The organism is Mucilaginibacter sp. Mucisp73 (assembly GCF_059491465.1).
This window is the reverse complement of the sequence record NZ_CP168507.1, coordinates 3,806,316-3,921,658: the sequence shown is the minus strand read 5'-3', so window position 1 is coordinate 3,921,658 and position 115,343 is coordinate 3,806,316. Positions and strand designations below refer to the sequence as shown.

General features: G+C 43.8%; 81 protein-coding genes, 3 tRNA genes and 1 pseudogene (2 of these 85 cut by a window edge). 57 read left to right on the top strand and 28 right to left on the bottom strand.

Features of this window, described 5'->3' with window-relative positions:
* From ACEN82_RS16280 to ACEN82_RS16240, 9 genes and pseudogenes are all read left to right on the top strand, one after another.
* A pseudogene (locus ACEN82_RS16280) lies at window positions 1-298 on the top strand (RNA ligase family protein) (it extends 412 nt beyond the left edge of the window).
* Complete coding sequence (locus ACEN82_RS16275) at window positions 282-1,388, top strand: AAA family ATPase (protein WP_413318405.1); 1,107 nt, start codon at window positions 282-284, stop codon at window positions 1,386-1,388. Before ACEN82_RS16280 ends, ACEN82_RS16275 begins: the two are co-directional and overlap by 17 nt.
* Window positions 1,389-1,860: 472 nt before the next feature.
* Entirely contained in the window at window positions 1,861-2,484 is a 624-nt protein-coding gene (locus ACEN82_RS16270; RefSeq protein ID WP_413318407.1) for an RNA polymerase sigma-70 factor, read from the top strand.
* Window positions 2,485-2,540: 56 nt separating this feature from the next.
* The gene (locus ACEN82_RS16265) at window positions 2,541-3,623 is read left to right on the top strand and encodes a FecR family protein (RefSeq protein WP_413318409.1); all 1,083 of its coding nucleotides are present in this window, start codon (window positions 2,541-2,543) and stop codon (window positions 3,621-3,623) included.
* A 160-nt stretch (window positions 3,624-3,783) separates the two neighbouring features.
* Window positions 3,784-7,131, top strand: a complete 3,348-nt coding sequence (locus ACEN82_RS16260) for a TonB-dependent receptor (protein WP_413318411.1) — start codon at window positions 3,784-3,786, stop codon at window positions 7,129-7,131.
* A gap of 28 nt (window positions 7,132-7,159) precedes the next feature.
* A complete protein-coding gene (locus tag ACEN82_RS16255; protein ID WP_413318413.1) occupies window positions 7,160-8,716 on the top strand; it encodes a RagB/SusD family nutrient uptake outer membrane protein in 1,557 nt (518 codons plus the stop codon).
* A 166-nt stretch (window positions 8,717-8,882) separates the two neighbouring features.
* Window positions 8,883-10,370 carry an arabinan endo-1,5-alpha-L-arabinosidase gene (locus ACEN82_RS16250; RefSeq protein WP_413318414.1) on the top strand — a complete coding sequence of 496 codons (1,488 nt, stop codon included), beginning with the start codon at window positions 8,883-8,885 and terminating at the stop codon, window positions 10,368-10,370.
* A gap of 538 nt (window positions 10,371-10,908) precedes the next feature.
* On the top strand, window positions 10,909-11,343 hold the full coding sequence (locus ACEN82_RS16245; RefSeq protein ID WP_090524079.1) for a CBS domain-containing protein: 435 nt from the start codon (window positions 10,909-10,911) through the stop codon (window positions 11,341-11,343).
* A 37-nt stretch (window positions 11,344-11,380) separates the two neighbouring features.
* Window positions 11,381-12,652, top strand: coding sequence for a DUF885 domain-containing protein (locus ACEN82_RS16240; RefSeq protein WP_413318416.1), 1,272 nt, complete (start codon window positions 11,381-11,383; stop codon window positions 12,650-12,652).
* A 123-nt stretch (window positions 12,653-12,775) separates the two neighbouring features.
* Here the strand turns inward: ACEN82_RS16240 and ACEN82_RS16235 are convergent, their stop codons facing one another.
* Window positions 12,776-13,402 (bottom strand): CatA-like O-acetyltransferase, encoded by a 627-nt coding sequence (locus tag ACEN82_RS16235; protein WP_413318418.1) that lies wholly within the window; start codon window positions 13,400-13,402, stop codon window positions 12,776-12,778.
* A 143-nt stretch (window positions 13,403-13,545) separates the two neighbouring features.
* On the opposite strand from ACEN82_RS16235, the gene ACEN82_RS16230 reads away from it, so the two are divergent.
* Both ACEN82_RS16230 and fabF read left to right on the top strand, forming a co-directional pair.
* On the top strand, window positions 13,546-14,388 hold the full coding sequence (locus ACEN82_RS16230; RefSeq protein WP_413318420.1) for an isocitrate lyase/PEP mutase family protein: 843 nt from the start codon (window positions 13,546-13,548) through the stop codon (window positions 14,386-14,388).
* A gap of 165 nt (window positions 14,389-14,553) precedes the next feature.
* Entirely contained in the window at window positions 14,554-15,798 is a 1,245-nt protein-coding gene (gene fabF / locus ACEN82_RS16225) for a beta-ketoacyl-ACP synthase II (RefSeq protein WP_413318422.1), read from the top strand.
* Between the two features lie 87 nt (window positions 15,799-15,885).
* Here fabF and ACEN82_RS16220 read toward each other — a convergent pair whose 3' ends face one another.
* From ACEN82_RS16220 to ACEN82_RS16205, 4 genes are all read right to left on the bottom strand, one after another.
* A complete protein-coding gene (locus ACEN82_RS16220; protein ID WP_413318424.1) occupies window positions 15,886-17,559 on the bottom strand; it encodes a patatin-like phospholipase family protein in 1,674 nt (557 codons plus the stop codon).
* A 93-nt stretch (window positions 17,560-17,652) separates the two neighbouring features.
* Entirely contained in the window at window positions 17,653-17,826 is a 174-nt protein-coding gene (locus ACEN82_RS16215) for a hypothetical protein (protein ID WP_167516191.1), read from the bottom strand.
* Window positions 17,827-18,132: 306 nt separating this feature from the next.
* Entirely contained in the window at window positions 18,133-18,960 is an 828-nt protein-coding gene (locus ACEN82_RS16210) for a hypothetical protein (RefSeq protein WP_413318426.1), read from the bottom strand.
* Window positions 18,961-18,974: 14 nt separating this feature from the next.
* Window positions 18,975-20,792 carry a PAS domain-containing sensor histidine kinase gene (locus ACEN82_RS16205; RefSeq protein WP_413318428.1) on the bottom strand — a complete coding sequence of 606 codons (1,818 nt, stop codon included), beginning with the start codon at window positions 20,790-20,792 and terminating at the stop codon, window positions 18,975-18,977.
* 275 nt (window positions 20,793-21,067) lie between these two features.
* Between ACEN82_RS16205 and ACEN82_RS16200 the strand changes: the two genes are divergently transcribed.
* The 5 genes from ACEN82_RS16200 to ACEN82_RS16180 all read left to right on the top strand — a co-directional run bounded on the left by ACEN82_RS16200 (window position 21,068) and on the right by ACEN82_RS16180 (window position 26,888).
* Entirely contained in the window at window positions 21,068-21,535 is a 468-nt protein-coding gene (locus ACEN82_RS16200) for a nuclear transport factor 2 family protein (protein ID WP_413318430.1), read from the top strand.
* Between the two features lie 122 nt (window positions 21,536-21,657).
* On the top strand, window positions 21,658-24,618 hold the full coding sequence (locus tag ACEN82_RS16195) for a ligand-binding sensor domain-containing protein (protein ID WP_413318432.1): 2,961 nt from the start codon (window positions 21,658-21,660) through the stop codon (window positions 24,616-24,618).
* A gap of 2 nt (window positions 24,619-24,620) precedes the next feature.
* The gene (locus tag ACEN82_RS16190; protein WP_090524105.1) at window positions 24,621-25,247 is read left to right on the top strand and encodes a response regulator transcription factor; all 627 of its coding nucleotides are present in this window, start codon (window positions 24,621-24,623) and stop codon (window positions 25,245-25,247) included.
* A 396-nt stretch (window positions 25,248-25,643) separates the two neighbouring features.
* Window positions 25,644-26,009 (top strand): VOC family protein, encoded by a 366-nt coding sequence (locus ACEN82_RS16185; RefSeq protein ID WP_091171082.1) that lies wholly within the window; start codon window positions 25,644-25,646, stop codon window positions 26,007-26,009.
* Between the two features lie 12 nt (window positions 26,010-26,021).
* On the top strand, window positions 26,022-26,888 hold the full coding sequence (locus tag ACEN82_RS16180) for a helix-turn-helix transcriptional regulator (RefSeq protein WP_413318434.1): 867 nt from the start codon (window positions 26,022-26,024) through the stop codon (window positions 26,886-26,888).
* Between the two features lie 553 nt (window positions 26,889-27,441).
* Here the strand turns inward: ACEN82_RS16180 and ACEN82_RS16175 are convergent.
* The 11 genes from ACEN82_RS16175 to ACEN82_RS16125 all read right to left on the bottom strand — a co-directional run bounded on the left by ACEN82_RS16175 (window position 27,442) and on the right by ACEN82_RS16125 (window position 47,007).
* Window positions 27,442-29,514 (bottom strand): alpha-amylase family protein, encoded by a 2,073-nt coding sequence (locus ACEN82_RS16175; protein WP_413318436.1) that lies wholly within the window; start codon window positions 29,512-29,514, stop codon window positions 27,442-27,444.
* A gap of 75 nt (window positions 29,515-29,589) precedes the next feature.
* On the bottom strand, window positions 29,590-31,929 hold the full coding sequence (locus ACEN82_RS16170) for a glycoside hydrolase family 95 protein (RefSeq protein ID WP_413318438.1): 2,340 nt from the start codon (window positions 31,927-31,929) through the stop codon (window positions 29,590-29,592).
* Window positions 31,930-31,960: 31 nt separating this feature from the next.
* The gene (locus tag ACEN82_RS16165; RefSeq protein ID WP_413318440.1) at window positions 31,961-33,268 is read right to left on the bottom strand and encodes an alpha-L-fucosidase; all 1,308 of its coding nucleotides are present in this window, start codon (window positions 33,266-33,268) and stop codon (window positions 31,961-31,963) included.
* 95 nt (window positions 33,269-33,363) lie between these two features.
* The gene (locus ACEN82_RS16160) at window positions 33,364-34,593 is read right to left on the bottom strand and encodes a DUF4998 domain-containing protein (protein WP_413318442.1); all 1,230 of its coding nucleotides are present in this window, start codon (window positions 34,591-34,593) and stop codon (window positions 33,364-33,366) included.
* 27 nt (window positions 34,594-34,620) lie between these two features.
* A complete protein-coding gene (locus ACEN82_RS16155; protein ID WP_413318444.1) occupies window positions 34,621-35,859 on the bottom strand; it encodes a DUF5000 domain-containing lipoprotein in 1,239 nt (412 codons plus the stop codon).
* Between the two features lie 43 nt (window positions 35,860-35,902).
* On the bottom strand, window positions 35,903-37,813 hold the full coding sequence (locus ACEN82_RS16150; RefSeq protein ID WP_413318446.1) for a RagB/SusD family nutrient uptake outer membrane protein: 1,911 nt from the start codon (window positions 37,811-37,813) through the stop codon (window positions 35,903-35,905).
* A gap of 25 nt (window positions 37,814-37,838) precedes the next feature.
* The gene (locus tag ACEN82_RS16145; RefSeq protein ID WP_413318448.1) at window positions 37,839-41,156 is read right to left on the bottom strand and encodes a SusC/RagA family TonB-linked outer membrane protein; all 3,318 of its coding nucleotides are present in this window, start codon (window positions 41,154-41,156) and stop codon (window positions 37,839-37,841) included.
* 194 nt (window positions 41,157-41,350) lie between these two features.
* The gene (locus ACEN82_RS16140; RefSeq protein WP_413318450.1) at window positions 41,351-43,339 is read right to left on the bottom strand and encodes an SGNH/GDSL hydrolase family protein; all 1,989 of its coding nucleotides are present in this window, start codon (window positions 43,337-43,339) and stop codon (window positions 41,351-41,353) included.
* Between the two features lie 350 nt (window positions 43,340-43,689).
* Window positions 43,690-44,988: an L-fucose:H+ symporter permease gene (fucP, locus tag ACEN82_RS16135; protein ID WP_413318452.1), complete on the bottom strand. Its 1,299-nt coding sequence runs from the start codon at window positions 44,986-44,988 to the stop codon at window positions 43,690-43,692.
* A gap of 15 nt (window positions 44,989-45,003) precedes the next feature.
* Window positions 45,004-45,768 (bottom strand): SDR family NAD(P)-dependent oxidoreductase, encoded by a 765-nt coding sequence (locus ACEN82_RS16130; protein ID WP_413318454.1) that lies wholly within the window; start codon window positions 45,766-45,768, stop codon window positions 45,004-45,006.
* A gap of 9 nt (window positions 45,769-45,777) precedes the next feature.
* A complete protein-coding gene (locus ACEN82_RS16125) occupies window positions 45,778-47,007 on the bottom strand; it encodes an enolase C-terminal domain-like protein (protein WP_413318456.1) in 1,230 nt (409 codons plus the stop codon).
* Window positions 47,008-47,226: 219 nt separating this feature from the next.
* On the opposite strand from ACEN82_RS16125, the gene ACEN82_RS16120 reads away from it, so the two are divergent.
* The 4 genes from ACEN82_RS16120 (at window position 47,227) to ACEN82_RS16105 (ending at window position 53,836) form a co-directional block, all read left to right on the top strand.
* Window positions 47,227-48,102, top strand: a complete 876-nt coding sequence (locus ACEN82_RS16120) for an AraC family transcriptional regulator (RefSeq protein WP_413318458.1) — start codon at window positions 47,227-47,229, stop codon at window positions 48,100-48,102.
* 376 nt (window positions 48,103-48,478) lie between these two features.
* Window positions 48,479-51,919, top strand: a complete 3,441-nt coding sequence (locus ACEN82_RS16115; RefSeq protein WP_413318460.1) for a ThuA domain-containing protein — start codon at window positions 48,479-48,481, stop codon at window positions 51,917-51,919.
* A 120-nt stretch (window positions 51,920-52,039) separates the two neighbouring features.
* Window positions 52,040-52,897 carry a sugar phosphate isomerase/epimerase family protein gene (locus ACEN82_RS16110; protein WP_413318462.1) on the top strand — a complete coding sequence of 286 codons (858 nt, stop codon included), beginning with the start codon at window positions 52,040-52,042 and terminating at the stop codon, window positions 52,895-52,897.
* Between the two features lie 3 nt (window positions 52,898-52,900).
* Window positions 52,901-53,836 carry a sugar phosphate isomerase/epimerase family protein gene (locus tag ACEN82_RS16105; RefSeq protein ID WP_413318464.1) on the top strand — a complete coding sequence of 312 codons (936 nt, stop codon included), beginning with the start codon at window positions 52,901-52,903 and terminating at the stop codon, window positions 53,834-53,836.
* 184 nt (window positions 53,837-54,020) lie between these two features.
* Here ACEN82_RS16105 and ACEN82_RS16100 read toward each other — a convergent pair whose 3' ends face one another.
* Window positions 54,021-54,542: a protease gene (locus ACEN82_RS16100; RefSeq protein WP_413318466.1), complete on the bottom strand. Its 522-nt coding sequence runs from the start codon at window positions 54,540-54,542 to the stop codon at window positions 54,021-54,023.
* A 143-nt stretch (window positions 54,543-54,685) separates the two neighbouring features.
* Here ACEN82_RS16100 and ACEN82_RS16095 point away from each other — a divergent pair, with 143 nt between their 5' ends.
* Window positions 54,686-55,798 carry a metallophosphoesterase family protein gene (locus ACEN82_RS16095; protein WP_495643984.1) on the top strand — a complete coding sequence of 371 codons (1,113 nt, stop codon included), beginning with the start codon at window positions 54,686-54,688 and terminating at the stop codon, window positions 55,796-55,798.
* Between the two features lie 48 nt (window positions 55,799-55,846).
* Here the strand turns inward: ACEN82_RS16095 and ACEN82_RS16090 are convergent, their stop codons facing one another.
* Window positions 55,847-56,443, bottom strand: coding sequence for an FMN-dependent NADH-azoreductase (locus ACEN82_RS16090; RefSeq protein ID WP_413318470.1), 597 nt, complete (start codon window positions 56,441-56,443; stop codon window positions 55,847-55,849).
* Window positions 56,444-56,862: 419 nt separating this feature from the next.
* Here ACEN82_RS16090 and ACEN82_RS16085 point away from each other — a divergent pair, with 419 nt between their 5' ends.
* The 27 genes from ACEN82_RS16085 (at window position 56,863) to ACEN82_RS15955 (ending at window position 96,192) form a co-directional block, all read left to right on the top strand.
* Window positions 56,863-57,447: a Pvc16 family protein gene (locus tag ACEN82_RS16085; RefSeq protein WP_090524152.1), complete on the top strand. Its 585-nt coding sequence runs from the start codon at window positions 56,863-56,865 to the stop codon at window positions 57,445-57,447.
* A gap of 39 nt (window positions 57,448-57,486) precedes the next feature.
* A complete protein-coding gene (locus tag ACEN82_RS16080; protein WP_413318472.1) occupies window positions 57,487-58,671 on the top strand; it encodes a hypothetical protein in 1,185 nt (394 codons plus the stop codon).
* Window positions 58,672-58,689: 18 nt separating this feature from the next.
* On the top strand, window positions 58,690-60,144 hold the full coding sequence (locus ACEN82_RS16075; protein ID WP_413318474.1) for a phage tail sheath family protein: 1,455 nt from the start codon (window positions 58,690-58,692) through the stop codon (window positions 60,142-60,144).
* A gap of 11 nt (window positions 60,145-60,155) precedes the next feature.
* The gene (locus ACEN82_RS16070) at window positions 60,156-62,147 is read left to right on the top strand and encodes a phage tail sheath C-terminal domain-containing protein (RefSeq protein ID WP_413318476.1); all 1,992 of its coding nucleotides are present in this window, start codon (window positions 60,156-60,158) and stop codon (window positions 62,145-62,147) included.
* Between the two features lie 118 nt (window positions 62,148-62,265).
* Window positions 62,266-62,697: a phage tail protein gene (locus tag ACEN82_RS16065; RefSeq protein ID WP_090524162.1), complete on the top strand. Its 432-nt coding sequence runs from the start codon at window positions 62,266-62,268 to the stop codon at window positions 62,695-62,697.
* A 2-nt stretch (window positions 62,698-62,699) separates the two neighbouring features.
* Window positions 62,700-63,158 carry a phage tail protein gene (locus ACEN82_RS16060; RefSeq protein WP_091171169.1) on the top strand — a complete coding sequence of 153 codons (459 nt, stop codon included), beginning with the start codon at window positions 62,700-62,702 and terminating at the stop codon, window positions 63,156-63,158.
* Between the two features lie 4 nt (window positions 63,159-63,162).
* On the top strand, window positions 63,163-63,345 hold the full coding sequence (locus ACEN82_RS16055; protein WP_091171172.1) for a DUF5908 family protein: 183 nt from the start codon (window positions 63,163-63,165) through the stop codon (window positions 63,343-63,345).
* Window positions 63,345-64,016 carry a CIS tube protein gene (locus tag ACEN82_RS16050; RefSeq protein WP_413318479.1) on the top strand — a complete coding sequence of 224 codons (672 nt, stop codon included), beginning with the start codon at window positions 63,345-63,347 and terminating at the stop codon, window positions 64,014-64,016. Before ACEN82_RS16055 ends, ACEN82_RS16050 begins: the two co-directional genes overlap by 1 nt.
* Before the next feature lie 6 nt (window positions 64,017-64,022).
* Window positions 64,023-65,774: a type VI secretion system tip protein VgrG gene (gene vgrG, locus ACEN82_RS16045; protein ID WP_413318481.1), complete on the top strand. Its 1,752-nt coding sequence runs from the start codon at window positions 64,023-64,025 to the stop codon at window positions 65,772-65,774.
* 9 nt (window positions 65,775-65,783) lie between these two features.
* Window positions 65,784-66,074 carry a PAAR domain-containing protein gene (locus ACEN82_RS16040; RefSeq protein ID WP_413318483.1) on the top strand — a complete coding sequence of 97 codons (291 nt, stop codon included), beginning with the start codon at window positions 65,784-65,786 and terminating at the stop codon, window positions 66,072-66,074.
* 3 nt (window positions 66,075-66,077) lie between these two features.
* Window positions 66,078-66,500 carry a GPW/gp25 family protein gene (locus ACEN82_RS16035; protein ID WP_413318485.1) on the top strand — a complete coding sequence of 141 codons (423 nt, stop codon included), beginning with the start codon at window positions 66,078-66,080 and terminating at the stop codon, window positions 66,498-66,500.
* 9 nt (window positions 66,501-66,509) lie between these two features.
* Complete coding sequence (locus tag ACEN82_RS16030) at window positions 66,510-69,806, top strand: baseplate J/gp47 family protein (RefSeq protein WP_413318487.1); 3,297 nt, start codon at window positions 66,510-66,512, stop codon at window positions 69,804-69,806.
* Window positions 69,803-72,514, top strand: coding sequence for a baseplate wedge protein (locus ACEN82_RS16025; RefSeq protein ID WP_413318489.1), 2,712 nt, complete (start codon window positions 69,803-69,805; stop codon window positions 72,512-72,514). The genes ACEN82_RS16030 and ACEN82_RS16025 overlap by 4 nt, the downstream gene beginning before the upstream one ends.
* 18 nt (window positions 72,515-72,532) lie before the next feature.
* Window positions 72,533-76,711, top strand: a complete 4,179-nt coding sequence (locus tag ACEN82_RS16020; protein WP_413318491.1) for a hypothetical protein — start codon at window positions 72,533-72,535, stop codon at window positions 76,709-76,711.
* 9 nt (window positions 76,712-76,720) lie between these two features.
* A complete protein-coding gene (locus tag ACEN82_RS16015; RefSeq protein ID WP_413318493.1) occupies window positions 76,721-78,208 on the top strand; it encodes a contractile injection system tape measure protein in 1,488 nt (495 codons plus the stop codon).
* Complete coding sequence (locus tag ACEN82_RS16010) at window positions 78,205-81,813, top strand: eCIS core domain-containing protein (RefSeq protein WP_413318495.1); 3,609 nt, start codon at window positions 78,205-78,207, stop codon at window positions 81,811-81,813. The genes ACEN82_RS16015 and ACEN82_RS16010 overlap by 4 nt, the downstream gene beginning before the upstream one ends.
* Window positions 81,810-82,793 carry a tetratricopeptide repeat protein gene (locus ACEN82_RS16005; RefSeq protein ID WP_413318497.1) on the top strand — a complete coding sequence of 328 codons (984 nt, stop codon included), beginning with the start codon at window positions 81,810-81,812 and terminating at the stop codon, window positions 82,791-82,793. Before ACEN82_RS16010 ends, ACEN82_RS16005 begins: the two co-directional genes overlap by 4 nt.
* Before the next feature lie 7 nt (window positions 82,794-82,800).
* Window positions 82,801-83,754 (top strand): eCIS core domain-containing protein, encoded by a 954-nt coding sequence (locus ACEN82_RS16000; RefSeq protein ID WP_413318499.1) that lies wholly within the window; start codon window positions 82,801-82,803, stop codon window positions 83,752-83,754.
* Window position 83,755: 1 nt separating this feature from the next.
* Window positions 83,756-85,084, top strand: a complete 1,329-nt coding sequence (locus ACEN82_RS15995; protein WP_413318501.1) for an ATP-binding protein — start codon at window positions 83,756-83,758, stop codon at window positions 85,082-85,084.
* A gap of 289 nt (window positions 85,085-85,373) precedes the next feature.
* Window positions 85,374-87,686 carry a tetratricopeptide repeat-containing sensor histidine kinase gene (locus ACEN82_RS15990; RefSeq protein WP_413318503.1) on the top strand — a complete coding sequence of 771 codons (2,313 nt, stop codon included), beginning with the start codon at window positions 85,374-85,376 and terminating at the stop codon, window positions 87,684-87,686.
* Window positions 87,687-87,689: 3 nt separating this feature from the next.
* The gene (locus ACEN82_RS15985; RefSeq protein WP_413318505.1) at window positions 87,690-89,639 is read left to right on the top strand and encodes a sigma 54-interacting transcriptional regulator; all 1,950 of its coding nucleotides are present in this window, start codon (window positions 87,690-87,692) and stop codon (window positions 89,637-89,639) included.
* A gap of 558 nt (window positions 89,640-90,197) precedes the next feature.
* Entirely contained in the window at window positions 90,198-90,380 is a 183-nt protein-coding gene (locus ACEN82_RS15980; RefSeq protein WP_413318507.1) for a hypothetical protein, read from the top strand.
* 208 nt (window positions 90,381-90,588) lie between these two features.
* Window positions 90,589-91,134 carry a GNAT family N-acetyltransferase gene (locus tag ACEN82_RS15975; protein ID WP_413318509.1) on the top strand — a complete coding sequence of 182 codons (546 nt, stop codon included), beginning with the start codon at window positions 90,589-90,591 and terminating at the stop codon, window positions 91,132-91,134.
* 6 nt (window positions 91,135-91,140) lie between these two features.
* A complete protein-coding gene (locus ACEN82_RS15970) occupies window positions 91,141-92,313 on the top strand; it encodes a M20/M25/M40 family metallo-hydrolase (protein ID WP_413318511.1) in 1,173 nt (390 codons plus the stop codon).
* Window positions 92,288-93,628 carry a sigma-54-dependent transcriptional regulator gene (locus ACEN82_RS15965; RefSeq protein ID WP_413318513.1) on the top strand — a complete coding sequence of 447 codons (1,341 nt, stop codon included), beginning with the start codon at window positions 92,288-92,290 and terminating at the stop codon, window positions 93,626-93,628. Before ACEN82_RS15970 ends, ACEN82_RS15965 begins: the two co-directional genes overlap by 26 nt.
* 419 nt (window positions 93,629-94,047) lie before the next feature.
* A complete protein-coding gene (locus ACEN82_RS15960; protein ID WP_413318515.1) occupies window positions 94,048-95,439 on the top strand; it encodes an outer membrane beta-barrel protein in 1,392 nt (463 codons plus the stop codon).
* Between the two features lie 150 nt (window positions 95,440-95,589).
* Window positions 95,590-96,192: a hypothetical protein gene (locus ACEN82_RS15955; RefSeq protein WP_413318517.1), complete on the top strand. Its 603-nt coding sequence runs from the start codon at window positions 95,590-95,592 to the stop codon at window positions 96,190-96,192.
* A 58-nt stretch (window positions 96,193-96,250) separates the two neighbouring features.
* Here the strand turns inward: ACEN82_RS15955 and ACEN82_RS15950 are convergent, their stop codons facing one another.
* Window positions 96,251-97,408 (bottom strand): trans-sulfuration enzyme family protein, encoded by a 1,158-nt coding sequence (locus ACEN82_RS15950; protein WP_413318519.1) that lies wholly within the window; start codon window positions 97,406-97,408, stop codon window positions 96,251-96,253.
* A gap of 2 nt (window positions 97,409-97,410) precedes the next feature.
* A complete protein-coding gene (locus ACEN82_RS15945) occupies window positions 97,411-98,739 on the bottom strand; it encodes an APC family permease (protein WP_413318521.1) in 1,329 nt (442 codons plus the stop codon).
* 396 nt (window positions 98,740-99,135) lie between these two features.
* On the opposite strand from ACEN82_RS15945, the gene ACEN82_RS15940 reads away from it, so the two are divergent.
* The 3 genes from ACEN82_RS15940 (at window position 99,136) to ACEN82_RS15930 (ending at window position 103,631) form a co-directional block, all read left to right on the top strand.
* The gene (locus ACEN82_RS15940) at window positions 99,136-100,167 is read left to right on the top strand and encodes a LacI family DNA-binding transcriptional regulator (protein WP_495643983.1); all 1,032 of its coding nucleotides are present in this window, start codon (window positions 99,136-99,138) and stop codon (window positions 100,165-100,167) included.
* Window positions 100,168-100,506: 339 nt separating this feature from the next.
* Entirely contained in the window at window positions 100,507-101,178 is a 672-nt protein-coding gene (locus ACEN82_RS15935; RefSeq protein WP_413318525.1) for a basic secretory protein-like protein, read from the top strand.
* A 143-nt stretch (window positions 101,179-101,321) separates the two neighbouring features.
* The gene (locus ACEN82_RS15930; protein ID WP_413318527.1) at window positions 101,322-103,631 is read left to right on the top strand and encodes a GH92 family glycosyl hydrolase; all 2,310 of its coding nucleotides are present in this window, start codon (window positions 101,322-101,324) and stop codon (window positions 103,629-103,631) included.
* A gap of 1,228 nt (window positions 103,632-104,859) precedes the next feature.
* On the opposite strand, the gene ACEN82_RS15925 is transcribed toward ACEN82_RS15930, so the two are convergent.
* The gene (locus ACEN82_RS15925) at window positions 104,860-106,431 is read right to left on the bottom strand and encodes a TROVE domain-containing protein (protein ID WP_413318529.1); all 1,572 of its coding nucleotides are present in this window, start codon (window positions 106,429-106,431) and stop codon (window positions 104,860-104,862) included.
* A 422-nt stretch (window positions 106,432-106,853) separates the two neighbouring features.
* Between ACEN82_RS15925 and ACEN82_RS15920 the strand changes: the two genes are divergently transcribed.
* From ACEN82_RS15920 to ACEN82_RS15910, 3 genes are all read left to right on the top strand, one after another.
* Window positions 106,854-106,927: transfer RNA gene (locus ACEN82_RS15920), tRNA-Pro, on the top strand.
* Window positions 106,928-106,940: 13 nt separating this feature from the next.
* Window positions 106,941-107,013 (top strand) — tRNA-Ile (locus tag ACEN82_RS15915).
* Between the two features lie 6 nt (window positions 107,014-107,019).
* Window positions 107,020-107,093, top strand: a tRNA-Cys gene (locus ACEN82_RS15910).
* Window positions 107,094-107,694: 601 nt separating this feature from the next.
* On the opposite strand, the gene ACEN82_RS15905 is transcribed toward ACEN82_RS15910, so the two are convergent.
* Window positions 107,695-108,486, bottom strand: a complete 792-nt coding sequence (locus tag ACEN82_RS15905; protein WP_413318531.1) for an NIPSNAP family protein — start codon at window positions 108,484-108,486, stop codon at window positions 107,695-107,697.
* A gap of 192 nt (window positions 108,487-108,678) precedes the next feature.
* Here ACEN82_RS15905 and ACEN82_RS15900 point away from each other — a divergent pair, with 192 nt between their 5' ends.
* Window positions 108,679-109,365, top strand: coding sequence for a DUF2461 domain-containing protein (locus ACEN82_RS15900; RefSeq protein WP_413318533.1), 687 nt, complete (start codon window positions 108,679-108,681; stop codon window positions 109,363-109,365).
* 3 nt (window positions 109,366-109,368) lie between these two features.
* Here ACEN82_RS15900 and ACEN82_RS15895 read toward each other — a convergent pair whose 3' ends face one another.
* Together ACEN82_RS15895 and ACEN82_RS15890 are read right to left on the bottom strand one after the other, a co-directional pair.
* Window positions 109,369-109,686: a hypothetical protein gene (locus ACEN82_RS15895; protein ID WP_129570336.1), complete on the bottom strand. Its 318-nt coding sequence runs from the start codon at window positions 109,684-109,686 to the stop codon at window positions 109,369-109,371.
* Window positions 109,687-109,815: 129 nt separating this feature from the next.
* The gene (locus ACEN82_RS15890) at window positions 109,816-109,971 is read right to left on the bottom strand and encodes a lmo0937 family membrane protein (protein ID WP_112652139.1); all 156 of its coding nucleotides are present in this window, start codon (window positions 109,969-109,971) and stop codon (window positions 109,816-109,818) included.
* A gap of 162 nt (window positions 109,972-110,133) precedes the next feature.
* On the opposite strand from ACEN82_RS15890, the gene ACEN82_RS15885 reads away from it, so the two are divergent.
* Window positions 110,134-110,469, top strand: a complete 336-nt coding sequence (locus ACEN82_RS15885) for a hypothetical protein (RefSeq protein ID WP_413318535.1) — start codon at window positions 110,134-110,136, stop codon at window positions 110,467-110,469.
* 85 nt (window positions 110,470-110,554) lie between these two features.
* On the opposite strand, the gene ACEN82_RS15880 is transcribed toward ACEN82_RS15885, so the two are convergent.
* The 4 genes from ACEN82_RS15880 to ACEN82_RS15865 form a co-directional block, all read right to left on the bottom strand.
* On the bottom strand, window positions 110,555-111,688 hold the full coding sequence (locus ACEN82_RS15880) for a glycoside hydrolase family 76 protein (RefSeq protein WP_413318537.1): 1,134 nt from the start codon (window positions 111,686-111,688) through the stop codon (window positions 110,555-110,557).
* Between the two features lie 337 nt (window positions 111,689-112,025).
* Window positions 112,026-113,459, bottom strand: a complete 1,434-nt coding sequence (locus ACEN82_RS15875; protein ID WP_413318539.1) for a tetratricopeptide repeat protein — start codon at window positions 113,457-113,459, stop codon at window positions 112,026-112,028.
* An 83-nt stretch (window positions 113,460-113,542) separates the two neighbouring features.
* Window positions 113,543-113,722 carry a hypothetical protein gene (locus tag ACEN82_RS15870; protein WP_090524279.1) on the bottom strand — a complete coding sequence of 60 codons (180 nt, stop codon included), beginning with the start codon at window positions 113,720-113,722 and terminating at the stop codon, window positions 113,543-113,545.
* Between the two features lie 232 nt (window positions 113,723-113,954).
* Complete coding sequence (locus ACEN82_RS15865; protein ID WP_413318541.1) at window positions 113,955-114,557, bottom strand: NUDIX hydrolase N-terminal domain-containing protein; 603 nt, start codon at window positions 114,555-114,557, stop codon at window positions 113,955-113,957.
* A 369-nt stretch (window positions 114,558-114,926) separates the two neighbouring features.
* On the opposite strand from ACEN82_RS15865, the gene ACEN82_RS15860 reads away from it, so the two are divergent.
* Window positions 114,927-115,343, top strand: partial view of a dihydrofolate reductase family protein gene (locus ACEN82_RS15860; protein WP_413318543.1) — the 5' portion only. It continues 177 nt past the right edge of the window; 417 of the gene's 594 nt are visible here — the first part of the coding sequence; it begins with the start codon at window positions 114,927-114,929; its stop codon lies off the right edge, out of view.

The following is a 115,343-nucleotide window of genomic DNA, read 5'->3' as shown; positions in this document are numbered from 1 at the left end:
GGTGCCTGAACTGGGAAATGTTTATCTACCTGTTGATCAGTTGAGATTTGAACAGGATGTTTTGACATTGACTAAAAGCAGGGGTACTTTTGAACCCCATGATGCGGGGGACGGAAAGCCTGCAACTATTGAAGGGATTGTATCCCGCAATGCGGACAGTTATGCGATAGATGATTTTGCGCGTAATGTATTTAAATATGTAAGGAAAGGGCGCGTTAAAACCAACCAGCACTGGACACGCAGCTGGAAACGTGCGCCATTAAAAAACGAAGGAGGTACCTATGTGGACCATTACTGAAAATAAAAACTGGACATATCTTGAAACCCATTTTGATTGGGTGGGACGGATGGAAAGTGTACCGCAGGATACAATATATCATGAGGAGGGTAACGTTGCAATTCACACCAAAATGGTGATTGAAGCATTAGTTGATCAGCCCGCTTATCAGCAGTTACCTGTACAGGAACAGGAAATACTCTGGGCAGCAGCTTTGCTGCATGATGTTGAAAAATACAGTACTACTGTAATTGAACCAGACGGCAGGATTACCTCAAACGGTCATGCTCGAAAAGGTGCAATGACTGCCCGGCAGATATTATACAGAGAAATAGCGACACCATTTTCAATACGTGAGCAGATTGTTGGGCTGGTGCGCTATCACGGCTTGCCGCTTTGGGTTTTTGAAAAGCCCGATCCGGCAAAGGCTCTCATTATGGCAAGTATAGAAGTTAATACTCAATGGCTGGCCTTGCTTGCCCGTGCCGATGTATTGGGGAGAATCTGTACCGATCAGGATGAAATGCTTTATAAAATAGATTGTTTTGAAGCTTTTTGCCGGGAGCAAAACTGCTGGGCTGTTGCCCGTAACTTTGCAACGGACGAAGCCAAAATGTATTACATGCAGCACGAAGATGCTTACTCGGATTACGTGCCGTTTGAACAGCCAGCTGCCGAAGTAATATTAATGAGCGGTCTGCCGGGGGCTGGTAAAAATACCTATATCCAAAAGCACTACCCGGATCTGCCGGTTGTGTCGCTTGATGATATCCGTGTGGCACGTGGTATCTCGCCTACAGATAAAAGTGGTAATGGCACCGTGATACAGGAAGCAAAAGAACAGGCGCGTACGTTTTTGAGAAAGCAAAAAAGCTTTATCTGGAATGCTACCAACATTACCCGGGAAATGCGTTTACAATTAATTGAATTATTTATCACTTATGAAGCCAGGGTAAAGATTATTTATGTAGAAGTGCCCTACGCCGGATTGCTCAAACAAAACAGGAACCGCGAAGCAGCCATACCGGATGTTGTGTTGGAAAGGCTGATTGACAAGCTGGAAATCCCGGTGTTGTGGGAGGCACATGAAGTGATTTATCAATTAGCCTAAGTAGTTAGAAAAGCGCTGCCAATTATGGTGGCGCTTTTTTTGTCAAAATCAGTATTGCTTCTTTAAGACAAAAAAGTTTAAGTTTTATTCGTAACTGTCTTTAAAATTTGCCCTCAGTTTTAATTCAAGAATTGTATCAGTTTTATAAGTCGAAAGCAGAGGCTTGGTTTACTTTATTATTGTTTAAATGACAATTAAAATATTGTATTTTAGAACTCATTAAACTTTCAAAGACCCTCGCATGTTGCTTTGTTTGATTAAGAAGAATTTTTATTGACACGGATGCTTTGTGATAAATAAAACAATTTAGCAGAATATGCTTATAAATTTGATGAAAAATATTTTAATTGTTTTTTGAACAATTAAAATAAATATTATACCTTAGATTTTCATTAGCGTGATAACCTCGCTTTAATGAAGACCAATAGCCAATTATATTGAATTAAACCATACAAGAACTGTTTCACGGTTTTTGATCAAAGTAAATACAACCGATAAGGAGATGCTGGACACCGAGATTAGGTACTTACTTAATGATATTGCTCTAAACAGCAGCAGGGCTTCCTTTAAAAGGTTGTACCTGGCTTATTATGGTAAATTATTTAACCTGGCAAAATCACTGGTAAAGCAGGATGAACTTGCCGAAGAAATCACCGATGATGTTTTCATGAACCTTTGGGGGCGCCGGGCTTCTATTGCGGAGATCAATAACTTTACTTATTACTGCTATACATCGGTTAAAAATAAGTCGCTTACCTGTGTATCCAAAAATCGGCTTAAAAGCGTAAATATTGATGATATAAAGGTAGACGTTGCCGATTCGGGCGCTACAGGTGAAGATAAGCTGGTTTATGAAGATCTTACCAAACTCATCAATACTACTTTAAACAAACTTTCCGAACAATGCCGCCTGGTTTTTAAGCTGATAAAAGAGGACGGCTTGAAATATCGCGAAGTAGCCGAGCTGCTCGATATCTCTATAAAAACGGTTGAATACCATATGGGCAACGCGTTGAAAACCCTTGCGCAAGGGTTAAAAGACACCGAAAAAACGACGATGCCTGCCAGCCCCGAAAAAATTTCAAAAAATATTTGATCTGCCCACTGGGGTATCCCGATTATTTACAGTCTTTATATATAGAGCCGTAAATAATGATCAACAACATCTGGATACTTATTGGTAAAAAGTTAAATGGTGAAGCTTCGCCCGAAGAGTTACTTGAACTTGAACAACTGTTGCAGCAACAGGAAGCCGCCGGTATGTACCCAATGGATGGGCTGGAAGCGATCTGGAAAAATGATCAGCAAACAAGCCAGGATGAAAAGCTGTTAAGCAAGTGGGATGCTTTTGAAACCGAACTTGATGTAATTGAAGAAAAGGAAGCTGAAGAAGCCGCTCAAATCATCTCAATCCAAAGCAAAACAAAAAAAAATGGGATCATTAAACTGGGATCGTTATTAGCTGCCGCATGTTTGATGCTGGGCATATTTTGGTTTACCCGCAAAGAAACTATTACTACCGGGAAACCCAATGAAATAACTGCTCCTAAAAACGGAATTAGCAAAATTCAACTACCGGATGGCAGCCGTGTTTGGCTTAATATGGGCAGCAAACTCACTTACAGCAATGATTTTGGTGCCGATCAAAGAAGGGTAAGCCTTGTTGGCGAAGCTTTTTTTGATGTTGTTAAAGATCCGCAGCACCCTTTTGTAGTTACTACCACAACCATCAGCATTAGGGTGTTAGGTACTAAATTCAATGTGCGTTCATACAATAATGATAAAACATCCGAAGCCGCACTCATTCGCGGTAAAATTGAACTTACCGTTTTAAAAAATCCCGAAAAAAAGATCATCCTTAACCCATCAGAAAAAATTACGGTGATCAACAACCAGGAACTACAACTTAAAAGTAATACCCCAACGTATAAGATAGCTGAAGAAACTCCGCTTATAGCACTGAGCCGTATCCACCAGGCCAAAAAGGACACTTTGCCATCAGAAGCCTTATGGCTTGAAAATAAACTGGCCTTTGACGCTGAAGACTTTGAAAACATCGCCCAAAAAATGGAGCGCAGATATAATGTGAACATCGTTTTTGAAAATGAGGATGTAAAAAAGCTGCGCTTTACGGGGAAATTTCAAAAAGAATCGATTAACAAGGCTTTATTGAGCCTGCAGAAAACGGCGGCTTTTCATTATAAAATTGACACTAACCAAATTGTAATTTATTAATTAATAAACCTTTATGAAAGAGCCTATGCGTAAATAAGTATCAAATCTTAAACCATAAAAAATGGGAAGATGTTCCCGCATCCCCCCATTATAATGTGGTACAAGTTAACTACCAGTCCTTCTATAAACCAAATAGTTAAAATAACCTTAATGCTAAATTATGAAAAAAAATGCACACCGCATTAACCCATTGCGGCTGAACCAATTTTTGAAAGTACTTCTTATGTTTAAATTTATCTGTATCCTGGTACTCGCCTCCTCGTTGCAGGCGTTTTCAAAGGGATATGGTCAGACCCGCATCAACGTTAATTTCCAAAACATGCCCCTGAAAAAGGCGTTAAAGGAAATCGAAAAAAAGTCTGACTATCGCTTTTTGTATAACGACGATATGTTGTTGAAAAACGATATGCCCGCCAGTTTAAATACAAAAGATGCATCGCTTGAAGAGGTGATGAAAATTGTACTTAGCAATACCAACCTGAGTTATACACTGGGTGATAATAACCTGGTTATCCTTACCGAAAAGGGAAAGGCAATGGCCCCGGGCACTGTGAGCGGTAAAGTGACCGACGAGGCCGACCTGCCCATGCCTGGTGTTACCGTGAAGGTAAAGGGTACCAATGTTAGCGCCCAAACCGATTTGCAGGGGCGTTATACCTTAAATATTCCCGATAATAATACAGGTGGTGTAGTGCTTGTATTTTCGTTTGTTGGCTATGTCTCGCAGGAAATAACAGTTACCGGCAACTCGTTAATCAATGTACAGTTAAAAGCAGCATCCAACTCTTTAAACGAAGTAATAGTGGTTGGATACGGCACACAGAAAAAGGAAAACCTTACAGGTTCTGTTACTGTGGTTAACCTTAAGGATGCCAACAAGCGGGTAACACCCGATGTTGCAAGAGCGTTACAGGGGCAGGTAGCCGGTGTACAGGTAAATGGATCTGGTGTTCCGGGCGAAGGTGTTTCTATCCGCATCCGTGGTGTAAGCTCATTAAATAGCAATAACCCGTTGTTTATAATTGACGGTGTGCCAACATTTGAGCCTTTTGACTTCCCGAATACTGATATTGAAAGTTTGCAAGTGATTAAAGATGCATCTGCGGGCGCAATTTATGGGTTTCGTGGTGCTAATGGTGTAGTTATCATCACCACCAAACGAGGCAAAAATGGTCCGATGAAGATCAACTACAACGGCTATGCAGGTTTTCAGAAAAATCCAAAAACGCTTTCCGTTACCGATAGGATAGGTTATCAAAAAATCGCTAATGCAGCTGAAACTAATGCAGGTTTGTCTTTAGCACCAGGTAATGATCCGTCATCAAGCAAATTTATCAGTAATGTAAATACCGACTGGCAAAAATCAGGTTTCCGAACCGGCTATACCCAAAGCCATGACCTCGGTTTATCCGGAGGTAACGATAACATGAGCTATAATGTTGCTTTTGACTACTTTAACCAAACCGGTACAACGGTATCCGGGCCCTCATATACCCGGTATAACCTAAGCGGCAATATTCAAGGCAAAAAAGGTATCGTATCTTTCGGTACTAAGTTTGCCTATACCGAAGGTGATTATAATAACCTGGCATATCCGCACCTGCACGGTACAGGTAACCAAATAGTCGACCTGGTTACTGCAATTCCTACCATGCCTATTTATGACCCTAACCGCGTTGGCGGTTATGGAGGTGTTGATCAAAATACACAGAGGGCTATTTCGCTAAATATTATAGGTGTAAATAACTTATTGAACAGCACAGGCCAGCGTAACCGTATGATGGCATCGGCCTGGATGGAGGTAGATATACTTAAGAACCTAAAATACCGCATCAGCGGAAGTTACGACCGCAACGATTTTAGAAACACTTATTTTGATCCTATTTATGATTTGGGCTGGTTTTATCCCAATACAACTGCTTACTACAGTGATGCCAGGGGCAACTATTATACCCAATTGATAGAAAACACGCTGAGCTATAAACTGAATGTTAAAAAGCATAATTTTGAGATTTTGGCAGGTACCGCGTATCAGAAAAATGCTACCAGCAATTTAACAGGTGTAGCATTAAACTTGCCCCAGCCTTATTTATTCTCACTTGACAACGTAAGTAACCCGGCTAATAAAACAGCTTACAGCAACAGCTTTATTACCAAATTTTATTCGCCGATATTTGCACGTATCAATTACAATTATGATGACAGGTATCTGTTAACCTTTAACTATAGGCGAGACGGTAGCTCCCAACTTACTCAACAGCATCGTTATGGGAATTTCCCGGGAGCATCAATCGGTTGGAACATCAATAAAGAAAAATTTATACACCTGCCAGAGGCTATTACGCAGTTAAAACTTAAAGCCGGGTACGGAATATTGGGTAACATAAACGCTTTATCTAATCCATATCCTTACCAAACCATTGTAAATGGAAATGCAAGCTATGTGTTTGGTAATACACTTGCTACAGGAACAACCCAAACCCAGGTGTTTGACCAAACCAATAAATGGGAAGGTAAAAAAACAACCAACATCGGCCTTGATTTAAGCTTGTTTCATGACCAGCTTGCATTTTCATCAGAGTATTATATCAATAAAATTACCGGTGTATTGTTAGGGGTGCCTATTCCGCCTTCGGTAGGGGCAATTAATACGCCGCTGGTTAATGCTGCCTCTTTTACCAATAAAGGTATCGAGTTTACGGTAACTTATCGCAGCAGGGATACCGGTCCGTTCAATTACACCATTAGCGCAAATGCTTCAACCGTTAAGAATAAGGTGACATCATTAGGCAATGGCGGTAACCCGATATATGGCGCGTACAGCAAAACAGCAGTAGGCGGCGAAGTTGGTGAGCTATATGCTTTTAAAACCGAAGGCATTTTTAAAAATGCTGCCGAAGTGGCCGCCCATGCTACTCAAACAGGTGCCGCTCCCGGCGATGTTAAGTTTGTTGATACCGACCATAACGGTATTATCAATGATGATGACCGTGTTTATCTGGGCTCTGCAATTCCAAAACTTTACTATGGATTCAATTTTAGCGCCAACTATAAAAACATTGACGCGTCAATATTTATACAGGGTAATTACGGCAGCAAAATTGCCAATGGTGTTTATCAGGCTTTAATGACCGGTCAGTATGGCAATCAAAGTACTGATGAATTAAATTACTGGACACCATCCAATACCAATACTAATGTGCCAAGGCCAATTATCGGCGATCCGAACGCGAATGGTCGCAATTCGGATAGGTTCATTCAAAGTGCCTCATATGCCCGCCTGCAAACTGCACAGTTAGGTTATACGTTGCCTGCCGCTTTATTAAACCGCACACACGTATTCAGGAGCGTAAGGATCTACCTGTCAGGGCAAAATCTTTATACAATAACCAAATACAAAGGTTACGATCCTGATTTTATTAATGATGGTACAATTAACCGCGGTTTTGATTATGGTTCGTTCCCTAATCCGCGCACTTTGCTGGTTGGTTTACAGGTAGGCTTATAATTATTGATAAACATTAAACATTAGTATAATGAAAAATATATTTAAAAAGGCCATAGTTACTGGTTTAGTACTGTCGGCTTTTGCAATGGGGTGTAAAAAAAGTGATTTAAATACTGTAAACCCTAACGCGCAAACAACCCAAACGTTTTGGCAAACTTCTGATGATGCTGTAAAAGGGATAAATGCGGTATATGGCAGTTTAATTATTGATGGTTCATACATGCGTTTTTCGCCGATAGTGGAAAACACAAGGGGCGATGATGCTACAAGCTACAGTCCATGGGACCAGATCTATAACATGGGTAAGTTCAATATGCAAAGCAGTGGCGCGGGCGTACTGTTTTCATGGACGGCCTATTACCAGGGTATTTTACGCGCAAACGAAGTGCTGAAATATGTACCCGCCATTAATATGGATGCCGAACTGAAAAAACGTGTATTGGGTCAGGCCTATTTTCTGCGTGGCCTGTATTATTTCCACCTGGCCGATTTTTATAAAAACGTGCCTATGCCGTTGGTTCCTGCCGGCTCAAGTGCCGATTATTTCCAAAAGCAACAGCCCCAGGATGTAGTTTGGGCACAGGTGATCAGCGATTTTAAAGCTGCCGAAGGCATGCTGCCAGCAACTTACAGCGGCTTATCGCCCGATGGACAGATAGGTCGTGCTACCAGGGGAGCGGCAGCAGCGTTTCTGGGGAAAACCTACCTGTTCACAAAAAAATATGCGGAAGCTGCTGCCGAGTTCAAATCAGTTATTGACATGGGTACTTATAGCCTTGTGCCTAATTACTACGATAACTTTTTTGCCAATAATGAAAACAACTCCGAATCGATTTTTGAGGTTCAGTTTTCAAGGGATGCCGGAGGTACTGATCTGGGCTGGGGAGGCGATCCGTCATCAGGATGGGGCCGTACATCTGCCCGTGCCATCACCTTTGGCGCAGCGAGTTTTGGTTTTACAGATGTGCAGCCAACGCCTGCATTATACAATGAATATCTGCAGGAAAAAACAACCAGTGGCGGTGTCGACCCCCGTTTGGATGTAACCATGTATTACAACAAACCCGGCGAAAAATTATATAACCAGGATTTTGCCACCCGCTATGCCGGCAGCTCCTCATTAAATGCCCTGTTTTGCCATAAGTATGAAAACGGCGACAGCGGCCAGGCCGATGAGTATGACTGGAGATCAGGTATCAACGAAAGATTGATGCGTTATGCTGATGTACTGCTGATGTACGCTGAGTGTTTGAACGAATTGGGCCAAACAAATGATGCTTATCAATATATCCAACGGGTACGCAGCCGTGTTGGTTTGCCAAACTTAGCTACGGTAAAACCGGGCATGAGCCAGGCTGAGATGCGCGATCAGATAGGTCACGAACGTTTCCTTGAATTTTCGTTGGAAGGTCACCGTTTTGATGATATCCGCCGCTGGGGCTGGTTACAGGATGCAGCTAAACTGGCCTGGCTAAAATCCCGCGACCCGGAATTTAATACCTATACCGCAGGTAAAGAGTATTTGCCGATACCGCTGAGCGAAGTGCAAACCAATGTTGGTTTGGTACAAAATACGGGGTATTAGGAAAAAAGAGCGGGGGAGGTGTGATTCCTTCCCAGGGGAAGGAGGAGGAAGGGGTTTATGAATCATGACAAATATACTGATAAACCCCTCCCTGCCACTTCACAGCCCGCCACACCCCTCCCGCGGGAGGGAATTAAAAAATTAAGTGAAAGAGATGACTAAGACGATGAATACAGCGAAAAATCTATACTTAATAACCGCACTGGCAACAGTGCTGTTTTCCTGCTCAAAAAAGGAGACACCTGCGCCAACTAAAACGGATACTACCACAACTACACCGATAACAACAGCGTTTGATATCAACAGTATCAGTGATACTTATGCGGATATTGCGGCATTTACCTATTATCCTAAGTGGACAGTGTATAACGTGCATGACCCATCCATTAAAAAGTTTGGTGATTATTATTATTGCTATAGTACTGATGTAGCTTTTGGTACTGATGTAAGGCCGGGCCTGCAAATCCGCAGGTCGAAGGATTTGGTGCAGTGGGAGTATGTGGGCTGGGTATTTTCGTCATTGCCGGCGCAGGGATCTGCCTATATTACGGGTAAAGGCGGTACGCCTTACAACGCCTTATGGGCACCTTACGTAATGAAGGTGGGTTCGGAGTACAGATTGTATTATTCGCTTTCATCGCCTGTAGCACGCCTGAGTGTTATCGGTATGGCAACGGCTTCATCGCCTGATGGTCCCTGGACGGAGAAAGGCCTCGTTGTAACATCAACCAATGATGCCAGTATCCAAACAAACGCTATCGACCCAACTGTAATAACGACAACCACCGGCGAGCAGTATATGTATTATGGCTCGGCCTGGGATGGGATCTATATCCTGAAACTTGATCCTTCAACCGGCCTGGCGGCCAGCTCGGGTGATAAGGGCAAGCGCATAGCTAACCGCGGTTTTACCGGCGGCAAATACAATGGTAACATTGAAGGTGCGGAAGTGATCTACAACCCCGATCTGAAAAAGTATTTCCTGTTTATCAGTTATGACTGGCTGCAAACCAAGTATAATGTTAGGGTAGGGAGGGGCGATAGTCCGACCGGTCCGTTTTATGATTATAACGGGCATGACATCAATACCAATGAAGATCATGGCCCCATGATCCTTGCGCCATACCAGTTCAGCAACCAAAGCGGCTGGCAGGGCACAGGGCATTGTGCAGTGTTTGACAACGGTAGCGGGCAATATTACATGGCGCACCAGGGCAGGCCGGGTATTAACTCCTACTTTATGGACCTGCACGTTCGTAAAATATCATGGACAACCGACGGCTGGCCAATAGTATCGCCTGAGCGATATGCCAATGTTGCTCAAACAACTATAGCTGCAGCCGATGTGGCAGGGACCTATGAAAAAATTACGCTGAATTATCATGTTGTACCGGGTTATGGTACCGAGCAAACCAATCCGGATTTCCAGGTTTCAACAACCTTTAAACTGGATGCTGCCGGTACTATTGATGGTAACACTGCTGATAAATGGACATTTACCGCTCCATGGCTTGAGCTTAAATACAGCAACGGCGATACTTACAAGCTAAAAGTTGAACGTGAGCGCGACTGGGAAAATAAAATAACATCAACCCTGATATTTACCGGGCTGGATAACCATGGCACCGCCATTTGGGGAAAGAGAAAACAATAGGTTTGTTTTTATATAGGTTGGTAGCCCTTCGGTTTAATTACCGGGGGGCTTTTTTAATAAAATAAATTGAGATTGTTGGTGAAGCTATTTTGTCAGCGCCTTTTATTATTGGGGTAACTTATTCAAAAAATTACGATAAAAACAAAAAAAACAGGTTGAATAAACATGGCGTCAAATCTTCTGTAAAATACGTATTGTTTTATTCTTATTAGTTTTATTTACTGATTATTAGTTAGTTGAATGTGTTTTATTGAATTGGCTAATTGATTGATTATCAACTTGTTTCATTTTTATGCTGTTCCGCGTTTCAGACTCAAAAAATGGAACATTTATTTTTCTGCAAAAAAGACAGCCGGCGTTTTTTTAATTTTTTTTCGGGAATCAAAAAATTGGGACACCCGTTTTGTTACAATATAAGGATTGGTTTAACTGCATGGCCGAACGTTTTTTTTAGCCTGAATAGATTTTGTTTTCCACAATCCATTGTTTTTCTGTTACTTATTCGTATCTTGAATTTACCAAATTAACCTGAGTATTTATGAAAAGTGTAAAGCATATCCTGGCCCGTAAGGGGAACAACGTTACTGCAGTACCTGCCGATACCACCGTGTTTAACGTGTTGAAACTGATGGCCGAAAAAAACATCGGCTCGGTAGTGGTAACCGAAAATGGCAGGTATATGGGCCTGATGACAGAGAGGGATTACTCCCGTAAAATCATTTTAATGGGTAAACACTCCGACGAAACCACCGCCGGCGAGATCATAAGTACCAATTTCCCGAGGATCACCCCCGAATCATCAGTTGATGAATGCATGCTGATCATGAGCGAAAATAATATCAGGTATTTACCGGTGTTTGATGTGGCCGATCAGTTATGCGGTATTATTTCAATGAGTGATGTGGTGTACGAAACTATCCATTCGCAAAGGGAAACTATTGAGCAATTGCACAGCTACATTCAGTCAACATAAGCAAAAGTGCTTTTGGATGAGGCGACCTCTTGTTTTTTTGTTTTTTATTTTAACTTCTTCTTTTGCTTTTGGTCAGCAAACGTTTGATGCTTTTTGCAATGATTTTGTAACCGGTTACACTAAATTGCATTTGCCCCAACTGGAATTAAGCTACACAAGCGGATTAGAACATATCGGCACCGCCGCTGATGTGCAAAAACAGTTAGCTTTTTTTGAAAAAGTTACGACTGATTTATCAGCCTTCAAAGCAGGTCAGCTCAGCGAACCGGAAAAAGTAGATTATCAGCTGATCAGCTATGAAATCGCCCTTAATTTAGAGCGGATTAAACTTGAGCAGGATTGGTTAAAGAATAAACCTGCTGTAATCCCCACAGGCGGTATTATCACTATCCCCAACGGCAAAGCCTGGTATGCCTACCTGCTAAAACGCTGGACCAGTGCCAGCGCCACTCCTGATGAGATCTACCAGTTTGGCCTTAGCGAAGTGGCCCGCGTTCAAAAGCATATTGAAACTATCCGCCAGCAAACCGGGTTAAACGAGGATGGTTTTGATGAGCACCTCAATGATCCTTCCTTTTTTATCAGTGACCCGAAGTTAGTTCAGCAAGCCTTCGAAAATACCAAAGCGGTCATTTATGCCAACATGCCCAAACTGTTTAGTACTACCAACATAGCCCCGCTAAAAATTGTAAAAGGCGAAAACAGGCAACTGGCACAAACGCCCGGCTATTACGATAATAATGCGTTTTACTATAATCTTTTTGATAAGCCATACAATAAGCGGCAGGTCGACTGGCTTTTTATGCACGAGGGCGTTCCCGGTCACCATTACCAGGCGAGTATGGAGGCACAAATCAAAACATCAGCCGTGCAGCAGCTTTTTTATTATATGGGCTTTGCTGAGGGTTGGGCGGCCTATACAGAAGAGTTAGGCAAACAACTTGGTGTATACAAAACGACTCATGATGAGCTGGGCAAATGGGAGTGGGACATTGTACGGTCGGTACGTGTACCCTTGGATGTAGCGCTTAATTATTACGGCTGGACAGATGAACAGGCACTGGCATTTTGGAAAAAGAATATCCGGGGGCAGGATGATATTGCCATGCGCGAAATTGCCCGCATGCGCCGCTGGCCGGCACAGGTAGTTACCTACAAGTATGGCGCTTTACAGATACTGCACTGGAAAGAGGAATTGCAGCAAAAGCAGGGTGCCCAATTTAACATCAGGGATTTTCATTCACGCGTGCTTGATTATGGTTCGCTCCCATTGTTTATGGTGAAGGAAAATGTGTTTAAAAAAAGTTAAACTTTTTATCTTGTAAATCAATAGATGGAAAGATAGCACCAGAGGTGCTAAAGGGTTGTAGAATAATTATTAAAGGGTTTTAGCGTGCCTGAGGTACGCAACGTCTGCGCGTTTTACGGTAGCCTAAAATCCTTTGTTCAGCAGCTCCTGGTAACAATCTATATACTGGCCCACGTGGATGCCATCAATCAACGCGTGATTTACATGGACGGATACCGGCATGGTGCGCTTACCATGATGTTCGGTCATTTTACCAAACGAAACCTTGGGGCAGCTGTCCATAAATGAAAACATGCGCGCATGCGACAGTGAGGTAAAATTGATCCAGGGTAGCGAAGAAAAACGGATCACATTGTTTAAAGCTTTGCGTTCAAGTAGGTTGTTACTTTGCACGCGTTCAATTTCTTTATTTGCATCGCGGGCAAAATCTTCGAACAAGGGATGAAAAGGCCATTCACCAAAGCCAAATGTGCCATTAGCCCGCGGAACGGTTGAGCTGGCATCAATTCGGTCATAAATAAAAACATCATCGCCCTCCATACGATATTTGAAAGGCTCAATAATTTGCGAGGCAGCTAAAGACTGATACATGGTATAAAGGAAAAATGAGATCCCGTTATCCTTCACAAACTTATAGGCCGCCGTTACATCAACGTTTACGTTTACGCCGTAATAGGGTTCCTCAAACTGTTTAAAAAAGTTGTAATGCTCTTTCCTGATCCAGTTTTCAATATCTACTTTTTGTTTCATAACTATTGCTGTTGCAATAATAGGGATATTAAGTCGGAAGTTAGAAGTCGTAAGTCTTAAGTCAAAAAGCAAATTTCTGGCTTAAGACTTGTGATTGCAGGCTAACTTTTGCTTAATTTCGATAAACACTAATCTACCTTCAAATGTCATCTGCAATAAACAATTACCAATATCAAAAAGCCGAAGTTTTTAAAGCTCTGCATGAACGTGATGGCCTGTTTGTTATCCCTAATCCATGGGATGCCGGTTCGGCTAAAATTTTAGCCGGTTTAGGCTTTGAAGCTTTTACTACTACCAGTGCCGGGTTGGCTTATGCACTGGGCCGGCCGGATGGTCATTCTCTGATCAGTCGCGATGAAACGCTTGATAATGCAAGGGCTATCATCAATGCAACCCATTTACCGGTAGCTGCCGATTTGGAGAATGGTTTTGGAGATACGCCGGAGATTTGTGCCGAAACTATCTTAGCCGCAGCGGGAGTGGGACTGGTTGGCGGTTCGATAGAAGATGCTACGGGGAATGATAAAGATCCCATTTACAATTTCGACCTTTCGGTTGCGCGGGTAAGGGCTGCTGTTGAAGCAGCGCGGAGTTTACCTTTTCATTTTATGCTAACCGCCAGGGCCGAAAATATGATCCACGGGAAAATAGATCTGCAGGACACCATGAAACGCCTTGTTGCTTATGCCGATGCAGGTGCCGATGTGCTTTTTGCGCCGGGCCTCAAAACGAGGGAACAAATAAGCGAAGTAGTAAAAGCCGTTGCGCCTAAGCCCGTGAATATTGTACTTGGCGCAGCAGGTTTTGATATTAACTTCAATGAACTTGCCGACCTGGGTGTAAAAAGGGTAAGTCTTGGTTCTGCATTGGCAAGGGCTGCTTTGGGCGCTTTTCAGCGGGCCGCTGTTGAGCTTTCACAGGGAAGGTATGGTTTTGTAAATGATGCTGTTCCTTATTCGGAACTAAATAAGATTTTTGGAAAATAATCGAATCTCTTTCCTTGATTTAACCATGATGGTTTTTGAACTGTTTTAACTTTTGGTCATGCCATAACCCGGTAATTTTCAGCATGTAAAACCAGTACATATTGAATTATCAAAATACCAAGTGGTATATATTTATATCTTTGCGCCGATTTTAATAAAACCATCATGTTAAACAGAGTAGTTATAACAGGTCTGGGCGCTTTAACACCGCTTGGAAATAATGTAAAAACTTATTGGCAAAATTTAATTGTCGGTAAAAGCGGCGCTGCAACCATCACCCGTTTTGATGCATCATTATTCCGTACGCAATTTGCCTGCGAACTGAAGGATTTCAATATCACAGATCACCTGGATAAAGCAGAATTAAAACGTACCGATACCTTCACCCAGTATGCGCTTGTTGCAGCTAATGAAGCGATTAAGGATTCAGGCTTTGATTTGAGTAAAATGGATCCGTTTGATATTGGCATAATTTGGGGCAGCGGACAAGGCGGTATGGAAACTTTTGAAGAGCAGGTAACCGAATATGCGAAAGGTAATGGACAGCCGCGGTTCAGCCCGTTTTTTGTGCCGAAGTTTATATCTAACATGGCTTCGGGTATGATCTCTATCCGCAACGGTTTTATGGGCATCAATTACACCACGGTTTCGGCCTGTGCTACGTCCAATACCGCTATTATGGATGCCTTTAACTACATCCGTTTAGGTAAGGCTAAAATTATTGTTACTGGCGGTTCAGAAGCGCCTATTACGCCGGCTTCTATCGGTGGTTTTAGTTCAATGAAGGCGATGTCGGGCCGCAATAACGATCCGCAGCATGCTTCACGGCCATTTGATACTGATCGTGATGGTTTTGTTATGGGTGAAGGCGCCGGTGCCTTGGTACTTGAAGACTATGATCATGCAGTTGCCCGCGGCGCACATATTTACGCAGAGGTGACCGGGGCATCTATGACTGCTGATGCATACCACATGACAGCCACTCATCCGGAAGGATTAGGTGCTGCCCGTGCCATGCAGCAGGCATTGACCGAATCGGGTTTAAGCATTGAGGATGTAGATTACCTGAATATGCACGCCACATCAACGCCGGTTGGCGACTTATCTGAAATTAACGCTTTGCTTGCTGTTACAAAAGGTAAAGAAACAAACACCATCATCGGTTCAACCAAATCAATGACTGGTCACCTGCTTGGTGCCGCCGGTGCTATTGAAGCCATAGCTGCTATAAAATCAATTGAAAATCAAATAATCCCGCCAACAATCAATACCACAACTTTAGACCCCGCTATTCCGGATAATTTGAAGTTTGTATTGAAAGATGCCATCGACCATAAAGTGAAAGTAGCCATGAGCAATACTTTTGGCTTTGGCGGGCATAACGGGATAGTTGTATTTAAAGCTATTTAAAGCTCAAATGAGAAAGCTATTGAAGACTTACGAAGTTTTTTAAACTTCGTAAGTCTGGATTTTAGTAAGTTTAATTTCATGTGCTGCTTACGGCAGTAGCTTCCAGGTTTTTAGTTCGCCTTTTATCACCACCATAATTTTATTGGTTACCATTTTATTGAGGATCACCTTAGCGCCTATCCACAACAGGCTTTTGGTAAGCCACCCTAAATCTGCTACATTGAGCATAATGGTTTGAGCCCGATTTTTTAATCCATCACTAAAACGGTCTATATCCTGTTCTTTAATAGTAGGCCAGTTGTTGCCCGAACTAAATTTAATATCAGGGAATTTAATATCTTCTTCAAATACAGGGATGATCTGGTAGCTATCACTTTGGGTCGATTTAAATTTGGCTTTGTCGGCATTGGCATAGCCATCTTTAAAAATAGGGTTGGTAGTAAGTGCTTTGGCTGGTATGGTAAAGTAATCGCGTAAAAATATCTTACAATTGTGGCGGCCCAAAAAGAAATCATGCACCCGAAATTCTTTATTTAAAAATCCGCTAAACCCACTTAAAGCACCGCAGGCTATGGCTTGTTCGCCGGTTAAATCTGTCGATTTACCATCTGGCGTATCTACCCTTCGTGATGGTGTGATCAGGTATTGGCCCGCGCAATCTTCGTCCATCGCATCTTTAATATTAACAGCCTTTGAGCGCATTTGCGATAGCATAGATGACAACGTTAAACCTACTACGTTTGATATAGACCTTGACTGTGAAATTGGCGTGGGCGCCTGGGTAGGGAAAGGTTCAATCATCAGCACAGTTGAAACAAACTTGTTAAAGTTGTTGTAGTCCACATCGGGCTGACCGGTAAGATCGTCCAAAACACTTCTGACTTTATCAAAAGGTTCGTTATTGATCATGCCACCGTCAACGTTTAGAGTTTGGTATGCACCGGCATCAATAGGGGTATTAACCAGGTAATTGCTTAACCATGGGTTATTGTTAACATATTGGGCATCGCGTTTAACTATCCTTGATTGCAATCCAACCGGAAAGGCGCCGGTGGCCATTGCAGCGTCGGCGGCTATATCCGTATTAATATTATTTTTCAGGTCAAGCGGCATCCATCCGTTATTATGCCCGGCAATGGCGTTTTCTGTAAGTTCAAAGCATGCGTAATCATTGTGGATGCGCATGTTATATTTGGTACGCTGCGGCGATGACGAATTAAACGGAACATTGTAGGCGTAGCCCTGCAGGTTTGTAAGCGTGGTAAAGATCTTTAAACCGGGTTTAATATAAGCGGGCAACGGCTGCCATTGTTTTGGATCGGCAGCAACTACGCGTTTGGCAACATCATTGATAAAATCAGAATTAAGTGCAGATATTACACCCGAGCTTTTGATGTCGCTGGTATCCAGCATTTTTGTGAACATATCAGCCTGCACAAGGTCAACCCAGGAGTGGTAGAGCTTGTTTTCGGGATGCTCGGCTAAAAGATCTCCCGATGGCTTGTCGATATGAGTTATCGGGTTGTTAAGGGAGGATGCGGCCATGATACTGGTCATACCGCCTGCCGACGCGCCGCCCATTACCGGGATCTGCACTTTGTGCGATGGTACGCCTGGCTCATTGCGGTGCTTTTCCCATTCGGCCAATGCCTGGAGCAAGTAATCAATAACGCCTGCTGTGTAAGCCCCGGCAGATACGGCGCCGGCCATACAAAGTCCTACATAAAATACTTGCTGATCTGAAGTTTTATCTGCTTCCATGAGATAGATATTAGGTTGGGTTGTTAAATTTAAAAAAAGGACCGCACAATATGATACGTGAAACTACGTGAGTTGATAGCGGGTTTTACCCGATCACATGGCTTTATCGGCTTTTTGCGGTTTGGGATGTTCCCTTGGTTTAAGTTCCCGGTCAATAATTTGTTGTTCAAAGTTTTTCTCGTCTTTGCGGTCGGTTTTTACTATCCATACTATTAATGTTATTAACAAGGTTATTACAATGCCTACTGTAAAATAATTGATCTGCATGTTTATATATTTGGTTAGCTAAATTTACCCCGGCTGTATTAACTGACAATTAAATTTACGCATGAAAATCAGCCACGGACCCTGATTTCGTGGATGGATAGGGTCCAATAAAAAATGCTATGCAGGCCCACGTAACCGCCATTACTCTTGCAGTTAAAGATCTTTGAGGCATGCAGGAGTACAAATCCTGAAGCATCCGGCTGAACCTTTTTGGGGCGGTTATGCCGGTTTTATTGCCCATCCTGAAGGCAATTCCTGGGAAATCTGTTATAATTCGTATGTTGAAAAATGATAAATGCTTTAAACCTATAGTTGGACATGAATATGGTCGTCGTGTCTTACTGCACGGCATCCGTGAAATCGTAGCTTGGGTGTTTTGATGCCCAGACGGTTTTTTAAATGAGGTTCGATAAATATTTTATTGATGACATTTTGCGATGCAAAGAGGGTTACAAGTACCTTTGTTCGTAAACTGTCAAAAGTAAAATTAACTTTATTGCCCTGGGGAACAATTTTAGTCAAAAAGCTGTACTGCCAATAACCCTTTATCAGGCAGGCCTGTGTTGTGTTGATTTCACCGGCGCGCGGCTCTTCACTAATTCCGTATCCGATTGGCGAAGGGGCTTTATCGGTTTCTAAGCCTGTTTTGTTATCAATATAAAAAAATGAGAGATCGAGTTTTTTACCATCGTTATGACTCAGGTGGGGCATAAGCGGAAACCCATTAATGAACGGAAAGCTTGCGTCAAGATAATTCAGGGTACTTCCCGGATACTTATCGTTCATTTCGGCGGCTACGGCAAATGCAGCCTGCTTAAGTTGCGGGCGAACATAATTACGGTTGAACAGGCAGGTTAGCCGGTTTAGCGGCTTTATATGATTGATTTGGGAGAAGGGGAGCGGTACTCTGCCCGAAAGCCTGGCAAGCGGAGGTACAATTAAAAAAGTGGTAAGGCAATATAACACCATAAAAACTGCAGCCTTGGTGATTTGGCGGTAATATTTATTATTTATGGTTTTGTTGATTAGTTTATGCAGGCTAATTGAAATGAGATAAACCAGCCCACCAATTTGTGTAAAAACAGTGAGCAGGCAAAACAATAAAACGATGATTATGGGTTTTACTATTTTCAATCGGGATTTAAATTTCAATTTAACGGTATCATAAACCAAAAGGTACTGCCTTTGTCCACTTCGCTTTCAACCCCCATTTCGCCGCCGTGAAGCTCAATGATCTCCGCGCTGATATACAAGCCAAGTCCAAGCCCTGAGTATTGAATACCCGAGGTATCAACCCTGTAGTAGCGTTCAAATAAATGCGGGATGTTTTCCGGCGGGATCCCCCGGCCAAAATCCTGTACCGATATTTTGGCCATGTTGTCCTGTTTACTGATATTGATGACAATCCGGTTACTGTCGGGTGCATATTTAACCGCATTGTTTACAAAATTAACAACAACCTGGTCTATCCGTTGCCTGTCGGCGTATAGCTCCAGATCGGTGTCGCCTGTAAGCTCAAGTTCATGTGTACCTGCAAGCCTCACGTGGTCGCAGCATTCATTGATCATTTGGGCTGCCAAAAAACGTGTTTTATGAAGTGCAAGCTGCCCCGCGGTAATTTTTGAAACATTAAGCAAGCTATCAACCAGTTGCTGCATTTTATTCAGGCTGCTATTGCCGCGGCTAATAAACTGGGGGATCTTATCAGATGAGGGATCAACCTTGATCAACCTGTCCAGCAATTGCATCGATGCTTTGATCGATGTCATTGGCGTTTTTAGCTCATGGCTGGCAACGCTGATAAAATCGTCTTTTTGCTGCTGCAAATGTTTAAACTCGGTAATATCAAGCAGGGTGCCCAGTATACGCAACGGTTTGTTTATTGAGCCATAATAAACCTTACCCTGCGTCCTGATCCAGCGTATAGAGCCGTTTGGCCAGATGATCCTCGCTTCATAAAACAGTTTTCCGGTAGTAAGAGCTGTTTTATGGGCATTATTGCGTAATTCCACATCGTCGGGATGTAACGCTTTTAAAAATAAATCGCGGGGTGCATCACGGCCAACTCCAAAAATAATGTTAAACCTTTCAGATGTAAGTATCTCGTCGGTAACCAGGTCAAGATCAAAGGTGCCTATTTCGGCAGCTTCAACTGCCAGCCTGGCTCTTTCTTCGGCTTCCTCAATTTTGCGGCGTGCAAAAACTTTTTCAGTTACATCAATGGCAATTACCATGATGGCGCTTATCTCGCCGTCAAACCCTTTAACAGGTTCATAAACAAAATCAATAAATACCATTTCGGGTACGCCATTGCGTACAAGCAGCAATTTATGCTCCTTGGCGGTAATCGGTTGCCCTGTTTCAATAACATTATCCATTACGGGGGCATACAATTCGGCCGTTTCAGGGATGGCTTCCCAAACGCCCCGGTTTTCCATTTCTGCACGTTTACGGCCTACCAGCTCAAGATACGAGTCATTCACTACTTCAATTACCAGGTTATCGCTGTTTATAATGCAAATGCCCACGGGGGCTTGCCTCACCATGTTATACAAAGTATGCCTGCTCTCTTCCATCGCCTGTCGGGCATGCTCAATTTCGGTAACGTCGGTCGAGAAACAAATAACGCCAACTATTTTACCGCGCGAGTTACGTACAGCCTGGTAAGTAAACTTGTAATAATTAATTTGCCGTTTGCCGTTAATTATAAATTCGGCAGGTGCATTGTTGCCGTGATAAGTTTCGCCGGTACGGTATACTTCGCTTATGAGGCTGCTGAACGGCTGGCCCTGAAGGTCGGGCAGCGCCTCGTCAAATGGTTTCCCAATTATCGATTTGTCTTTTCCCCATGCTTTCAAGGTAGCGCCATTGGCTATGGCAATGAGCTTATCCGGCCCCATACACATATACACCGGAAAAGGCGAGGCCTCAATAATGCTTCGGAAAAAGTTTTCAGTCGGTTCCAAGTTATGGCGTGGTTTTAATCGGTGAAAGATGCTCTCAAAAATAAAAATATTTTCGTACAGATTTAAATCTGCGGGGCAGGTTCTGCTATGGTTTATTGATAATTAAAGAATTATCTGCACAGATTGTCATATTAATTGCAGATCTGCTCAAAAAGTGCAAAAAATGACCTTTATAGGCGAAAGGCACCAGCCTGCTGTATGGCCGGGTTGCTTGGTGTGATAGGCACATTTTTTTGATCAAAGCCTGCCCACATTTGATCAAAAAAATATCACAAATGAAAAATAAATTTTTATTGGCATGTATAGTAGGGTTATTATCTGCCAGCACCATGTATGGCCGTACGGCCGCCGAAACAGGATACACCGGCGTGATCCGCGATTTCATTGACAGCCACATGACCTCCAACTTTAAAAAATTAAAATCAATAATGAGTGACAATTCTGTATTGAAGTTACCCCGCGGCGAAAAGGTACTTGTACAGGAAAAAGACGACCTGGTAAGCATGATGAAAAAGGATGCCGGTACCCAGCAAAATTGCCAGTCGGGTTACGAAGTGCTTGCCAAAAGCGATGCCATGGTAATTGCACGGGTTGATTTTAACTACGAAAACTGCACGCAGCATGATTACCTCATCATCGAGAAAAATGACCGGCACGACTGGAAAATTACACAGGTTTGCAAAATGTTTGAGGACATAAAAACACCTTTAAACAATGGCAATTCTGTTGTAGCCAAAAATTAAAATTTACTCCCGTAACTAATAATAATTAATCACCCTATTGGGGTGATTTTTTTTATTTTAATTAGCTTTAATTTAACTTTTTAATTGTACCCCCATACAGGTAATTTAATTTACGTTTTTAATTGAATAAGCTATCGCGTTTCCCCGTTTTTCTGATTTTGTGTTTCCTTGCAGGTATGCTATTGTTTACAGGCCAGGTCCATGCACAGAAATACATTTTTGCGCACTATGATATTGAGGATGGGCTCATCCAGTCGCAAATAAACAAGCTATCCATGGATACCGATCATCGTTTGTGGATAGGAACATTTGGTGGCGCCTGCCGCTTTGATGGAAAGGATTTTACGGCCTATACCCGCTTAACAGGTTTACCTGATAACTATGTTGCAACCATTTTTTCGGATAAAGGGGGCTGTACCTGGTTTGGTACCATGAATGGGCTTGCAAGGCTCTATAATGGCCGGATTGTGAAGTATAAACCAGATATACCGGTTAAACGCTCTTTTGTAGGTAACATAACCCAGGATGGAGAGGGAACAATCTGGGTTACAGCTGCCGGGATGCTGTTCAGGGTAAAAAATGATAAGATGCAGCATGTCCCTATTAATGATGATCCTGATATTTTTATTACCAGTTTGGCTGTTAATAGCACAGGTTTGTTATATGTGTCTGTTTACAAAAAGGGTATATATCGCCTTAAAGGGCAAAAATGGGAACATGTAATTGATATTGATTCCCAACATAGTGAGCAAATTATCAAAAGGATTTTTTTCGACCGTTTTGATAAAAGCAAAACTTATCTTCTAACCCGCTCGGGTTTGTTATGTGCCAGGAATGGTATGGCTAAACCACTGGATATAAAAAATATTACGGGAAAAATAAAAGGTCAATTATTGTGCATTGAACAGGACGCTGATGCCAATATTTGGCTGGGTACCGATAATGGAGCCTATTGTATTATGAGTGATGGTGTGATCCACTATAACTCATCAAACGGACTTACCGATAACTCTGTACCTGATATTTATTTTGATGCAGATAAAAACCTGTGGCTGGGCAGCCTCGGTAATGGCCTTTACCGATGCGAAGGCGACAGATATACCGTTTTTGACCGCACACAGGGTATTCCCGAATCAAAAATCGTAATGTCGGTAACTGAAGACTGGAACAAAAATGTTTTAATGGGGATTGATGGTGGTGGCATTTTGCGATATGATGGAAAAAAGACCAGCGAAGTGCCCGTACCAACCGGTTCGCCATATTTAAAGGGAGTGCAGAGTTTATATATGGATAAAAACGGCACTGTTTGGATTGGTACCGGGCAAACAGGTTTATGGCAGTATGATAAAAAGGGTTTCAGACAGGTAAAAAACAGTTCATCTTTTGCCTGTAATTTTATTACTGCCGATGACAGTGGTACTATATGGCTGGGCACGTCAATGGGCTGTTTCTATTACCAAAACGGCGAGCTGAAACAATTGGAAGGTATTCCCCCTTATTCGTCCGCAATGCTTAGCCTGGGGCGCGATTCTCTTTTGATAGGCACCCAAAACGGTGTTATGCTGGCCGTAAATAAAAAAATAGTTCCGGGGTTTAAACTTAAATCATTTCCGGCTACTGCGGTTTACAGCATGATCCGATATCGCGATCTGCTGCTGGTTGGTACAGATGATAGCGGTTTATACACCTGGGATATGACAACCGGGGCGGTAAATATTTATAATGTTGATGACGGACTCAAAGCCAATAGTATTTACAGCCTTGCTGCTGATGAACGCGGCCGCCTTTGGATGGGTACCGGCAGGGGAATTAACCGGATGCAATACGACCCTGCAAAGAAAACTTTTTGGGTAATTGATAATATAGGCTCAAAGGAACCGGTGGTGGAGGCCAACCAGAATGCCATTATGCACCGCGGACACGAGGTTTGGATCAGTACCACCAAGGCTGTTATGGTGTATAATACCATGACAAAAATGGTTCCCTCGCCGCCGCCGCATGTGTTCATCAAATCGGTACAGTTGATGAAGGAGGATGGTGAAAAACGCTCCTCAATTGATCTTAATGATTGGGCCGAATTAAAGCATAACCAAAATCATTTGTCGATATCTTTTCTTGGTGTTTACCTCAAAAATCCAGATGCGGTAACATACCAATATAAACTGGTTGGGCTGGATAGTGCTTTTAGTTCGCCTATGCGCAATAATGTGGTTAACTATCCCTCCCTGCCGCCGGGCACATATACGTTTAAGGTAAAAGCCATAAGCCCCGATGGGCAGGTATCGCCCAAGATGGCCAGTTTTAGTTTTGTGATCATTCCGCCTTTTTATCAAACTTTTACCTTCAGGTTATTAGCCATTATATTTTTAGTTCTGCTGGGTTTCGGGGTGCAAAATTTAGTTCATCAGCGTAAAATAAAACGTCAAAAGGCAATTGAAGCCATGAAGCGGGAAGAGAAATTAAAGATCCGCCAGCAAACAGCCGAAGATTTTCATGACGATCTGGGTAACAAATTAACCCGGATCACCGTCTTATCAGAAATACTGAATGCCAAAATAGATAGAGAGCAAGCCGATCAGCGCGGAATTGTGGATCAGATCAAGCAAAACGCGGCATCACTATACAACGGTACAAAGGATATCCTGTGGGCGCTCGACCCTAAAAGTGATAATCTGTATGAAACCCTGAACCATATCCGCGAGATAGGGATAGAGGTTTTTCATGATGTGCCGGTTGATTTTGAGTTTGCTGCCGTTGATGAAGATATTCAGCTGGTAAAACTGCCTATGGAATACAGCCGTAACATCACCATGATATTTAAGGAGCTATTAAATAACATCCTTAAACATGCCGATGCCGGACAGGTAGTTTTTGAGCTTGATCAGAGCGATAAAAGCGCGATAGCACTCCGGGTTACCGATGATGGTAAAGGGTTTGATAGCAGCGCCGCCCATCGCGGCCGGGGGATCAATAACATTAACGCCCGCGCAAAACGGATCAATGCATCTTTGCTCATTAATTCGGAAACAGGTAAAGGCACATCAGTAACATTAAAGTTTAGTAAAAATCAGTTAAGCGATTAAGCATGGCCCGTAACATTAAGGTAAGTATTATTGAGGATGATGAAACCCTGCGCGATGGCTATGCCTTTTTAATTGGTGCTACCGAGGGCTATGATGTGATTAGTACCTATTGTTCATATGACGAGGCTGCTAAAAAAATAGCTGCGGATAAACCCGATGTAATCCTGCTGGATATAGAGCTGCCCGGAGTTAACGGTATTGACGCTATACCCAAATTAAAAAAGCTTTTGCCCAACTGCTATATCCTAATTCTAACTGTTTACGAATCTGAAAAGCAGATTTTTAACGCGCTGGCCAACGGGGCATCGGGCTATCTTACAAAAAACACCCCGTCAACCAAGATCATCGAATCGATAAAAGAAGTACGTGAAGGCGGCGGCCCTATGAGTATCAACATTGCACGCCTGGTAATCCGCTCATTTCAAAAAAACCAGGAATCGCCCTTATCTAAGCGAGAAACCCAGATCCTGGAATTAATTGGCGAAGGCAAAAGTCGTGGTCAGATTGCCAATGAATTGTTCATCGACCTGGAAACAGTACGCAGCCATATCAAAAATATCTACCTTAAGCTTGATGTAAACTCCCGTGCTGATGCCATTAAATTGGCAAGGCAGAATAAACTGATATAGGCTTAGAGGTGTTCGTGTTGTAGTTGCAACTTTCCACATTTAATCGGGTTGACGGAAAATGTTGGTGACAATATCAACATTGGCGGAGCGCAGGATAGTGCGATTCCCTCCAAGGGAGGGAATAAAAGAATCTTCTGAACACCAACAACTCCGAAATAATCATTCCCGCGATACCTGTCCTCACGGATCGCTTTGAAAATCCAAACCCTACTAATTCACAAATCCCCCAAATAGGGGGATACTATCCCCCCGCAGGTAAAGTACCTTTGATATGTTAAGTAGTTTTAACTGACCGGCTACTGTAAACCCGCTTCAAAAATTATCCTGTTTGCTGCCCCTGGCCAACAGGTTGGTTTCCATCATTACAATCTGGTTTCCGTTAATAGCTACTGTAAAATGAAATTGAAATATATACCTGTGTATACAGCCGACTTTGAGGGACAAATTGATTTTTATACTCAAAAATTAGGTTTCAAAATAACAGGTACAATGACATTTTACGAGGGCAGGGAAAGTACGGTGATCCAGTCGGATAAATTAAATGTGGCGTTGCTTGTAACTAATAACGACAGCAACAGTGATAAGAGTAATATTATCATTAACACTGCCGACTGTTTGAACGATTATCATGTGCTCCGTACGGCCGGCGTATTTTTTTGCAAATCGCCTGCGTATTTACCAGCCGGACTGGCAGCCGAATTTTTAGACCCGGCGGGGAACAAATTTATGTTACTGGAAGAAAGAAATTATAACGAACAATAAAATCATATCACAATGGACTATTCAAAAGTATTACGCAACAACAATAAGATTGTAAGCCGCACCGGCGGTCAGAGACAGGGGCCGCAGTATACTTCAGATTTAAGCCTTCGCTTTGTATTAAGCGGTAATGAACGTTATGATATTGGCCGCAGGCATTTGTCCATATATCCCGATTCGTTCCTCATCCTGAACAGGGGTACACAATATTCAACCGACACCGATCTTGGCCAGCAGGTACAATCATTTGCCATCAATTTTGATCAGCAGTTTTTGCAGGATTTTAAAGATTGCTGGACCTTTGACAATGACACTTTGTTAACTAAAGGCGATGGTAACGGCAAAATACAGCCCGAGTTTAATGAAACTATATATCCGTTTGCGGGCGATATCAAATACAATGTATTTCACCTGAAACAACACTTAGACAATGGCATGCAGGATGAAATGCTGATTAACGAATACCTGCACCATACGCTTATCAATTATTTTCATATTTATAATGATGAGATCTGTAAAAAAGCCGAAAAGCTCGACTTTTTAAACCAGGGTACCAGGGTTGAGATCCTGCGCCGTCTTAACCTGGCTAAAGAATATTTGTACAGTAATTATAATCAGAATATTAGCCTCGAGGATCTTGCTGAACATGCCTGCCTTTCGGTTAACCATCTGTTGCGCACATTTAAGCAGGCCTTTGGTTTAACGCCGCACCAGTTTTTAATTCAATTGCGTTTAAAACGGTCATTAATGTTGTTAAAGGATACCCGTTATCCTGTAAATGAAGTAGTTGGCATGGTGGGTTTTGAATGCCCAAGTTCATTTATCAGGCTGTTCCGTACGCATTATAAAATAACACCATTAAAATACAGGCAATCAGCATGATATGAAAATGTTTTTTGTGTGCCAAGATGGTGCTTTTCACACATGTAGCACGTACTTAACACACTATGTTTGCAGTACCAGATAGTTTTTTGTTAAGGATATTTGGTCAGTTAATAGTTAATGAAAAAGTCAGTAACGCGAGGTCACTGACTTTTTGTTTTTGAGGGTAGGAGGATGAGGAGAACATAAAAATGACATTGAATGATGGTCCTGTTAAAAAAATATGCGAAAATCAACTTTGCCTTCTTCACTGTAACATTCTTAAAAAATCATCGTCTCTTAAGTTAAAACCTACTGCTATGAAATTTTTTACCATATTGGCCGTCACCGGCGGATTGTTTTTTACTTCACTCCAGATAGAAAAAAACAATGTGGCAAGCATTAAACACAAAAACAAATGCTGCATGAACGCAAAAAAATCAAAATGCCCGCTTGCATGCAAACGGGCAAAATCGGTTAAATTGAACAGTTAAAAACGATACAGGGTTTCATCCCCTCAAAAGGCGTCCGGCGATTAAAGGGGAATCTGTTGCCGGCGCCTTTGCAGTGTTTATTAATTCAATTCAAATTTTAATAATTCAGCATCTCCTGCTTTCACTAAAACGTTTTTTATGTTTACGTTAGTGCCTTGCAGTAACGATTTCGCATTTGCTGCTTTTTCGGTCTCCATACCAACTCTTTTCGGGTCGATAGTGTAAACTTTATCAGTTTCACCATAATTAAACAGGGCCAGGTAAAAGCTGTTGCCAATTTTTTGCGTAAACTGTTCGGTTGTACCTGTTTCGGTGTTACCTTCAACCGGCCTGAAAGCTTTTCCATTTTGCACAATCTTTAAGACCTCAAGATTTTGATACATAGCTTTTGCTCTGTCACTCCATTGGCCATGGGCAGAGAAATCATCGCCGGTTATAAACGTTCCCGTAATAACTGCCGAGAGCATCCTTGCCCTGTTAGCGCCTTCGCTTTCGGTTGAAAGTACAACATGGTCGGCATCAATGTAATTGTACAGGTAAGTTTGCCACCAGCCGTAATTTACGCTGTTTAACGTATAACGGGTATCCTTTATCGTTTTAAAGGCATCGCATGCAATACGCCTCATGTGTGCGTAACGCCCGGTTGCCAGGCTGGGAGAAATGGCAGCGTAAACCAGCATCTGATCACCCAACTGATCAATCAGGTGTTCCATCCCCCTTTTATACGCCTGCATACCGGTGGTGATTTTAGGGTCATAAAAATGGCTTGATTCGGCCGCCGCATGACCCAGAAAGTCGATCTTGATCATTTTAAAACCACAGGCTTTTAATTTACCAATTACATAGTCAATATGTTGCAGGGTACCCGGATGGGTTGGGTCTGTTGCGCGGGCACCGTCAATATCGTGGTAGCCGTCACCAACCTTAGTCCAGGTTTCGCCGTAGGTGTAGTTGCTGCCTAAAACTTTGCGGTCGGGGCCGCCTTTCCAGCCCCAGTCGGTAAACGGTGCCCAGTAAACGCCGGGCTGCAGGCCTTTTGTTTTACAGTAATCGGCAAATGATTTTAGCTTGCCAAAATCGCCTTCCCAGCCACCGCTGATCATGTTATCCCAAAACGAATCGAGATCAATAAACGCCGTATTACCATTGCGGAATGCAGGGATGCTGTCGGCAAAAAAGTTAGCTACTTTGATAGCTTTATCGTAATTGAGTTTTTCCTGCATAACGCCCCAACTGTTCCAGCCAACAGGGGTGGGCTTTGTCCAGTTAAAAATGTAAGGTGGTTCAGCAATACGGTTGGCTTTACCAAATTCATCCATACCGGTGCGCCAATCAGCAAACCAGCCAACAAACACTTTGGGCGATTTAACGGTATCACCGTTGATATAACCATGTGCTATCTTGTCGCGGTTTACGGCCTCTTCGGTATAACCGCCCCATATCTCAAAGGTATTGGCGCTGTCTTTTTTGGCGATGGTACGCACGCCGGTTTTCCAGATTTCGTGTTCCACAGATCCAAACACTAAACCGTTACGGCTGCTGTTATCAAAAACAGTACCTACTTCGGCGCTGGTATTGGTAAGCGGCGCTTTAAACGCTTTTGAATTATAACTGATAAAGGTATCGTTATCAAAAGGTACAAATAACGAACGGGTATCGCCGGGTATTGTCGCCATATTTCCGGCTATTGGCTCCATATAATTTGTTTTCAGGTTTTTGCCTTCAATATAAAGTTGAACAAAAAAATAGCCTTTATGCGATGGGTAGGTATAAAACACCTGTACCATGTTTGGCAAATTATTGCCGGTTAGGGTGAAAGTATGTTTTACGCCTTTGCCAAAACCATCGGTTATTAAGGCTTTAATATAAGCAACGTTTTTGTACGCTGTTGAAGTAATAAGTTTTCCGTTGATGCCGGCTTTACTATAGCAATTACCAAGTACAGTTTTTCCATTTTCGATAACAGAAAAAGTGCCGGTTTTTTGATCATAATTAATAGTGCCAGAGGTACCGTATGAAAACGATATATTCCCTTTCGGGGTTAGCTGGATAGTAATTATTCGGGTTGATGCCGAAACAATTGCCGGCTGCCAAACGCAAAGCAAGCCGGACAATTGCACAGCAATTATAAAACGATTAAGAAATTTTTGCATGAATTTTAGGTTATTGTCAATTTGTTATAAATAAGGCACCTCTTTCAGGATGCCTTATTTGTTTATAAGCTATTATTAAGCTTTAACGGCCATTATGCTTTTGATCTGTCCGTTAACTTTTATTTTAACCGTACGCGGAGTAGGTGAGGTTACTTTATAAGAGGTTACTTTACCGTCTTTCCATTTCATATCAATTGTGAAATTACCGCGGGCCTTAAGGCCTTTAACCTCGCCCTGTGCTTTCCATGCATCAGGGATAGAAGGAATAAAATCAATAAACCCTGCATGGCTCTGGATCAGCATTTCAGCAATACCTGCTGTTGCTCCAAAGTTACCGTCGATCTGGAACGGCGGACCGGCTGATAGCAAATTAGGGTATACGCCGCCGCCTGCACCGTAGTTAATATCGGTTTTGATGGTTGGCTTCATCAACTCTTTAAATAGTTTGTAAGTGCGGTTTCCGTCATGCAAACGTGCCCACCATAGTATTTTGTAAGCGATAGACCAGCTTGGGCCATCGTCACCCCTTACTTCCAAAGTTTTTTTTGCAGCTTCGGCAAGGGCAGGGGTAGCTTCCAGGGTAATCTGAGATGCCGGAAATAAACCATACAGGTGTGATACGTGGCGATGCTGCGGTTCGGTTTCTTTATAATCCTCCAGCCATTCCTGGATGCGCCCATCCTTAGATATAACACCCGGGGGCGGGAGCTTTTTCACTTTAGCAGCCAGTGTTTTGCTGAATGCCTCGTCTTTGCCCAATACTTTGCTTGCTGTTATTACATTGTTGAACAACTGGCGGATGATCTGATTATCGATAGTTGGGCCTACGCAGATGCTGGCATGTGTGCCATCGGGCAGATAAAAACTATTTTCGGGCGATGATGAAGGTGAGGTGACCAACCAGCCTGTTTTGGCATCACTGATCAGCATACTGTTGTAAAATTGGGCGGCACCTTTCAGTATCGGATAAATTTGTTTCAGGTAATTTTTATCGCCTGTAAAATCATAATGTTGCCACAGGTTATCGCAAAGCCAGCCCGAACCAACTTTACAAACACCCCAGGAAGCGCTTTCGCCCGGCTCGGTAAAGCCCCATGGGTTGGTGATGACGTGTGCTACCCAGCCGTCGGCATTGTAATAGGCTTTGGCAGTTTTTTCGCCGTGCGGAACCATCTCTTTAACTAAATCAGCGAGGGGAAGGTTCAATTCGGAAAGGTTGGAAACCTCAACCGGCCACTGGTTCATTTCAATGTTAATATCCAGGTGATAATCGCCGTTCCACGGGGTGTGCACTTCGTTAGCCCATAAACCTTGCAGGTTGGGTGGCAACAGGCCTACACGGGTGCTGCAGATGCTGAGGTAGCGGCCAAACTGGTAGAATAAAACAGGAAGCCCTTTATCCGCATCTGGATTAGTATGGAAAGCGATAAGCCTTTGATCTGTTGTTAGTTTCTCGGCCTCTGAAGTGCCAAGATCAACGTTCACCCTGTTAAACAGCTTTTGAAAGTTGGCAATGTGTTGCTGTTTTTCCAAAGCATAAGGTTTTTTCATGGCAGCCTTCAGCGCGCCGTCCATTTTGGAGAGATACTGTGGGTTCTTAAAATCAGTACCTGCCGATACGTAAATGATCACCTCGGTTGCGTCCTTAATAACTAGGGAAGTAGGGGTGGTGCTTAACGAACCGCCGGTTAGCTGTGCCTTTACCCTTGCTTTGTAAGCTACGCCTTTGCCATCTGTACCATTATCCAACTGGCCGGTAAGATCAAGCTCGTTACCTGCTGTACTGGTAGCCCCACGTTCCGGGCGACTGATATTAATGCTCAGGTTAAGCATTCCCGGTTTATCGGCGCTTAGTTTAATCACATCTACATCATTACCAAAACTGGTAAAATATTCACGTTTGTAAGTAACGCCATTTACCTGGTAAGTGGTTTTGGCCAGCGCGTTGTTTAATGAAAGCTCACGTTCATAGTTTTCGTATTTTACGTCTTTGCCCTCAATGCCTTTGTATTGGTAGTTCAGGTTCAAGTCGCCCAGCATCTGGAAGCAACCGAAAGGCACTCCGCCCGATCCTTTGCCGGTACAAACGAACGATTTATCGATAATGGCTTGCGCTTCCACATTTTTACCGGCGGCAAGCAGGCTTCTTATTTCGGGCAGTTTTTTATAAGCTTCGTAGTTATTGGCATCCTGCGACGAACCCGACCACATGGTGATATCATTCAACACTACTTTTTCGGCAGTAACATTGCCATCGGGCATCATTCCTAACCTTCCATTGCCAAGTGCAACGGTTTCTTCCCAGCGCTGTGCAGGCTGTTTGTACCAAAGTTTTAATTGTTTTGTTTGTGCGTGAGTAAACGTTGTAATACCTGTTATCATTACAGTTATTAGCAGGGGCGTTCTTTTTAGCATGTTTATGTTAATTAGGTTTTCTGTTTTTATTTTATTTACCTGCGGCAATTACAGGTATTTCTTCGGCGTTTTTGTTCAGTACCAATACTATAACATTGCTGTTTGCATCGGGTAAGGTTTGTGGCAAATCAATGATATAGCCTGTGGCATCCGGTTTATAATTTACTTTGGTCCCGCCCAGCACATAAGCATTGGTTATGTTAATGCCCGGCAGGTTAGGCAGCACAATTTTATCACCTTTTTTCTGAAATATGTGCAAATAGATCTTGTTTCCCTTGCGTGTAACAGCATAGTTATCATTAGGGGCAATGGGCCCGCCTTTGGTGCCATAAATACTTTCACCGTATTTTTTTAACCATGCGCCCATTTGCTGTAATGTTTCAACTTGCCTCACTTCAATGCGGCCATCAGGCATAGGTCCAACATTTAATAGCAGGTTGCCATTACCGGCCGCGGTTTTTACCAGCGTTTGGATACCTTCCTGCACTGTTTTCATTTTATCATTAGGTTTCCATGCCCATTGCTGGCAAATGGTGATACAGCTTTCCCATGGCTCATTCATATTAAGCTGACCGATGCGCTGCTCAGGGGTGAGGTAATCACCTACTGATTGATCGTTCAGTTTTTCGCTTTCTTTGCCTAAGCGGTTGTTCACGATAACGTTTGGATCAACACCCTTGATAAATTTGTAAATTTCCTGCCCATCGGTGTTGGTCCAGGGTTTTTCCCAGTAACCATCAAACCAAAGCAGGTAGGGATGATATTTGGTGATGAGTTCTTTCAGCTCATTCTTCATTTGCGTTTTAAAAGCTACCATATCGCCCTTAACGTTCTTTGTCGAATCGTACGGGTTGTGGATAGGGTAGTTAGGATCGTGCCAGTCGAGCACGGTATGGTAGATGCAAAACAGGATGCCCTGTTTTTTACATGCAGCAGCCAGTTCGGCAACTATATCACGTTTATAGGCTGTTTTACTGATGTTATAATCGGTAAAGGCAGATGGCCACAAAGCAAATCCATCATGGTGTTTGGCAGTGATTACCAGGTATTTCATGCCTGCATCTTTGGCGGTTTTTACTATAGCATCGGCATTAAATAAAACCGGGTTAAACTCCTTGTACAGGTTATCATAGTCATCCTGCGCTACTTCCTTGTTGCGGCTCCAGCCAATTTCGGTACCGCGTAAAGTTACCGGGCCGAAGTGTACAAACATGCCGAAGCGTTTGGTCATAAAATCATCCAAAACCGCTTTGGGTGTTTTCACAGTAACAGCCTGCTGAGCAAAGCTAAGTTTGATTATAGAAAATAGGTAAAGAAGAATAATTGCCGGTTTTTTCATTGCTGAATTTTTGGGGTGAACATTATAGAGGTCTTCGTCTTTATGGTTTTTAAAATATGACCAGGCCGCAAGGCAGCCCGGTCATTGGGGTGTTATTATAGTAGTGCGTTATTCCAGAAGGTAAGCTCGCTCATATTGGTGTAGTTACCCTCGTTGTTCGAATTGTGTTTGATCCTGATACGGATGTAACGTACCGCCGGAGGATTAGGATCGAAGTTTACCTTTAATGGCGTGCTGCCGTCGTCGGTCCTTTTAATCTCTTTAAGCAGTTTCCAGCCTTTGGAAATAGATTCGGCAGTCCAGCCAGCATCATTAGCTTTCAGGGTAGTAGCAGCGTTGGTAATATCCGCAATGCCCCATACTTCAAAATCATCGGGGTTGTGACAACAGTTTCGGCCTGTCTCTTCAATAGCTACCAGGCCTTTGTAAAGTGCGCCCATATCAAAAGTAATAACTACCGGAAGAGGGCCGTTACCATCGCTATGGAAAATGTTAGGGAAACCCTGCGGGCCTGTACTGCCATCCCAAAGCCTGTCAATGTCGGTATCTCCCTCGTAAGGCTTGGCGTCATTGGCTAAATAAATTTTTTTGAACAGTTTTTTATCGCAAACAGTAACAGAATTAATGGTTGGGAAATCCTCATAGTTAGCTACATAAAAAGTATCCAGTGCATTTACCGTTGGTTTAAAGGCTGATAAGAACTGGATCCTGGTATCTGCCTTATAGTCTGCGAGTGTAACCGACATGCTATCGGCGCTAAGTTTCCCAAAACTTTCTTTACCGGCTTTATTGGTGTATTTTATGTTTGTGAACACATTATGGGTACTGGTATCAACTTTCAGGAAATTAAGGGTAAGCTTTCCATCGGCACTGATACCATATGGATTGGTAACATTATACCCCCTGTTTGCTAAGCCCGATTGATAAATAGGCCCATAAACTCTTACATTGTTGATATCAAGCGGAATAGAGCGGTTGCCTTTGGCATCGTACGAGAAAACAGTGAACGAATAAATGTATTCGTTCAGGTTTGGTATAACAACCGTTAAACTATCCGACGTATTGTGGTTGGTGGAATTGTAAATGATGGAATCGGCCTTATTGTTCCAATATATCACGTAACGGGTTATGCTGGGATCGGAGCTTGGGTTCCAGGTAAGGGCGGCACGTAAATTTCCGGGACGGGAGTGGGCGTTGGCCACTGTGCCCGGATACTTAACTTCATGACCGTTTAAGTATGATTCAAACTGTGTGTCTTGCTTGCTGCAACCATAAAACAGGTATCCAAGCAAACAGAAAGCAGCTATTCTGACAATATTTTTCATGTTCGTTTAATCTAAATGAGTTAATACCTATTGTGGGTTACCATAAATTGAAAGTTCCATCATGTGGGCAAAGTCACCGTTTGACCATGTGTCATGCACCATAAAGCGGAAGTATTTAATAGGCGTTGAACCCGGAGGAATATTAAAGTTTACTCCCGCGGCAACAAAAGCAGCGTCGGCAGCATTGGTAAAGCCCGGTGTAAGGCCAGATGGCGGATTTGGGTAATGGTAGTTCCCGATGTTAACCCAGTCGCCAACTACAGTTCCTACAGGAGCATAATTAGGGAGCCTTACATCCTGCGGTGCGTTGACGTTTGATCCCCAGATGCTGAAATCTTTAGGGTTACCGTGTGCGTAAGCATATTGATCGGGCCTTTCCCATAAAACAAAACGGCTTAACTGTGCCGATACACCAAGACTAAAGGTAACTTGTATTGGCGCCGGTGCTCCGGGAGCTGTGTGCCAGCCGTTTGAGTAGCCGTCGGTCTTGTTATCCCATAGGTAAGGCACTTCCCAACCATAAGCTGTAGGGCTATCAGTAGGGGTTTTGTATACCGAAAACTTGCTCTTATCAAGTATCGTTTCAAATATCGGGGTGATGTTTACAATGGTAGTATCAGATATATTGCCAAATTTATCGGTAACATATACCCCAAATTTTTGCGGTACCGCCGGATAGCCTCTTATAGAGTAATTAATGGTATCAACCTTGGTATAATGCTGATCGACAACTTCCAGTGCCTGCGTTGATTTATCAAAGGCCAATAAAATTACACCAATGTCCTTTTGGTCGGGGTTCATAGCTTTGATGTTTACGCCGCCAAAATCAGATGTGATAGTTAATGTTGGTTTGATGAGTTGGTAAAAAGGCGTATCAGGATGTACTTTAACTACAAGCGGATCTGACTTTACGTTAGCCCGGCTCACCGAGTAAAGTGTTACCTCATATTCCTGGCTTTTGGCAAAGCCATCAACCGTAACGGTATCTGAGTAATAGCTCGATTTAGTTTGGCGTGTAGTTTTATCATTGATGCGGTACTCGGCCTGCACGTATAGCAGGTTATCTGAGTTTGGCAAATCGTAGGTAATATAAGCACCGCCGTTAAAATTCTTAACTTTTACGTTGGTAACCACGGCAGGCTTGCTCATATCGGTCGAAACCTCTTTAACGTACCCGTCGTTTTTTTTGCATGAATTTAAGCACGCCATAAACAACGCTGCTGCAAGCACCAGCGCTGTTATCGAATAATTTTTAATGCGTTTCATAATTCTTATCTATGTTGAATTAATTCATTTAGGTTGATGAAGGCTACCAGTAGGTGGTTTGTACCAGGTTGTTGTTAACGATCAGATCATTATCCTTTATAGGCCAGAAGTAGTTTTTTAGCCCGAAAACCGGCGTTAACACGGTATGCAGCCTGTAGTAGTTGCCGGCTTCGGATTCATATATATTCCAGCCCTGTAGCGGTACACTCAATACGCCCTGAATCTCTTTCCAGCGGCGAAGGTCCCATCCGCTTTGCGCCTCAAAACACAACTCAATGCGGCGCTCGCGATGTATGATGTCACGTAAACCTTCTTTAGTTGTTGGTTTGCCGGGATTTTTTGAATAGGTTGACCATGATTCCAACACACCTTTTAAACCAGCCCTTGTTCTTACTTTGTCAATGTAATTGTATACATCGGCAGTTGGGCCGTTTGCCTCGTTCAGGGTTTCGGCATATAAAAGATATAAACCGGCAAGTCTCATCAGCGGCAAGTGAAATTCAATTGGCTGAAAACCATCATCATAAACAGAAAGGTAATTAGCCAGCTTTTTAGGCCAGTAACCGGTAATGTTAAGGGTGTTCAGGTCTTTTGGGCCTGCCAGTGATCCCGAACCGCGTGCTTCAACATGGTAAGCCTGGTCCTGGTTGTAAATGCCGTTACCATACCAGATGCTGCCATCAAAAGCGATATTAGCATAAAAGCGGCTTTCGCGGCCATAATGCTCGTTGATAGTTGTATATCCTTGAGCTATATAGTATTTATCGGCGTCGCCTGCTGTTTTCAGTGCAAAACGGTTGGCATAATCATAATCTTTATCCTCTGTTAACGGTACGCCGTTAGCAGTATAAAAAAGCTCCTGTGTTGAAATCGGAACAGCGAATGTTGAGGGGTTTGAGAATATGTTAACTGCCGATTTTGGCGTTAACCTTGGTGTTGCATAGCCCTGGCATGGGAAGGTAGGGTTTAATGCCCAGATCAACTCAGGGTTTACATCCCATTTTTCGGTAACCGCGTTTTGGATGGTTAGCTCGTTACGCAACTGCTCTGAAAGGGAACCAACTGTAGGTGGTGCGACAAAGGTGTAAAGTTTAAGCCCGTTGGCTTCGCAGGCATCAATGGCAGCTTTACAGGCATCGGCGGCACGTTTCCATTTCTGCGGGTCGGCAGTACTTGAAAATAAAGGCTGGCCATCTTTGTTTTTCATGCTGGCGTAGTCCGGGTTGCCGTTGAAAAGGGGACTGGCCTGAGTGGCTAACATTTCGGCTTTAATTGATAAAGCGGTTAGCTGGGTAATGCGGCCAAGCTCTTTTGCCTGGTTGGTGATAACCGGCGGCAAATCTGGAATAGCCTCATCCAGTAATTGCACGCAATAGTTAAATACCGAATCAACCGGCGAGCGTTTTACCCTAACCTCTTCGGTGCTGGCTGTTATATCAATATTGGTTTTTACCAGTGGTACAGGGCCGTATAAGCGGCACAGATAGTAATGATAATATGCTTTAAGAAATTTTACCTCGGCAATCCATCTTGCTTTTTCAGATGGTGAAAGGTCAACAGGCTTGTCAATGTTTTCAAGCATGATGTTACACCTGCGGATAGAACGGAACAGCGCCTGTCCGCCATTTTCGCCATCCCACCAGTTTACACCGGGCCTTGCGCTGTTTTGTGTACCCCGGATAAGGCTAAAGCCATTTTCATTAAGCGGGTGATTGGTGAGGTTGTTGGGATAAATGATCTCCGATGATGTGGTGAAGCCGATATTCGATGTAGGATCAGAAAACTGCTGTAAAGTTGCATAGCAGGTAAACAGGTAATTTTCGGCCTCGTTACGGTTCCTGAACGCGTACTCAAGGGTGCCGGTATTATCTGGTGTTACTTCAAGATATTTTTTACATGATGCGCCCGAAACCAGGAGCCCTACCAGTAATAAAAGTTTATAATATTGTTTCATAATACTAAGTATTGATCTGTAAAAATTATAGGTTAACGTTGATGCCTAAGTTGAATACCTTTTGTATAGGATAGGCAAAGCCATTACCGCCAAGTTCAGGGTCCCAAAGTTTAAAGGCGCTCCATGTGTACAGGTTAAGGCCGTTAAAGTAGATGCGGCATTTGGTTACATTTAAGCGCTTTAAAATGGACGGTGGCAATGAGTAACCTATCTCCACCGATTTAAGTCTCAGGAAACTACCATCGCGCATCCACCACGTACTGTTTTGACGGTTGTTTTCGATCTGGTTCCCGGTTACACCTAACCTTGGATAGGTTGCATATAAATCCTGGTTTTCTTCGCTCCAGTGACTATCGGCAAAAGCTTTAATTAGCTGGGTATTACCATATATGTACGGGTCGGGGCTTTGAATGAATGGGCTGGTACGGCTTGGATCGATAAAGAACGATACACGCGCCTGGCCCTGGAAAAAGCAGGAGATATCAAAGTTTTTAATCCCGGCTGATAAACCGTAGCCATATACAATTTCGGGCACTGTTGGATAGCCGATAAAAGTTTGATCGGCGCCATCAATTTTACCGTCGCCATTTAAGTCGCGGTATTTGATATCACCGCCGCCCGGAGGGATGCCATTGGTTGAAAAGATCTGCGACGGAGAATTTCTGGCTTCATTATCGTCAACAAATAAGCGTTCGGCAATGTAACCGTACTGCCTGTTTATTTCCTGGCCTTTGTGATAACGGTAAGCTTCTTTATACTGAGGCTCTTCATAGTTGCCATATTTGCTGCTGGCCAGCGTAAAGTTGCCGCGGCCCTGCAGCCAAACATCTTTATTAATAGCCGCCTTATAATCCATTTGCAGGTCGATACCTTTAGTATCTGCCGTGCCTATGTTGGCGGTAACATTAGGATTTCCGTATTGGTCAAGCGCCTCAAGGCCCAGTGTTGTAGGGAGTGAGCTACGTGTTTGAAGAATGTTGTAACGGTGATATTTATAAACCTCGGCTACTATGTTAAGGTTTTTAAACATGGTGAACTCAAGGCCAAGATTTAGCTGGCGCGATGTTTCCCAGGTTACGTTAGGGTTTTCGTAGTTATTAATGTAAACGCCCTCGCGCCTGTAACCATTGAATGTGCCAAAATAGGCAGGATTGCCACCGTTAAGGTTAACATCCGAAAGGAAGAAGAAACGCTGTGAGCCGATGGCATCGTTACCTACTAAACCATAGCTGGCCCTCACCTTCATGCGGGAGATGACATCATAAAGCCCCTGGCCCCAGAATTTCTCGTCGGATACGATCCATGAACCGCCAATGGTTGGGAAGAAACCAAACCTGTGGCTGGCCGAAAAGCGCTCGGTACCGTTGTAGCCAAAGTTAAACTCCAGGAAATAACGGCTTTTAAATGAATAAGTAGCACGGCCTGCAAGGGTTAAGTTGCGGTAAGGCAACGAATACTGTAAAGTAGGGTAGTTTAATACCGGGTCTTTCGCTGCCGAATAAACCGTTTGCTGGCGGGTACCGATCAATGATGCGCTCAGGTTATGACTGCCAAAGGCATGGTTATAATCTAAAACACCCTGAAAATAAATGTAGGTATTCAGGTTATCGGTGCTTGGATCGCGGTAATAGCTCAGGTACTCGGTGGCTACGTTATTACCGGTTGGCTGGGGGTTAAGCCAGGTTAAAGTGTACTGGTTAGAAGCTTTATCATAAGTATTCACATTATAATAAAATGGCGAGTAACCCATTTGGGACTGAAAATATGAATACCTGTTGGTATGGAATAAGCCATGAAAGTTAAGCCCGTCGGTTATAAAATCCAGTTTTTGGTTTAACTCCAGTTGAGCAGATAACCTTGATTCTGAATAATTTTTATGACCGCGTAATAACGCCGCGTAAGGGTTATTGTATGCGATGGCGTTTGATGTCGAGCCTGCGTTGACGGGCGCTGCATTACCGAAAAGGATATGTTTAACATTGCGATTGGCCGAATCCGCAGGGAAATATGCAGGGAATAGTACCGGACTGGTGTGTACAGCAACGTTATAAAGATCGGTCGAAAATGAAGCATCGGCGGTAAGAGGGCCATTATACTCATTGAATGAACCGGCAAGTCTTACAATAAGCTCGGTGCTTTTGCTTAGGTTAATATTAACGTTTGAGCGCAGCTGGTAATTTTCAAACTTTACGTTGTTGTTATTATTGTTGGCAATATCTTGCCTCAAAATACCATGGTCAACATTGTATGAGCCTGATACATAGTAACGGGCCACATCGCCGCCGCCGCTCACGCTCATATCGGCACGCTGGGTAGCTGTGCGTTTTTTGAAAAGCATATCCAGCCAATCGACAGCGGGATAAACATACTTGTTGCTGCCTGCGTCGCCTCGTATGGTGGCTTCTGTATTTAATATTTTATTTTGAGAGAAGGGAAGGGGGCTTAACGGATCGCGGGTTATGGTAGCTTCGTTAAAAAGCTTCATATAAGTGATAGGATCGGCCAACTGCAGCGTTTTGGCCGATTGCGATATGGAGTTTTCCACACGTACATTGATCTTGGCTTTGCCAATTTTACCTTCTTTGGTGCTTACCAAAATTACACCGTTTGCGCCGCGGGCACCATAAAGTGCAGTAGCACTTGCATCTTTCAATATCGAAAAGCTGGCGATATCGTCAACTTGCAGGCGGGCAAGGTCGGTTGTGGAAAGTTCAACGTTATCTATCAAAATAAGCGGATCTTTTTTGTAACCAAAAGTGGTTACACCACGGATAAAGAAACTGGAATTATCCTGCCCTGGCTGGCCGCTTGGCTGAAAGGCGATGATCCCTGCAACCTGTCCGGCAAGTGCATTGGTTAAGTTACTGGCGGGTATTTTCAGGTCGGCGGGTTTAACGGTGGTTACCGAGCCTACCACGGCTTCCTTACGTTCTTTTTTGCCGTAGGCCAATACCACAACCTCATCGAGGCCTCGTTTTGATTCTTTAAGTACGATGTTTACTACCAGCTTACCGGCCGAAACGGTGAAAGTTTGATCAATAAAAGTTACGTACGATACTTTAAGGATAGTACCGGGTTCGGCATCTATCACAAACTTACCGTTAGCATCGGTAGTGGTACCCAGGTTTTTGCGGTTGGTGGCAACAATATTAGCACCCGCAATTTTACCGCCTAGTGTGTCGGTCACGAGGCCGGTAACAGTTACCTTACTTTGTGCGTGCGTAAATTGGGCTGAGCAGATAAAACTCAGCAGTAATAATACAAAGTAATAAAAACCCGGTGCAGGCCTTTGAGACTGTCTAAGCTCCCGCCGGGTTTTGATCCGTTGGTAAAATTCTTTCATAAAAAATGGTTTGATAATGGTTCTTTGTTTTTGAGATTTGGTTGATGGGTTTATTGGTTTCAGGCACCGTTTAAATGCGCAAATGGTAAAAGGTTTTTCCAGTGGTAAAAGGTTTGATCATTTTTTAAATATGTTAAGTTGACAATTAAAAGTTTTGAGCTGCGTTTACAGCGTATTGCTGTTTTTTAAAAAAATCAATTGGTTAAAAAATAGAGTACCTGGCACGTGTTCCCCTTGCTGTTTTTGTTGTTATCGGTTTCAATTTTCAGGCTGAGCGTGTGCTGGCCTTTTTTGAGGTCGGTACTAAAGGTTACATACCAGGGCAGATAAATCCATGAGCTGAACTCCGTGTACAGGTCCATCTTTTTTTCAATGCCACCGTCGATACTGTAGCTGATGATTCCTGCATCAGGCCCGGATACAATGGCCATGCCTATAGCGGTGCCGGTAAATGGTAGCGTTAATGATGAGCCTGGTTTTGTGGCAATAAGCATTGGCTTGTGTACAAAGCCCTCGCGGGTGCTCAGGTTATTGTTGGGTGCCCAATCGGGGTTAACGGCCCATCCGTTCAAATTTTTTGCGTTTTGAATGCTGTAATAGCGGCCATTGTTGAGGTTAAGCGCGTTAAGCGGTTTGGGTAATGGATTGGCTTTAATAGCAGCAGTCTGCTGTTTGTCAAAACATGAATTAAGCAGGCTTTTTATGGTTGCGAAATAAAGCTCCTGCCCGTAAATGGCCGGGTGTAGGTCTTTAAAATCATATTGCCATGAAAATTCAAGGTTATTAAGTTTATCAGTAACTTCTTTGGCCAGGTTAATGGACGGCAAGCCGTAATGTTCTGCAATTAATTCATGATTTTTGATTTGCAGCGGGGTTTTGCCATTGTTGTAATCCCTGATCTTATCCGGATCAACAAATGACATCATGACGATGTCCATCAGTGGATTGGCTTTTTTTGCATGTCTTACAATTCCTTCCAGCGCCCGTACTTCGGTAAGGCTGTCCAGTCCGTTCACGTTATCGTTTACTGCGGCTTCAACAAACATCAAATCAACCTTGCCCGAATCAAGTACGTCCCGCTGTAAGCGGAAGGCATGCGGTACACTTCCCAAGGAGGGGATCCCCGCCTGTATAAAATGAAAACTGGTTAAAGGAAAGCGTTCGGTAAGGTAGCGGCTTATCTTTTCGCGCCAACCGGGGTTATAGGTAATTGATCCGCCTAAAAAAGCTACTGTAGCTTTCTTGCCTGCACTGAATACACTGAGACTGTTGGCCAAGCCGTTACGGGTTATAAAGTAATCGGTATATGGCAGCACTTTTTTTATCGGATAACTGTAGCCCATGATCATATCAGCCCAGCGCTCAGGATGTTCGATAGGGAAGTGGTGCCCGTTCAACTCCTGCGGACCGGCAGTTACCGGGTATATCATCATCGGCCCGCCTAATGCGGTATAATGTTGAGCAAGGATATTGGTATTTTCAACATTGGGTACCAGTTTATCATTGATACCTATGATATGCATAACGGGTACTTTAAAAGCAGCAAGGCCATCAAGGTTATCAATAGGATTGTCTTTGTAATCAAGCGCTTGTTGTTCGGTAATGTGATACACCTGTTGCAGCTGTTTCCACAGAGCGGCATCGCCCAGGGCACTTAGTTTACCTCCCGGCCAGCTTTGAATATTGCAAACAGGGGCTTCATTATAAATGCAACTAATTTTATCAGGATTGCGTTTGGCCCAGCCATATACATATAAACCGCCACGACTAACGCCTTCAAGGGCAACTTTGGCAGCGAAAGCTTGTTTAGTTGTTAAATACTGATAAAAAGCATCCCAAACCTGCAAAGCATAAGGGCTGCCATATTGATCATCAACATTTACGAAAGCTACATGAAAGCCTTTGACTAACAGGATACTATCAATATCGGTATGCCAATCAGGAAATGAAGCCCGCCAAACCCATGGATTACCTTCGAGCGCCTTTTTAGGTTTTACATAATAAGCTTTGTGAGTGCCTATAGCAATATTAACACGTTCAAAACCCTTCCAGCTATCATTAGCTGTATGTTGAATGGCATATACGGCTGGGGCATTGCCCGCACTCACATTTTCATGGTTTTGTGCTGAGGCAATACCGGCCGTGAACCCAAATAATAGCGTAATTAGTAAAGTTTTAATCATTCAATTTTGGATATAAAAATTCCACTTCAAAAACTTCGTCCTTTTTTTGGATTGTGGTTTCTGATTAAAAAATGTTTTGTAAACTTTTAGTAGCTGGCGTTTATAATCAGGGTAAAAATATGGAGGGTATTAGCAATAAATTGTACTTAAATTGATTTGTTTCGATACTATTTTGACATCGGTTTTTTGATTTTTAGTAAAAAATGACTTGCTGAAACAATTTATTTGTATTAAGTGTAGTTTTCACAACAAAATAATATTGAAATGCAAAAGTTGCGCAATATGGTATTGATTACTTTTAGTTCATGGTTCATTGATGATGGTTCATGGCAGCATCAGTTGCGGCGAGGTTAGTGTCCGATTACTGTCAACTGTGGTTCTTCGGATTCATCCGAATAAGTTTTGTTTTTTACCATATAGCCTTTAACTCCGTAATATAGTACGTACACATAGCACACCAGTGGTGCAATTAAAGCCATCCTGATGCCTGAATGGTCTGATATCAAGCCCATTATTGGCGGGATAATGGCTCCGCCAACAACTCCCATAATAAGTAATGACGAAGCCACCTTGGTGTAATCGCCAATGTTTTTGATGCTGAGCGTAAATATGATAGGATACATCACGGAGGTAAATAGCCCTACTATCGACAGAGAAATTATGGATACATAACCACCAGTAAGTACCGATACCAATATCAGCGTAAACGCACCTATGCTGCATAGGGTAAGCACTTTATTGGGTTTAACCTGCTTAAGTAAAAACGCCCCCAGCAAGCGCCCGGTTAAAACCAACGCCATATAAAGTGTAATAAACAAGGCCGATTTTTGCTCGGTAATACCTGTAATATTTAAGGACTTTGTATACCGAATAATAAAACTCACCACGCCAACTTCCGCGCCTAAATAGGCAAAAACTGCTAATACGCCCAATATGGTATGCCTGAATTTAAATACTCCGGAGAGTTTTTGCCTGCTGTTGCCTTCATGAATTACTGGCAACTTCAAAAAATAAAGTACCACGCAAAGGGCAATAAACAACCCCGCCAGTGTTAGGTAAGGAGGAATCACAAGGTGCGCCTCGCTGTTTAAAAACGACTTAAGTTGCTCTGAAGTAAATGACTGGATGAGACTTGCCGGGATATCCTTTTCATGCAATAAAAATTTAGAGCCGATGAAGGGCCCTATTGTAGCGCCCATTGAACCAACTGCAGCCGCCAGGCTTAACCGGCTTGAAGCATGATCCGGATCGCCAAGTTTTGAAATATAGGGAGTAGCCGTAACCTCCAGTATGGCAAAGCCTGATGCCATGGTAAACAATGCCAGCAGGAACACAGGATAATACCTGGTGGTTGCTGCGGGATAAAATATGGCAGCTCCAATAGCAGCTAATATAAGCCCAGTAAGCATTCCTGCCCTGTAACCCATTTTTTCGATGAAACGACCGGCAGGCAAAGCCATCAAAAAATAAGCCCCAAAAAATGCCGACTGGATCAGTGACGATTGCAGATCAGTTAGCTGGCAGGCCCGTTTCAGATGGGGGATGAGTACATCATTAATATTGCGGCTCAAATTCCAGAAAAACATCAGGCTCATTACTATCAGCAGCGGAGCCAGGTATTTTGATGCGTTACTGTTGGTTTTGTTCATGGTTAAGATCTTGTTTTATCGTCTGTATCCAAGTTCGGCGCCGCCGCTTACAGGCATAATGCAGCCGGTTACAAACCGCGCCGCGTCCGAGAGCAGGAAAACCGCTGCATCGGCTACTACATCGCCCTCAGGGCAGTAGCCTAAGGCATGAATATCGTTTAAGTATTTTTCTATCGATCCGGGATCCGGCTGTTCGGCGGCCCATTGTTTAAGCAATGGTGTCCATACACCGGCCGGCGAAACAGCATTTACCCTGATACCGTATGGTGCATAATCAAGTGCCATGGATTTGGTAAGGGCATTGATGCCGCCTTTTGTTGCGGTGTAAGCCGCATGCAGGCTTTGACCGATATCGCCGGCCATACTGCTGGTATTTAAAATGCAGCCTTTTGAGGCTTTAAGTAAATCAATGCCATATTTGGTTGTCCAAAACAGGCTTTTGAGGTTAATGCTCATAAGGGCATCCCATTCATCCTCTTCGGTTTCATCAACCGGTTTTGATGGATGCGCTATAGCTGCATTGTTATGAATAGCATCAAGCCTGCCGTAGTGTTTCCGTATGGCATCGAAAGCAGCCTTTACATCACCCGCCTTTGATACGTCGCCAGGAATACCTTTATGGTTACCACCAAAATGATCAAGCGTTTTGTAGAGAGCACGCTCATTTACATCCATTATAAAAACGGTTGCTCCCTCACGGATATAAGCTTCGGCGCAGGCCAGGCCAATGCCCGATGCGCCTCCGGTAATAAATATTACTTTGTTTAATAATTGGTTCATTTTTGGTTTTTAGCTGGTTACAAGGTCGCTGCTGTTGCCTGCTTCGGCAGGTACGGCGTAATAGCCCCCGCTAATATTGGCCGGATTTTTAAAGTATTTGGCCAAATGCGGTATATGTTCCAAAAATAAGTTTTCGTGTCCAATAGCCACATGGTTAAACAATACCAAATGCTGATGGATCTGCCCCATATCGCCCACGTGCGGTACCACAGGAATATTGAATTTTTTTGCCAGCAGGCTTATCGTCAAAAATTCGGATACACCGCCCACCCGCACACAGTCAACCTGGCAAAAATCCATGGCGCCGGCCTGCAAAAAGTTTTTAAATATGATTTTATTAGGGATATGCTCGCCCGCAGCGATTTTAAGGGGCGCAATTTCTTTAGCTAATGTTTGATGCGCCAAGACATCATCAGGGTGAGTGGGTTCCTCTATCCAGTAAGGGTTTATGCTGCTCAGTTCTTTACAAATGGAGATGGCCTGAGGCAGGTTCCATTTTTGGTTGGCATCCAGCATAATAGTTGTTTTATCACCGGCTTCGGCCCTAACCAGCTTTGCCCTTCGGATATCACGTTGCGGATCATTTGAGCCAACTTTTAACTTCATGGCGGTAAATCCCCGGTCAATGGCGCGGGCTACGTTCTCTTTGATCTTCTCGTCAGAATAGTTAAACCAGCCTACTGATGTATCGTAAGCCTTATAACCTGTTTGTAAAACACCATTGCGTAATGTTCGGCCTGTAAAATTGCCCTTTAAAATGTTTTCTGCTTCTTCAACAGTCAATACATCTTCAAGGTAGTTTAGATCGAGCGTTGCCACCAGTTCTTTCGGGCTTAAATCAAGCAAAAGTTTCCAGAGCGGTACCTGCCGGCTTTTGGCCCAAAGATCGAAACAAGCATTTACTATGGCTGCCAGCGCCAGCTGCATTACACCTTTGTGCGGACCCAGCCAGCGGTAGGTGGGCGAATCCAGTATCGAACGGTAAACCGAACCGAAATCGGCCATAAGTTCTTCAATCTCACGTCCTTTAAGTGTTCCGGAAAGATATTGGATAGCTTTGCATACCAGGTCGTTACCGGCCCCCAGAGTAAAGGCCAGGCCAACGCCTGTTACGCCGCTGGCAGTATGCAGCTCACAAATGGCATAAGCATACTGGGTTGAATCGTTTACTGCGTCAGAACCGGCGCCATTGCCTAAATTAAAACGCTTGTCGGTAACTTCAATTTTATTGATGTACATGTAGGTAAATATATTTTGCAAATAGTTTCAGGCCGTTCTATGCCGAAAAGCCGTAATGAAATCTTGTTCCTTGTGTTTATAAATCGGTTTATTATACCTTTCCGGATAAGGTATGATGCTGTAAAATTAGCGCGGTTTGATTTTTTACTTTCACTTTAATTGGCAACTTTCGATAGTATTTTTGCTTATATTTAGCTTTTCTCTTCATGTTTTGTTAAAATGAAACCAATTTTAGCCGTATTGTCTGACGGGGTACAGTCAGAAGACCTGTTTGTTGCCAGGGAAGTAAAGCTTCCTTTTTTCTCAAGTGAGTTCCATTTTCATGAAGAATGCCAGTTGGTACACATTGTAAAAGGTTCGGGCAAGCGCATCATCGGCGATCTGGTTGATTATTTTGAAAGCGGGGAGCTTATTTTTCTTGGTTCAAATATTCCGCATGTTTGGCATAATACCCAGGAACAACCCAACGAGGATGACCCTGAATATTATGCGCATTCATTATCTATTCACTTCAATCCGTCAAAATTGCTCATGAATCTTTCGGCATTTGGTAACATACGCAAAGTGGAGTTGTTTTTAAGTAAGGCGCAAAGAGGGATGGAGCTAAAGGGTAAAAGCCGTGATATGGTAATAAAACTGATGTACCAGATAGTACAGCAGGAAGGGTTGCAAAGGATCATCACCCTGCTCGAGATCCTTAATATCATGAGTGCAGACCCGGAGCATAACCTGTTGGCCAGTATCAACTATATCAATTACTATCAGTATCATGACAGTAAGCGTATGGACCAGGTGTTTAAGTACATCTTTGATAATTTCAGAGAGGATATTTCACTAAATACCATTGCCGATGTGGCTAACATGAACACATTTGCCTTTTGCCGGTTTTTTAAGGCGCGTACCCAAAAGTCGTTTACCCAGTTTGTAAATGAAACAAGAATTGGTTATGCCTGCAAACTGCTAAGTAATAAAGATAACAGTATTACAGATATAGCCTATGAGTGCGGTTTTAATAATGTATCAAACTTTAACCGCTTTTTTAAAGTGATTAAAAAGGTAAGCCCGCGCCAGTACCGGAACCAGATTTTGTCTTAGTATATGATGGTTACTTACCGGCGAAGTGAGCTTTCGCTGCAAGGTGACTTACTTTATTAAAAATGTCCCTCACCTTACCTTTATAATGAAGCCGGCGGAGGCTCGGTTATACACTTCTGCATCCGGCAGATCCCATCTTGTATTGATGGTAGTAACAATTCAATTACAAATCCATTCCTGCTAAAAATAAAAGTGTAATTAATACACAGTGAGTTTTTTAAATAGTAATATTGTGTTAGCCAATTGTTGAACAGCCTTTTTAGCGATACTGCATTTCATATTTTTTTGCCTTGTTTATAAATCCTTTTAGCAAGGTGATGGATTAATGCTGCTTTTATGGCTGTTCATTAAATGTAAACCAATAATAACCTCAAACATGTCATTAAAAACAAAACTCACCTTCGTTTTTTTGACAGGATTAACTTTCCTGCTCTATTCCTTTAAAAAGCCGTCTGACAAGCCGCGTGTGCTGGTGTTTTCAAAAACTTTGGGCTGGCACCACTCATGCATCCCGTTTGGGATAGCGGCCATTCAAAAATTAGGTAACGAGAATGGCTTTGATGTGGATACCACCACCAACTCTGTTAATTTTAATGACGATAATCTGAAGAAATACCGGGCAGTAATATTTAACTGCACTACAGGCAATGTGCTTAATGCGGTTGAGCAGGCAGCTTTTGAACGTTACATACAGGCAGGCGGTGGTTTTATGGGGGTACATTCTGCGGCTGATACCGAGTACGACTGGCCATGGTACGGCAAACTGGTTGGTGCCTATTTTTCAAGCCATCCTAACAACTCTAATATCCGGAAGGCTACTATTGATGTAACCGATAAAAGCCAGCCGGCCACTGCCAACTTGCCCACAAGGTGGGAGCGTACTGATGAATGGTACAATTACAAATCTATATACAGTGGCATCCATGTGCTGGCAAGTCTCGATGAAAATACTTACGACGGTGGCATCAACGGCGCTAATCATCCCATAACCTGGTATCATGAGTTTGATGGCGGCCGGGCATTTTATACAGGCTGCGGCCATACCGACGAAAGCTACAGCGATCCCCTGTTTTTGGGACAATTGCTCGGCGGTATCAAATATGCGATGGGCAATGGCAAACCGCTTGATTATGGTAAATCATATTCTAAAGTAGCGCCCGATCAAACCAGGTTTATCAAAACTGTGCTGGTGAGTAACATTGCTTCACCTATGGAACTGGCGGCAGCAAAGGATGGCCGTGTGTTTTTCACCCAGTTATTGGGCAATTTTTCCGTTTATAACACCAAAACCAATAAGTTTAAATTAATCCATAAATTCCCGATCACCTATGAAGGCGGCACGGGTGTTATCGGCCTCACGCTCGACCCTGATTTTGACAGGAACCAATTTGTTTATATCTACTATATGCCCGCCGGGCAAACCATCGAACCTCTTAATTTTCAGCTTTCGCGCTTCAAGTTAAGTCCGGCGGACGTGCTCGACCTTAAATCAGAGAAAATCCTGCTTAAAGTACCGGTACAAAAGGTGAGCGGTGCTCACCATGGTGGTTCGCTGGCCTGGGATAAGGATAAAAACCTGTACCTGTCAACCGGCGATAGTTCAAGCCCCTTTCCTTCTGATGGTTATGCACCGCTGGATGAGCGCCCCGGAACGGAACATTACAGCCTTGACGCGCAACGCAGCGCCGGCAATACCAACGATTTTAAAGGCAAGATCCTGCGGATCCACCCCGAGGCTGACGGCACGTACACCATCCCCGAAGGAAACCTTTTCCCGAAAGGTATGGCCAAAACCAAGCCCGAAATTTATGTTATGGGCTGCCGTAACCCATACCGGATTGCGGTAAATCCTAAAACATCGGTTTTATACTGGGGCGAGATTGGGCCTGATGCAGGTAAAGATTCACCCCGCGGGCCGCGGGGGTACGATGAGTTTAACCAGGCGCGCAAAGCAGGCAACTTTGGTTGGCCATATTTTGTGGGCAACAACTTTGCTTACTCGCACTGGGATTTTGTGAATGCCAGGCCAGGGCCAAATTTTGATCCTAAAGCACCGGTAAACAATTCGCCGAATAACACCGGGCTAAACATACTACCTCCTGCTACCCCGGCCATGATCTGGTATCCGTATGCTGCTTCCGATGAGTTTCCCGAGTTGGGTATGGGGGGCCGCTGCGCTATTGGCGGCGATTTTTATGAGTTTGATAAGAATATCAAAAATCCGAACAAATTCCCTGAATATTATGACGGCGCCTTGTTTGTGGCCGACTGGATGCGCAACTGGGTAATAGACCTGAGGTTTGATAAGGATGAAAACTATTTACGCAACGAAGCCTTCATGCCCGCTAGCGGCGATTTCCGCCGACCAATTGATATGGAGTTTGGCCCGGATGGCGCCCTGTATATGCTGGAGTATGGCTCAGTTTACGGTGCTCAAAATGAAGATGCCCGGTTGGTTAAGATTGAGTACAATACAGGTAACCGTGCGCCGATTGCCAAAGCAAGTATTTCGGATACAGCGGCATTTAATAAATTCGCCAAAACCAGGTTTTTAACCGCGGAGTTAAAAGAGTTTCCTGCTAAAAAGGAAATAGCCGGCCAGGCGCCGCTTAAGGTAACTTTCAGCAGCCAGAACAGTAAAGATTTAGATGACGACGATAAGATCACTTATCAGTGGTTGTTTGATGGTAAAACTGTTGGGGCTGCCACACCCTCGGCAAGTTATACTTTTACTAAGCCGGGCGTTTATAAAACCATTTTAAAAGTAACGGATAAGGGCGGCTTGTCTGGTCGGGATACGGTAATTGTAAGAGTTGGCAATACCAAACCCGAAGTTACCATAGCCAGTGCTGATAATAAATCATTCATCTGGAAAGGCAAGCCTTTCCGCTACCATGTAGTGGTTAGTGATAAGGAGGACGGTAAAATAGATCCCAAAAGGGTGAAATTATTTTATATCTATAACCCCCAGCCCTCGGCCAATAGTACCACACAAAACTTAACGGCTTTGTCAACTACCGAGGTAAGCTATCCGGGTAAGGGGCTGATGGCTAATAGTGATTGCAAATCGTGCCATACTATTAACAAAACTGCCGTTGGGCCAAGCTTTTTAGCTATTGCAAAACGGTACAAAACACAAAAGGGAGCTATTGAGCAGCTCTCCAAAAAGATAATTGCGGGCGGCGCGGGTAGCTGGGGTACCGAGCATGTAATGAGTGCGCATCCGCAACTATCAAATGCCGACACGCGAGAAATAGTGAAATACATTTTTTCGCTTACGGATAAAAAGAGCCCGGTATTGCCTTTGCCCTTAACCGGAACACTCAATCTGAAATTTAATGATGCCGAACCGCGCGGAGAGTATACATTGCTGGCCTCTTATACCGATAAAGGCGGTAAAGTTGTTGGTCCGCTGAAAGCTACGGATATGGTGGTGTTGCGTAATGCTGCAGAGAAGGCTGTTTATGCCGATGAGTTGAAAGGCTTTAATAGATTTAAAGATGACCTGTCGGCAGGTAACCATAAATCATACGTACTGTTTAGGAATATTGACCTGACCAACATTAGCAAGTTTGCTTATAAATATGCCTCGAAGGATTATGACGGGGAGATAGAGGTGAGGCTCGATTCGCAGGCCGGGCCGGTGATCAGCTCTGTGGTTTATTCAACCACGGGTTCCTGGGATAAAACCGGTGAAGTAACCGGGGTGTTGGGTAAGCTAGTAAGGGGAAAGCATGATGTATATTTCTTCGCCATAAAACATTCTAAACCGAGTGATGGTATTTTAAATTTAAAGGATATTCAGTTTGTTGAGTAACCTTATTCATAACCACGTCATTGCGAGGTACGAAGCAATCCCCCATAGGAGGATCCGCTCTGTATAGTTCGCGATTGCTTCGTACCTCGCAATGACGCCTTTTTTAAATCCTGATTAACCATGAAAAAATCAACCATTTTTATAGCCTTCGTAGCCGTTATGGCTTGGGGACAAAACAAAGCTTCAGCACAAAGCAAACCATTATTTACCGGCCCGATAGGGGTGCAGGCTTACACATTTCGCAGTAGTATGCCAAAAGGTACCGCTGCCGTGCTGGATACTATAAAATCATTGGGCATAACTGAAATTGAAGGCGAAGGGCCGAAAGGGATGCCGCCCGAAGAGTTCAGGAAAATGTGCGATGACCGCGGTATCAGCATCCCATCAACCGGGGCGGGGTATGAAGCCATTGTTAATGATCCGGGTAGTGTGATCAAGCTGGCTAAAATATTGGGCGCTAAATATGTGATGGTTGCCTGGATCCCACATGGTAAAGAGTTTACTTTGGATGATGCCAAGAAAGCCGCTGCCGATTTTAATCGGGTGGGTAAGATCCTAAGTGAAGCGGGTTTAAGCTTCTGTTACCATAATCACGGTTACGAGTTTGGAACTTATAACGATGGTACACTGTTTGATTATATCGCCCAAAATACCGATCCGAAATATGTCTCGTTCGAGATAGATATCCTGTGGTCGTTCCATGGCGGGCAGGATCCGGCTGCATTGATCAATAAGTATCCGTCGAGGATGAAACTGATGCACCTGAAAGATATCCGCAAAGGCGTAGCTAACGACCTTACCGGCGGTACCGATACCAAAAATGATGTTGCCTTAGGTACCGGGCAAATTGATATCCCCGAAGTGCTGAAAGCTGCAAAAAAGGCGGGTATTAAACACTACTTTATTGAGGATGAAAGTCCGTCGTACAGCCAGCAATTGCCTGTTACCATTGCCTATCTGAAAGGTTTAAAGGATTAGTATATGAGTAATTTAAACCGTAGGCAAGTGTTAAAAGCGATAGGTTTAACGGCGGGGGCTGCCGTATTGAGCGAAACCGGAGCGGTAGCAGCGCCCATAGCTCCAAAAACAGGCAATGGCTTTGTTTACTCATTAAACATGAGCACCATCCGCGGGCATAATCTTGGTTTTGTTAAAGAGCTTGAAGTAGCTGCCAAAGCCGGTTTTACCTCAGTAGAGATCTGGATAGATACCCTGCAAACTTATCTGCAAAGCGGCGGGTCATTGACTGAAGCCAAAAAGATCATCGCGGGCTTAGGTCTGAAAATTGAAGATGCCATAGGTTTTGCCCCATGGCTGGCCAATGATGAACCTACCCGTAAAAAAGCGCTGGAGCAGCTTCAACGGGAAATGGACATGCTGGCACAGATAGGCTGTCATCGCATTGCAGCCCCTCCGGCGGGCGTGACCAAAGGCCCTGTACTTGATCTGGATGTGGTAACCGAACGATATCTTACCATCCTGAAAATGGGCGAACAAACCGGTGTTATGCCTCAACTGGAAATGTGGGGCGGCTCACAAAATCTGAAACACATAAGCCAGGTACTTTATGTAGCTACGCAATGCGGTAAAGCGAATGCCCGCATTTTGCTCGATGTATTCCACATTTTTAAGGGGCAATCAGCAGTAGAGAGCCTAAATTATGTTGGTCATCGCGCACTGGATATTTTTCATGTAAATGACTATCCGGCAGGTATCAGTCCTGAGCTCATCTCCGAACCCGACAGGATCTATTGCGGAGATGGTATCGCCCCGATTAAACAGATCCTGCAAATAGTTAAAAACCCCGAACGGCCGCTGGTAATCTCGTTCGAGGTTTTTAATAAAAGTTATTATGCACAGGATGCTTTAACGGTGGCTAAAACAGCGTTGAAGAAAATGAAGGAGGTAGCCTCTTGATTTTCGGAGGGATTAAACACCGTATAGACTCACCCCGACATCGCTGCGCTCGTCACCCCTTTCTACGCGAGCGTAAAGAGGGGGGCATTTTTTATTTTCGTTTCCCTCTTTGCGGCGAAGCCGGAGAGAGGGTGGGCCAGCGAAGCGCAGACCGGGTGAGTTGACTGTGCGCGAAGATGGGGGATTACTTCCCTTCATAAACAAACGCTACACTGTCTTTCACGGTAAGCCCGCTCATATTTTGCCCTACGTAAATAACAGTATATTTTGATGGTTTACTGATATCATAAGCCTTTAGCAGGTCAATAGTAGCCGTTAAGCTATCCTTTAGATTAACTTTAATATAGCTGCTAGGCGGTGGCGGCATAATTCTTTTGGCCATTGCGCCTTTGTATAGTATTTCCTGACCGCTTGCATCTTTAATGTCAAGATATTTGCTCATCAATGGCTCAAATGGGGTATGCCATTTGCAAAATTGACGGGCTGTGTCGGCATCGTTGTAAACGGTGAATTTTAGCTCAACGGCGTCTCCAATTTTAATTGTGGGCTTTATTTGCATTTTGGCAAACAGGCTGGCGCTTATAGCAGGGGCAGAACTTTGATTTTTAGCAGAATCAGAACCGGCAGATGTGTTTTTAACATGATTAACACTACATGCCGATAAAGTAAGCAGGGCTGCAGATAAGATTATTTTGTAGTTTTTCATGCCGCAAAGGTAAGCACTTCAATTACCATTGGCCTGATAGAATTTTGAACCCGTGATTTCAGGCTGGCCCTGTTAAACCCTAAACCCCAATTTAACCCTGCCTTAATATTAGGTTGCGTAATTTTGTTGACATCATGGAGCAGATGGCTTTAATTTCCTCGTTAAAACACACAGGCCCGGTCATCAAAAAAGATCAGCCGGATGACAGCTATAAATTTCAGCCCCTGCCCGAACCCTCCGGCAATTATCCCTATCATCTATCCATACATGATGTAGTGCCCGGCATTGCTGATGACAAAATGGTTTTTCATATGGTAGGGGATACCGGCAGCATCCGTAATCCGGGTTCGCAAAGGCGCATAGCGGCTTTAATGGCTGCACAGTATAAAGCGCTTTCCGGCGCCGGTAAACCGAAATTTTTATACCATTTAGGTGATGTCGTTTACAACTACGGCGAGGCTCAAAACTATTATGAGCAGTTTTTTGAACCCTATAGCCTTTATCCCGGGCCGATATTCGCGATAGCCGGTAACCATGATAGTGATGTAAATCCTGCTGCCGCGATGCCGTATCAAAGCCTTGATGCTTTTACAACTGTGTTTTGTGATACTGTTTCGCGCCCGGTAATGCTAAGCCGAAGGATAGACCGCAAAAGCATGCCTCAGCCCAATATTTACTGGACAATGGATGCCCCGCTGGCAACCATCATCGGTTTACATACCAATGTGCCCAAGTACGGCGTTGTTACCCGCGAGCAGCGTGAATGGTTTATGGAGGAACTGCGATCTGCCGATATGCAGCGGCCAGATAAGGCAATTATCCTTTGTATGCACCATGCCCCTTATTCGGCAGATATTAATCATGGAGCCAGTTTGCCGATGATTGATTTTTTAGAAGGTGTTTTTGAAGAAACCGGCATCAGGCCTGATATAGTTTTTAGCGGGCACGTACACAATTATCAGCGTTTCAGTAAGGAATATAATGACTTAACCATGATGCCTTATATTGTTGCCGGTACCGGAGGCTTTGATGAATTGCATCCAATTGCTTTGACCGACAATACGGGTTTTACTGCCGAAGATTCCAGGTTTGATGGGGTTAGCCTTGAATACAGTTGCGATACCCGTCATGGTTTTTTAAAGATCGCTGTTGAAAAGATTAACAATGGGCTCACCTTAACCGGTGAATATTACACTTTAGCCGATGAGGACGAAAATACAGCTGTTTTAACGGATAGCTTTGTTATTAAAATTTAAAACAAGAACACCCGAAGAAAGCAACTACTTCCTCCGGATGTTTTAATATTAAAGCTCAATTGCCTGTATCGCTTTATCTAAAGCAATTTCCTGCATGCCCGGTACCTTTACGCCCTCAACTCTAAATGCTTTAATATCCGTCATCCCCATAAAGCCCAGTACAGCCCTTAAATAGGACTCGGTGAAATCATAAGCTTTCATGAATCCTTCAGAATATACTCCGCCCGATGAAATGGCAAGGTATACTTTTTTATTTTTAACTAATCCCTCAGGTGTTTTTCCATCGTATTTGAAAGTTTTGCCCGCACGTGCAACATGATCTATCCATGTTTTTAAGGTTGATGGAATGCCGAAATTGTACATTGGTGCATCAATAACTACGGCATCGGCATTCATTAGTTCGGCAATTGCCTCGTCCGAATGTTTAACGGCTTCAACAAGCGCTGGTGTCCTTTTTTCTTCAGGAGTGAAAAAAGATGTTATGTGTGCTTCTTCCAGGTGTGGGAATGGAGTAGTGGTTAAATCATGAGTAGTTAATGTATGATCGGGATGGGCCGATTGTAATTCACTTACGATGGCCCTGCCTAATTTTACGCTGAATGATGCTTCGCCCCTCGGGCTGCTAATTAGATGTAATATTTTCATTGCTGTATGTTTTGTAGCAGCAAAATTACCCCTAATAGATATCAAAAAGATACTACTATCCTAAAGGATACCGGTATCCTTTAGGATAGTAGTATCTTGATTTTGAGATATTTGTTTGAACATCAATTAGATATGAGGTTCTCCGGTTTTGTCGATGTTACGCCGCGCTTAAATTATGGAATTTGAAGAAGAGTGCGCCGTGACAACTGGTTATCCATTTTAAAAAGTTCGTTTTTGATAAAATTTGCAGGTTTTGTGTTGTTTTAACCTGTTCATTACCACGTATTTATACGTGCCTTAATTGCGTATAAATACGTGGTAATTAGCGTGCATACACTTGCAGGTTACTAAAGCCTGATGCCCAATTTTGGATTAACATCAGCAGCTAACCTGCAAACACCTATAAACATCTAATTATCATGATTTACCAAACCGTAAGTTTTTTAGCCGAGCAGTTAAATAACTATCTCAAAACAACCGACGGGAACAGCGGGCTCAGCTCAAGCTTCACCCAGCTTAAAAACGTGGCCCACCTGAGCGATGATGAGATCAAAGGGCTTGAGAATATCCTGGTAACGCTGGTAAATATATCCGAAGAGTTTACCATGAAAAACATACCGAACTATGTACGCAACGGCGATGATATTAACTATCGCAACGCGCCAATGTACCTTAACCTGTATGTTTTGTTTTCGGCTTGTTTGCATTCTTCTTATGAAAAATCACTGATCTTCCTGTCGCATATCGTCGAATTTTTTCAGGGCAAGAGCACTTTTACCAAACAAAACAGCCCGACCACGAAAGTAGGCCTCGGCGATTTTCGCCTTATACTTGATATCTACTCGCCCACATTTGAGCAGGCCAATTACCTGTGGAGCACGCTGGGCGGCAAACAATTTCCATATGTATTGTACCGCGTCAGACTGATTGAAATACTGCGCGATAATGTGACCGAAACACGAGGCATCATTAAAAAGATAGAATTGAGCGATAAATTGAGCTAACGATTAGTGCCGGCGATTAACCTGTAAATTATAAACCCGATGGTACTGGACCTGAACTACGAAACGCTTTTTGAGGTTGACATCCGTCATCATTATCACCTGGATGACGGTATCACACTCTTTGACACGCTGAGTGCCGACGCGCGCCTGGCCATGCTGGAGCGCTATGATATAGGCAGTTTCATGAGCGTGACGCCTACTAAAGCTACAAGGGCAAAGTTCGCAGGCTTGCACATGGTTTATAAACAAACCGAAACCGGCATTATTACCGGCATCCCATACACCTTGAACGGAGGTAAGGAGCAGCCGCAGATAGTACCGCCGGATAATACCGTTTTTAGCTTTAGTTTGGCCATTAACGACGGGCTTTTTGCCAACTACAGCTCACTGCCGTTAAAGGCGCCGGATGGTATGGTATACTTTTTTACCAACGATCCTTCGTATTCGCCGCGCGTGGCTCCGTTTTTAACAGCGACACCGAATGTGTACAAGGCTGCTACCGACTATTACCCCGGCGATATGCTGGTAGATAACCAGGCTGCGCCAACTAAATTATTTATCGCCCAGAAAAAGAATAACCTTGATCCGGAAGCGGGCGCTACCCCGGCGGGCAACTGGGTAGCTGATCCGCTGGTAGGCGGAAAACCGCTGGCCTACGCAAGTAATAATGATTTGATCCGCCAATTTGGACGCATATTTACTTACCAGGTTACGGTGGCTAATAAAACCCCGGCACTCACTATAAAAGATCGCTTTGGCAATGTTGTAAACGTGCCCGGTAGTGTGGAAACCGGGCCTTTGAACATCATCAAAGCTGATATGGGCAATTTACCGGAAGGTTTATATACTGCCCACCTGGCAACCGCAGGTTATACTGACGACTTTCCGTTTTATTACAGTATGGATTCATCGGCCTGGGCTTTTATTGATATCTGTGTTAAAACAAGCGGTGCAACTTATAACCTGCTACAGGCGGATACCACGCTTAAATCGCCGGTGTTTAGTTTACGGTTTAAAAACCGGGCAACCTACTGGCGCTATATAGGTAAAACTTTTGGTGCGGCGTCAGTAACTGATAACCCGCTGCCCCTTACCCGGCAGGGTTTCATAGCTGTGAAAGTGAAGGATAAAAATAATCATCCAACCACTATCGACCTGCCCAATGCAACGGCATCCCTTATTAAACCAGAAACCAACCAGATTTTTTCAGACATATTTTTTTAGGAAGTAAAAAACAGTAATATGGCAACAACATACAAAACTCCGGGTGTTTACGTGGAAGAAATTCCACTCCTACCTCCATCGGTAGCCGAGGTTGAAACGGCTATCCCGGCCTTTATAGGCTATACACAAAATATTAGCTATAACGGGGCATCGCTGCAGTACAACCCTGTCAGGATCAAATCGCTTAAAGAGTATGAGCAGATTTTTGGTTTTGCCGAGAATACCCTGTTCACCACAACCGGAACGGCAACCGGTATTAAAATCAAAAAGGCGGCCGGTGTATTTTCATTTGATGCCGCGGTTGACGATCCTTACGCAGCCTTGAAATTCAGGATGTACTATTGCCTGCAGCTTTACTTTGCCAATGGCGGCGGCCCTTGTTACATTGTTTCGGCAGGTCAAACAGGTGCAGCTGTTAATGTCGACAAAGCTTTGCTCGGAAACGCGCTTGCCGCGGTTCAAAAGGAAGACGAGCCCACAATCTTGCTGTTTACCGATGCCGTAACCCTTACCGCACCTGCAGACTATTATGGCTTATTTACCGCGGCATTGGCCCAGGCTGCATTTCTGCAGGATAGGGTAGTACTTATTGACCCATATGTGGCAGTAGCCGATAAAGGGAAAAAAGCGTTTGGCGATATCGCAACTGCGTTCCGCACAGCTATCGGGGTTAATAACCTTAGTTATGGTGCTGCCTATTATCCATGGCTGCAAACCAGCATCAATTATTTCAGCAATGAAAGCAAACAACTAATTGTTTCAGGCACAGGCGTTACACCAACGGATTTTCCGGCCGCTGCCGTTCTGCGCGATGATGCCAACACAGCCAATTCTATCTATCACTTAAACAGTGATCTGTATAATTATATCAAACAGCAAACCAGCCTGTTCTCGGTTATTTTACCTCCCGCAGCGGCAATAGCAGGTGTATATGCTTCTGTTGATAATACGCGGGGTGTTTGGAAAGCGCCGGCAAATGTGAGCCTTAACATGGTAGCAGCCCCAATGGTAAAAATTGATGATGCCGACCAGGAAGATATGAATGTTACCAGTACCGGTAAATCGGTAAATGCTATCAGGGCATTTTCGGGCAAGGGTGTATTAGTTTGGGGAGCACGTACGCTGGCAGGTAATGACAACGAATGGCGTTACATATCCGTAAGGCGTTTCTTTAACATGGTCGAAGAATCGGTTAAAAACTCAACCCAGCCCTTTGTATTTGAGCCTAATGATGGTAATACCTGGGCAAAGGTACGTGGTATGATAGCCAACTTTTTAATACTGCAATGGCGTGCAGGCGCTTTACAGGGCGCCAAGCCTGAGGATGCCTTCTTTGTACACGTTGGCCTTGGTGAAACGATGACCTCGCTGGATATACTGGAAGGCAGGCTCATTGTTGAAGTAGGCATGGCTGTGGTTCGTCCGGCCGAGTTTATCATTCTTCGTTTCAGTCATAAAATGGTTCAATCTTAAATCAATTAGTCATGGCTTATAAAACACCCGGAGTTTACGTGCAGGAGATTGCACTGTTTCCGCCATCAGTTGCCCAGGTTGAAACCGCTATACCCGCCTTTATAGGTTTTACAGCTTTTGCATTAACTCCTGAAGGCAAATCATTGGTAAATGTACCAACCCGCATAAAATCGTTGCTCGAGTTTGAAAGCTTATTTGGCGGCGGCTATGTACCGGCAACCATTAAGGTTACTGTTAATCCGGCTACAAACCAGATCCTGAACGTGGTACCCGATAAGCGGTTTCACCTGTATGTATCGCTCAGGCAGTATTTTGACAATGGCGGCGGGCCATGCTATATCGTTTCGGTGGGAGATTTCTCGTCTGCAGTAACAGCGCCGCCTTTATCAGGAGGTATCGATACCCTATCGGCCGAGGATGAGCCTACACTGATCCTGTTTCCCGATGCGGTTGAGCTGGTAAACGGTGGTAACCCCGACCTTGTTGCCTTTAGCGGTTTGCAAACCAAAGCGTTGGGCCTGTGCGCTTCCATGCAGGATAGGTTTTCGATACTTGATGTGCTGCAGGGCGATAAACGCCAGGATGTTAGCAATAAGCCTATTGACAACTTCCGCAGCTCGATAGGGATCAATAACCTTAACTACGGCGCGGCATATTATCCCTGGATCATAACCACTTATGATGTCAATGTTGATTTCAGGCAGATGGAATTTTGGAATAATGCAGGGGTACCGGCCAAGATCACCAATTATGATGGCTTTTCAAAAAGCACTGATGAAAAGGCGCTGGTAACCAATCTGCAAAATGCTATCAAAGATACTGATAAAGTAATCGGATCTGTATTTAGCAACGCCGCCGACGCTACTGCATTGAGGGTAAGTGGTATTGATGCCGTTAAAGCAAAGCTAACCGCACTGGCAAATAATATCGCTCAAAATGTAACTCCCGATGTACAGCTAACCAGTTACCTCGATTTGTTGGCCGCCATTGTTACCGCGGGTAAAAAGGCTAAAGATGCACCCGCTGTTGGTGCGTTGTATGGCAAAGATATTGATGCCTTGAGCAAAGATGCAAAACTTGCGGCTGCCATCACCAACCTCATTGCCTACGAAAAAAATGCCAAGGTTGCTGCTAATACAACCGCCGGCCGCAATCCAACGCCTGTTTATTCGGTATTGGATAATACAGCCTGGATAACCAATTCAACCTATGCGGCAATAGCTGCCAATGCAGATAATTTTACCAAAGATGCAGCCGGCGCACTTTCCATTGTACAGGCACTGCAGGATACCGTTGCCACCATTTTAACAGGTTTTGGCGCATTAATAAACGGTGCCCTGTTTTATGAAAACCTTGCCGAGCAGGCTTTATTCTCGGGCAACGTATTTTTCAGCGCTGCTAACTCGGCAATAACGCTTAAAATGAGCACTATTCCCCCGTCTGGGGCAATAGCAGGGGTGTATGCCAATGTTGACGGTACCCGGGGTGTTTGGAAAGCGCCTGCCAATGTAAGCCTTAACAATGTGATTGGCCCCGCTGTGAAAATTGACAACAGCGACCAGGACGATATGAACGTTACGGCTACGGGTAAATCAATCAATGCTATCAGGGCTTTTGCGGGCCGGGGCACTTTGGTTTGGGGCGCGCGTACCTTAGCAGGTAATGATAATGAATGGCGCTATATCCCTGTCAGGCGTTTCTTTATCATGGTTGAAGAATCGGTTAAAAAGGCTACTTATCCTTTTGTATTCGAGAACAATGATGCCAACACCTGGACAAAGGTGCGGGTAATGATCCAGAACTTTTTAACGCTGCAATGGCGTGCCGGTGCCTTACAGGGCGCTAAACCCGAAGACGCATTTTTTGTACACGTTGGCCTTAACGAAACCATGACCGCACTTGACATTTTGGAGGGCCGTATGATAGTTGAAATTGGTATGGCTGTAGTAAGGCCTGCCGAGTTCATCATCCTCCGCTTCTCGCACAAAATGCAGGAGAGTTAATGATATGGTCTATTAATTAATTTCATAAGTATTGAAAATTAGTCTGTTGGCTTTAAGCTTTATGCATTTCGCTTTTAGCTTCGATATAAATCAATGAATTTCATTTAAAACAAATAAAATGGCAAATTATCCTCTACCCAAATTCCATTTCCAGGTTGACTGGGGTGGCACACGCATCGGTTTTACCGAAGTAACCGGCTTACAGATTGAAACCGAAGTGGTTGAATACCGCGAAGGCAGCAGTAAGGAATACAATAAGGTAAAAATGCCCGGCATGCGCAAATACGGTAACATCACCCTAAAACGCGGCACATTTGCTAACGATAACGAGTTTTATGATTGGATGAACACCGTAAAACTAAACCAGATAGACCGCCGCGACCTTACCATTAACCTGCTTAACGAAGAGCATCAGCCGGTAGTTACCTGGTCGGTTAAAAATGCCTTCCCGGTTAAGATCCAGTCGGCCGATTTGAAAGCAGATGCCAACGAGGCTGCAATTGAAACGCTTGAGGTTGCGCACGAAGGTTTAACCATCAAAAACGGCTAATCATGGCCTTCGACGCTAAATCAGGTTATCCGCCTTTAGGTTTTCACTTTAAGGTGGTGTTTACGGGCATTGGCGATGAGGAAATCGACAGCCGGTTCCAGAACGTATCGGGCCTATCCATGGAGATGGAAACAGAATCCAAAAAGGAGGGCGGCGAAAATCGTTTTGAACACGCGCTGCCGGTAAGGGCCAAGTTTCCGGCACTGGTGCTGAAGCGAGGGCTCATTACCGAATCAAAACTGCTGATGGATTGGTGCAATAACGTGTTCAATAATTTTATTATCGAACCCAAAGACCTGACCGTAAGCCTGCTTAACGAGGAACATGACCCGCTTTTAACCTGGAATGTAGTGCAGGCCTGGCCAAAAAAATGGAGCCTGAGCGATTTGAATGCCGAGCAAAACAGTATCGCAATTGAAAGCTTTGAGCTGCAATACCAGTATTACACCCTTCAAACCTGATGTTATGCCAATTGAGATCAGAGAACTGAACATCCGCGTGAGCGTAAATCAAAGTCCTGCCGAACAGGATTCAAAGCCCTCAGGTGGCGGTGGCGGTAGTGGCGGCGGAGGCGGTGATAAAGATGAGATCATTGCCGAGTGCGTAGAACAGATACTGGAGATTTTGAAAAATAAAAACGAACGCTGATGGCCGATAACGTAACCAAAATGAAGATCGTGGCCTGGTCCGATCCGAAGAGCAAAAATGAAGAAGGCTCTATGACGGTACAGGTTAACCCCGAAAGCTACAGCCAGAAGATCGAGATCAAGTATTCTGACAAGCAGGCGCAGGGAACCTCGGGCAAGCTGCCCAAGTTTTCCAAGATTGAGCCGCAGAAGATGGATTTCGAGTTAATGTTCGATCGCACTGGGGTCATCAACGGCGCTACCGCCGGTGAGTTGGGGGTTGACGAGGATATCGACAACCTGCAGAAACTCATCATCGAATACCAGGGCGATAAACACCGGCCAAGGTTTGTAAGTATCTATTGGGGAACGCTTCAGTTTGACGGGGCCCTGGAAACAATGGATATCAGCTATAAACTGTTTGATAGCCAGGGCCGCCCGCTCAGGGCAATTGTAAAAGCTTCGTTCATTGGTTCGGTTGAGGATAAAAAGCGGGTAGCTAAAGAAAATGCCCAGTCGCCCGATTTAACAAAAATGAGGGTAATTAACGAAGGGGACACATTGCCGCTGCTCTGCTACCAGATATACGGCGATTCAAAGTATTACATAGAAGTAGCCCGGGCAAACAGTCTTAACGATTTCAGGTACCTTAAAACAGGCACAAAGCTCAAATTTCCACCATTAAATCAATAACAGATCATGGCAGATAGCCGCACCATAGAAACCACCCGGCCAAGTACCGTTGTTACCCCGATTGTAAAAATTGAGGGCACCGAGATACCCCGCACCATGCAGGTGGAGGCTATGGTGATTGATAAAGGCGTAAACCGGATAGCAGCCGCCAAACTGGTGATTATTGATGGTGATACCTCGGCCCAAAAGTTTGATGCCAGCAACGGCGACTTGTTTGTGCCGGGTAAAAACATCGAGATTTTGTGTGGTTACGAATCGGATAATTATACACTGTTTAAAGGTGTGGTTATCAAGCATAGTATCAAGCTGCGTAACAGCGGTTCGCAACTGGTTATTGAATGCCGCGATAAGGCCATTGCCATGACACTTGCCCGCCACAGCAAGTACTTTGGCGAAAACGTGAAGGACAACGATGCTATAACTACTATAGCAGGCACTTACAGCGGTTTAAGTACCGATGTTGCCGATATGAACATCACCACCAGCGACCTGGTGCAATACGAAGCTACCGACTGGGATTTCATAACCGGTCGCGCTGAACTGAACGGGATGCTGGTTTATACTGATGACAATACCCTTTCCATCAAAAAACCGGAAATAAGCGGCACCGCGGTTGTGGAATTATCATTTGGCGCAACCATGCTGGAGTTGGATGCCGAGATTGATTCAAGGATCCAGTTCCCCTCCATAACAGGCCGCACCTGGAACCCGGCATCACAGGAAATTGAAAAGGTTGATGCTAACCCGCCATCGGGCGAACTGAACGGCAATCTGACAAGTGATGATCTGGCTGGTGTATTTAATGAAAGTAAATATCAGCTTAACCATGGCGGCAAGCTTTCACAGCCCGAGTTGCAGGCCTGGGCAACATCGCTCAAGCAAAAACAGGTGCTTTCAAAAGTGCGGGGCAGGGTGAAATTTAAAGGCATCCATACAGTAAAGCCGGGGATGATCATTAAGCTCAGTAACCTGAGCGACAGGTTTAACGGCAACACCTTTGTAAGCCACATTCAGCATCATATCTCGGCCGGCGACTGGCAACTGGAAGTACAGTTTGGTTTGGATCCGCAATGGTTTACCGAAAAGTTTGAAACCAGTATAAAGCCTGCTTCGGCTTTAATTCAGGCAGTTCCGGGTTTGCAGATTGGGGTTGTAACACAATTGGAAAGCGATCCTGATGGCGAATGCCGCATCCTGGTACGTATGCCGGTGATCAGCGCTGATGATCAGGGGATTTGGGCGCGTGTAGCAACTCTGGATGCCGGCAAGGAACGCGGAAGTTTCTTTTTGCCCGAAGTTGGGGATGAGGTAATTGTTGGTTTTTTAAACAGCGATCCTCGTAAACCGGTGGTACTGGGCATGCTTAACAGCAGCAATAAAACCGCTCCTTTAACCGCGGCCGATGCCAATAACCAAAAGGGTTTTGTAACCCGCAGCAAAATGAAGCTCATTTTTGATGACGATAAAAAATCGGTAACCATTGAAACGCCGGCCGGGAAAAAGATAACTATGGATGAAGACGCCGGGGCGATTGAGTTAAAGGATGAGAACAACAACTCGATAAAAATGAACAGCGATGGTATCACCATCGAAACCCAGGGTAAACTGGTGCTTAAAGCCCAGCAGGATTTTAATGCCGAGGGAATGAACCTGGGCCTGAAAGCCAATACCGCCCTTTCGGCCGAAGGATCGGCCAGTGTGGAAGTAAAATCAAGCGGAACAGCAGCGCTTAAAGGCTCAATTGTACAAATAAACTAATAACAAAAAATGGGAGCAGCAGCAAGGATAGGCGATATGCACGTATGCCCTATGTTCAACGGGCCTTCGCCTCACGTAGGCGGGCCGGTAATAGGGCCGGGGATACCAACGGTGCTCATTGGTGGTATGCCGGCCGTATGCGTGGGCGATATGTGTACCTGCGCCGGTCCGCATGATTCGATAATCATGGGTTCGGCAACGGTGCTGATAGGAGGGAAACCCGCCGCCCGCATGGGCGATAGCACGGCCCATGGCGGATCAATAGTGTTAGGCTGCCCAACAGTAATAATCGGAGGCTGATCAATGGAACCAAAAATACCTTTTATAGGCAGGGGATGGAGCTTCCCGCCAAGCTTTGACAAGACTGCTGGTAAAGTTGAAATGCTTACCGACGAGGCCGATATTGAAAGCAGTTTGGGCATACTGTTCAGCACCCGGCTGGGCGAGCGCATTATGCAGCCAACTTTCGGGTGCGATTTACAAAAGATAGTTTTTGAGGCTGTAAACCTTACCCTCAAAACCTATATCAAGGATTTGATTGAAACTGCCATACTGTATTTTGAACCCAGGATAACGCTAAACAGCACCGAGGTTGACACCAGTATGGATAACGAAGGGATTTTGCTTATTAAGCTTAATTACACGGTGCGCACCACCAATTCAAGGTACAACTACGTGTTCCCTTATTATAAAAATGACATTACCAGCATAACTACCAACCAATAAGAACTAACCATGGCCTGTAACGATAAAAATCCGCTTCAACGTGATGGCTCAAGCCAGTCACAGCGCTTCCTGAAAGCGCTTGACCCAGCAAGCGCCCCAATTGAGGAATTGGGCATGGAAGACTGGCTTACGTTCGCTGCTGCTTATGCCGATAAAATAAATTATTATACCCTGAAAGACAGCCATTACCCCCAGGGCGATTGGAAACCGTTTTTCATCCAGGATAAAAAAGCGCTGCAGGATTTTTTGAAGCAGGTTGAGGTTAAAATGCAGAATGCCGGCCTGGGTTTTCCCGACTCAAGTATCAAAAGCGATGTTGAACCGCACCTGGCCCTGTTTATGTGTTTTATTATGCTTTTACAGCATTCGGAAGATGCATTGAACCAGTTTACCGGCCGGCACCTTGATTTTTATTTTAAACGGGTATTGCAGCTGCGTAACCGCCCCGAAGTACCCGATAAGGTACATGTAATATTTGAGCTTGCCCGTAACCTCACCGGTTTCCTGTTGCCGGAAGGCACACCACTTGATGCCGGTAAAGATAAAAGCACCAAACCCAAACCGGTTGTTTTTAAAACAAACGCAGAGCTGGCTGTAAACAGCGCCACTATAGCGGCTATGAAAAGCTGGTACCAATCGCCCGCGGATAAGAAGGTAGCCTATGCCGATGTTACTTTTTCGGCCGATGGTTTGGGTACGCCTTTTAAAGATGATGTACCTAAGTGGAACCCTTTTGGCAGCAAGAGCTGGCCAACGGCATCAATGGGCTTTGCTTTTGCATCAAAAGTATTGCTCATGAGCGAGGGTGACCGTACCATAACTTTAACACTCAACTTTTCTGGGCTCGGTACTATTGATCCTGCACTGCTTGCCCAACTGTTTAAAGTTTTTTTAACATCAGAAAAAGAGTGGCTGCAGGCCGATTTTCCAACTACAGATGCCTTTAAAGTTAATCAGCAGCAAATTATTATTACAGTAAATATACCGGCAAAGGCTAAGGCTGTTGTGCCCTATGATCAGGCTATTCATAAAGAAAATTATAAAACCGATTTCCCGGTAATCCGCCTACTGATGAGTGTTCAGGATAATGCCTATCCTGTTTATGTTGCGCTGAGTAAAGCTAAGCTCAATAATGTGCAGATAGATGTGACTGTGAAAGGCATGAAAAACCTGGCCGTTGAAAATGATAACGGTAAAATTGACCCATCAAAGCCCTTTTTTGCCTTTGGCGCTCTGCCAAAAGTTGGTTCAACCCTATACATCGGCAGCGCTGAGATCTTTCAAAAAGAGTGGACGGAAATTACGCCCAATATTGAATGGAAAGGTGTACCTGCTGACTTGAAAAGTTATTATACGGCTTATCGTACAGATTATCTCAAGTCGACATTAAGCCCCGGTGCATATAACATTAACGCCAGTAATGAGGCTTCAGATACTACGGGGACTTCGAGGGTGATAACAGCCAAAAGTGACTTTAAAGCAAAAGTAGCCTATATTAAAAACGGTGCATGGTTCCCAAGCGATGGCAGTGAGATCAACGTGCTCGATAATACCTTTACGCTTAAGCCGGATGGCGTTCAGCAAACGGTAAATCCCGCACCTTATTTTATTAATAAATACCTGTATTTTAATGTCTCGGGCTCTTTTAAACAGGGTAGCTGGCCGCAGGCCGAAAAGGCGCTGGTGCAACAGTACGTGCAACCAATGCAGATGTTTTTCCCGGTGCTGGGTTTTGTTGGGTTTCAGCAAACTGCTACTACAGTTCAAACACAAACCGAAAATTTTTCGGCAGGAGTTAAGGATAATTATATCCGTATAAGCCTTGCAAAGGATTTTATGCATAGTATATATCCGCAATTGTTTGCCGCTGCCATGACAGATACAACAAGGGCCGCGCTTATCCCTAAAGAACCCTATACTCCCGAAATAGCATCGCTAAAGCTCGATTACAAGGCATCGGCTAAAAATAAGATTGACGATTTGACCGGCAGTAATGATAACCCTGGTTTGCTGGCTGATTACGTGAACCATAACGTTCAATTTTTTCACGAAACACCATTTGGCCAGGCCGAGCAGCATGCTTTCCTCAAAAAACAATTCCATGGCCTTATTGATGGTAATATTACAGCCATACCCCAAGCGCCTGACCTTGCGGCATTTTACATAGGGATTGCAGGCATCCAAACAGGCTCGGTAGCCAGTATTCTTTTCCAGGTGGCCGAAGGGAGCGAAGACGCGCTTGCACCCTCGTTTTCGGATACTATTCAACCTAAATGGTATTATTTATCGGGCAATGAATGGCTTGCTTTGGATAAAAGCAATATCATCAGCGACGATACCAATGATTTTTTGCGCTCGGGGATCATCAAATTTTTAATCCCCGAAGGCGCTACAACCAACAATACATTCCTAAACCAAAGCCTCACCTGGCTTAGGGTTGAACTGCCAACTGCAGTAACGATAGATTCGGTTTGTAAATTCATCAACGTACATATCCAGGCTGCCGAAGCCGAATTTGCCGATAATGATAATGAACTTTCGCACCTGGAAACCGGGTTGCCCGCAGGTACAATCAGCAAACTGGTCGACAGGCTGCCGCAAATCAAATCGGTTACCCAGCCATATGCCTCGTTTGGCGGTTTACTGCCGGAAGATGACGGCGCTTTCCGCCTGAGGGTAAGTGAACGGTTGAGGCATAAACACCGGGCTGTCACCATCTGGGATTATGAGCACCTGGTAATGGCGCAGTTTCCGCAGGTGTTTAGGGTTAAATGCCTTAACCATACCAACGATAATATTGAAGTTGCCCCGGGCAGCGTAAGGGTGGTAGCCATACCTGATATCCGTAACCAGATCAGTTTTGATCCATTTAAACCTCGCGTAAGCAAAAATACCCTGAGCGAGATTACCAAATATCTGTCGGGATTAAACTCTATGCATGTTGACCTGCTGGCTATTAATCCTGATTATGAAGAGGTAATCCTTGATTTTAAGGTGAAATTTTACTTCGGACTGGATGAAAACCTATACGTGGCTAAGTTGAATACCGATGTGATTAATTACCTGTCGCCCTGGGCTTTTAACCGTAATGCCGATATTGATTTTGGCGGCATCCTGTACAAAAGTGTGGTGATCCGCTTTATTGAAGAACTACCCTATGTTGATTATATAGCCGATTTTAAGATGTACTTCACAGCATCGGGGCCCGCAAACCCCGATGTTTTGGAGGCAGGCAATTCAAAGGCAATCCTTGTATCGGCAAAGCAACATTTAATTGATACCAAAACCATACCTACATGCCCATGATTGATCAGTTAACCATACCGAAACAAATTGATACCAGCCTTGGGCCCGAGTATAATACTTTGCGCACCGAAGGTATGCAGCATATCCGCGACCTGGCCAGCGCCATCTGGTCGGATTATAACGTGCATGACCCGGGCATTACCACGCTGGAGATGCTTTGCTATGCGCTTACCGATCTTAACTACCGCATTACCCTGCCCGTTGAAAATATTTTAGCGGTTGATCATGACAATACCACCAGTATGCATGAGCAGTTCTTATCTGCCATAAAAATATTGCCCACTTACCCGGTTACACCCGACGACTACCGTCAATTATTTGTGCGGATAGATGGTGTGCGGAATGCCTGGATCAAAAAATCGCCCCATAGTATTATAGCCAACTATAAACAACCTGATGGTAAACCGCTGCTTCGTTACGCCAAACCCGGCGAAAATGCCCTGACCGGTAAAGAGGTTAAATTCGATTTAAAAGGCATCAACGATATCCTGATTGATTTTGAGGATTTTCCCGAATTGGGGGGCGATTCCGCTAAGATCAAAGCTAAACAGGATGACATCATCAAACAAATAAAATCTGTATACCATTACTTCCGCGAATTATGTGAGGATCTTGACCAGGTAAGGGCCGTTGAAAACCAGGAAATAGTTATCTGTGCCGAAATTGAGCTTCAGCCCCAGGCCGATCCTGAAATGATCTGGGCGCAGATCATGTTTAATATAGAGCAATACCTTACACCCGATATTAAATTTTACCTGCTTAAAGAATTGCTGGATAAAGGCATGCAGACCGACGAGATCTTTGAGGGCCCGGTACTTGATTTTGAAAACCTGCAGGGTATTGATGCCAAATTTGCTAAACAAGGGTTTATCATCCCGGCCGAACTTGCGGCCTCGCAATTGCGTACAGAGGTGCGCCTGTCTGATCTGTACCGCATTATCATGGAAATTGACGGTGTACGATTGGTGAAAAGAATTTCCTTTGGTTTTTGCGGCTGTACCGCGCCGCAGAGCGAGGTTGCCGATAAGATCTATAAATCAAACGAATGGCTACTTTGTGTACAGGATGGCCATAAACCTGTTTTATGCGAAACCAATTCATCATTCACATTTTATAAGGATGTGGTGCCTATCGAACTGAAACAGTCCGAAGCCCAAGCCGATCTTAACCAGCTTCGGAAAGACTGGCAGGACAATGTAGAGGCTAAAAAGATAGTTGATTTGCCGGTACCCGAAGGCGATTACAGGGATATAGGGCACTATGAAACCCTGCAAAATCAGTTTCCTGAAAATTACGGTATCTCGCCGCTGGGCCTGCCAGAAACTGCTACCACCGAGCAACGTTCGCTGGCCTTACAGCTTAAAGGTTACCTGCTGTTTTATGACCAGGTGTTGGCCAATTACTTCGCCCAGCTTGCAAATGCCAGGATTTTGCTTACTGCCGATGACAGCATCCGTAAAACCTATTTCAGTAATGCGGTAAATGGCATCCGCGATGCGGAAAAGCTGTTGGATGGTTATGCCCAATGGGAGAAAACGATTGATGATGTAATTAAAGAAACCGGGCAGGATAACTATCCCGAACGGAAAAATAAATTCCTCGATCATTTGCTGGCCCGTTTTGCCGAGCAGTTTAACGAGTACGTATTTTTAATGTACCGCATTTACGGCGAAGATTATCAGCGCAACATCATCAGGCATAAGGTTAAGTTTTTGAAAGACTATGACCAGATGAGCATTTGCCGCGGCAGCGGAATGGATTTGTACAACGCTAAAACGCCCGATCAGCAACTGGTGAATGTATCGGGCATGGAAAAACGGATCTCAATGCTGCTCGGTTTCTCTAACTATAAAATGCAGCAGCTTAGCGTTGAGGATTACCTTTTGTTTAAAGCCGATGCCCTGCATTATAACTGGACGATATCGCAGCTTGGTGTGGTGAAATTTAAGGGGAATGCAAATTATTCAAAAGAGATTGATGCTTATGAAGACCTGGGCCTGGTATCTGTACTGGCTTGCGACAGAGAAAACTATCGTTTAAGTCCGGGGCCTACCGCGGGTAAGTATGTTTATAATATAGCCAACTCTGCTGGTACTTTGCTTACTCATAATGATATGGAGTTCAGCGCCGCTGCCATCGAAACCGAGATTGCGTTCATCATCAAATTTATGCAAAACGATTTCAAGATGGAGGGCATGTACGTGATAGAAAATATCCTGCTGCGCCCGCCATTTGATTATACCGGCGATGACAACACTCATCACCAGTTTATGCCGGTTTGCCTTGATCCTAACGGTGTGTACTGCGAGCCGCTTGATCCATACTCATTCCGGGTTTGTGTGATACTGCCGGGATATAGCGTAAGGTTACGTAACACAGCTTTCCGCACCTATGCCGAGCGGCTCATCCGCACCGAAACGCCCGCTCATATTTTGCCGCGGATCTGTTTCATTGGGCATGACCAGATGGTTGATTTTGAAGTAGTTTATAAAGACTGGCTTACTGCCAAACACATAGCGATAAGTACTGATACGCCTATCGATCCGGTATTGAACAGCAAATTCATCGACGTGATTGAAAAACTGTACACTGTTTATCAGCAGGGGCAGCTAAGTGATTGCAATGACGACACCCAGGAAACCAACCCGATAATATTGAACAAAACCAGCCTTGGCACCTTGCAGGGCGGCACAAATAATAACAGTTAAAACCTAAATGAAAAAGCCATGCCACCAGTAACCAACATAAAACTCACCGATATAACTTTAGAGTATAACTCCTTTGTTGACAGCCAGGTGCTGACAGCCAAACAGCTGAATGATATTGTAGAGTTTTTTGAAGATCAGCAGCGCCTTACCCGTACCTGTTTAATTGGCGTTGGCCTGGTATGCGGCTTAAGTTTCAAAGGCGATGCCAACGGCATAACCATAGGCAAGGGCTGCGGCGTAACTACCGACGGCGATTTGCTTTATATGCCCGAAACAACCTATAAAAACTTCAGGGCCTATGATAATTCTCTGATCAAATACCCGCCGTTTTATCCCATGGGCACCGATGCCGCGCAAATGGCTTTATGGGAGCTGGTAACGCCCGATGATAAAGGCGCTTTCCCGGTTGATAGTTTTGCCCTCACCAATTTTAAATCAAAGGCCGGTAAGGAACTTACCGAAATGTACGGCCTGCTTTACCTGGAATATTACTCTAAAGATCCCGATGCCTGTACGGCTATTGATTGTGATAACCAGGGTCGCAAGCAGGTAGCCAAACCCAAAGTGTTGCTCATTGCCCAGGCTGATATGAACCAGATCATTGAGCAAACCGGTTCGGAGGTTATTTATGATGATATTTACAAAAAGTATTTCAACGCTTATAATGCCTATTTTGATGCTCCTGTTTTAGCTGCAAAACGCGTGTTCTTTAACACGCAAACAACCGCTTCATCATCAGCGCTTACCGCTGCCTTTTCAAAAATTGCGAATGACGGCGCCGGTGGTTTATCAAGTGCTGTTCAAACACTCTACAACACATTCAAATTTGCGCTCGATCCGCAATCTGTTTATCCTATTACAGGCATTGTTGCCAACATCAATACTACGTTAAGTAAAGCTACAGCCCCAATGCAGGCACAGTACTTGTATGATTTTTATAAGGACCTGTTAAGCGGCTATAATGAATTGAGGGCCATACTTTCGGATATCATTTATCAGTGCTGCCCCAATATTTATGCTTTCCCCAAACATATTATGCTGGGTGCTTTAAATACTACACCAACAGCAAAGCCAACGCCGTATCGCCATAAATTTTATGCCTCGCCGGCTATCAGCGCCAATAAAGATAAGCTGAATATAGCTATCAACCTGCTCGACAGGCTGAATATCATGAGCAGCGGGTTTACGCTGCCTCCGAGCCCGGTGGTGAAAATAACACCATCTACCGATAACAGTAAACCTTTAGAGGCAAGGGCTATCCCTTTTTATTATGGCAAGCCGATTGACCTGGCTCAAAAATGGAGTTATAGCCGGTGGCTGCAGGGCACAGATAAACTGATCCTTGGTTATAATGCCGGGGCCTATTCGCCAGCAAATGATATGGTGGTAAACCCGCTGGCCTATTCAATCGACTCCAATAATTTTTTCAGGATTGAAGGGCATATCGGTAAAAAATATACCGAGGCTATTGCCGCGGTTGATAAGATCAGGCAGGACAGTAACCTGCCATTTGATGTAGTGGCCATCCGTTTGGGCGATGTAAGCCTTAGCGATATCAATATAGATGATTATGCCTGCCAGTTTAATGATCTTGAAGCCACGTTAAAAGCTTTCCAGGCCGAGCAGAATTGCCTTTATGGTGATGTAAGCAAGTTTTTCTCAAGCTTTAATACCCAAACAGGTTATGCTGTGGCGAATGAGATCCGGTACCAGGCGGCCCAGCAGAAACTGGAATTGGCCAATGAGGAAGCAGCCGCCGCTCCTAAAATGCGAATGGCTGCTGCCAAAACAGCGGATACCGGCGAAATGCAGGCAACTGCACGTGAGCAGGTAAGCAGCGGATTTGCGATCAATAAAAGCACCGATAAATATGTGATGGACGGCGGTATCGACGCGGTTGACAATAATATCAATATTGCTCAAGGCAGTATAGGTTATTATGTAGATCAGATCCGCAGGCAGGGTGGGGCCATCAGTATTTCTGACTATGCAGAAGCCGCAGGTAAAACTGTGGATACCTCGGCAACAGGCTCATATGAGCAAGCTATTGCAGTTGATATCCCTGTGCGTATGATAGCCGGTACCCGTAACATAAGCCAGTGGCTGCCCGACAGGCTGGTTGATATTGACGAAGACACCATTGATAATTTTACAGCCCGCCTCGATGAACTTTGCAACGAAGTAAAGTTGGCTGCTCAAAAAAGCCGCCAGATTTTTGCCAAAAGCGATTATGTACGAAAAGGGTATGAAGATGATTATGAACTGCAGTTATGGCGCTTATCTGAAAATTGCTGTGCAGGCCAGGCGCTTGCTGTAATATTAAAAGAAATACAAGACCGCAAAGCCAAGCTCCTGCAACAGCTTACCTTTTCGGCCTATGCCGCCAATCATACCGGGTTAGAGCACCTGGCAGGTGTGCCGGCGGGTGGTACCTTTGTAATGGTTTATGCTACTGCGGTAACTGCACCCAGTCCAACCAGCGCTTCAGGCAAATCTCCGCTCGAAGACAGGTTAAAGGCGCTTGAAAGCGAACAGCAGTTTGTAAAAGGTTTTGCAAGTGATAGCGACGCGATGGCTTATATCGCCAAAAACACCGAGTATGATGACATTGCCGATGCTGTAAAATATTATGAAAGCCGGTCGAAACGTAAGTACACCCCGACAAATGAAGCTGAGGTGATCAAGAAAACTCAGGCCTTAGCGCTCGAACTGGGAAAATCAAGAGCTGTAGCTGCAAACCCCGATGTGCCTGCCGATATAGTATTTGCCGATTTTTGCCTGCCGTATATGTGCTGTTCCGATTGTCCGCCGGTGGCATTTATCATGCCTAAGCCACAGGTAGGACTTAGTTTACCTAAAGCCGTAGCATGTTCTGACGAAGGGTTGCTGCAGTTTAAAGTTTGTCCGGCTGATGGCGTTATCAAGGCCTCGGCTGGTTTTGAAACTACAGTTGTAACTAAAGACACAATAACCTATTTTGATACAACTAAAGTTAAAGACGGTGCATTTGGTCAGCAGATTAAATTTACGGTAAATGATCAGCCAACCGATTGCACTATTACCGTATTTAAACACCCGGCTGTTAAACCTGCGGCCAGTATAAGTGATACAACCCAGTTTGCCGTATTTATTCAACTAACAGCTACAACCAATCAGGCAGCAGGGGATACATTTGCTTACACCTGGACAATGCCCGACGGACAGGTACATGCTAATCTTACCACACCGGATGATAACATTACCTTCCAATATGCTGATCTTCGTGCCAAATTCCCTGATGGTAAACTAACCTTCACCTTATCTGCCAATAACCATGATTGTACCGATTCTGAACAGGTTACTATTACAGTAGAGATTCCTGAGGAACCTGTAGACCTGCAGTTGGCTGCCAGCGAAGTTTGTTCGGATGAGGGTAATATAAACTTCACTGCCGTACAACCCGCAACAGGGATTATCACCTCAAAAATAGCGGGAGATGCAGTTAAATTATTGGGGAGCCAGTGGGTTGTTGATCCATCGAAAGGTCCTTATGATGTTAGCATCAACGACTTTATGGTGAACGGCAAGCCGGTTCCTGCTTGTACGCTCATGATCCATGAGCATCCGCAGGCCTCGTTTGACTATAAGGTAACTATGGATAATGAAAAAGGTGCAGCTACGGTTACTTTAACAAATAAAACACCTAATCCGGGCAGCTTTAAGTTTACATGGACATTTGACGATGGAACTACCAGTAATGAGGTAAACACAGTAAAAGTGTTTGATATGCGCCAGTTTCCGCGTGGCCGTAATACAGTTATTACACTTACAGCAGTGAATGGTAAGTTTGAGAAGTGTCGTGCCGTGTTTACACCTACGCCGCCTGTTGCTTTGCCTCCCATAACTACCACTCCGGTACTTACCCACTTGCCGCCGGAAACCACTACACCGGTAGTTACTAAAGTTCCGCCTGTGGTTACTACGCCGCCAACGGGTACTACTGTACCGCCGGTGATTACAGTTAAGGATACACCTGCGGTAACACCATCGGTAACGCCAACACCAACTGTAACACCAAAAGCAGATCCATCTGTGATTAAAACGAGTACAACTGTAACACCGGCGGCAGATCCGGCTGTAACTCCTGTGACACCAAAAATAGCTCCGAAGATTATCAAAAAAGATCCGGGTACTACAGATCCGGGCACTGTTAAATAATGTTGAGCTATGGCAGGGAGCACACATATCATCCATAAGCTGGTACTTGATATAGAAGTATCACACCGAAGCACTGCCCAAAAGGTGCAGGACGAGGCCGTGCGGTACTTTGAACAGGTGCTGCTCAAAAAACTGGAGCAATTGCTGGATGATATGGATCTGCCTGCTCATGTTTTGATAGATAAGATTGATCTTGACCTGGGCTCTGGTAAACTGGAAGATGTATTTGAACAATTGCAGGCAAGCCTGGCTAAGGCGCTTGAGCCGGTTTTAAATCCCGCCGTATTACCCGTTGGTGATGAGCCAGATAACGAGATCAGCTATTCATTGCTTACTGAAGAGCAGCAGGCCTTTAATGTATTTGTTTATTTCCTTAACACGGGCAGGCTTCCGTGGTATGCGGTAGCTGCAACAGAGTGGCTACAGCAGGAAGATGTTTGGTTAAATAAATTATCGGGGCAGTTGATCAATGAGAACGTTTATCAATCAAAACTTATCAATCTTTTTAAGAGCTCACCTCTTGCGGCAGCCAGGTTATTCAGCCAGTTTGGTATGGCTTTTATTAAAAAGCTGGCAATGGTTTTACTTCAGGCCGAGACTTATGGATTTCAAAAAAAGGTCGACGCTGTTGTTGAAGAAATCAGGCGTTTGATAACTGGTGAATCAGCAACAAACATACACGCTAACATTAAAGAGGTTTTACCGGCGGAATTTAATAGCGACTCCGGGCGGCAGATCATTGAAAAGCTCTTGCTGATGATTTGCCTGCGGATAGGCCATAGTGAATTTGCTGGTGATAGTGCAATCCTGAAAGAGCTAATCGCTTTAATAAGCGGAGAGTTAAAAGCTTCTGTTTCAATTTCTGCGATGAGCCTCATTCAAATAGCCGAAACAGTTATCCAATCAACAGAAAATAAACCGCTACAGCAAAATAATAAGCCCATAATCACACCCGATAACACTCCGGAAACAAGCTCAAAAAAAGAAGAAGAAATTGCCGGAACGTATGTAAACCAGGCCGGTTTGGTGATCCTGCACCCGTTTTTGGAGTATTTCTTTAAAGATTTTGGCTTGCTGCAGGATAACGATTTTGTTGATCTGCCCGCAAGGCAACTGGCCGTTCACCTGCTGCACTATTTAGGTACCGGTAATGTGAATGCCTTTGAATATGACCTTTATTTTGAGAAATTTTTATGCCGGTGGCCACTTGACGAGCCATTGGAACGTGAAGTTGAAATACCACAGCGTATGCTTGATGAAGGCGACAATATGCTCCGAACCGTGATAAAATACTGGAAAGCATTAAAAAATACATCGCCCGGCGGCTTGCGCGAAGCATTCTTAATTCGCAACGGGAAACTAATTGAAGCAGAACAGCCTGCCCGCCTTATTGTAGAGCGGATGGACCTGGATATCCTGCTTTCATCACTGCCATGGGGCATTGGCGTAGTTAAACTGCCCTGGATGAATGAACCTTTTTACGTGGAATGGCAATGAAGACACCGCAAAAGGCAGCACCTGCAAACACCAAACAAAACCAGCCCGCAAACAAGCAGGGGGCAGGGAAAGATCCTTTTTTCTCTGCCGCTCATGATGTTGAACAGGCGCAGGAAGCGCCCTTTTTTGAAGGGAATAAGGTTCAGCGTAAAATGACGGTGAATGAACCCGGCGATCATTTTGAACGGCAGGCCGACCAGGTGGCTGATAAAGTTGTTCAACATATTAATCAGCCAAAAACCGTAGCTAACGCTGCAACTGGTTCTACTACGGCTCCTGGTACTGCAACTACCTCCGCTGTGCAAAAGAAAGAAGATAAGAAGGAAGATAAACAGGAAAAAGAGCAGAACGGAGCCGATAAAGAATTACAGCGCCGCCCCATTTTTGAAAGTGATGGCGATCCCAACGAGGGGAATACATTAAAACGCAGCAGCCAGTCGGCCGCACCTGATGTATCTCCGCAAACGCAACAAAAGATCGAAGGCAGCAAAGGCGGCGGCGAACCATTGCCTGCCAATACCCGCGAGGAAATGGAAGGAGCAATGGGCAGGGATTTGAGTGGGGTACGCATCCATAACAACAGTGAAGCCGCCGGATTAAGTAACGATTTACAGGCGCAGGCATTTACCCACGGCAATGATATTTATTTCGGGGCGGGTAAATATGATCCGCAAAGTAAATCGGGGCAGCACTTGTTAGCGCATGAGGTGACGCATACGGTACAACAGGGTGGAAATGGTGTTAAAAAGAAAGGGCTTATCCAACGTGCGGCAACGGCGCCTACTCCGGGGGCTATTACTGCAAGCACAGGTGAAAAGGCCACCAAGGAAGATCCGATAGATACCAAGAAAAAGATAATCTACATACCGTCCATAAATATACCCACTGTAAAATATAATATGATGCCTGCGGGCTCGAAAGCTAATTACACTTTTGATAAAGTTGAACGATCAGGCACACATTTAGAAAAATGGAACAACGCGGCTAAAGCATCAAGTACTTTTACATCTGAATTTAATAAGAAAAAAGCCAAAGAAATACCCTCTGACCAAAGTAAACCAAACTTCTTTTTAACACTCGATTCCGAGAAGCATCATTCCAGTTTATCGCACATTATAACCGGCGATGCAGCCGCAATTCAGGCCAATATCACCCGGCCATTTTGGGATGAGTCGGGCAAGAATATTGAGAGTGGTTATGATGTTGACCATAAAGTTGAACTGCAATTAGGCGGTTTAGACGATACGCCTAATTTATGGTTACTTGAAGCTGCTACCAATCGATCATCAGGCGGAAATATCAAAACCGAAATAGAAAACAAGATAACGGATACACTGAGCAAGATCACAACAATGCCCGATGGGCAGCGGAAGCCAAGTGTCGATTCTGTGCGCGCTAATTATACCATAACTGCAGGTAAGATCCTTGGAACGTTGGGTGTTGCCGGTGGAGGCAAGGGATGGGAGCTTTCAGATATCCAGGCAAGTAAGCACCTTGCAGGGTTGGCGTTTATTTCATCTGCCGATCAGGCCAAATTTAAGCTTGCCAAGGATACCGAGTTGACTTTGATCACGAGCGAGCGATTTGGCAAGACCCTGAAAATACCAAACTGGGAGCCGGGCAAAACGCCGGGAGCAAAAGGCTCTAAAACAATAAACCATCCAATTGGCGCAATCAAGAGCAGGGGAGCCGATCTGGAAATAAAAAAGATAGACTATATTCATCAGGACAATCCAACGATATTAAGTACAGGCTCGGTAGGAACTGCGTATATCGATGTTTTGATGAACGATAAGCACGTTAAAGGCATCAAATTGTTGCCGCAGCCTATTGAAGCTATGCCGGGTTTTTACGGAGGTAAGTTAAATAAGGCTGCTATAAAAACTGCACTTAGCGCACAGCTTGAAGCAAAAGGCTTTAGTCCGATAAAAATTGAAGAAATTGATATAGATCCCAATACCGGTTTGGTTGGGTTTGGTAAAATTAATACCGATGTCCCATTCATAAAAGGTTCGGCTATTGACATCATTTTTGACGCGGATGGCATCAAAATAAGTAAGGTATTCAATAGCGGTGAACTTAAGGTACCCCCTCCGTTCAAGATCACTAATACATCACTTGAGGTTTATGCTGCAACATCGGGCATAGGCGTAAAGGGCATTGCTGATTTTGAAATAAAAGGCTTGGGTAAAGGCCAGGTGGGAGCCAAGGCTAATTCTGCCGGCGAGTTTGCGCTTGATGGTACTTTTGATTTTGATTCAAAAACCTTTAATCCGGCACAAATTAAAGCTTCGTATGCCAATGGTGAGTTTAGCGCATCGGGCGACATCGGCATTCCTGCAGGTAAGGTAAAAGGCCTTAAATCGGCACATATAAAAATTGATTATGCAAAAGGCATATTTAATGCCTCCGGTACTGCCGAGCCGGATATTAAAGGCGTAAAAAGCGCAGAGATCCATGTCACTTACGGCAATGAAACATTGGTTATCGGCGGCAGCTTCGTTCTTGACGAAAATATGCCGGGCATCCAAAGTGGTAGCGGTAATGTTGAAGTTACCCGCGGCCCGGATGAAATTTACCATGTAAAAGCCAATGGTAAGGCGATACCTAAAATACCGAAGATCAATACTGAGTTGTCAATCTCTTATGACGACGGCGCGCTAACTATTGAAGGCAAGGCATCTTACGTTGCTGACCGGGTATCGGGCGAAGTCACTGTTGGCGCAACCAATCGCGCTATTGCTGCTGATGGCACGCCATCGGGTCCGGCGGGCGATAAGTTTACGGCTTACGGCTCGGGTAAATTAACGCTCAAAGTTACCGATTGGCTGCAGGCTTCGGCAAGTGTGAGGGTAACCCCGGCCGGTGAAATTGAAGTTGTTGGCCGTTTGGACCTGCCTTCGGCTGTTGATGTTTTCCCTAAAAAGAGCATCAATAAAGAGCTGTTCAAAGTACCAACCATCCAGATCCCCATATTCGCCATCCCGCTTGGGCCTAAAAGCATTGGTATTGTGGCAACTATTGATGGCGGCCTTGATTTTGACGCGGCAGTAGGCCCCGGGCAACTTAAAGACGTTTTTGGACAGATAGAATTCAATCCTTCACATCCCGAAAATACACGTATTACCGGCGGTGCCAAATTTGTGATCCCTGCGCACGCTGGTTTAAAACTCAAAGCCGCATTAGGTATTGGCTTGAGCATCGGGCCTGCCAGCGTTACCGGTGGTATTCAGATAGTTGGCGGATTAGGATTGGAGGGTGAGGCAAGCGCCGCTGCCGACCTCGCCTGGTCGCCCACAACCGGCTTTGAGTTTAACGCGTTGGGCGAGATTGAGGTACACCCTAAGTTTACGTTTGATGTAAATGCGTTCATCAAAGCCGAGCTTGATCTGTGGGTTACTGATATTTCAAAAGAATGGACTAAAAACCTGGCGTCATTTAGCTATGGCCCGGATCTGCAGGTTAAAGTTTCGCTGCCAATCCATTATAAAGACGGCGAACCGTTTGATGTTAAAACCGATGATATTAAAGTTACCTATCCCGAAATCAGTATTTCTGATATAGCAGGTGGTATAGCAGATAAAGTAAAAGAAGAAATGTTATGAGCAACCGAAGCCAACTAACCGAACTGATAAACCTTGGTGCCATACAGCAGCTTAACGGCAATTTTGAAGCTGCAGAGGCTTATTATGCAAAAGCGGCTGATTTAAATGAGCCCAATGTTACCCTGCTCAATAACCGGGGCATGTTGTTTTACCAACAAAACAAATTTGCCGAAGCGAGGCCGCTTTTTGAACGCGCTTTAGAAATTGATAATCAAAATGCTTCGGCATGGCTCAATCTGGCCAATACCGAGGTTTTGCTGGGCCAGTATGATAAAGCTTTAAATGCTTTCAGGCAAACTATTACGCTTAAGGCCGATCAGTTTGAGGCTTGGGAAGGACTGGCTAAGTTGTATATGTTATCAGCAGATATGGAAAGCGCCGAAACATGCTGGCTTAAAGCGGTTGAGCTTAACCCCACAAGTTTAAATTTATTGATGGGACTGGCACAGGTTTACCTTTCAACCGGGAGGTATGATGAAGCTTTTGAAATGGCCGATTATGTATTATCCGAAAACCCGCAAAACAGCAGGGCATTGCAAACTGTGGGTCTGTCCCAATTAATGATAAAAAACTATGCCTTGGCTACCGGGTACCTGATCAGGTATTTAATGTTGTTCCCTGCCGATATAGCCGTGCGTAATCACCTGGCGGTTGCGTATTTGCAAAGCGGCCAGTTAAATGAAGGGGCGGCAGAATACGAGCGGATCCTGGAATATGACCCTGAAAACGAGGAGATAAGGCTAAATACAGGAGTGCTTTGCCTTGGGCTTAACCGTTTTGACGCCGCGTTTGCACACCTGGAACTATTGCTTGAACAACATCCCGAAAACAAAAAAGGAAAACTATACCTGGGCATAGCGTTAGCTAATTTAAATCAGAGAGATAAGGCAAAGATGATTTTTGAAGACCTGCTGCATGATGCCGGCGAATGGGGCGCTCATGCCAAAAAGCAATTGGATCTGTTAAACAATTTAAACTAAACCTCCTATGAAATACATCCAAAATACACGCCAGCCGCTTAGTCAGAAACAGGCGGATAAAGCCGAGAAACCGTTTTTTAATGGCAGCCGCGAAAAAAGCAAGCAGGATAGTGATGCCTTTTTCCAGGCGAGGAAGATTGACGGCAACCAGGACAGTGCCCTTGAACAGGAGGCCGATGCGGTAGCACATAAGGTGACTATGGCACAGCAGGCAACTGCTAATTCGTCACAGCGGATGGGACAAATGAGCGTTCAGAAAAAGGGGGCGGATGAGGAAAAGGATGCTAAAGGAACCCAAAAGAAAGAGCAGAAGGATGAGAAAGAAGAGGGTAAGCCGCAGAAAAAAGACGAAAAGAAAGAAGAAGAGAAACCAACTCAGAAGAAAGAGGAGGATAAAAAAGATAAAGAGCCCCAAAAGAAAGAAGAAGATAAAAAGGATAAAGAAGGGGTTCAGAAAAAAGAGGAAGAGAAAAAGGACAAAGAACCGCAAAAGAAGGAAGAAGACAAGAAAGACAAGGAGCCGCAAAAAAAAGGCGAAGAAGATAAAAAGGACGAAGGCAAGCCCCAGAAAAAAGAAAAAGGCGAAGAAAAAGACGATAAGGCCGCTGCCCAAAAAAAGGAAGAAAAAGGTGGCAGTGTAGAAAAAACCGAAGGTAAGCCCGAAGCCCCGGAAGCCAAGTTTGACAGGTTGTTGAATGAAAGTAAAGGTGGCGGTAGTCCTCTGCCTGCCAAAGTACGTGCGCAATTGGAGCATCAGATGAATGCCAATTTTGAGCAGGTAAAAATCCACACCGGGCAGCAGGCTGTTGAGCTTTGCAACCTTTCAAAAGCGCAGGCCTTTACACATGGCAATGATATTTATTTTAACGCAGCCAAATTTGACCCTGAAAGCACGGCCGGTATGAACCTGTTGGCGCACGAATTAACCCATGTTGTACAGCAAAACGGCCCGCGTAAATAAAATGGATACTAATATTAAGCAATTAAAAGCGCTGATGCAGTATACAGCCGGTTGTGTTGAAGCCAGGTTGCAAACTGTATTTGGTAACGACGCAACTTATTTGCCTCCGCTGCTGCCCCAGTTGGAGCGAAATGGCAGTGTGCTTGAGAAATTAATTGACGATCATAGCTTGAACAGCAATGAGGTTATTGTACTAATGATGGCCCTGGTACCTCATTTACAGGTTGAGTTTTTTGATGAAATTATTCAGCCTTACATGCGTGAATCGGGCGATTTTCAGCAGATTGGTGGTGTTAGGAGTCGTAACGGGCGCAGCTTTTTACCAACCGGTCAAACAGCAGTTTTTGTTTTGGCAGGCGATGACCTGGAAAAGCGGCTGGAGATAGCCGATCTGTTTCATCATCATAGCAATCTGGCAAAACAGCATATTTTATACCTGGAGGATGTGCCCGAAGGTGAGCCTGCTTTATCTGGCAGATTATTGTTACAGCCCGAATATGTTGAACTTTTGATCAGCGGCACCGAATCTATTCCCAAACTAAGTATGAACTTTCCGGCACAATACCTGGAAACTACCTACAACTGGGACGACCTTGTATTGAACGATACTACCCGCAGGCAAATTGCCGAGCTGGAAAACTGGGTGAACTACCAGCAAGTATTAATGACCGACTGGGGTATGGAGCGGAAACTGAAACCAGGCTATCGGGCATTATTTCACGGCCCGCCGGGAACTGGCAAAACGGTCACTGCATCTCTGCTCGGTAAGTATACAGGCAAGCCCGTTTTCAGGATCGATCTGTCAATGATCGTATCCAAGTTTATAGGCGAAACAGAAAAGAATCTCTCCAAATTATTTGAAAAGGCAGATAATAAAAACTGGATCCTGTTTTTTGACGAAGCCGACGCGCTTTTTGGCAAACGGACTAACGTTAAAGATGCGCACGATAAATATGCTAACCAGGAAGCATCGTACCTGCTGCAGCGTGTGGAGCAGCATAATGGCCTGGTAATACTGGCAACTAATTTTAAAAATAACATTGATGAGGCCTTTATGCGCCGGTTTCAGTCGGTTATTAACTTCCCGCTGCCTAATGCCGATGAACGCTTTACTATCTGGCAAAAATCATTTCCGCCTAAAGCCAACCTCAACGGGCACATTAACCTTGAGCAGATCTCGCGTAAATATGAGCTCAGTGGTTCCGGGATCTTGAATGTAGTACAATTTGCCTGCCTGCAAATGCTGGCCCGCAAGGAAAGCCGCATAACCTCTGAACTAATATTGGAAGGTATTGAAAGAGAGTATACTAAAGAGAACCGGGTTTGGTAGGAACCTCCGGGATATAAATCCGAAATTTCCCTGCTATCTATAATCTGTACAATCGAATCCATGATCTGTACATTGATTGGTTGAGCAGGCTTCGGGATTTTTATGCTGGTCCGGATCCTGGTTATCTCAGCAATAAAGAAAATTTAGCTTTCTGCTTATTGATGCCGTTTGCATAAAATTGAATAAATTTAGCAAATCATCGCCTATCACTATTCCGTGACTTTCACAGGAGATGACTTCGTTATGGTTTTGTCGGTAATTATCTCTGGGGCAATAAAATACTAAGTGTATGTTTAAATATATAGCGACATGTTTTATTGCTTTAATTTTTGCCCCAAGCGTTTCCGGGCAAAAAAAGATGGACATTGCTACCATCAAACTCAACCTCGATAACCAAAAAAACAAAGTCGACACCAATACTATTAAGGTGCAAATACAATTAGGCAGCTATTATCTCAACAAGCAAGGCGACCACAAAGAGGTGCTGGATAGCGGCATCACCGCTTTCAATAAGGCCATACAAATGAGTGTTGCCATCCATTCGGCAAAGTGGCTTAACGAAGCTATGATGCTTAAAGGGGCCGCGTATCTCAAGCAGGACAACCTGAAACAGGGCAAAGCTATTTTTATGGAAGTGGTTGGTTATTATCGTAAAACGGGTGATAAATACCAGGAAGGTAAAACCCTGGCCCGCTTAGGCGATAATATATCTATAGACGATACAGTTGCCATTCCTGATAAAATAAATAGTTATGAGCAGGCCCGGGCCTTATTTCAGCAAACGGGGCATAAACTGGATGAGGCTGATATGAACAAGAACATAGCCGACATCCATCTTAGCCAAAAGAAACTTGATCTGGCCGAAACCGAACTGCGCCAGGTGCTGGCCCAATACAAAGCAATAGGTTACAAAAAACTTCATTATACCTATCATTCCCTTGCCGAGATAAGCAAACAAAAGGTTGATCTGCATAACGAGCTTTTATATCGCCACGAGGTAATAAAAAGCATGAACGCCACGGCTGATACGGCTTTGGCCGATTTTTATTACGCCAAACTTGCATTGGTATATGCCGATCTGAATAAATATGACCAAAGCCTCATCTATATTCTTAAATCGGCAGAGATACTAAAGCATAGAAAACAATACGAAGATTTTTATGGATACCTGAGCCTCATTATTTATGATTTCATAACAGCTAAAAGACCTAAAGAAGCACTGGCATACTTGAAACAGGCGGTAAAAGATGTACCGCCGAAGATCCTGGCGCAAAAGGTTGATATGTATGAGGCATTTGGCAATATCTACGTTGCCCTGAAAGATTACCCGGAGGCCGAGCGATATTATCTGAAAATGATGGACGTTTATAAGGTTACTAACTTTAGTAAAGACTTTTATACCACCAACGAGCAAATGGTTACTGATTTTGTTCATTACGACGAAACCATGGCCGGCTTTTACCTGCTTACCCAACAGTATAAAAAGGCGGGCATTTATACAAAACAGATCTTATCGCTGCCATCTAATACCATCAGGCCTATCACCCTTACCAAGATACATGGCATGCAGTTCCGGGTTGATTCGGCATCCGGCAACTATGTAGCTGCTATAAAACATTTCGAGATCCATAAACGCCTTGATGACTCGTTGTTTAATGCCATTAAAAATAAGCAGATAGAGGAGCTTGATATCAGATATAAGACTAATGAAAACAAGCAGTCGATAAGGTTTTTACAGGAACAGAGCAAGAATCAGAAAGCCGAACTGCAAAAGGTAAACATGCAGCGTAACATCACTTTTGGCGGTGTGGCCATGCTTATCATTATGGCAGGTTTGGCATTTAACGGTTACCGGCACAAGCAAAGGAGCAATCAGCAATTACAGTTAAAACAAACAGAAATTAATAATCAGAACCTATCTTTACAAATCCTGCTTAACGAAAAGGATGGCCTGTTAGATGAAAAGGACTGGCTGTTAAAGGAAGTGCATCACCGGGTAAAAAACAACCTGCAAATTGTAATGAGCCTGCTTAATACACAATCGGCATTTTTGAAGAACAACGCGGCACTTGCCGCAATCCGGGAAAGTCAAAACCGGGTACAGGCCATAGCGCTTATTCATCAAAAGCTGTACAGTAATTCGGATGTGGCTTATATCGATATGTCGGTTTATATTAATGAGCTGATCAATTACCTGGCCGATTGTTATGATCCCGGCGATAGGGGAATTCGTTTTGAGCAAATGATACAGCCCGTTAAGCTTGATGTTGCCCAGGCCGTACCCGTAGGCCTGATACTAAACGAGGCCATTACAAACGCCATAAAATATGCCTTTCCTGCGCAGCGGGGCGAAATTAAAGTAGCCTTACGGCTGGCCGAGGAAACTATTATACTCACCATAGCTGATAATGGAATAGGCTTGCCTGTTGGTTTTGACATCCAAAAAGCAAGCTCATTAGGAATGGAAATGATGAAAGCATTAAGTAAACAACTGGGTGGTTATTTTAAAATAGAAAATTACGGCGGCGCTATAATCACCGTGGAATTCAGGGCCGAGAAGATGTTAAATAATATTGAACGAAAAACTTTTGCAGCTAATTAAAATATGAACAAAAAGATATTAATAGTTGAGGATGAGTCGCTGGTGGCGTACGATCTGAAATTAATATTAACCCGTGCCGGTTATAAAGTTTGCGGCATTGCCGATTCTGTACCCGAAGCGTTGGAGATCATTGACGAGCAAAAACCGGAAATGGTATTGCTTGATATATTTTTAAAGGGCAGCCTGAACGGTATCGACCTTGCCAAAGTGCTCACTTCAAAAAATATAGCATTTGTATACCTGTCGGCTAATTTTCAGGAAAGTATCCTGGAACGGGCAAAGGCTACGCAGCCTTACGGTTTTTTGGTAAAACCATTTCGCGAAAAGGAGTTGCTGATAACCCTGGATGTTGCTTTTTACCGGCATCAAAACAGTATCGAATCAAAATTACGCCAGGAGCAGGCCCTGGAGCAGGTATTTAAAAATATTGTTGCTGAGCCCATAAATTGGAAACAAAAGTTGTTGAAAATAGCAATGAGTATCCAGCCGCATGTACCGTTTGATTATTTAACTGTTACCATGAAAAATGGTGCGGGTTTTCCTGACAACGCCATTTCATTTTTGCGTACAGGGTTTGATGAATACCAGGTTATAGGCCCGGATGAATTGGTAAACATCACAAAAACAAATAAAAAACAGCTTAACCAGATGCAGGATGACAGTCCGCGGATAACCAAGGCTGATTTTTATAATGCTGCTAATTTTGTTAAGATTTGGCCGCAGTTTCCCGTTAAAAAGCTTATTGCCCAGGTTTTTAATATGCAATCGTTTTTAGGATTGCCTTTGCTTTCGTCAGGAGGGGATGTTATTCATTTTTCGTTTTACAGCCGCAAAACCGACTGTTATACCCATGATCATTTGATTTTGTTAGATCGGCTGTACAGATCATTACTGACCACGGTGGAGGAGATCATCCCATTTGATGTGCCTGAGCCGTCACTAACGAGGGTTGATAAATTAGGCCAAAATCAATTGAGTGAGAAAAGCAAAGCTGCAGGTTTTAAAGATATTATCGGTAAAAGCCATCAGATGCTCACCGTACTCGACCACATTGGCATAGTAGCTCCGCTTGATACATCGGTATTGGTTTTAGGCGAAAGCGGTACAGGTAAAGAGCAGATAGCTAAGAGTATCCACTATCTGTCGCCCCGTAAAAACAAGCCTTTAGTAGTGGTAAACTGTGCCTCCATGCCGGCTACACTGATTGAGTCCGAATTGTTCGGACACGAAAAAGGTGCTTTTACCGGAGCTGTTGAAAAGCGTACCGGTAAGTTTGAGCTGGCCGATGGCGGTACTATTTTCCTGGATGAGATAGGGGAAATGCCGGCCGAACTACAGGTTAAACTATTACGTGTTTTACAGGAGCAGGAGATTGAACGCATTGGCGGCAGAGGACCGGTGAAGATCAACGTACGCATAGTTGCGGCTACTAACCGCAACCTTGAAAAAGAAGTTGAAGAAGGCCGCTTCCGGCTCGATTTATATTACAGGCTGTTTGTGTTCCCGATCATCATTCCACCTTTAAGAGAACGTAAAGATGATATCCCGGTATTGGCTAATCATTTCCTGGCACGTTACGCGCAAAAGATCGGTAAAGCGGTAACGGGGATCTCAGCAAACGTAATGGCCCAACTGCTTGAATACCACTGGCCGGGCAACGTGCGCGAGCTGGAGCATTTTATTGAACGCAGTATCCTGTTAACGGATGGTCCGGTAATAAAAGATGCTTACCTGCCCAAGCTGCAGGGAAAAAAAGAAAATCCTGTGTACGCCGGAATAGCGACCGACAGATTAAAAACCATTGATGAACACGCCCGCGACCATATTTTAGATGTACTGAAACGTTGCAATGGCAAAATAAGCGGTAAGGATGGGGCAGCTTCCAAATTAGGCTTGCCGCCATCAACCCTGCATTCAAAAATGCAAAAGCTGGGGATCAAAAAATGGGAGTAGGGCTGCTGTATTTTATAGTAACTTATTGATTTTAAGTTGGTTTTGATTGATGCGGACTTAAAGCAAACTTTCTCGCCGGGAGACTGCTTTGAGAGGTAACCCTGTCTCTTTTTTAATTTATTGATTGTTAGATATTTAGGTGTAAATAATTCGAATTTCTGTTAACCCTGTTAACCCCCCCCCATAGCCGTTAACTTAAGGGATTAAAGCGTGAGGGAATGCGCGATTCCCATCTTGAGAGGAGCGGAGGGGTGTGTTTCTGCTTTGATAAGTCTATCGCAGAAACACAGCGCTGCTACAACTCATTCCTTCGCGCCTCGTCTTGAGAAGAGATTGTAAAGTTTTTGACCGATCAGTCATTTAATTTACCCACCTCTTTAATAATATCGGTCTGCTTTCAATACTTTATCATTTTGATAATTTATATATCCCAAAATGATAGGAGGGGAGGTGGCAGCTAATGGTTGCTTTAACGCGGTATGTGTATTTTGAGGGGCTTTGTTGCCTTTTGGCATAGGTTTGGTTTGTTGCCGGCTTTTATCATTAAGTTAAAAAGCCATGGCAGCATTTTATATTATACTTAAAATTACCGCTTTAATAGCAGTCATCATTGTTTCAATTACCGGCCCTAAAAAGAAAAAAGTAACCCCAAAAACTGAAATGAGTGGATTGGCAGTAAATGCCGATGGTTACCTTGAGCATTTCAAAAACAGCCCTGAATACCATCAGCCGGTTCAATAATTATCAAAATATCTTGTTTTGAAAATAGAAGCCTTTCATTTTGATAGGCTTTTTTTATGCTCCGGACCTGCGCTAAAAACTAAAATCTTCATTTACACAGCCTAAACCTATAAATGGCCCATGCGTGCCACAACGGGCATTCTTTTGGTACTGGGGTATGTACAGTTATTCAACAAATCCGTGCTGATAGCTGAAATAAACATATAAAATGGAAGATGAACGAATTATTGTAAGGCCGGCTATCCCGGCCGATGTGGTGTTCGCCGATGAAATTATCAGGGAAATGGAAAGTTCGGCCATAGCAAGGGGCTCGGGTATTTCCAAAAGATCGGCCGCCTCAGTAATAGAAAAAATCGATACTGGCAAAGCTATAATGGCCGTAACTGAAAATGGCGAATGGGTAGGTTTCTCCTACATCGAAACCTGGGACGATGGGAAATTTGTATCCAACAGCGGGCTCATCGTATCACCGCAACGCCGTAACCAGGGTGTGGCGTCTGAAATTAAGAACCGTATTTTTAACCTTTCGCGCAGTAAATACCCAACCGCCAAAATATTCAGTATCACATCGGGTTTGGCCATCATGAAAATGAATACCCGTCTTGGCTTTGAACCTGTAACCTATGCCGAAGTAGCGCGTGAACCTCGTTTCTGGGATGCTTGCAAAAGCTGCGTAAACTACGATGTGCTGCAAAGTAAAAATCGCTGCAATTGCTTGTGTACTGCCATGTTATTTGATCCTCAACTAAACTAATCAGTTATGATAAAAACATTGAATGAGCAGCCCGTCACCTCCCTGATAGGGCATACTATGCCTTTAAACCCGCATTTTTTTAGCGAATCAGTTGTGCTGCTGCAGCACATGATCAAGATATCGTCGTTCAGTGGCGATGAATGTGCGGTTGCTGATACTATACAACAGCATTTGCTTGGGTATTCGGTAAAGGTGAAACGGCACGGAAACAATATCTGGTGCTTTAATAAATACTACGATGAAACTAAACCGACAATATTGCTTAACTCTCATATGGATACGGTTGTGCCAAACGAAGCTTACACAAAAGACCCGTTTTGTCCGGAAATAAGCGAAGGGAAACTTTATGGCCTGGGGAGTAATGATGCGGGTGGTTGTGTGGTATCGTTAATAGCTGCTTTCCTGCATTTTTATTGCTATCAGGGCCTTGGTTTTAATTTATGCCTCGCCATTACTGCTGAAGAGGAGAACTCCGGCGAAAATGGCATTAAATCAATCCTGCCCTTGCTGGGCAATTGCGAGCTGGCTATAGTTGGCGAGCCTACTTTATTACAGATGGCCATTGCCGAAAAAGGCAATTTGGTTATTGATTGCGTAAGCAATGGCCGCCCCGGTCACGCCGCGCGCGAAGAGGGCGATAATGCCATTCATAAATGCCTGCGCGATTTGGAATGGTTTAGCCTGTACCAGTTTCCGCAACAGTTAAAAGGGATCTCGCCGGTAAAGATGACGGTAACTACTATTAAAGCAGGTTCGCAACATAATATTGTACCTGGAAGGTGTGAGTTCACTGTTGATATCAGGCATGACGATACATTTTCACAGCATGAAATTGTTGATATCATCAAACGTAATGTATCCTGCCAGGTAAGCCCACGCGCCGGTTCGCTGGGGGCGTCATCGGTATCTCCCGAGCATCCTATTGTTAAAACGGGAATAGCTGTTGGCTGCAAAACTTATATCTCGCCTACCACATCTGATCAGGCCTGGTTATCTATCCCTTCGGTAAAGATTGGTCCCGGTGATTCGGCCCGCTCACATTCGGCCGATGAATTTATCTACTTCGAAGAGATCAAGAAGGGGATCAGCTTATATGTGAGGTTGCTGGAAACACTACCGCTGATGCTCATCAATAATCCAAACAAATACAAAAATGAAATCAAGCATATTAATAATTGATGACGAAGTTAAGCTGAGCGAACTGATGGCCCGGATCCTGGTGCTGGAAGGTTATCACGTAATTCAGGCACCAAATGCCAAAGCTGGTCTGCGGATCATTGAGCGAGAGGATGTGAGGGTGGTGCTGAGCGATGTGAAACTGCCCGATGCCAATGGCGTTGAACTGGTGCAGCGCATCAAACAAATAAAGCCCTACATCGAAATCATCAACCTAACGGCCTTTGGTACCATCAGCGACGGGGTGCTTGCTATTAAAAACGGAGCCTTTGATTATTTAACCAAAGGCGATGATAACGATAGGATCATTCCGCTGGTAAGTAAAGCGCTTGATAAAGCCAACCTGCAATACCACATTAACGAGCTGCAAAATGAGGTTGAAACGCAGCACGGCTTCCCGATAGTGTTGGGCCAATCGCCGGCGATACTGGAGGCGGTTGAACTGGCAAAAAAAGTAGCCTGCACTGATGCCACCGTTTTGCTTTTAGGCGAAACCGGCACAGGCAAGGAAGTATTTGCTGAAGCTATCCATTATGAAAGCCTGCGTAAAGACAAACCCTTTGTTGCCGTTAACTGCAGTGCTTTTAGCAAAGAGTTATTGGAAAGTGAATTGTTTGGTTACAAGGCCGGGGCATTTACCGGTGCGCTCAAAGACAAGAAAGGCTTGTTTGAAGAAGCCAATGGCGGTACTATTTTCCTGGATGAACTTGGCGAAATGAGCCATGACCTACAGGCCAAACTGTTGCGGGTGCTTGAAAACGGTACTTTTATTAAAATAGGCGAAACCCGAACCATTAAAGTGAACGTACGCCTCATTGCAGCCACCAATCGCGATTTGCAAAAGGAATCGGAAGACGGGCACTTCAGGCTCGATCTGTTTTATCGCCTTTCCGGCTTTTCTATAGTACTGCCGCCCCTGCGGGATAGGATAGGGGATATTGAGGTGCTGGCACGGCACTTTATCAAGCTGTATTCGGCCAAAGTGAAGAAAAAGCAGCCTGATGTGGACGAGAACTTTTTTAAACTGCTCAACCAGCATAAGTGGAACGGCAATATCCGCGAACTTAAAAATGTAATTGAGCGGGTAATCATCCTGATGGACGAACCTATACTCACTCCTAAGCTACTCCCCAACGAATTTCATAACGGTGGTTATTATGACCTTGTAGCACTTGATTTGGATAGCGTAGAACGCCACCACATCCGCAGGGTCCTGAAATATGTGAAAGGCAATAAATCAGAAGCCGCAAGGGTGCTTGGAATTGGTTTAGCCACCCTGTACCGTAAAATTGAAGAGTATCATATTATTATGAATTGATATTGGGGGACAAATAAAATCAGGGTCATGTTGAACTTGTTTCAACTCTTTTCTGGCGCAAGTCTTGTGTGGCGGCCATGCGGGTGGCTGACTTGTGACTTAGCAAATTGTCCGTAGAAGGCACAAGTCAGCCCTGCACTGCCCAACACGCAAGACTTGCGCCAGAAAAAGAACTACCCTGGTTTTACCTCAATCACCATGAGAAAACCACCTTCTCAAAATGAAACAGAACATTCAACTATCCCCAATCAAAAAATAAAACATAAACTAATAAATAGCTGATAATCAAATCGGCGAAAAATATTGCAGCCGCTTTGGTATAGCAATTGGCAGGTGTGCCATAATTAACGCAGGCAGGAGCAATTAAAACTAAACACTGCAACCCGCTCCGGCCGCGAACAAATAATCTCATACAAAAAATGAAAAAACTTCTCTTATTCATTGCTTTAGGCCTCACATTACTTTTAGCCTATGCTCAGGCAAACGCTGCATCATTACCAGATAGCACCACAGTTAAAGACACCGTAAAAACTAAACCCGAACCATTTGCCTTTGGCGATTTTACCTGGCTTAACGGCAACGACCGCCGTCACAAAGCCCTGCTTGATACTAAATATTTTACCGGTCGTTTCCTGCTTGATTTTAATTACACTGCATCAAACAATAACCCGATAGACCATACCGTGGTTGGCTCAACCGCTCTGGCGCGTGACCATGAGTTTGAAATTTCGACTGTAGCTTTCGGTGGCGATTTTCATTATGATAACATTCGTGCCAGCGTACTTACCCAGTTTGGCACCCGGGCGACAGTTGTTCCCCGTAACGACTTTAGCGTTACCCGCGGCCAGTTTGATCTTTCAACAGCTTACCGCTACCTGAGCGAAGCCAACGCCGGTTACCATTTTAATGTGTTGAACGGTATCAACGTTGATGCAGGTTTGTTCATGTCGTACGTAGGTTTGTTCTCGTACTATAATGCCGAAAACTGGGCTTACCAGCCATCATTCACCAGCGATAATACGCCCTGGTTCTTTAACGGTGTACGTGTGCAGATCTTTGTATCGGATAAACTGAAAATTGAGCCTTGGCTAATTAACGGCTGGCAATCATACGGGATGTTTAACAGCAGGCCAGGCATTGGTGGTCAGATTTTATGGCGCCCTAAAGAATGGCTGCAGGTATTAACCAACAACTATTATGGTGCCGATACACAGGATAAACCGGGCCGTAAACGTTTCCATACAGATAACAGCGTGGAGGTACGTTATTACAAAAACACAAAATCATTTGTAAACAGCGCGGCCTTCTCCATAACAGGCGACCTTGGTGATGAAAAAGGCGATGGAGTAAACGGTTTTAAATCAGACCCTGTTAAAGGCCCTGCCCAATATTTTGCCAGCGCCATGTTCTATCATCGTATGGTAATGGCCAACGGCCATTTAGGCTGGACTATTGGCGGCGGTGTAATGAACAACCCCGGCCGTTACCTGGTGCTTTACCCAACGGGCGATGCCAACCCCATCCCGGCAGTGGGCACAGGTGCAGTTGGTACACATCCGTTCTCGGCTAATCCCGGCGATAAGTTCCATGCTTATGATTATTCAACTACTGTTGACCTGATGCCTAACGATTACCTTACCTTCAGGATGGAAGTGGTACACCGCCATGCCGATGTTCCTTACTTTGCCGGTCATGGTGGCGTTACCTCGCCCGATGGTTATAATACTACGCCACTTGGCGGTACCAATTTTGTCCCCGATCTGGTGAATTCTGAAACAAGATTTATAGCTGCCTTATTGGTGCGTTTTTAAGCGCAAAGAGGCGTATAACATAAACGTACTTTAAAACCGCGATAACTTATCCCGTTTGGATTGTAGGGTTAGGTTTAGTAAAGGTTGGAGGCCGGGTTTTGCCGCCCGGCTTTTTTATGCCCTTAATTTTAAGATTAAACAGTAAACAAAATGAAAAATTCAATTAAAATGATCATCATCACAATGATGATAAGTATACAGGCGAACCGACTTGTGGCACAAAACACAAATGCAAACTCAGGCATTTATTTAACTGTACAGGATTACAAAGCCGGCCGGCTAAGCTATGTGCCCGAAGCTTGTAAAAAACTAAAAATCAATGATTTTTTTGGAGGAAAGCACATTAGCGTTAAAGCCGGAAGTAAAAAGATCAGTCTGTTAAAGGGCAATGTTTTTGGCTACCGCGACGGAGGTAAAAATTACAGGTTTTATCAAAATGAAGCATATGAGATACTTGATACAGCCGGTTTTCCGCTTTATACACATGCACAAATAATACCGCAAGGAAAAGGCTATGCCCGCTACGAAAAGTATTTCTTCAGTGCCGCTATAGCAACGCCTGTTTTAAACTTAACTGTAGCAAATGTGTACAAGAGTTTCCCTGACCAAAATGATTTCAGGTATAGCATCCGCAATTACTTTCACGGCGATGCTGATCTGATGGCTTATGACAGTGTTAACCGGGAGTACCAGATCAAGTACCTGTATTTTGAACATCAGCATGCAAAAGGTATTCAGCATGCATCCCTATAAAATAATTAAAATTGATTTCAAAAACCAAACAGTAATCCCGGCGCGGAGCCGGGACTATTTACTTTTCTAAAGCCTGTTTAATATCCGCCATCAAATATTGAGGATCTTCCAAACCAATATACATCCGGATTAATTGATGATGGTCGTTATCGGCCGAATACTCATCCTCACTAAAAGAAGCGATGGCCGGCACAACAAGGCTTTCATGACCTCCCCAGGAAACAGCAAGCAGGATATGCTGCAGGCTATTACAAAACTTTTCGATTTTGCCGAATGTGCTGTTTTTTAATGTAAGGCTAAACAGGCCCCCGCAGCCCTGCATTTGTTGGCTAACTAAATCGGCCTGATTGAATTTGGGACTAAAAGGCCAGATCACCTCCTGTACAGCCGGATGAGAGGCAAGCCATTCTGTAATGAGCCTGGTACTTTCAAAACTGCGTTGCAGCCGGAGCGGGAGCGTTCTTAATCCCCGCAAAAGCAGCCATGCCGAGTGGGGCGACAGCGCCGGACCGGTATTCATGAACTCGTGCTCAAAGATTTTTTTAAGCATAGCCTTGCTGCCGGTAAGCACACCTGCCACAACATCCGAATGGCCGCCGATATATTTTGTTGCTGATTGCGCCACAAGATCAACCCCCATTGATATAGGCTGCTGATAAAGGGGGCTGCAATAGCTGTTATCAATCATGGTTATGATATCTCTTGATTTCGCAAAATCGGTCACTTTCCTGATGTCCTGCAGCTCATAGCAAAATGTGTTAGGGCTTTCGAGGTAAATTAAGCGTGTTTGCGGAGTTGTGGCTTGTCCAAAATTTTCAAAAACTGTTCCGTCAATAAATGTGGTTGTAATGCCAAATTTGGGTAAAAAGTCTTTAAATAATTTAATTGTCCAACTGTACAGGTTATCCACGGCAATAATATGATCCCCGGATTTTAACAGCGATAAAATGGGGACACTTATAGCACTGATACCGCTGCTGAACAGCAGGGTGTCTTCCGCGCCATCTAACGCGGCGAGTTTTTTCCTGAGTATAGTGAGTGTGGGATTTTGTCCCCTTGAGTACAGGCTGCTTTCAAATTCATCATTCATTGCCCCCCTAAGTGCCGCGACGTCTTTAAAAGAGAAGTTGCTTGACTGCATAATTGGCGGCGAAACGGCGTTAAAGTAGTTCTCTCTTTCCTCCCCAAGCTCATTTAAAATAAATGACAAATCCATAATTAAAGTATAGTGTTAGGTTTTTGGCTTCGTTTTGTGATATAGTAGATAATAAGGCCGGCAATAAAAGCACAGATGCATATTAAAGCAGCCTGCGGGTTTTCAATAAAAATGCTGATAGTAACAAACCAATAGGTAGTAATAAATATGACAGGTATAACAGGGTACCATTTCATGATATAGATGCCGGTATTATTGAGCTGTTTGGTTTTACGCCGCAAAATGAAGATGGTTATAGCTGCAGTTGAAAGGCCAATGGTATCAAAAAACATTACATAATTCAATATGGTTTGAAACGAATTGGCAAAAAACAGGATAATGAGCACCGCGCCAACAAAAAAGCTCAATCCAAACTCCTGTACCTGGGTTTGGCTGTTTACACGTTTAAAGCGGGCAGGTAATATACCATCTTCGGCCATGGCATAATAAACACGCGGGTTGGCCATAATATTAACGTTAATAAAAGCCAATACCGAAACAAACATAAGTAGCGATACTATTTTATATCCCGCAGCACCAAACAAAACCCCTGCAAGGGTTGCCGCTAACGTTGTTTTATGCTGAAGGCCACTAATGCCTAAAACTGAATAATAGGCAAAGTTGATAAGCATGTATAATGATATCACGGTAGCTATTCCAAAAAATATAGCCTTGGGGATATTGATCTTCGGGTTTATAATATCGCCTCCAAAATTTATAGTTTGCTGATAACCGCCATAGGTAAAAAATACAGCTACCAAACTTATTCCGAACGCACTTATATTGTTATTATTATGATATGCGATAACTTCTTTGGTAGTATTGATGTTACCTTTAAATACTGCCGCACACAAAATCAGGATCATGCCTATTTTAAAAAGTGTGAGTACGTTTTGAGTACGGGCACTCATTTTAATACCCAGGTAGTTGATAATATATAAAACAACCACGGAAGTAATGGTCATGATTTTGATGCCCGCATCGTTTTGCAGGCTTTGTGGCATAATAATGGGGTTAATGTATTCCGCGCCTATCAATGCTACGGCAGCTACCGAAGCAGCGTTGCTGATCACCAGCACCCAGTTGATCATAAAAGCAAAAGCCGGGTGAAAGCAATATGAAAACACTTTGTAGAAACCGCCTGTGGTAGGGTAGCGGGCACCAATTTCGGCAAAGGTGAGCGCCCCGCACAGGCTTACTGCTCCCCCAAGCAGCCAGGCTCCGAAATACAAAAGAGGTGTGCTTGAGTTTTTTGCCACTTCTGCCGGTGCTGCAAAAATGCCCATGCCTATTACGAGGCTCACAACAATCATTGAAAGATCAAAGCGGTTGAGTTTCGGCGTTATGCTCATGAAGTTTTAAAATACCAATTAATCAGGGAAAACACAAAATCTAAATTTAGCATTAATTTGTCAGCAATTGATACGATGAAAGCTTTTATACACAGGTCTTCTATTTTGATTTTTAATGATCTTAATGAAAGTTTATAACTGTTTTGCAATAAATTGTTGTTGAAAAGGTCGAAAATGCAAGCCATACGCTATATTTACCAGTCCGGTTTTAAATGTTTATATTACAAGGTTAAAATATTGGCAATTAGCAAAATTAACTTGCCGGGTTTGATTGGAAAAAAGCAAAAAGTTAAATTTTAACAGATATCTGTTTGACTAATTACCGGTTTAACATGAAAATTGATAAGACTTTAAGATGTCGGGCATACTAAACCTTAAACCTGAATTTAAAAAACGATGATGAAAAAAAAGATATCCATTAAGGATATAGCCAAACTTACCGATACGTCAATAACTACTGTTTCATTTGTTTTAAATGGCAAGGGCCGTATCAGCAAAGAGATCAGTAAAAAGATATTGGATGTGGCCCAAAAAAATGGTTATGAACCTAATCGTATGGCGGTTGGTTTGCGTACGGGTGTTTCAAAAGTTATCGGGCTGATAGTGGAGAGCATTGGCGGGCCGTTTTTTGGAGAGATGGCAAAGGTAATTGAAGAGGAAGCTGAAAAAGACGGCTATCGTATTATTTATTGCAGCACCAATAATAACCTGCAAAAAGGCAAGGATATGATCAGGATGCTGAGCCAGCAACTGGTTGATGGTTATATTATTACCCCGATGAAAGGGCTGGAAAAAGATATCCAGAACCTGGTTGATAATGAAAAACCTGTAGTGCTTATTGACGGATATTTCCCAGGGACAAGCATCCCTCATGTGCTGGTTGATAATTATACAAGCGCCTACAACGCGGTTGATTGTTTTGTACGATCGGGATATAAAAATATCGGGATGGTGACTGCCGACCTCGGGCTGATCCAGCTAAACGACCGGAGCCTCGGCTACAAAGCTGCTTTAAAAGATAATAACCTGAAAGATAGCAGTAAGATGGTTTTAAAGGTTCCCTTTGATATGGACAAGAATGACGGGGTTGAGGCTGTTAAAGCATTTATTGAAAAGCAAAAACAAATGGATGCTGTTTTCTTTACCACCAATTATTTGGGTACCATGGGTTTGCAGGCCATCAAAGATCTTAAGCTTAATATCCCCGATGATTTGGCGGTGATAAGTTTTGATGATAATGAAGTGTTTAGCTTATACCCACCGGGTATCACTACCATACAACAACCTACTTACGATATTGCAAAATCGGCAATTGATATTTTAATGGCGCAGATCAACACCCATAAACTTGATGCTTCAAAAATTGATCTGAAAATCCCGTCGAAACTGATTGAGCGGGGATCGACCCTGTCGAAGGCTACGGCGTGACAATAGTTTACTATTTGGGTACACGAATATCCTCAAAATCATTTGGTAAAACGTTTTATTTAATTAGCTTTGAACACTGATGCTGCTCACCTGGTTAGTTAGAACCGGTTGGGGTAGTAGGGGGCTAACTCCACCATAGTTCAACTGCTTCATAGTTCTTTTTTGATAATATTGTTTAATTAAAAAACGCCTGTTGTTTGAAGAGCAACAGGCGTTTGTTTTTGAACAAATTGAAAGGAAACTATTAATAATATTACAGAGGAATATGTTTTAATGATAAAACGTTTTATCTATATTTGGATGATTTATCATTATCAATCGCAAAAACCAAAACTATTCATGAAAAAAATATTTATTTTCTCACTATTCTTAATTTCGGGCTTGTTCATGGGTTTGAATGCCAATGCGCAGGAAGTTTTTAAACAAAAAGGCTACCAGGTAACTTTTATCAGTAAGGATGCTGCATTTAGCACAGATTTGAAAGACAGGCTGATCAAAACCTTTTTTGAAGTGTATCCAAAACTTTCAAAGGAGTACAACAAAAAAACATCTAAAAAAGTAACGTTTGTTATCGACACTGCTTATGACGGCGTAGCTGCTACCGGAAATGATACCGTAGTATTCAGCGCGAAATACATGACCAAACATCCCGGCGATATTGACGTGGTTACTCACGAAGTAATGCATATTGTGCAGGCTTATGGCAACAGCGACGGCCCCGGCTGGTTAACCGAGGGGATTGCCGATTATGCCCGTTTTAAATTTGGTGTTGACAACGCCGGGGCCAAATGGGCATTACCCGCATTTAAACCGACCCAAAATTATGATAATGCTTACCGTGTAACTGCACGCTTTTTGCTTTGGGCGGAAAAAAACGCAAAGCCCGATCTGGTAAAAATACTTGATAAGCAACTGCGTGAACATACTTTCACCAACGATAGCTGGAAAAGCCTTACCGGTAAAACAGTGGATGAGCTGTGGGCCGCTTACGCTTCAAATCCCGCGGTTTAAACCGTTTGTTACAGGTATCTGTAACAAATACCACGTACTCCCATATTTAGCGGGCTGCTTTACATAAATTAGTTGCTTTGTTAAAAAGAGGTTACAAGGCCAGGGGCCGCGACGCAGAATTTCCTCATATATGAGAGGAAACAATGAATATACTTAAGATTACAATGAGAAGAATACTTACAGCATTATTAATAGGTACGGCCGTTTATAGCCAGGCTCAAAACAAAACAGAAAAGCTGGTTGATTATGTTAACCCTATTATAGGTACACAGCGCATGGGGCATACTTATCCGGGGGCAACGGTGCCTTTTGGTATGGTGCAACTAAGCCCCGAAACAGACACTGCCAGCTATGAAAAGGACGGTCATTACAATCCGGATGTATACAAATATTGTGCAGGATATCAATATGACGATAAAACGATAGTGGGCTTTAGTCATACCCACTTCAGCGGTACCGGTCACTCAGATTTGGGCGACTTTTTAATTATGCCAACCGTTGGTGGTTTGAAACTCAATCCTGGTGTGGCCGATAAACCCGGTAGCGGCTACCGTTCGGGGTTTTCGCACCAGAATGAGGTTAGCGGGGCCAACTATTATAAAGTAAAACTTGACGCTAATAATATTACTGCCGAGCTAACTACCACAGCAAGGGTTGGTTTTCATCAATATACTTTCCCCAAGTCTGATCAGTCGCACATTATACTCGACCTCATGGCCGGGATCTATAACTACCCCGACAAAAATGTATGGACTTATCTAAAAGTAGTTAACGATTCAACAGTTGTAGGCTACCGTCAAACCAATGGTTGGGCCCGCACACGTACCTTATACTTCGCGATGGCATTTTCGAAACCATTTTATCAGCATGGGTATAAAAAATATGACAAACGCGAGGTATATGGCGGTTTCTGGGGTAAATTCAATCAAACCAAAAACTTCCCTGAAATTGCCGGCAGGCAGATCCGCAGCTACTTTGACTTTAAAACAGAAGAAGGGGAGAAGATCAAAATTAAGTTTGCCATATCTCCTGTAAGTATGGACGGCGCGCTGAATAATATGCGCACCGAAGCTCCAGGTTGGGACTTTGATAAGGTGAAAAACGATGGTCAGCAACTTTGGGAACAGGAACTGCATAAAATTGAGATAGCCGGAAGTAAGGAAACCAAACAAAATTTCTATACCTCCATGTACCATACCATGATCAATCCTACGTTGTACATGGATGCTGATGGTCAATACAAAGGCCTTGATCAAAATGTACATAAGGCTGATGGTTTTACCAATTACACTACATTTTCGCTTTGGGATACTTACAGGGCATTACACCCGCTATTCAATATCATTGAGCCGAAACGTAACGCGGATATGATCCAATCGATGCTGGCCCACTTTGATCAAAGCCCGGAGCATATGCTGCCGGTATGGTCAAACTCGGGTAACGAAAACTGGTGTATGAGCGGTTATCACAGCGTTGCAGTAATTGCTGATGCTGTAATAAAAGGAAATGTGAATTTTGATGCTAATAAAGCGCTTGATGCCTGCGTTGCTACCGCCCGCCACCGCGATTACGAAGGTATTGGCGAGTATATGGATAAAGGTTTCATCCCTGATGAAAAAAGTGGCGTATCGGTGTCTTCAACCCTCGAATATGCTTTTGACGACTGGGCCATTGCTCAGCTTGCAAAAAAACTAAACAGAAACGATATCTACGAGGAGTTTATTAAGCGCTCAGAAAACTATAAAAACGTTTATGACGCCTCAATAGGTTTTATGCGCCCAAAACTGGCCAATGGTTCATTCAGGACTAAGTTTGACCCGTTGAGCACCATTAACGAAGGTTTTATTGAAGGTAACAGCTGGAACTATACGCTATTTGCGCCTCAGGATCCTGAAAGCCTGATCAAACTGATGGGCGGCGATAAACGTTTTGTGCGTTACCTGGATTCATTGTTTACCATGAACCTGCCCGATAAATATTTTGCCGAAACGGAAGATATTACCCGCGACGGTATTATCGGTAACTATGTGCATGGTAACGAACCATCGCACCACGTAGCCTACCTGTACAACTGGACAGATAAACCATGGAAAACACAGGAGCGTGTACGCATGATTTTGCCGATGATGTACAAGCCAACCCCCGACGGTTTAGGCGGTAATGATGATACCGGGCAGATGAGCGCCTGGTACATATTCACCTCACTTGGTTTTTACCCGGTAGCGCCGGGCTCTGATCAATACTCAACCGGTAGTCCGGCTGTTGACCATGCGGTGATCAATCTGGATAACGGTAAAAAGTTTACCATCAATGTAAAAAATCAAAGCGCTAAAAACGTTTATGTGCAAAAGATGGTATTAAACGGCAAACCGCTTGATAAGTTATTCATCGGTCATGATGAGATCATGAATGGCGGCGAGATTACTTTTTATATGAGTTCGAAGCATAAGTAGAGATTGATTTTGATTTCGGGTTTCCGATTTCGGAGTTAAAAAAGGGCTTTCCGCATTGGAAGGCCCTTTTGTGTTTATTGGAGGATAGCTCACGATTGCAACATGCCAAAGAAACGTTATTGCTGAGCACGAAGCAATGCCAAACTCTTCAAAGCGGCTTTGCAAACCGGGATCGTCGTGCTTCCATGTTTTAAACAGCTTTTACATGTAATATGGCAGTGGGCTATAGCGGGCTGTTTTCATAAAATTCAGATCTTATTTACAATAAGATAGCTTTTTTCAGTTTGCTCTAATTCAAGAAGTTTTTGTTGTATAGTTTCAGTCATTGTTTTTAATATTAAAAGTTAAAAAAAATGAAAGAGCTACAGGTAGCAGGTGTATTCCGGATTCGAACCGGCACTCATGTATTGCTACATGTTTTCAACCATCGAAGTAGCACCCACTTACGGCATCTTTCATTACTTACCCCCGAAGGGTGAAGTTTCTTTGTTTAAAATCAGGGAATAAAGAGCGATGAATGGTAGCGCTTGGCTTGACAGGCGAAGTAACGCTTACCAACGGCATCTTTATTCCTGATTGCAGCAGGTTTAGGTAAAAGAAATTTATGAACAACAGGCCAAAGGCAATGGCTAACAAGTGGTTCAGTCGTCCCATGCTCCAAACTGTCTGAGCTACCTTAGCTTGCGGGGCTAAAGGCCGGATTTTTACCGGCGACCCTGGGGTTAAAAAGCGAAGTAATACTTGCTTACGGCACTTTACCTGTTGTTCATTGTGAAAATAAGGGCAATGGTCAACAAATCTTCTGCATTATGCTCTAACCAACTGAGCTACCGCGGTTACCAGCGGGCCGGGTTCGAACCGGCGACCCTAACGTCCCAAATCGAAGTAGTACTTGTTTACGGCACCTTATTTTATCTTCAATTTTTTTAAAAGAAGGGTAATAAGCTATAAGTGCTTGCTTACACTGCGTTCTAATCATCTTAACTACCCTTACGGGGCCGGACTCAAACCGGCGTCTCAGTTGGGATCATCGAAGTAACACTTATAAACGACACCTTCTTTTATAAAGAGCAAAGGCGGCAAGAGACTTGGGGGCTTGCAAGCGAGGACTCGAACCTCCATCATGGCTTTCGCCACAATGCCCTCCCCATTATTGGCTGCGAAGTAACTCTTGCCTACGGCATCTTTATTTCTTTAAGTGCAGGGCTGTTAGCTTCCCTGCACGTTTTTATAAATCTATATTGTTAATAATGTTCAGTGCCGAGCGTCCGTTTTCAATTGCTGCTAACACATCAAAAACTTTATCGCTCCAGCCTGCAATTAAATACACGTCGTTTTGCAGTAACTGCAATGGTGCCTGTCCATAGCCCGCCAGGTCAAACAGGTACAGTTTTGCCTTTGGCGCAATGTGTTGTTTGTAATAAACCCACTGCTCCTGTATGTGATTGCTGCCGCCGTTACTGTTCCATAACTGGCAATCGGTAAATAACATTACCTTATCCATTTGCAAACGGCGGGTACTCAGGTCATGGATAACCAGGTAACCATTGGTAGAGTAACCCACTTCACCTTCGCGGCGATAAAACTCCTGCACGTTGCCCAAAATGTTGCCGCGTGGTACAGTAATGGTTTTCCAGCGGTCACCAAACATACCTACCTCCACATTTTTACAACGCGATTGCAGCAGCATCGCCAGCATTAAACCAATATCATACAATAGTACTTTTGACTTAGCCGAGATCGGTTGCTGCATGGATCCGGACACGTCGCAGGCCAGCAATACACGGGTATTTTCGTCAAAACCCTTGATATTGGCTGCGCTTGCCTGTACAGCTTTTTCCAATGCATCCAGCAGTTCTCCGGTGTAACCTTTGTTACCGGTTATGGCCGCTTTGGCTGCCCTCGCAATATTTTGTACCACCGAGGCCGGCATTATCAGCTCACGGTAAGCCGCCAGGTAGCGGAATGGAAACTGTTTGGCTTTAGCCACCTGTTCGCCATCGGCAATGGTTGCGCATACTTTTTTAAAGTGTGCATAGCTTACGCCTGCATCCTGTATATTGCGCAGGTTACGCAACAAGGCCATATAACCAACTTTACCGCTGTCAATCAGTTCTTCCCATTTGGAGCGGAACGCTGTCGCCTTAGCTTCGGCGCTGTCAAAATTCAGCTGACCAAGGGCCGAGAGTTCTGTTTCCCAGGTGTAAGGCGTTTGCAGCTCGTTTGTGGCTATCTTGTTAAAGATCAACTGCTGCAGCTCATCTTTAGCACGTGGGTGCACCAGGAACAAAGCGTCGCGCATTTTAATAGCGCCATCGCGGTTATATTTAGCAAACTGGTATTCGTCAAAGCGGTTAAAAGCCTGTGATAAACCTTTTTGCATTTGCTTTGACAAGCGGTTGAGCTTTTTAGTGCCCTTACGCCCATTTAATGTTTCATAACAGGCCAATAACTCGGTGATCTCATCGGCGCGACCGATAACCCCGTCGGTAACCCGGGCAACCAGATCGTTGCCCGAGTGCAGCTTAGCCAATTCGGTAACCAGCACCAGCGGTACCGAACGCATATACATGTTGGTACGTGCATAAACTGCCAGTTTACCAACAAATACCGGGTTGCATTTAGCTATCAAATTACGCAGGCGCTCCATACGTGCCTGGTCTTTTTCATAAAAGGTGTCGTTTAAGCTCCAGGTTACTACCGTGGTGTACAATTCCAGTTCGGCACTCATGGTAAAGGCTTTTGCACCTTCATGGTTTACCGTTTTGGTTTTTACTCTGCTTAACAGGTTGAATTTCATTTTGAACCTCCTTTATTTCGTTTTGTTGATACAAAGGTTAGAGGCTACTGCGCAGTGTATTTGCGCAGTGAAAAATATTTTTATTTTTTTTTGAGAACCTTGATTTGTAGGATTAAAAGATGGACTTGATGCTTTAATGATTTGCAGAAATTCGGAAGCTTAAATGTTACTTTAGGGTTCTAACTCAAGTAATCCGTTAATCCTATGAATCAAGGTTCAAATCCAATTGAAAAAAAATATTTTTCATAATTATTTTTTAATTAAAATATTGTTTGTATCATTGCATTATGAAAACAACAATATGTATACAGTGTCCATCACCCATACTGATTTATCAGAGGAGATAGCTATGTATATATAGTAAGTATATAACGACATTGAAAAATCCTCTTAGATAAAACTAAGGGGATTTTTTGCTTTACAGGGTAGTATATCAATTGGTCAGATTACCACATTTGGGATGTGGAGGTTCTCGGTTCGAGTCCGGGTTACCCTACTGATTTACAGCTGGAAATATAGCTCAATGGTAAGAGCAGCACCCTTATACGGTGTCGGTTAAAGGTTCAAGTCCTTTTATTTCCACAACATGGCCGGTTGCCCGAGTGGTTCAAGGGAGTCCTCTGCAAAAGGAATGTCCGCAAGTTCGAATCTTGTACCGGCCTCTTTTATTTTTGTCTGCGTAATAGCATTACGCCGGGCCTTGACTTTCATAATCCCGGCGCAGAGCCGGGTATGGATAACTATTGTTTTTACTTATTTAATAGTATTTTTTATGATATTTGTTGGGTGTTTCTGAGCTTATTTGATGGTTGATGGAAGTTATAAGTCTCAATAAGAATTGCGCACCTTTGGCCTTTCTCAAAACCAGGGGCTTTTGATCTTAATTAAGGCAATATCTATTTAAAACAAAGGTTGAAACAGGCAGTAGAGAAATTGAGGGGGAATATGGTTTTGGAAAGGCTTAATATTTCCTCGTCAAATACATCTACAGATTATTTGCTGATAAATGGTTTATGTACTATCGAAGCCTTGCTCATGGTTTGTTGTATCTTGTACAAACGGGTGGCCATTTGAAAACGCTCTTTATAACTTCGTTTCAATCCTTCTTTCAGAAGTTCAATCTCAGCCTCGCTGAGTGTTTGCCTGTTTGCCTCTATATCGTGGCTGATAAATTTATGAAAAATAAGCTGTATGATGAAATTCGAAAAGGCCGTTGATAAGCAAGACTTACGAAGTTTCCAAAACTTCGTAAGTCTGTAAAAATTAAATCTGTGAGTAAGTTGTTGGCATCAGTATAGTTGATGTTATTTTGCTCACCAGCAGGGCATCGGCATATTCCGGTACGGCGCTGATCTTTTTCCATTGCGGATCACTACCAAAAGCTTTCCAGTGAGCATTCTTGGCATCAAGGTCATCAAAGGTGATCATATAGGTAAGATTAGGCCTTTGTGAACCTATTACGGTTTCGCCCCAAAAAACGGGCTTGAAACCGAGGCGTTTAAATACATCTATTTCGCCTTCATCATTAAACATTTCAATCTTCTTTTTACCTGCGGCTTCAGTTGCGCTTTGATACTGCCTCAACTCAAAGATCCTCGTTTTATTTTCAGGTGCTTCCAGGTGCGGCATGTGTACAAATGCTTTTAACAAAGAGCTTTCTATCCGTTCATAAGCAGGGGTAGCGGCCGGGGCATTAAGGTAAGCGGCGCCTTTGGCCTGCAGTTCTGCATCGCCGGCGAAACTATCGGTCACTGTTGCGAAATGGGCAAGACTGTTAAACTGCACCAGCACAAAAAGCCTGGTTTGGCCTTCGGGCTTCATTTCGGTAAATACGCCTACATGTTTTACACCAAGCCGGTTGAAGGCTGGTATAGCAGTATTTTTCAGAAAATCCTCTACCAATTTTTGCTGTTCCGAATTTTTCAGGTTGTATACCCTTAGCTCATAGTATTCGGCAGCTCTGGGGGAAGTTTCTGTAGCTTTGCTCATGGCAGGTAAAACAGTTGCGGTAACACCGGTTAACAGGGTTGATTTAACAAAGGAGCGCCTTTTCATAGCAGGTTTGATTGTTTGGCTAAGATAGGTTTTTTGGCAAAAAACAAGTGTCACATTTTTGTTTTGAGGGGAAATCCGGTTGCTTAAGCATCATCCGAATGTATTATTAAACAGTGCAGGCGGAATCAATTTTGGACAGCCTGCAAATTTCTCTAATTTGGCTTTCCTGCTTTTTGCAGATTATTTTTAATTATGAGCCAGCTAATACTACCCGCCTCCACCTTTGATTTTATGAGGCAACTGAAACAGAACAATAACCGCGACTGGTTTGCTCAACATAAAGAGGCATATCAACAGCAGCTTGAACTGGTGGAGGTTTTTACTGCCGGATTATTGAACCTGCTCAATACGCATGACGTTATCGAAACGCCCAGCGCAAAAAAGGCCCTGCACCGCATCTACCGCGATATCCGTTTTTCAAAAGATAAAACGCCTTTTAAAACTAACTGGAGCGGGAATTTTAAACGGGCTGGAAAGCACCGCCGCGGCGGTTATTATTTTCACCTGGAACCGGGTAATACATTTATAGCAGGTGGCTTTTGGGCCCCGGATACGCCCGATCTTAAGCGGATCCGCGATGATATCGCTTTTGATGCCTCGCCGTTGAAGCAAATCATCGGCAGTAAGGAGTTTACAAAAACTTTTGGCGTTTTAGAAGGCGAACAGCTGAAAACCGCACCCAAAGGTTATGCTGCAGATCATGAAGCTATTAAGCTGCTGCGTTATAAACAGTTTTTAGTAAGACGACGCTTTACCGATGAGGAGGCTTTAAGCCCGGACTTCATCATAAAGGCTTCTGATACTTTTAAAAATATGCGCCCGTTTTTTGATTATATGAGCGATGTGCTCACTGCAAATGTAAATGGCGAGGAAGATTAACTATTAGTGCCTCGTTGAGCCGTCATTGGCCTCGGTGATCTTGCTAAGGTTGTAATGCATCTGCCCGTTATGTTCTTCACCTTTAATAAGACCTTTATTGTAAAGGCTGACAAGAGTGGTTTTAACCAGCGCGGTGACCTGTTCGTTCACAATGCCGGGCTGCAGGGTTTCCAGCTCTTTCAGTACACTGTCTGCTGTTCCTTCGCCAATTTGTGCCAGCGCGTATATGGCTTTATTTTGCTGGGTATCCTGTGGATCAAAATGTGAAGGGATGTGCAGTGGTTTATATTCTTCCCTGAATTCTTCGTCGCTTAATGTCATCGTCGTAAAGCTTATAGTAACACTAAACAAACGTTATGGAAGTTTGTGTGACATTTTTAGCTTAAATCTCAAAACAATAAACGCGGGCTTGCGGCCCGCGTTTATTGTTTTCTTATAGAAAAATAGTTTTTAAACTGTTGAAGGGCTTCTGATAATGCCAAGTAAAAATGAAATTACGGCAATTACCAATAAAGCATGGATTAAACCTGTTGCCGAATAGGCAAACACACTGATCGCCCATCCTATTATCAGGATAACTGCGATGATATACAATAGTGATCTCATAGTTTGATGTATTTAGTTTGTTATATATAACACTTTAAAAATCGTGCCATAATTCAATCTTTATTGAAAAATATTATTTATATAGAAAGTAAATTAATTTTATCGAAATAGCGATTATGGCACCCCTCTTGCTATATCTTGATGCTACACTCAATGCTACATATGAAACCATTCTTTATTACTATAGCTAAAAATTTAACACTTCTTATAATACCGGACAGTGATGCCCATGCAGACGGTCACCCGGTGCTAACCTATACTTATAGTATTTATCGCCGCGATAAATCAACTGTAGCCAAGCTTAACCAGCCTGATAAGCTTTTACAGGCGAATAAAAAGAATAACCCCGATTACCTGGGTTATATCGCTTTTGAGCAACCCGGAAAAGTTTTTAGTTACGTTGCCGACGGCGAAAATGAGCTATCGCCCGATGAGGTACTGGAAGTGATTGAGGAGATCAATCATTTCAGGGATACGCCGCAATTGTGGATTATTTAAATTATGTATAAACGCGGACAAACGCGAATGCGCTAAATGATTTTTAGCGCATTCGTGTTTTGTGGGAAATAGCAGAGCGTAATGCTTATTTCTTAGTTGGAGGTATCAACTGCATAAAAGTTACAATGCTGCTGGCCTCATATGATTGAATATCGCCGGTTGGGGTAGGCACGGCGTAATTACGATAAGTAAGGTTCCTGCCATCGCGGTTTTTCCAGCCGGTGTTAACGTTGGTTTGGATCCAGCTCAGGTATTGACTCTGGGCACCCTCGTTGATCAGTTGCACTATATATTGCGCGAAAATAGCTTTCAGAACACTCTGTTCGTTAAAATCCCCTTCGGCAGGTAATATACCGTTAGTGCACATATTGTTTTTTACATAATCGGCATATAGTTTGGCGTCGTTAAGGTAAGCTGCATCGTTGGTTTGTTTGTATAAGGCCATGGCTGCACCAATAGCGGTACCAGAATTATAGGTATAGTCCTGACCACCCGGAGGGTTGTTGCCTATTTTGTTATCGTTCACTTTGCCCGATGCATCCACCAAATTAGTTTTCGACCAGGCATAGATAGACTTGGCCTTATTAAGATAAGAGACATCCTTAGTGATATTATACAATTTCATAGCTGCTATAACGGTAGGGAAGTTGATACATGAGTTTTTTCCGCTGTGCTGAAAATCCCAGAACATGCCGCCATCTATAGGGTCATAAGAGCCGTTCCAAACCCTGTCGAACCCGGATTTTGCTTTTTCAAGATAAGTGGCATTGCCGGTAAGCTGGTTGGCGCGTGCCAGGGCAATAACCCACCACATCATATCGTCATAAATAAACCAAACAGTGGTGTTGTTCCAGTTGTAGCCATCGTAATGATTATAATTACCCTGATATATATCGCCAATGCGGGTAAGCTGTGCCGGGGTTTTGGTACGCTCATAAACATTCATGGCCATATCCCAGTAAATGGCCTGCGTCCATATAGCTGCAACGCCATCTTTTTTTGTGGTACTGAAGTATAGCTTATTATTTGAATCGTAAAAGGCGTTATTGAATGCTGTATAGGCAAGGTCGGCATCGGCGCTGCTAAAACCGGTACTATTATCGGTTTGGGTAGTCGTATTTGTATCAGGCTTCGATGCAGCGGGTGTAACTTCTTTGCCCTTGCTGCAGCTTACTATGGTAAACAAACTTAGGGCTAAAAAGCAGATAGGTTTTTTCATAATTATAAATGTTGGTTGGTAACGGGTTTGGCTATGGTTGGTAGTGTAATAAGGTTTTTAATTATTGGTTAGTTGATCGCTTGCGAGGCAATTATAGGCCAAAAAATGTGTGCTAACCAACGTTTTAACCAACAAAAAATCATTAACCCAATTTTTAACCGTGATTTTAACCGGGGATGGGGAAGGGCATGGTTCCTATGCGTGGCATAATATCCTTAGCCCAAGTTTGCGGGCCGGGATTGATGAGTCGGGTAACTTGGGCTTGCGTATCACAAGTCAGCCAGCACACATCCGAGCCCGCAAGACTTGCGCTAAAAAAAGTCGTTTTATCTTAACCTTACGCAGGTTTACGTTTTGCGGCAGGTGGTTTAGTTTCCTTTTTCTCTGGCGAAGGTACCGCCGCGGTAACTGGGGGCTGTTGAGGTTTATGCCCGTGTACCAGTCGCTCATGCATGAAATGAGTAAGCTTATGATGGAATGGTACCAGCACGGAGGCCAGGCATACCAGGATCACCAACTCAAGTACGGGTAAATGGTTACTGAGGCGCTGCACAAAAGGATGAATAAACAGGGTTAGAAATTCAAAAGCCAGCAGCAGGCATAACACGCTCATAAACTCAATCACCTTGCGGTGGGTACGGCTTTTGCTCAGCAGTAACACTATCAAAAAAAATGTCGGGATAAAAACAGCTATACCTACCATTTGCAGATTAATTATCCGGGCCTCTTCTTCGCGGTGCTTTTCTTCGGCAATTTCCTCCTGCCGCACCGCCTCGTTGAAACTTAGCGTTTGGATCTGCTTAATTTTTTCCGCATTGAACATACTATCCTTTGCGGCGAGGGCGGTTTTTAAATAAAGCAGTTCAAGGTGCTCATTTTTGCCCCGGTACACATCGGTAAGCAGATTGCTGGCATGAAAAATCCCCTCGGGATATAGCGCAGTTTTTGCGGCATTAAGGGCCAGCGTTGCATAATGGATGCTTGAATCGGCCATACCTTTTTGCTTATAGAGTTGTGCTACGCTGTTATAGCTATCGGCAAGGCTGTTTTGATCGTTTACTTTTGCAGCATAACTTATACTCACCCGGTAATAATCAAGCGCCAGGGCGGTGTGCCCCATTTTATAGTTAATGTCGCCTAAAATGGATAAGGTGTTAGGCATGGTAGCCGTATCTTTCAGGGTTTGCTTTATGGCATAAGCCTGCATCTCATAGTTTAAAGCCGAATCAACCTTGTTAAGCTTGATGTAGCAGTTGCCAATATTGGCCAGGATAATCCCCAGGCGCGCTGTTTCATGCAGTTCTTCGGCAACAGCTTTAGCTTTAAAATGGTAGGATAGGGCTTTTACGTTATCCAATTGGTCGGAGTAAACGATGCCTATATCGCTGAGACTTTTTAAAATACCCAAACGGTCGTTAATTTCTTCGCGTATTTTTAGTGAGTTGAGTAAAAAAGAAAGGGCCTGGTCATACTTGCCATTTTTCCATAAAACCACACCCAGGCGGTTCATGCAATCGGCCTCGCCTTTTTTGAACGAGAATTTGCGGGCCAGTTCAAGCCCCTGCTGCGCATAAATCAGCGCGCTATCAGGCCGGGTGGCCTGCAATTGTAAGCTTAATTGGCGTAATGGTTCAACACCCGCGGTATCATTTTTATGCCGGGCCGCTTCTGATCTTAACCGATTTAATATGTTTTTTTGAGCATAGGTATCCGTGGCGATGCCGATTAAAAGGCATACGCAAACCATTCCCTTTAGTATGTGGTTTAGCATAAATTATAAAATAAAACAAAGCCCCCATTTTAGGAAGGGGATAGATATACAGGGCAATGGCACCAGCCGGATAAAACAGATTCCTAACTATCCATCGAAGGTTCTTCAGCTGCATTATCCGGGTCGGGCGAAGCTACAAATCCGTCGGCGGCTTCGTCTTCGGGCTCAAGGCCTGTTTCATTATCAGCAAATCCCATTGAGGTATTTTTGTCCCTAAAACCCATAGAGGTGTTTTTGTCGAATGCTTTGGTTGATGTACTCATGGCTTTAATGTTTAAAAATCAGTTTGAGTTCAGTTAATTGCTAAGCGAGCAGGTATATAAATATACATTTATATTTTATTGATGGTCAAATCTTTACGCTTTATGTGAAATGGAGTGCCGTTTTATGGGGATAGTTGCCGTTTTTCGGAAAGTATATTAAATGAGACTGAAAAAAAGAAACCGTCAGCTCATAAAGGAGTGGATAAAATAGAAGTGACCGAAACAAATTTATTTACACTTGCGACAGGGCTTTTTTTCGATGAAGTAAGGCCTCTTTTACATATTCTCCGTGGTTTTTATGCCAGGTGGTTATTTCGGCCGGATCGACAAATTTTATTTCGAGGCTTTCTATGGATGTTTCGATATTGCCGCTAACGTATTTGCATAAATAAAGCACTACAACTGAACTATGGGGCTGCTGAAACTGTCCGGCGGGGACAGCGAAGAATTTAATGATCTCAACCGGTTCAACAATTAGCCGGGCCTCTTCCCAAAACTCACGTTTCATGGCTGTTTCCGGGTCTTCGCCAATATCAACCCAGCCGCCGGGCAGTCCCCATAAAAAGTCGTCGCTGCGGTGCTCAACCAGCAGGCGGCCATTGTCATCAAACAAGATGCCGTTAACGCCTACTTTGGGTGTAGCATATCCCAGGTCTTTGCGAAAGCGTTCTTTTAAAACTTCGGTATCCAGGCCGGTAAATTCGCTGTATTCCTGTGTGGCTATATCCAATAGTTTTTGATAGCGCTCCATATCGAAAGGGCTTTTGGTGTACCTGATACCGGTTTGTGCCAGGGCATAGATGTTTTCAAGCAGGTCGATATAGTTCTTTTTCATATGGTGCCTGCAATATAGTTATCAGCTGATATAACCGGCGTAAAGAAATTATAAAATCATTGTTTAAAGATGTTTGCGGATGGAAGGAATTTATTACTTTTAAATACCCATGGATTTGTACCTGCTTCCTGCCGATTAGGTTCGGGATATACGAGTTCGAATCTCGTTCTGGGCACACTTTATAGTTTCACGGCAATCTATAACTCTTGAGAGTTCGAGTCTCTCTTCGGAAATGAGTACTTTATTCTCTGTCGCATTCACCCTATCATTGGTCGCATATACACCGCAAGCATTATTGCCTTATTGCTGAGATTTGTATCATAATAAAAAACAAATTTTAAACATCAACCACATTGGGAGGTAAATTTTATGAGAAAAATAATCGTTTTAACATTCATGACATTAGATGGCGTAATGCAGGCACCCGGTGGCCCGGAAGAAGATCAATCAGGCAGTTTTAAATATGGCGGCTGGTCGGCACCTTTTATGGATGAGGTTTCTGGTAAACTCATGCAGCAGCAGATGGAAGCCACAGACATTCTGCTGGGCCGGAAAACGTTCGACATTTTTGAGGAGTATTGGCCTAAGCATGCGGATTATTGGCCTGGTATCAATGAGGTAACAAAATACGTGCTATCCAATACAAAGGATAAATCCGATTGGAACAACAGCGTGTTCCTTACAAGCATAGAAGATATTAAAAAACTGAAAGATTCAGAAGGTTCGGACATCAAAGTCTGGGGCAGCGGCGAACTGGTTAAGCTGTTACTGAAACATGACCTGGTA

Excerpts from the sequence above, each read along its gene's own strand:
- ACEN82_RS16275 (WP_413318405.1), top strand. The coding sequence starts at position 282 with ATGTGGACCATTACTGAAAATAAAAACTGGACATATCTTGAAACCCAT.
- ACEN82_RS16265 (WP_413318409.1), top strand. The coding sequence starts at position 2,541 with ATGATCAACAACATCTGGATACTTATTGGTAAAAAGTTAAATGGTGAA.
- ACEN82_RS16260 (WP_413318411.1), top strand. The coding sequence starts at position 3,784 with ATGAAAAAAAATGCACACCGCATTAACCCATTGCGGCTGAACCAATTT.
- ACEN82_RS16255 (WP_413318413.1), top strand. The coding sequence starts at position 7,160 with ATGAAAAATATATTTAAAAAGGCCATAGTTACTGGTTTAGTACTGTCG.
- ACEN82_RS16250 (WP_413318414.1), top strand. The coding sequence starts at position 8,883 with ATGAATACAGCGAAAAATCTATACTTAATAACCGCACTGGCAACAGTG.
- ACEN82_RS16245 (WP_090524079.1), top strand. The coding sequence starts at position 10,909 with ATGAAAAGTGTAAAGCATATCCTGGCCCGTAAGGGGAACAACGTTACT.
- ACEN82_RS16235 (WP_413318418.1), bottom strand. The coding sequence starts at position 13,402 with ATGAAACAAAAAGTAGATATTGAAAACTGGATCAGGAAAGAGCATTAC.
- ACEN82_RS16230 (WP_413318420.1), top strand. The coding sequence starts at position 13,546 with ATGTCATCTGCAATAAACAATTACCAATATCAAAAAGCCGAAGTTTTT.
- fabF (WP_413318422.1), top strand. The coding sequence starts at position 14,554 with ATGTTAAACAGAGTAGTTATAACAGGTCTGGGCGCTTTAACACCGCTT.
- ACEN82_RS16220 (WP_413318424.1), bottom strand. The coding sequence starts at position 17,559 with ATGGAAGCAGATAAAACTTCAGATCAGCAAGTATTTTATGTAGGACTT.
- ACEN82_RS16215 (WP_167516191.1), bottom strand. The coding sequence starts at position 17,826 with ATGCAGATCAATTATTTTACAGTAGGCATTGTAATAACCTTGTTAATA.
- ACEN82_RS16200 (WP_413318430.1), top strand. The coding sequence starts at position 21,068 with ATGAAAAATAAATTTTTATTGGCATGTATAGTAGGGTTATTATCTGCC.
- ACEN82_RS16190 (WP_090524105.1), top strand. The coding sequence starts at position 24,621 with ATGGCCCGTAACATTAAGGTAAGTATTATTGAGGATGATGAAACCCTG.
- ACEN82_RS16185 (WP_091171082.1), top strand. The coding sequence starts at position 25,644 with ATGAAATTGAAATATATACCTGTGTATACAGCCGACTTTGAGGGACAA.
- ACEN82_RS16180 (WP_413318434.1), top strand. The coding sequence starts at position 26,022 with ATGGACTATTCAAAAGTATTACGCAACAACAATAAGATTGTAAGCCGC.
- ACEN82_RS16175 (WP_413318436.1), bottom strand. The coding sequence starts at position 29,514 with ATGCAAAAATTTCTTAATCGTTTTATAATTGCTGTGCAATTGTCCGGC.
- ACEN82_RS16170 (WP_413318438.1), bottom strand. The coding sequence starts at position 31,929 with ATGCTAAAAAGAACGCCCCTGCTAATAACTGTAATGATAACAGGTATT.
- ACEN82_RS16165 (WP_413318440.1), bottom strand. The coding sequence starts at position 33,268 with ATGAAAAAACCGGCAATTATTCTTCTTTACCTATTTTCTATAATCAAA.
- ACEN82_RS16160 (WP_413318442.1), bottom strand. The coding sequence starts at position 34,593 with ATGAAAAATATTGTCAGAATAGCTGCTTTCTGTTTGCTTGGATACCTG.
- ACEN82_RS16155 (WP_413318444.1), bottom strand. The coding sequence starts at position 35,859 with ATGAAACGCATTAAAAATTATTCGATAACAGCGCTGGTGCTTGCAGCA.
- ACEN82_RS16150 (WP_413318446.1), bottom strand. The coding sequence starts at position 37,813 with ATGAAACAATATTATAAACTTTTATTACTGGTAGGGCTCCTGGTTTCG.
- ACEN82_RS16145 (WP_413318448.1), bottom strand. The coding sequence starts at position 41,156 with ATGAAAGAATTTTACCAACGGATCAAAACCCGGCGGGAGCTTAGACAG.
- ACEN82_RS16140 (WP_413318450.1), bottom strand. The coding sequence starts at position 43,339 with ATGATTAAAACTTTACTAATTACGCTATTATTTGGGTTCACGGCCGGT.
- fucP (WP_413318452.1), bottom strand. The coding sequence starts at position 44,988 with ATGAACAAAACCAACAGTAACGCATCAAAATACCTGGCTCCGCTGCTG.
- ACEN82_RS16130 (WP_413318454.1), bottom strand. The coding sequence starts at position 45,768 with ATGAACCAATTATTAAACAAAGTAATATTTATTACCGGAGGCGCATCG.
- ACEN82_RS16125 (WP_413318456.1), bottom strand. The coding sequence starts at position 47,007 with ATGTACATCAATAAAATTGAAGTTACCGACAAGCGTTTTAATTTAGGC.
- ACEN82_RS16120 (WP_413318458.1), top strand. The coding sequence starts at position 47,227 with ATGAAACCAATTTTAGCCGTATTGTCTGACGGGGTACAGTCAGAAGAC.
- ACEN82_RS16115 (WP_413318460.1), top strand. The coding sequence starts at position 48,479 with ATGTCATTAAAAACAAAACTCACCTTCGTTTTTTTGACAGGATTAACT.
- ACEN82_RS16110 (WP_413318462.1), top strand. The coding sequence starts at position 52,040 with ATGAAAAAATCAACCATTTTTATAGCCTTCGTAGCCGTTATGGCTTGG.
- ACEN82_RS16105 (WP_413318464.1), top strand. The coding sequence starts at position 52,901 with ATGAGTAATTTAAACCGTAGGCAAGTGTTAAAAGCGATAGGTTTAACG.
- ACEN82_RS16100 (WP_413318466.1), bottom strand. The coding sequence starts at position 54,542 with ATGAAAAACTACAAAATAATCTTATCTGCAGCCCTGCTTACTTTATCG.
- ACEN82_RS16095 (WP_495643984.1), top strand. The coding sequence starts at position 54,686 with ATGGCTTTAATTTCCTCGTTAAAACACACAGGCCCGGTCATCAAAAAA.
- ACEN82_RS16090 (WP_413318470.1), bottom strand. The coding sequence starts at position 56,443 with ATGAAAATATTACATCTAATTAGCAGCCCGAGGGGCGAAGCATCATTC.
- ACEN82_RS16085 (WP_090524152.1), top strand. The coding sequence starts at position 56,863 with ATGATTTACCAAACCGTAAGTTTTTTAGCCGAGCAGTTAAATAACTAT.
- ACEN82_RS16080 (WP_413318472.1), top strand. The coding sequence starts at position 57,487 with ATGGTACTGGACCTGAACTACGAAACGCTTTTTGAGGTTGACATCCGT.
- ACEN82_RS16075 (WP_413318474.1), top strand. The coding sequence starts at position 58,690 with ATGGCAACAACATACAAAACTCCGGGTGTTTACGTGGAAGAAATTCCA.
- ACEN82_RS16070 (WP_413318476.1), top strand. The coding sequence starts at position 60,156 with ATGGCTTATAAAACACCCGGAGTTTACGTGCAGGAGATTGCACTGTTT.
- ACEN82_RS16065 (WP_090524162.1), top strand. The coding sequence starts at position 62,266 with ATGGCAAATTATCCTCTACCCAAATTCCATTTCCAGGTTGACTGGGGT.
- ACEN82_RS16060 (WP_091171169.1), top strand. The coding sequence starts at position 62,700 with ATGGCCTTCGACGCTAAATCAGGTTATCCGCCTTTAGGTTTTCACTTT.
- ACEN82_RS16055 (WP_091171172.1), top strand. The coding sequence starts at position 63,163 with ATGCCAATTGAGATCAGAGAACTGAACATCCGCGTGAGCGTAAATCAA.
- ACEN82_RS16050 (WP_413318479.1), top strand. The coding sequence starts at position 63,345 with ATGGCCGATAACGTAACCAAAATGAAGATCGTGGCCTGGTCCGATCCG.
- vgrG (WP_413318481.1), top strand. The coding sequence starts at position 64,023 with ATGGCAGATAGCCGCACCATAGAAACCACCCGGCCAAGTACCGTTGTT.
- ACEN82_RS16040 (WP_413318483.1), top strand. The coding sequence starts at position 65,784 with ATGGGAGCAGCAGCAAGGATAGGCGATATGCACGTATGCCCTATGTTC.
- ACEN82_RS16035 (WP_413318485.1), top strand. The coding sequence starts at position 66,078 with ATGGAACCAAAAATACCTTTTATAGGCAGGGGATGGAGCTTCCCGCCA.
- ACEN82_RS16030 (WP_413318487.1), top strand. The coding sequence starts at position 66,510 with ATGGCCTGTAACGATAAAAATCCGCTTCAACGTGATGGCTCAAGCCAG.
- ACEN82_RS16025 (WP_413318489.1), top strand. The coding sequence starts at position 69,803 with ATGATTGATCAGTTAACCATACCGAAACAAATTGATACCAGCCTTGGG.
- ACEN82_RS16020 (WP_413318491.1), top strand. The coding sequence starts at position 72,533 with ATGCCACCAGTAACCAACATAAAACTCACCGATATAACTTTAGAGTAT.
- ACEN82_RS16015 (WP_413318493.1), top strand. The coding sequence starts at position 76,721 with ATGGCAGGGAGCACACATATCATCCATAAGCTGGTACTTGATATAGAA.
- ACEN82_RS16010 (WP_413318495.1), top strand. The coding sequence starts at position 78,205 with ATGAAGACACCGCAAAAGGCAGCACCTGCAAACACCAAACAAAACCAG.
- ACEN82_RS16005 (WP_413318497.1), top strand. The coding sequence starts at position 81,810 with ATGAGCAACCGAAGCCAACTAACCGAACTGATAAACCTTGGTGCCATA.
- ACEN82_RS16000 (WP_413318499.1), top strand. The coding sequence starts at position 82,801 with ATGAAATACATCCAAAATACACGCCAGCCGCTTAGTCAGAAACAGGCG.
- ACEN82_RS15995 (WP_413318501.1), top strand. The coding sequence starts at position 83,756 with ATGGATACTAATATTAAGCAATTAAAAGCGCTGATGCAGTATACAGCC.
- ACEN82_RS15990 (WP_413318503.1), top strand. The coding sequence starts at position 85,374 with ATGTTTAAATATATAGCGACATGTTTTATTGCTTTAATTTTTGCCCCA.
- ACEN82_RS15985 (WP_413318505.1), top strand. The coding sequence starts at position 87,690 with ATGAACAAAAAGATATTAATAGTTGAGGATGAGTCGCTGGTGGCGTAC.
- ACEN82_RS15980 (WP_413318507.1), top strand. The coding sequence starts at position 90,198 with ATGGCAGCATTTTATATTATACTTAAAATTACCGCTTTAATAGCAGTC.
- ACEN82_RS15975 (WP_413318509.1), top strand. The coding sequence starts at position 90,589 with ATGGAAGATGAACGAATTATTGTAAGGCCGGCTATCCCGGCCGATGTG.
- ACEN82_RS15970 (WP_413318511.1), top strand. The coding sequence starts at position 91,141 with ATGATAAAAACATTGAATGAGCAGCCCGTCACCTCCCTGATAGGGCAT.
- ACEN82_RS15965 (WP_413318513.1), top strand. The coding sequence starts at position 92,288 with ATGAAATCAAGCATATTAATAATTGATGACGAAGTTAAGCTGAGCGAA.
- ACEN82_RS15960 (WP_413318515.1), top strand. The coding sequence starts at position 94,048 with ATGAAAAAACTTCTCTTATTCATTGCTTTAGGCCTCACATTACTTTTA.
- ACEN82_RS15955 (WP_413318517.1), top strand. The coding sequence starts at position 95,590 with ATGAAAAATTCAATTAAAATGATCATCATCACAATGATGATAAGTATA.
- ACEN82_RS15950 (WP_413318519.1), bottom strand. The coding sequence starts at position 97,408 with ATGGATTTGTCATTTATTTTAAATGAGCTTGGGGAGGAAAGAGAGAAC.
- ACEN82_RS15945 (WP_413318521.1), bottom strand. The coding sequence starts at position 98,739 with ATGAGCATAACGCCGAAACTCAACCGCTTTGATCTTTCAATGATTGTT.
- ACEN82_RS15940 (WP_495643983.1), top strand. The coding sequence starts at position 99,136 with ATGATGAAAAAAAAGATATCCATTAAGGATATAGCCAAACTTACCGAT.
- ACEN82_RS15935 (WP_413318525.1), top strand. The coding sequence starts at position 100,507 with ATGAAAAAAATATTTATTTTCTCACTATTCTTAATTTCGGGCTTGTTC.
- ACEN82_RS15930 (WP_413318527.1), top strand. The coding sequence starts at position 101,322 with ATGAATATACTTAAGATTACAATGAGAAGAATACTTACAGCATTATTA.
- ACEN82_RS15925 (WP_413318529.1), bottom strand. The coding sequence starts at position 106,431 with ATGAAATTCAACCTGTTAAGCAGAGTAAAAACCAAAACGGTAAACCAT.
- ACEN82_RS15905 (WP_413318531.1), bottom strand. The coding sequence starts at position 108,486 with ATGAAAAGGCGCTCCTTTGTTAAATCAACCCTGTTAACCGGTGTTACC.
- ACEN82_RS15900 (WP_413318533.1), top strand. The coding sequence starts at position 108,679 with ATGAGCCAGCTAATACTACCCGCCTCCACCTTTGATTTTATGAGGCAA.
- ACEN82_RS15895 (WP_129570336.1), bottom strand. The coding sequence starts at position 109,686 with ATGACATTAAGCGACGAAGAATTCAGGGAAGAATATAAACCACTGCAC.
- ACEN82_RS15890 (WP_112652139.1), bottom strand. The coding sequence starts at position 109,971 with ATGAGATCACTATTGTATATCATCGCAGTTATCCTGATAATAGGATGG.
- ACEN82_RS15885 (WP_413318535.1), top strand. The coding sequence starts at position 110,134 with ATGAAACCATTCTTTATTACTATAGCTAAAAATTTAACACTTCTTATA.
- ACEN82_RS15880 (WP_413318537.1), bottom strand. The coding sequence starts at position 111,688 with ATGAAAAAACCTATCTGCTTTTTAGCCCTAAGTTTGTTTACCATAGTA.
- ACEN82_RS15875 (WP_413318539.1), bottom strand. The coding sequence starts at position 113,459 with ATGCTAAACCACATACTAAAGGGAATGGTTTGCGTATGCCTTTTAATC.
- ACEN82_RS15870 (WP_090524279.1), bottom strand. The coding sequence starts at position 113,722 with ATGAGTACATCAACCAAAGCATTCGACAAAAACACCTCTATGGGTTTT.
- ACEN82_RS15865 (WP_413318541.1), bottom strand. The coding sequence starts at position 114,557 with ATGAAAAAGAACTATATCGACCTGCTTGAAAACATCTATGCCCTGGCA.